General features: G+C 73.0%; 88 protein-coding genes and 1 riboswitch (1 of these 89 only partly in view). Of the genes, 62 read left to right on the top strand and 26 right to left on the bottom strand.

Annotated elements, in window-relative coordinates; genetic code table 11:
• The first annotated feature begins 166 nt into the window (after window positions 1-166).
• The 8 genes from map to truA all read left to right on the top strand — a co-directional run bounded on the left by map (window position 167) and on the right by truA (window position 5,459).
• Window positions 167-1,003 carry a type I methionyl aminopeptidase gene (map, locus tag ACFVDM_RS17620; protein ID WP_383639981.1) on the top strand — a complete coding sequence of 279 codons (837 nt, stop codon included), beginning with the start codon at window positions 167-169 and terminating at the stop codon, window positions 1,001-1,003.
• Between the two features lie 165 nt (window positions 1,004-1,168).
• The gene (infA, locus tag ACFVDM_RS17615; protein WP_003956442.1) at window positions 1,169-1,390 is read left to right on the top strand and encodes a translation initiation factor IF-1; all 222 of its coding nucleotides are present in this window, start codon (window positions 1,169-1,171) and stop codon (window positions 1,388-1,390) included.
• Between the two features lie 60 nt (window positions 1,391-1,450).
• Complete coding sequence (gene rpmJ, locus ACFVDM_RS17610) at window positions 1,451-1,564, top strand: 50S ribosomal protein L36 (protein ID WP_003956441.1); 114 nt, start codon at window positions 1,451-1,453, stop codon at window positions 1,562-1,564.
• Window positions 1,565-1,758: 194 nt separating this feature from the next.
• Window positions 1,759-2,139: a 30S ribosomal protein S13 gene (gene rpsM, locus ACFVDM_RS17605; protein ID WP_383639977.1), complete on the top strand. Its 381-nt coding sequence runs from the start codon at window positions 1,759-1,761 to the stop codon at window positions 2,137-2,139.
• Window positions 2,140-2,244: 105 nt separating this feature from the next.
• Window positions 2,245-2,649 carry a 30S ribosomal protein S11 gene (rpsK, locus tag ACFVDM_RS17600; protein ID WP_003956432.1) on the top strand — a complete coding sequence of 135 codons (405 nt, stop codon included), beginning with the start codon at window positions 2,245-2,247 and terminating at the stop codon, window positions 2,647-2,649.
• Window positions 2,650-2,786: 137 nt separating this feature from the next.
• Window positions 2,787-3,809, top strand: coding sequence for a DNA-directed RNA polymerase subunit alpha (locus ACFVDM_RS17595; protein ID WP_003966937.1), 1,023 nt, complete (start codon window positions 2,787-2,789; stop codon window positions 3,807-3,809).
• A 204-nt stretch (window positions 3,810-4,013) separates the two neighbouring features.
• Window positions 4,014-4,514 (top strand): 50S ribosomal protein L17, encoded by a 501-nt coding sequence (gene rplQ / locus ACFVDM_RS17590; RefSeq protein WP_383639974.1) that lies wholly within the window; start codon window positions 4,014-4,016, stop codon window positions 4,512-4,514.
• A gap of 90 nt (window positions 4,515-4,604) precedes the next feature.
• Entirely contained in the window at window positions 4,605-5,459 is an 855-nt protein-coding gene (gene truA / locus ACFVDM_RS17585; protein ID WP_383639971.1) for a tRNA pseudouridine(38-40) synthase TruA, read from the top strand.
• Between the two features lie 7 nt (window positions 5,460-5,466).
• Here the strand turns inward: truA and ACFVDM_RS17580 are convergent, their stop codons facing one another.
• The gene (locus tag ACFVDM_RS17580; protein WP_383639969.1) at window positions 5,467-7,335 is read right to left on the bottom strand and encodes a hypothetical protein; all 1,869 of its coding nucleotides are present in this window, start codon (window positions 7,333-7,335) and stop codon (window positions 5,467-5,469) included.
• Window positions 7,336-7,386: 51 nt separating this feature from the next.
• A complete protein-coding gene (locus ACFVDM_RS17575; RefSeq protein WP_383639966.1) occupies window positions 7,387-8,241 on the bottom strand; it encodes a hypothetical protein in 855 nt (284 codons plus the stop codon).
• A gap of 47 nt (window positions 8,242-8,288) precedes the next feature.
• Between ACFVDM_RS17575 and ACFVDM_RS17570 the strand changes: the two genes are divergently transcribed.
• The 4 genes from ACFVDM_RS17570 to glmM all read left to right on the top strand — a co-directional run bounded on the left by ACFVDM_RS17570 (window position 8,289) and on the right by glmM (window position 12,698).
• Window positions 8,289-9,917: an ABC-F family ATP-binding cassette domain-containing protein gene (locus ACFVDM_RS17570; protein ID WP_383640152.1), complete on the top strand. Its 1,629-nt coding sequence runs from the start codon at window positions 8,289-8,291 to the stop codon at window positions 9,915-9,917.
• 234 nt (window positions 9,918-10,151) lie between these two features.
• Window positions 10,152-10,595, top strand: coding sequence for a 50S ribosomal protein L13 (gene rplM / locus ACFVDM_RS17565; RefSeq protein WP_018101206.1), 444 nt, complete (start codon window positions 10,152-10,154; stop codon window positions 10,593-10,595).
• Between the two features lie 45 nt (window positions 10,596-10,640).
• A complete protein-coding gene (rpsI, locus tag ACFVDM_RS17560) occupies window positions 10,641-11,168 on the top strand; it encodes a 30S ribosomal protein S9 (protein ID WP_383639963.1) in 528 nt (175 codons plus the stop codon).
• A 171-nt stretch (window positions 11,169-11,339) separates the two neighbouring features.
• On the top strand, window positions 11,340-12,698 hold the full coding sequence (gene glmM, locus ACFVDM_RS17555; protein WP_383639960.1) for a phosphoglucosamine mutase: 1,359 nt from the start codon (window positions 11,340-11,342) through the stop codon (window positions 12,696-12,698).
• 31 nt (window positions 12,699-12,729) lie between these two features.
• Here the strand turns inward: glmM and ACFVDM_RS17550 are convergent, their stop codons facing one another.
• From ACFVDM_RS17550 to coaA, 3 genes are all read right to left on the bottom strand, one after another.
• Window positions 12,730-14,286 carry a PH domain-containing protein gene (locus ACFVDM_RS17550; protein WP_383639957.1) on the bottom strand — a complete coding sequence of 519 codons (1,557 nt, stop codon included), beginning with the start codon at window positions 14,284-14,286 and terminating at the stop codon, window positions 12,730-12,732.
• Between the two features lie 81 nt (window positions 14,287-14,367).
• Entirely contained in the window at window positions 14,368-15,345 is a 978-nt protein-coding gene (locus tag ACFVDM_RS17545; RefSeq protein WP_383639954.1) for a DUF389 domain-containing protein, read from the bottom strand.
• A 50-nt stretch (window positions 15,346-15,395) separates the two neighbouring features.
• On the bottom strand, window positions 15,396-16,391 hold the full coding sequence (gene coaA, locus ACFVDM_RS17540; protein WP_383639952.1) for a type I pantothenate kinase: 996 nt from the start codon (window positions 16,389-16,391) through the stop codon (window positions 15,396-15,398).
• 180 nt (window positions 16,392-16,571) lie between these two features.
• Here coaA and ACFVDM_RS17535 point away from each other — a divergent pair, with 180 nt between their 5' ends.
• Complete coding sequence (locus ACFVDM_RS17535) at window positions 16,572-18,650, top strand: LPXTG cell wall anchor domain-containing protein (protein ID WP_383639949.1); 2,079 nt, start codon at window positions 16,572-16,574, stop codon at window positions 18,648-18,650.
• A gap of 137 nt (window positions 18,651-18,787) precedes the next feature.
• Here the strand turns inward: ACFVDM_RS17535 and argG are convergent, their stop codons facing one another.
• Window positions 18,788-20,233 carry an argininosuccinate synthase gene (gene argG / locus ACFVDM_RS17530; RefSeq protein ID WP_383639946.1) on the bottom strand — a complete coding sequence of 482 codons (1,446 nt, stop codon included), beginning with the start codon at window positions 20,231-20,233 and terminating at the stop codon, window positions 18,788-18,790.
• 247 nt (window positions 20,234-20,480) lie between these two features.
• Between argG and ACFVDM_RS17525 the strand changes: the two genes are divergently transcribed.
• A complete protein-coding gene (locus tag ACFVDM_RS17525; protein ID WP_383639943.1) occupies window positions 20,481-23,342 on the top strand; it encodes a M4 family metallopeptidase in 2,862 nt (953 codons plus the stop codon).
• Between the two features lie 184 nt (window positions 23,343-23,526).
• Window positions 23,527-23,892: a DUF2750 domain-containing protein gene (locus tag ACFVDM_RS17520; RefSeq protein ID WP_383639940.1), complete on the top strand. Its 366-nt coding sequence runs from the start codon at window positions 23,527-23,529 to the stop codon at window positions 23,890-23,892.
• Window positions 23,893-23,956: 64 nt separating this feature from the next.
• Here ACFVDM_RS17520 and ACFVDM_RS17515 read toward each other — a convergent pair whose 3' ends face one another.
• Window positions 23,957-24,940, bottom strand: coding sequence for an Lrp/AsnC family transcriptional regulator (locus ACFVDM_RS17515; protein ID WP_383639937.1), 984 nt, complete (start codon window positions 24,938-24,940; stop codon window positions 23,957-23,959).
• A 137-nt stretch (window positions 24,941-25,077) separates the two neighbouring features.
• Here ACFVDM_RS17515 and ACFVDM_RS17510 point away from each other — a divergent pair, with 137 nt between their 5' ends.
• From ACFVDM_RS17510 to tsaE, 8 genes are all read left to right on the top strand, one after another.
• The gene (locus ACFVDM_RS17510; RefSeq protein WP_383639934.1) at window positions 25,078-26,580 is read left to right on the top strand and encodes an MFS transporter; all 1,503 of its coding nucleotides are present in this window, start codon (window positions 25,078-25,080) and stop codon (window positions 26,578-26,580) included.
• Window positions 26,581-26,610: 30 nt separating this feature from the next.
• Window positions 26,611-28,458: a glutamine--fructose-6-phosphate transaminase (isomerizing) gene (gene glmS, locus ACFVDM_RS17505; RefSeq protein ID WP_383639932.1), complete on the top strand. Its 1,848-nt coding sequence runs from the start codon at window positions 26,611-26,613 to the stop codon at window positions 28,456-28,458.
• Between the two features lie 25 nt (window positions 28,459-28,483).
• Complete coding sequence (locus ACFVDM_RS17500) at window positions 28,484-28,852, top strand: holo-ACP synthase (protein ID WP_383639929.1); 369 nt, start codon at window positions 28,484-28,486, stop codon at window positions 28,850-28,852.
• A gap of 113 nt (window positions 28,853-28,965) precedes the next feature.
• A complete protein-coding gene (locus ACFVDM_RS17495) occupies window positions 28,966-30,432 on the top strand; it encodes an NAD(P)H-hydrate dehydratase (RefSeq protein WP_383639926.1) in 1,467 nt (488 codons plus the stop codon).
• 37 nt (window positions 30,433-30,469) lie between these two features.
• Window positions 30,470-30,856: a DUF488 domain-containing protein gene (locus tag ACFVDM_RS17490; RefSeq protein WP_383639923.1), complete on the top strand. Its 387-nt coding sequence runs from the start codon at window positions 30,470-30,472 to the stop codon at window positions 30,854-30,856.
• A gap of 71 nt (window positions 30,857-30,927) precedes the next feature.
• Window positions 30,928-32,073, top strand: a complete 1,146-nt coding sequence (gene alr / locus ACFVDM_RS17485) for an alanine racemase (protein WP_383639920.1) — start codon at window positions 30,928-30,930, stop codon at window positions 32,071-32,073.
• A gap of 140 nt (window positions 32,074-32,213) precedes the next feature.
• Window positions 32,214-33,416, top strand: coding sequence for an alpha/beta fold hydrolase (locus ACFVDM_RS17480; RefSeq protein WP_383639917.1), 1,203 nt, complete (start codon window positions 32,214-32,216; stop codon window positions 33,414-33,416).
• Window positions 33,417-33,542: 126 nt separating this feature from the next.
• Window positions 33,543-34,088: a tRNA (adenosine(37)-N6)-threonylcarbamoyltransferase complex ATPase subunit type 1 TsaE gene (tsaE, locus tag ACFVDM_RS17475; RefSeq protein ID WP_383639914.1), complete on the top strand. Its 546-nt coding sequence runs from the start codon at window positions 33,543-33,545 to the stop codon at window positions 34,086-34,088.
• A gap of 393 nt (window positions 34,089-34,481) precedes the next feature.
• Here the strand turns inward: tsaE and ACFVDM_RS17470 are convergent, their stop codons facing one another.
• Window positions 34,482-35,021, bottom strand: a complete 540-nt coding sequence (locus ACFVDM_RS17470) for a hypothetical protein (protein ID WP_383640148.1) — start codon at window positions 35,019-35,021, stop codon at window positions 34,482-34,484.
• 205 nt (window positions 35,022-35,226) lie between these two features.
• Here ACFVDM_RS17470 and tsaB point away from each other — a divergent pair, with 205 nt between their 5' ends.
• The 9 genes from tsaB to ACFVDM_RS17425 all read left to right on the top strand — a co-directional run bounded on the left by tsaB (window position 35,227) and on the right by ACFVDM_RS17425 (window position 41,307).
• Window positions 35,227-35,874 (top strand): tRNA (adenosine(37)-N6)-threonylcarbamoyltransferase complex dimerization subunit type 1 TsaB, encoded by a 648-nt coding sequence (gene tsaB, locus ACFVDM_RS17465; RefSeq protein ID WP_383640145.1) that lies wholly within the window; start codon window positions 35,227-35,229, stop codon window positions 35,872-35,874.
• Window positions 35,871-36,428, top strand: a complete 558-nt coding sequence (rimI, locus tag ACFVDM_RS17460; protein ID WP_383639911.1) for a ribosomal protein S18-alanine N-acetyltransferase — start codon at window positions 35,871-35,873, stop codon at window positions 36,426-36,428. Before tsaB ends, rimI begins: the two co-directional genes overlap by 4 nt.
• The gene (tsaD, locus tag ACFVDM_RS17455) at window positions 36,428-37,528 is read left to right on the top strand and encodes a tRNA (adenosine(37)-N6)-threonylcarbamoyltransferase complex transferase subunit TsaD (protein ID WP_383639908.1); all 1,101 of its coding nucleotides are present in this window, start codon (window positions 36,428-36,430) and stop codon (window positions 37,526-37,528) included. The genes rimI and tsaD overlap by 1 nt, the downstream gene beginning before the upstream one ends.
• Window positions 37,525-37,803 (top strand): hypothetical protein, encoded by a 279-nt coding sequence (locus ACFVDM_RS17450; protein ID WP_383639905.1) that lies wholly within the window; start codon window positions 37,525-37,527, stop codon window positions 37,801-37,803. The genes tsaD and ACFVDM_RS17450 overlap by 4 nt, the downstream gene beginning before the upstream one ends.
• A 148-nt stretch (window positions 37,804-37,951) precedes the next feature.
• Window positions 37,952-38,314 carry a YciI family protein gene (locus tag ACFVDM_RS17445; protein ID WP_383639902.1) on the top strand — a complete coding sequence of 121 codons (363 nt, stop codon included), beginning with the start codon at window positions 37,952-37,954 and terminating at the stop codon, window positions 38,312-38,314.
• A gap of 66 nt (window positions 38,315-38,380) precedes the next feature.
• Complete coding sequence (locus ACFVDM_RS17440) at window positions 38,381-39,631, top strand: RNA polymerase sigma factor (protein WP_383639899.1); 1,251 nt, start codon at window positions 38,381-38,383, stop codon at window positions 39,629-39,631.
• A gap of 64 nt (window positions 39,632-39,695) precedes the next feature.
• A complete protein-coding gene (locus ACFVDM_RS17435) occupies window positions 39,696-40,166 on the top strand; it encodes a VOC family protein (protein WP_383639895.1) in 471 nt (156 codons plus the stop codon).
• 48 nt (window positions 40,167-40,214) lie between these two features.
• Complete coding sequence (locus ACFVDM_RS17430) at window positions 40,215-40,892, top strand: hypothetical protein (RefSeq protein ID WP_383639893.1); 678 nt, start codon at window positions 40,215-40,217, stop codon at window positions 40,890-40,892.
• A gap of 49 nt (window positions 40,893-40,941) precedes the next feature.
• Window positions 40,942-41,307, top strand: coding sequence for a hypothetical protein (locus ACFVDM_RS17425; RefSeq protein WP_383639890.1), 366 nt, complete (start codon window positions 40,942-40,944; stop codon window positions 41,305-41,307).
• 6 nt (window positions 41,308-41,313) lie between these two features.
• Here ACFVDM_RS17425 and ACFVDM_RS17420 read toward each other — a convergent pair whose 3' ends face one another.
• The gene (locus ACFVDM_RS17420; protein WP_383639887.1) at window positions 41,314-42,561 is read right to left on the bottom strand and encodes a methyltransferase domain-containing protein; all 1,248 of its coding nucleotides are present in this window, start codon (window positions 42,559-42,561) and stop codon (window positions 41,314-41,316) included.
• A gap of 129 nt (window positions 42,562-42,690) precedes the next feature.
• Between ACFVDM_RS17420 and ACFVDM_RS17415 the strand changes: the two genes are divergently transcribed.
• Complete coding sequence (locus ACFVDM_RS17415; RefSeq protein ID WP_383639884.1) at window positions 42,691-43,686, top strand: polysaccharide deacetylase family protein; 996 nt, start codon at window positions 42,691-42,693, stop codon at window positions 43,684-43,686.
• Window positions 43,687-43,798: 112 nt separating this feature from the next.
• On the opposite strand, the gene ACFVDM_RS17410 is transcribed toward ACFVDM_RS17415, so the two are convergent.
• Window positions 43,799-44,362 carry a hypothetical protein gene (locus ACFVDM_RS17410; protein WP_383639881.1) on the bottom strand — a complete coding sequence of 188 codons (564 nt, stop codon included), beginning with the start codon at window positions 44,360-44,362 and terminating at the stop codon, window positions 43,799-43,801.
• A 309-nt stretch (window positions 44,363-44,671) separates the two neighbouring features.
• Between ACFVDM_RS17410 and groES the strand changes: the two genes are divergently transcribed.
• Entirely contained in the window at window positions 44,672-44,980 is a 309-nt protein-coding gene (gene groES, locus ACFVDM_RS17405; protein WP_018101172.1) for a co-chaperone GroES, read from the top strand.
• A 103-nt stretch (window positions 44,981-45,083) separates the two neighbouring features.
• The gene (groL, locus tag ACFVDM_RS17400) at window positions 45,084-46,706 is read left to right on the top strand and encodes a chaperonin GroEL (protein WP_383639877.1); all 1,623 of its coding nucleotides are present in this window, start codon (window positions 45,084-45,086) and stop codon (window positions 46,704-46,706) included.
• A 94-nt stretch (window positions 46,707-46,800) separates the two neighbouring features.
• On the opposite strand, the gene ACFVDM_RS17395 is transcribed toward groL, so the two are convergent.
• The 3 genes from ACFVDM_RS17395 to ACFVDM_RS17385 all read right to left on the bottom strand — a co-directional run bounded on the left by ACFVDM_RS17395 (window position 46,801) and on the right by ACFVDM_RS17385 (window position 49,891).
• Window positions 46,801-47,574, bottom strand: a complete 774-nt coding sequence (locus tag ACFVDM_RS17395) for an SDR family NAD(P)-dependent oxidoreductase (protein WP_383639874.1) — start codon at window positions 47,572-47,574, stop codon at window positions 46,801-46,803.
• Window positions 47,575-47,584: 10 nt separating this feature from the next.
• Complete coding sequence (locus ACFVDM_RS17390; protein ID WP_383639871.1) at window positions 47,585-49,123, bottom strand: multicopper oxidase family protein; 1,539 nt, start codon at window positions 49,121-49,123, stop codon at window positions 47,585-47,587.
• 93 nt (window positions 49,124-49,216) lie between these two features.
• The gene (locus ACFVDM_RS17385; protein WP_383640143.1) at window positions 49,217-49,891 is read right to left on the bottom strand and encodes an MOSC domain-containing protein; all 675 of its coding nucleotides are present in this window, start codon (window positions 49,889-49,891) and stop codon (window positions 49,217-49,219) included.
• 89 nt (window positions 49,892-49,980) lie between these two features.
• Between ACFVDM_RS17385 and ACFVDM_RS17380 the strand changes: the two genes are divergently transcribed.
• Window positions 49,981-50,871 carry a LysR family transcriptional regulator gene (locus tag ACFVDM_RS17380; RefSeq protein WP_383639868.1) on the top strand — a complete coding sequence of 297 codons (891 nt, stop codon included), beginning with the start codon at window positions 49,981-49,983 and terminating at the stop codon, window positions 50,869-50,871.
• Window positions 50,872-50,947: 76 nt separating this feature from the next.
• Here ACFVDM_RS17380 and ACFVDM_RS17375 read toward each other — a convergent pair whose 3' ends face one another.
• Window positions 50,948-51,274 carry a WhiB family transcriptional regulator gene (locus ACFVDM_RS17375; RefSeq protein ID WP_018101161.1) on the bottom strand — a complete coding sequence of 109 codons (327 nt, stop codon included), beginning with the start codon at window positions 51,272-51,274 and terminating at the stop codon, window positions 50,948-50,950.
• Window positions 51,275-51,686: 412 nt separating this feature from the next.
• Here ACFVDM_RS17375 and ACFVDM_RS17370 point away from each other — a divergent pair, with 412 nt between their 5' ends.
• From ACFVDM_RS17370 to ACFVDM_RS17355, 4 genes are all read left to right on the top strand, one after another.
• Window positions 51,687-52,298, top strand: a complete 612-nt coding sequence (locus ACFVDM_RS17370; protein ID WP_003948568.1) for a response regulator transcription factor — start codon at window positions 51,687-51,689, stop codon at window positions 52,296-52,298.
• A 299-nt stretch (window positions 52,299-52,597) separates the two neighbouring features.
• Window positions 52,598-53,173, top strand: a complete 576-nt coding sequence (locus ACFVDM_RS17365; RefSeq protein WP_018101160.1) for a sigma-70 family RNA polymerase sigma factor — start codon at window positions 52,598-52,600, stop codon at window positions 53,171-53,173.
• 148 nt (window positions 53,174-53,321) lie between these two features.
• Entirely contained in the window at window positions 53,322-54,824 is a 1,503-nt protein-coding gene (gene guaB / locus ACFVDM_RS17360; protein ID WP_383639865.1) for an IMP dehydrogenase, read from the top strand.
• Window positions 54,825-54,929: 105 nt separating this feature from the next.
• A complete protein-coding gene (locus ACFVDM_RS17355) occupies window positions 54,930-56,054 on the top strand; it encodes a GuaB3 family IMP dehydrogenase-related protein (protein WP_383639862.1) in 1,125 nt (374 codons plus the stop codon).
• A 78-nt stretch (window positions 56,055-56,132) separates the two neighbouring features.
• Here the strand turns inward: ACFVDM_RS17355 and ACFVDM_RS17350 are convergent, their stop codons facing one another.
• Window positions 56,133-56,729, bottom strand: a complete 597-nt coding sequence (locus tag ACFVDM_RS17350) for a hypothetical protein (RefSeq protein WP_383639859.1) — start codon at window positions 56,727-56,729, stop codon at window positions 56,133-56,135.
• A gap of 108 nt (window positions 56,730-56,837) precedes the next feature.
• On the bottom strand, window positions 56,838-58,100 hold the full coding sequence (locus ACFVDM_RS17345) for a nucleotide sugar dehydrogenase (protein WP_383639856.1): 1,263 nt from the start codon (window positions 58,098-58,100) through the stop codon (window positions 56,838-56,840).
• 249 nt (window positions 58,101-58,349) lie between these two features.
• Here ACFVDM_RS17345 and ACFVDM_RS17340 point away from each other — a divergent pair, with 249 nt between their 5' ends.
• The 7 genes from ACFVDM_RS17340 (at window position 58,350) to ACFVDM_RS17310 (ending at window position 73,581) form a co-directional block, all read left to right on the top strand.
• A complete protein-coding gene (locus ACFVDM_RS17340) occupies window positions 58,350-60,056 on the top strand; it encodes a glycerol-3-phosphate dehydrogenase/oxidase (protein ID WP_383639853.1) in 1,707 nt (568 codons plus the stop codon).
• A 309-nt stretch (window positions 60,057-60,365) separates the two neighbouring features.
• Window positions 60,366-62,279 carry a serine/threonine-protein kinase gene (locus ACFVDM_RS17335; protein WP_383639850.1) on the top strand — a complete coding sequence of 638 codons (1,914 nt, stop codon included), beginning with the start codon at window positions 60,366-60,368 and terminating at the stop codon, window positions 62,277-62,279.
• A 217-nt stretch (window positions 62,280-62,496) separates the two neighbouring features.
• Complete coding sequence (locus ACFVDM_RS17330) at window positions 62,497-65,715, top strand: protein kinase (RefSeq protein ID WP_383639847.1); 3,219 nt, start codon at window positions 62,497-62,499, stop codon at window positions 65,713-65,715.
• 180 nt (window positions 65,716-65,895) lie between these two features.
• Window positions 65,896-67,656: a serine/threonine-protein kinase gene (locus tag ACFVDM_RS17325; protein ID WP_383639844.1), complete on the top strand. Its 1,761-nt coding sequence runs from the start codon at window positions 65,896-65,898 to the stop codon at window positions 67,654-67,656.
• Between the two features lie 145 nt (window positions 67,657-67,801).
• Window positions 67,802-69,424 (top strand): succinic semialdehyde dehydrogenase, encoded by a 1,623-nt coding sequence (locus tag ACFVDM_RS17320; RefSeq protein ID WP_383639841.1) that lies wholly within the window; start codon window positions 67,802-67,804, stop codon window positions 69,422-69,424.
• A gap of 128 nt (window positions 69,425-69,552) precedes the next feature.
• Window positions 69,553-71,376: a GMC oxidoreductase gene (locus tag ACFVDM_RS17315; RefSeq protein ID WP_383639838.1), complete on the top strand. Its 1,824-nt coding sequence runs from the start codon at window positions 69,553-69,555 to the stop codon at window positions 71,374-71,376.
• A 330-nt stretch (window positions 71,377-71,706) separates the two neighbouring features.
• On the top strand, window positions 71,707-73,581 hold the full coding sequence (locus ACFVDM_RS17310) for a peptidase (RefSeq protein WP_383639835.1): 1,875 nt from the start codon (window positions 71,707-71,709) through the stop codon (window positions 73,579-73,581).
• Window positions 73,582-73,842: 261 nt separating this feature from the next.
• Here the strand turns inward: ACFVDM_RS17310 and ACFVDM_RS17305 are convergent, their stop codons facing one another.
• The gene (locus ACFVDM_RS17305; RefSeq protein ID WP_383639832.1) at window positions 73,843-74,148 is read right to left on the bottom strand and encodes a chorismate mutase; all 306 of its coding nucleotides are present in this window, start codon (window positions 74,146-74,148) and stop codon (window positions 73,843-73,845) included.
• Window positions 74,149-74,511: 363 nt separating this feature from the next.
• Between ACFVDM_RS17305 and guaA the strand changes: the two genes are divergently transcribed.
• From guaA to ACFVDM_RS17285, 4 genes are all read left to right on the top strand, one after another.
• The gene (gene guaA / locus ACFVDM_RS17300) at window positions 74,512-76,098 is read left to right on the top strand and encodes a glutamine-hydrolyzing GMP synthase (RefSeq protein WP_383639829.1); all 1,587 of its coding nucleotides are present in this window, start codon (window positions 74,512-74,514) and stop codon (window positions 76,096-76,098) included.
• 178 nt (window positions 76,099-76,276) lie between these two features.
• The gene (locus ACFVDM_RS17295; protein ID WP_383639826.1) at window positions 76,277-77,047 is read left to right on the top strand and encodes a class II aldolase/adducin family protein; all 771 of its coding nucleotides are present in this window, start codon (window positions 76,277-76,279) and stop codon (window positions 77,045-77,047) included.
• 126 nt (window positions 77,048-77,173) lie between these two features.
• A complete protein-coding gene (locus ACFVDM_RS17290) occupies window positions 77,174-78,439 on the top strand; it encodes a hypothetical protein (RefSeq protein ID WP_383639823.1) in 1,266 nt (421 codons plus the stop codon).
• A 149-nt stretch (window positions 78,440-78,588) separates the two neighbouring features.
• Window positions 78,589-79,098, top strand: coding sequence for a DoxX family protein (locus ACFVDM_RS17285; RefSeq protein ID WP_383639820.1), 510 nt, complete (start codon window positions 78,589-78,591; stop codon window positions 79,096-79,098).
• Between the two features lie 156 nt (window positions 79,099-79,254).
• Here ACFVDM_RS17285 and ACFVDM_RS17280 read toward each other — a convergent pair whose 3' ends face one another.
• Window positions 79,255-80,562, bottom strand: coding sequence for a PspC domain-containing protein (locus ACFVDM_RS17280; RefSeq protein ID WP_383639817.1), 1,308 nt, complete (start codon window positions 80,560-80,562; stop codon window positions 79,255-79,257).
• A gap of 187 nt (window positions 80,563-80,749) precedes the next feature.
• Between ACFVDM_RS17280 and ACFVDM_RS17275 the strand changes: the two genes are divergently transcribed.
• Entirely contained in the window at window positions 80,750-82,048 is a 1,299-nt protein-coding gene (locus ACFVDM_RS17275; protein ID WP_383639814.1) for a PspC domain-containing protein, read from the top strand.
• Window positions 82,032-82,736: a LuxR C-terminal-related transcriptional regulator gene (locus tag ACFVDM_RS17270; RefSeq protein WP_383639811.1), complete on the top strand. Its 705-nt coding sequence runs from the start codon at window positions 82,032-82,034 to the stop codon at window positions 82,734-82,736. Before ACFVDM_RS17275 ends, ACFVDM_RS17270 begins: the two co-directional genes overlap by 17 nt.
• Before the next feature lie 9 nt (window positions 82,737-82,745).
• Here the strand turns inward: ACFVDM_RS17270 and ACFVDM_RS17265 are convergent, their stop codons facing one another.
• Window positions 82,746-83,522: a GNAT family N-acetyltransferase gene (locus ACFVDM_RS17265; protein WP_383639808.1), complete on the bottom strand. Its 777-nt coding sequence runs from the start codon at window positions 83,520-83,522 to the stop codon at window positions 82,746-82,748.
• Window positions 83,523-83,581: 59 nt separating this feature from the next.
• A complete protein-coding gene (locus ACFVDM_RS17260) occupies window positions 83,582-84,628 on the bottom strand; it encodes an NlpC/P60 family protein (RefSeq protein ID WP_383639805.1) in 1,047 nt (348 codons plus the stop codon).
• 354 nt (window positions 84,629-84,982) lie between these two features.
• Between ACFVDM_RS17260 and ACFVDM_RS17255 the strand changes: the two genes are divergently transcribed.
• Complete coding sequence (locus tag ACFVDM_RS17255) at window positions 84,983-85,336, top strand: hypothetical protein (RefSeq protein ID WP_383639802.1); 354 nt, start codon at window positions 84,983-84,985, stop codon at window positions 85,334-85,336.
• Window positions 85,337-85,402: 66 nt separating this feature from the next.
• On the opposite strand, the gene ACFVDM_RS17250 is transcribed toward ACFVDM_RS17255, so the two are convergent.
• Entirely contained in the window at window positions 85,403-86,581 is a 1,179-nt protein-coding gene (locus ACFVDM_RS17250; RefSeq protein WP_383639799.1) for an NlpC/P60 family protein, read from the bottom strand.
• Window positions 86,580-86,746, bottom strand: a riboswitch (cyclic di-AMP (ydaO/yuaA leader). Its footprint overlaps the gene before it by 2 nt.
• Before the next feature lie 257 nt (window positions 86,747-87,003).
• Here ACFVDM_RS17250 and pcrA point away from each other — a divergent pair.
• The gene (gene pcrA / locus ACFVDM_RS17245; RefSeq protein ID WP_383639796.1) at window positions 87,004-89,442 is read left to right on the top strand and encodes a DNA helicase PcrA; all 2,439 of its coding nucleotides are present in this window, start codon (window positions 87,004-87,006) and stop codon (window positions 89,440-89,442) included.
• Between the two features lie 54 nt (window positions 89,443-89,496).
• On the opposite strand, the gene ACFVDM_RS17240 is transcribed toward pcrA, so the two are convergent.
• Window positions 89,497-91,065 (bottom strand): M23 family metallopeptidase, encoded by a 1,569-nt coding sequence (locus ACFVDM_RS17240; RefSeq protein WP_383639793.1) that lies wholly within the window; start codon window positions 91,063-91,065, stop codon window positions 89,497-89,499.
• A gap of 296 nt (window positions 91,066-91,361) precedes the next feature.
• Window positions 91,362-92,255: an esterase/lipase family protein gene (locus tag ACFVDM_RS17235; protein ID WP_383639790.1), complete on the bottom strand. Its 894-nt coding sequence runs from the start codon at window positions 92,253-92,255 to the stop codon at window positions 91,362-91,364.
• A gap of 324 nt (window positions 92,256-92,579) precedes the next feature.
• On the opposite strand from ACFVDM_RS17235, the gene ACFVDM_RS17230 reads away from it, so the two are divergent.
• Window positions 92,580-92,993 (top strand): cobalamin B12-binding domain-containing protein, encoded by a 414-nt coding sequence (locus ACFVDM_RS17230; protein ID WP_383639787.1) that lies wholly within the window; start codon window positions 92,580-92,582, stop codon window positions 92,991-92,993.
• Window positions 92,994-93,248: 255 nt separating this feature from the next.
• On the opposite strand, the gene ACFVDM_RS17225 is transcribed toward ACFVDM_RS17230, so the two are convergent.
• Together ACFVDM_RS17225 and ACFVDM_RS17220 are read right to left on the bottom strand one after the other, a co-directional pair.
• Window positions 93,249-94,886, bottom strand: coding sequence for a DUF5691 domain-containing protein (locus tag ACFVDM_RS17225; RefSeq protein ID WP_383639784.1), 1,638 nt, complete (start codon window positions 94,884-94,886; stop codon window positions 93,249-93,251).
• 132 nt (window positions 94,887-95,018) lie between these two features.
• Complete coding sequence (locus tag ACFVDM_RS17220; RefSeq protein WP_383639781.1) at window positions 95,019-96,413, bottom strand: SWIM zinc finger family protein; 1,395 nt, start codon at window positions 96,411-96,413, stop codon at window positions 95,019-95,021.
• A gap of 123 nt (window positions 96,414-96,536) precedes the next feature.
• Between ACFVDM_RS17220 and ACFVDM_RS17215 the strand changes: the two genes are divergently transcribed.
• From ACFVDM_RS17215 to sucD, 5 genes are all read left to right on the top strand, one after another.
• Window positions 96,537-97,643: an AAA family ATPase gene (locus ACFVDM_RS17215; RefSeq protein ID WP_383639779.1), complete on the top strand. Its 1,107-nt coding sequence runs from the start codon at window positions 96,537-96,539 to the stop codon at window positions 97,641-97,643.
• On the top strand, window positions 97,640-100,318 hold the full coding sequence (locus ACFVDM_RS17210) for a DUF5682 family protein (RefSeq protein ID WP_383639776.1): 2,679 nt from the start codon (window positions 97,640-97,642) through the stop codon (window positions 100,316-100,318). The genes ACFVDM_RS17215 and ACFVDM_RS17210 overlap by 4 nt, the downstream gene beginning before the upstream one ends.
• Window positions 100,315-101,598, top strand: coding sequence for a VWA domain-containing protein (locus tag ACFVDM_RS17205; protein WP_383639773.1), 1,284 nt, complete (start codon window positions 100,315-100,317; stop codon window positions 101,596-101,598). Before ACFVDM_RS17210 ends, ACFVDM_RS17205 begins: the two co-directional genes overlap by 4 nt.
• Window positions 101,599-101,920: 322 nt before the next feature.
• Window positions 101,921-103,102: an ADP-forming succinate--CoA ligase subunit beta gene (sucC, locus tag ACFVDM_RS17200; protein WP_383639770.1), complete on the top strand. Its 1,182-nt coding sequence runs from the start codon at window positions 101,921-101,923 to the stop codon at window positions 103,100-103,102.
• A 21-nt stretch (window positions 103,103-103,123) separates the two neighbouring features.
• Complete coding sequence (gene sucD, locus ACFVDM_RS17195; protein WP_383639767.1) at window positions 103,124-104,008, top strand: succinate--CoA ligase subunit alpha; 885 nt, start codon at window positions 103,124-103,126, stop codon at window positions 104,006-104,008.
• 127 nt (window positions 104,009-104,135) lie between these two features.
• Here sucD and ACFVDM_RS17190 read toward each other — a convergent pair whose 3' ends face one another.
• Window positions 104,136-105,548, bottom strand: coding sequence for a helix-turn-helix domain-containing protein (locus tag ACFVDM_RS17190; protein WP_383639765.1), 1,413 nt, complete (start codon window positions 105,546-105,548; stop codon window positions 104,136-104,138).
• A 125-nt stretch (window positions 105,549-105,673) separates the two neighbouring features.
• On the opposite strand from ACFVDM_RS17190, the gene ACFVDM_RS17185 reads away from it, so the two are divergent.
• Window positions 105,674-106,853, top strand: partial view of a DUF6350 family protein gene (locus ACFVDM_RS17185; RefSeq protein ID WP_383640141.1) — the 5' portion only. The gene runs 467 nt beyond the window's last position; 1,180 of the gene's 1,647 nt are visible here — the first part of the coding sequence; it begins with the start codon at window positions 105,674-105,676; its stop codon lies beyond the right edge, outside the window.

The following is a 106,853-nucleotide window of genomic DNA, read 5'->3' as shown; positions in this document are numbered from 1 at the left end:
CGCGGGCGGGGCCGCGGCCCGCCCCCCCCCCCCCCCGGGCGGCCGCCCCCCGCTCCCCCGGCCTGGCCCGGGGGGGGGGCGGCCCCCGCCCCCCGCCCCCCGACTGCGTGCGGCCGTATCGTTGAACAGGCCGCCCCCGTCACCGTATGCAGAAAGGCGCCGCGCAATGGTGCAGATCAAGACCCCCGAGCAGATCGCGAAGATGCGTGAGGCGGGGCTGGTGGTCGCTGCCATTCACGCGGCCACCCGTGAGGCGGCGGTGCCCGGCGCCTCCACCAGGGACCTGGACGAGGTCGCGCGCAAGGTGATCGCCGAGCACGGGGCGAAGTCGAACTTCCTGGGGTACGGCGGATTCCCCGCGACGATCTGCACCTCGGTCAACGAGGTCGTCGTCCACGGCATCCCGGACGACAAGACCGTCCTCAAGGACGGCGACATCATCTCCATCGACGCCGGCGCCATCGTGGACGGCTGGCACGGCGACGCGGCGTACACGGCCTTCGTCGGCACCGGTCACGCTCCGGAGCTCGTCGAGCTGTCCCGGGTGACCGAGGAGTCGATGTGGGCCGGTATCGCCGCGATGAAGGTGAACAGCCGGCTGGTCGACATCTCCCGGGCGATCGAGACCTACATCCGCCGCCAGCCCCGTCCGGCCACCGGCAAGTACGGGATCATCGAGGACTACGGCGGGCACGGCATCGGCACCGAGATGCACATGGACCCGCATCTGCTGAACTACGTCGCGCGCAAGCGCGGCAAGGGCATCAAGCTCGTCCCGGGCGTCTGCCTGGCCATCGAGCCGATGGTCTCGCTGGGCACCCCGCACACCGAGGTGCTGGAGGACGAGTGGACCGTCATCACCACCGACGGCACCTGGTCCTCGCACTGGGAGCACTCGATCGCCCTCACCGAGCAGGGCCCGCTGGTGCTGACCGCTCCCGACTGCGGCCGTGAGCGGCTGGCCCGGTACGGCGTGGAGGCCGCGCCGGACCCGCTGGGCTGATTCGGTGGCCCGCCGGAGGTCTAAGGATCTCCGGCGCTGGGCAAACTTGACGGATTCGTCTTTTGGAGTCCGCTGACGTAGACTGACTCGTCGGCTCTCGTGCATCCGTGTGTCCGCATGCGGCGGTGGAGAGTCGATCAAGGTAGCCGATTCGAAAGGCGAAGCGTGGCCAAGAAGCAAGGTGCCATCGAAATTGAGGGCACCGTGATCGAGTCCCTCCCGAACGCCATGTTCAAGGTGGAGCTCCAGAACGGTCACAAGGTCCTCGCGCACATCTCCGGCAAGATGCGGATGCACTACATCCGAATCCTCCCGGACGACCGGGTCGTGGTGGAGCTCTCTCCGTACGACCTGACGCGTGGCCGGATCGTCTACCGCTACAAGTAGATCTTGTCTTCATCCCGCTCGTGCGGGGTGGCGGCACTGACCCGGAGAACCTGACATCCCATGAAGGTCAAGCCGAGCGTCAAGAAGATCTGCGACAAGTGCAAGGTGATCCGCCGTCACGGTCGGGTCATGGTCATCTGCGACAACCTGCGCCACAAGCAGCGCCAGGGCTGACGCACGACCCCCTGCATCTCGCAGTACTTCGCGCGACGCACGCAATACGTACATACGCAGAGCCCGTCCAAGCCACGGCTGACGACACCTCCGGCGGGGGCCGGGGACCCGGGCGTACCACCTCTCCCAGCGAGAGGTCGGCGGTCGGGAGTGGTTCTGCGGAAGACCCCCGAAATAACAACTGGAGCCATTGAATGGCACGCGTTTCAGGTGTTGACATCCCGCGCGACAAGCGCGTGGAGGTTGCCCTCACCTACGTCTTCGGCATCGGGCGCACCCGGTCCAAGGAGATCCTCGCCACCACCGGCGTGAACCCGAACACCCGCGTTCGCGACCTGGCCGAAGAGGACCTGGTCAAGATCCGCGAGTACGTGGACGCCAACCTCCGCACCGAGGGTGACCTCCGCCGCGAGATCCAGGCCGACATCCGCCGCAAGGTCGAGATCGGCTGCTACCAGGGTCTCCGCCACCGTCGCGGTCTGCCCGTCCACGGTCAGCGCACCAGCACGAACGCCCGTACCCGCAAGGGTCCGCGTCGCGCGATCGCCGGCAAGAAGAAGCCCGGCAAGAAGTAGTCCTCAGCGGACGCACTGCGCACGTCCGGACCTCCGGACAGACGCAGCAACCAGCGGTCTTCGCTGTAGGACCGATCACCTCCCCTCTCCATCTGGAGTCAAGACATGCCCCCCAAGGGTCGTCAGGGCGCAGCCAAGAAGGTGCGTCGCAAGGAAAAGAAGAACGTCGCTCACGGCCACGCGCACATCAAGAGCACGTTCAACAACACGATCGTCTCGATCACGGACCCCTCGGGCAACGTGATCTCCTGGGCCTCCGCCGGCCACGTCGGCTTCAAGGGCTCGCGCAAGTCCACCCCCTTCGCCGCGCAGATGGCCGCCGAGTCGGCCGCCCGCCGCGCGCAGGAGCACGGCATGCGCAAGGTCGACGTCTTCGTCAAGGGTCCCGGCTCCGGCCGTGAGACCGCGATCCGCTCCCTGCAGGCCACGGGCCTGGAGGTCGGTTCGATCCAGGACGTCACCCCGACGCCGCACAACGGCTGCCGTCCGCCGAAGCGTCGCCGCGTCTGATCCGTGACGGCCGGTGACGGCCGTACGGCAGAAGCGTGGGTACGGGCGGTATGCCCCCTGCGGGGGTGTGCCGCCCGTATCCTTGTTTCATCTGTCGGGCGTCAAATAGTGGGCGCCCACGACTGAAGGATTCACACATGCTTATCGCTCAGCGTCCGTCGCTGACCGAAGAGGTCGTTGACGAGTTCCGTTCGCGGTTCGTCATCGAGCCGCTGGAGCCGGGCTTCGGCTACACGCTCGGCAACTCCCTGCGCCGCACGCTCCTCTCCTCGATCCCGGGTGCCGCTGTCACCAGCATCCGCATCGACGGTGTCCTGCACGAGTTCACCACCGTGCCGGGCGTCAAGGAGGACGTGACCGACCTCATCCTCAACATCAAGCAGCTGGTCGTCTCCTCGGAGCACGACGAGCCGGTCGTGATGTACCTGCGCAAGCAGGGTCCCGGCCTGGTCACCGCTGCCGACATCGCCCCGCCGGCCGGTGTCGAGGTCCACAACCCGGACCTCGTCCTGGCCACGCTGAACGGCAAGGGCAAGCTGGAGATGGAGCTGACCGTCGAGCGCGGTCGCGGCTACGTCTCCGCCGTCCAGAACAAGCAGGTGGGCCAGGAGATCGGCCGGATCCCGGTCGACTCCATCTACTCGCCGGTGCTCAAGGTCACGTACAAGGTCGAGGCGACCCGTGTCGAGCAGCGCACCGACTTCGACAAGCTGATCGTCGACGTCGAGACCAAGCAGGCCATGCGTCCCCGTGACGCCATGGCGTCGGCCGGCAAGACCCTGGTCGAGCTGTTCGGCCTGGCGCGCGAGCTCAACATCGACGCCGAGGGCATCGACATGGGCCCCTCGCCGACGGACGCCGCGCTCGCGGCCGACCTGGCGCTGCCGATCGAGGAGCTGGAGCTCACGGTCCGCTCGTACAACTGCCTCAAGCGCGAGGGCATCCACTCGGTGGGCGAGCTCGTCGCCCGCTCCGAGGCGGACCTGCTCGACATCCGCAACTTCGGTGCGAAGTCGATCGACGAGGTCAAGGCGAAGCTGGCCGGTATGGGCCTGGCGCTGAAGGACTCGCCTCCCGGCTTCGACCCGACCGCCGCCGCCGACGCCTTCGGCGCCGACGACGACGCGGACGCCGGTTTCGTGGAGACCGAGCAGTACTAGTACGCCTCCGGCTGGGGTGCCCGGGTTTCCTGGGTGCCCCGGACCGGGCGAGGGCTTTGTCCTCAATCGCCGGACGGGCTTGATTCTCGGGCTGAGGCTTGATTTCGGGTCCGGACGGCGCACTGAACTTCCGTACGGCGACCGCCGTGCGGGAACTGACACCGGTACCTGATACGGCCGGTGCAGCACTCAAGGAGAAACACCATGCCGAAGCCCGCCAAGGGTGCCCGTCTGGGCGGCAGCGCCGCGCACGAGAAGCTTCTTCTCAACAACCTCGCGAAGTCGCTGTTCGAGCACGGCCGCATCACCACGACCGAGGCCAAGGCCCGTCGCCTGCGTCCGGTCGCCGAGCGTTTCATCACCAAGGCGAAGAAGGGCGACATCCACAACCGTCGCCTGGTGCTGCAGTCGATCACGGACAAGGGCGTCGTCCACACGCTCTTCACCGAGATCGCCCCGCGGTACGAGAACCGCCCCGGTGGTTACACCCGCATCACCAAGATCGGCAACCGTCGTGGCGACAACGCCCCGATGGCCGTCATCGAGCTGGTCGAGGCGCTGACCGTGGCCCAGCAGGCCACCGGTGAGGCCGAGGCCGCCACGAAGCGTGCGGTCAAGGAAGAGGCGGCCAAGAAGGACGAGACCCCGGTCGAGTCCGTCGAGGACGCCGCTCCGGCCGAGGCCGAGGAGTCCAAGGACGCCTGAGCGTTCTGAGATTTCCGGACGGGCCCGCATCACCCCTCGGGGCGGTGCGGGCCCGTTCCGCTGTCCGGCCGGAGTGAGAGGATCGCTGGTGTGAGTGATGTGGTGGAGCCCGGATTCGTACGGGTGCGGCTGGACCTGGCCTACGACGGCAAGGACTTCTCCGGCTGGGCGAAACAGACCGGCCGGCGGACGGTGCAGGGGGAGATCGAGGACGCGCTGCGGACCGTGACGCGCTCCGCGCGCACCTTCGACCTCACGGTCGCCGGGCGCACCGACGCCGGGGTGCACGCGCGCGGCCAGGTCGCGCACGTCGACCTGCCGGCGGAGATCTGGGCCGAGCACGGGGACAAGCTGCTGCGGCGGCTGGCCGGGCGGATGGCGCCGGATGTGCGGGTCCGGCGGATCGCCGAGGCCCCCGCGGGGTTCAACGCCCGCTTCTCGGCCCTGTGGCGGCGGTACGCCTACCGGGTCTCCGACCGGCCGGGCGGTGTCGATCCCCTGGTGCGGGGTCATGTCCTGTGGCACGACCGGCCGTTGGACGCCGACGCGATGAACGAGGCGGCGGCGCGCATGACGGGGGAGCACGACTTCGCCGCGTACTGCAAGAAGCGCGAGGGCGCCACGACCATCCGGACGCTCCAGAAGCTGAGTTGGGTACGGGACGAGGCCTCCGGGACGCTCACCGGAACCGTGCAGGCCGACGCCTTCTGCCACAACATGGTGCGGGCGCTGGTCGGGGCGATGCTCTTCGTCGGCGACGGGCGGCGCCCGGCGCCGTGGCCGGCCGAGGTGCTGGCCGCCCGGGTACGGGATCCCGGAGTCCACGTGGTGCGGCCGCACGGGCTGACGCTGGAGGAAGTCGCCTACCCGGCCGACGCGTTGCTCGCGGCCCGCGCCGTCGAGGCACGCAACGTGCGGACCCTGCCGGGGGCCGGCTGCTGCTGAGCGCCGCTCAGAGCTCGTCGCGGTGCCCGCCGGGCCGCGCCGTCCCGACGACCCCGAGCAGCGCCAGCGCGGCTCCGCTCAGCAGCGAGGCCCGGAACCAGCCGACGTCCGGACTCCACCAGGCCAGCACCGCCCCCGCCGAGACGACGAGCAGTGCGGCCGTGCGCGTCACCCACCAGCGGACCGTGCGCGGGGTGCGGCCCCCGGCCGGCGGATGCACACCCGCCCGCGTCCGCATCGTGTCCCGCATCCCCGCCAGGATGGAGCGGCGTGCCAGCACCCGCGCCCCCGGCAGGGCGCCCAGGATCTCGGTGTCCCCGCCGAAGCCGGGCGGGACGGGCGGCAGCCCCAGGGCGGTCACCAGATCGGCCTGGTGGCGTGCCGGGTCGGCGGTGGCGCGCAGGATGTGGGCCAGCGGGCGCGGATCCGTCAGCCCGTAGAGCCGGGCCAGCTCCCCGGCGGCCTCCTGCACATCGGTGTGGTCGGGGGTGGGCGCCTCGGCGTCCCAGGTGTGCGTGACGACCCGGCGGCCCTGGTGCAGCGCCGTGACGCCGGTGCGCCCCGGGGCGCGGTGCAGGACCAGCGCGGGCCAGCTCTCCCCGGTCGTGAACGTCTCCGCCGCCGCGGTCAGCGGTTCGTGGGGGAGCGGCGCCACCCGCCGCCCCGGGGCGGTCTCCGCAGCCACCTCCACATAGCTGCCGCCCTCGCCCGCCGGAGCCGTACGCAGCGAGACCCCGCACAGCAGGGCCGCCTGGGCGACCTCGGCCGGGGGCACGGGCACGAGCGCGACCGCGCGCGGGACGAGCGCCGCCCAGTCGGGCACGGGCGTCGGGGCCTCGGGCGGGCGGGCGAAGAACGGGATCTCCGCCGCCAGATCGAGCCGGGCCTCGGAGCGGGCCTCCAGGAACTCGGTACGCGGTTCGCCGAGCCGGTTCCACGGGTACTCCGTGGCGTGCACCCCGACGGCCCGGAACACGTCCAGGGCCTCCTCGGGGCGGTCCAGGAGGATCAGCAGCAGGGCCGTCTCGTTGCGGAAGCCGGCCGCCTCGTGGTCACCCGCCCCGGCGTAGGTGTCCGAGAGGTCCCGGGCGCGGGCCAGGGCGGCGTCCACCCGGGCCGCGTACGGATCGGGGTCCGGCGGCCCCTCGTCCCCGGCCAGGCGGTACTCCAGCGCAGCCCGCAGCGGCAGGGCGTGCAGCCGGGAGCCGGGCGGGGCCGAGTCCGCGACGCGCTCGGCGTACCCGAACATCTCCTCGTGCGAGCCGTACCACCGGGCGGTCAGGTACTGGAGCGCCTGCGCGTGGCAGCCGAAGTGGTGCGGATCGCGCGCCACCGCCTCCGCGAGATAGGAGTCGAAGACCTCGCGCGGGGCCTGGATGGAACGGGCGTGGGCGAGCGCCACCCGCCAGGGCACCGGATCGGCCGGATTGGCCTCGGCCGCCGCCCCGATGACCGGGACGGCGTCCTCCAACAGGGCGAAGAAGGCCTGGAAGCGGTCGCGCTCGACGTCCCGGGCGCGGGCCCCCGTCCGGACCTTCCACGCCTGGTGGAGCTGGAGGTCGGCGACCACCAGCAGGGCGTCCGGATCCTGCGGCGCCTCCTCCAGCCAGGCGTCCAGCCAGCCGTCGTGGTGCAGCGCCGTCCGGGCCAGCCGCCCCACGTACGCGTCCCGGCGCTCCCACTGCGCATGCGTCCGGGTCGCCGCCAGCAGCTCGCGCGCCGGCCCGTACCGCCCCGCCGCCGCCGCGCCGAGCGCCGCCCGCAGCGCGGGATCCGGCGGGTCCACGACGACGGCCTCGTCCGGAGCCAGATCGGCACCGACCGCGTCGCGGTGGCGCAGGATGCGCAGGAAGGCGACGAGGAAGAAGAGACGCACGACAGCGGTCCTTCGCATCCGGGAGACGGGACCCGACCGGGGCGGGGAGGGTCAGCTCGCCGGCGCCGTGGCGGCCGCCGAGGCCTGGACCTCGCCGCGGTGGCGGATCTGGCGGAAGGTGAAGTTGGTCAGGTCGTCGCCGACCGCGAAGACCTTCTTGTCGGCCTTGGTGACGCTCTTGCCGTTGGTGAAGCCGCTGATCGCGAAGTACGCGTACCGGCCGTAGGAGTTGGCGGTGCGGCGGCATACCGCGCCGCCCCGGCAGAACACCGGGACGCCCGAGCCGCTGAGCGAGGCGACCGAGCCGCTGGCCTGCCGCGCGGCCTTCTTCGCCTGCGCCTCCGTCTCGAAGACCGCGAGGCCCAGCGTCACGGCGACGCCGTCACGGCTGTACGTGGCCCGGATGACCTGGTCGCAGCCGTTGTTCACGAGGATCGAGCCGAGCGCCCCCTGGGTGGCGGTGGCGCACTTCGGGGTGTGGTGCGTGGCGCCCTTGGCGTACACGCGGTCGCCCATCGTGAGCTTCTTGCCCGGGAAGAAGGCGTCGACCGTCACGGGCGCCCGGTCCTTCTTCACGTCGGATATGTAGTCCTTCGGATCCGGCGGGGGCGGCGGCGCCACCGACGAGAACGAGGGTTCCGGCTGCGCCGTCTCGCTGGGCAGGTCGGTGGCGGACGGCAGCTCGCTCGCGTGCTTGCCCGAGGTGCCGCCCGAGCCGTTCTTGTTGGTCGAGATGACCGCCGTGGCCACGATCGCGGCCACCGCGGCGGTGGCCAGCGCGCCCCCGCCGATCATCAGCCACCTCTTGCGCCTGGCGCGTGCGGCGGACGCGTCCGCGAGCGCCGCCCAGTCCGGAGTCCCATTGCCCCCGGGCCCCCACGAGGGCCCCCCTTGCCCAAAGCTCATGCGGCGAATCCTAAACCGGTTGGGCCTGCGCTTCCCCGCCCGTGACAATGCTGTGCATGGGACATCTCGAAGCGGGTCATCTGGAGTACTACCTACCGGACGGGCGGGTGCTGCTCGGCGATGCCTCGTTCCGGGTGGCCGACGGGGCGGTGGTCGCCCTCGTCGGGGCGAACGGCGCCGGCAAGACCACCCTGCTGCGCCTGCTCTCCGGAGAGCTCCAGCCGCACGGCGGCTCGGTCTCGGTGAGCGGCGGGCTCGGGGTGATGCGGCAGTTCGTCGGCTCGGTGCGCGACGAGCGCACGGTGCGCGACCTGCTCGTCTCGGTCGCCCAGCCCAGCATCCGGAAGGCCGCCGAGGCCGTCGACCGGGCCGAGGAGCTGATCCTCACCGTGGACGACGAGGCCGCGCAGATGGCGTACGCGCAGGCGCTCAGCGACTGGGCGGAGGTGCGCGGCTACGAGGCCGAGACCGTCTGGGACATGTGCACGATGGCGGCGCTCGGCGTCCCGTACGAGAAGGCGCAGTTCCGCGAGGTGCGCACGCTCTCCGGCGGTGAGCAGAAGCGGCTCGTGCTGGAGGCGCTGCTGCGCGGCCCGGACGAGGTGCTGCTCCTCGACGAGCCGGACAACTATCTCGACGTCCCCGGCAAGCGCTGGCTGGAGGAGAAGCTGAGGGAGACCCGCAAGACGGTCCTCTTCGTCTCCCACGACCGGGAGCTGCTCTCCCGCGCCGCCCAGAAGATCGTCAGCGTCGAGCCCAGCCCGGCCGGCAGCGACGTCTGGGTCCACGGCGGCGGCTTCGACACCTACCACCAGGCCCGCAAGGAGCGCTTCGCCCGCTTCGAGGAGCTGCTGCGCCGCTGGGAGGAGGAGCGCGCCCGGCTGAAGGCCCTCGTCCTGCGGATGCGGCAGCAGGCGGCCAACAGCCCCGACATGGCCAACCGCTACCACGCGATGCAGACCCGGTTCAAGAAGTTCGAGGAGGCGGGACCGCCGCCGGAGCCGCCGCGCGAGCAGGAGATCCGGATGCGGCTGCGCGGCGGGCGGACCGGGGTGCGGGCGGTGACCTGCACCGGTCTGGAGCTGACCGGTCTGATGAAACCGTTCGACCTGGAGATCTACTACGGCGAGCGCGTCGCAGTCCTCGGCTCGAACGGCTCCGGCAAGTCCCACTTCCTGCGGCTGCTGGCCGGTGAGCCCGTGGCCCACACGGGGGAGTGGAAGCTCGGCGCCCGTGTGGTCGCCGGCCACTTCGCCCAGACCCACGCCCATCCGGAGCTGCTCGGCCGCACGCTCGTCGACATCCTGTGGACCGGGCACGCGAAGGACCGGGGCGCGGCGATGTCGGTGCTGCGGCGGTACGAGCTGGAGCGGCAGGGGGACCAGCCGTTCGAGAAGCTGTCCGGCGGACAGCAGGCCCGTTTCCAGATCCTCCTCCTGGAGCTGGCCGGCACCACGGCCCTGCTCCTGGACGAGCCCACCGACAACCTCGACCTGGAATCGGCCGAAGCGCTCCAGGACGGGCTGGAGGCCTACGACGGCACGGTGATGGCCGTCACCCACGACCGCTGGTTCGCGAAGTCCTTCGACCGCTTCCTGGTCTTCGGCTCCGACGGGGTCGTCCGCGAGACCCGCGAGCCGGTGTGGGACGAGCGGCGGGTGGAGCGGGTGCGGTAGCCCTCCGGGGCGACTCCCGCCCGCCCCGGCCCGGACCGGTTGTTTTGACCCGTCCGGGTCGGGGCGGGTAGGCTCTTGCACTGTTATGCGTATGGGCTAGGCCCTGACGCAGGTTCTCTGGAGCAGTTCCCAGTGGCTCGCATACGGGCTCGTCCCGGCATTGTGAGCTCCAGCTGCATGATCGCTTCAGGGGTGCCATGTGCCCTCATCCACTGAAGAAGCGAAGGCTACGAAGTGCGTACGTACAGCCCCAAGCCCGGCGATGTCACTCGCCAGTGGCACATCATCGACGCGCAGGACGTGGTCCTGGGCCGTCTGGCCACCACGGCCGCCAACCTCCTCCGGGGTAAGCACAAGGCGATCTACGCCCCCCACATGGACATGGGCGACTTCGTCATCATCATCAACGCCGACAAGGTTCACCTGTCCGGCAACAAGCGGACCCAGAAGATGGCCTACCGCCACTCCGGGTTCCCGGGCGGTCTCCGTTCCGTGCGGTACGACGACCTGCTCGCGAACAACCCCGAGAAGGCCGTCGAGAAGGCCATCAAGGGCATGATCCCCAAGAACAGCCTGGGCCGCCAGATGATCTCGAAGCTGAAGGTCTACGCGGGTGACCAGCACCCGCACGCTGCGCAGCAGCCGGTCCCGTACGAGATCACCCAGGTCGCGCAGTAGTTCCGGCCTCCCCCCAAAGACGTAAAGAAAGATCTGAGGAGAATCGTGGCCGAGACCACTGTTGAGACGCCCATCGAGGGCACCGACGGCGAGGAGACCTACGCCGAGGTGACGACCTTCGAGTCGGAGGTCCCCGTCGAGGGTGAGTACACCTCCGAGTCGCTCGCGGGCCGCTTCGGTGACCCGCAGCCCGCCGCCGGCCTGGGCCGTCGCAAGAACGCCATCGCCCGTGTCCGGATCGTTCCGGGCTCCGGCAAGTGGAAGATCAACGGTCGCACCCTTGAGGACTACTTCCCCAACAAGGTGCACCAGCAGGAAGTCAACGAGCCCTTCAAGGTGCTTGAGCTCGACGGCCGCTACGACGTCATCGCCCGCATCTCGGGTGGCGGCGTCTCGGGTCAGGCCGGCGCCCTGCGTCTCGGTGTGGCCCGCGCGCTGAACGAGGCGGACGTGGACAACAACCGCGCCACGCTGAAGAAGGCCGGCTTCCTCTCCCGCGACGACCGTGCGGTCGAGCGCAAGAAGGCCGGTCTCAAGAAGGCCCGTAAGGCCCCGCAGTACAGCAAGCGCTAAACCGCCTGCTCAACCGCGTTACACGTTCGCCCCGGCGGCACTCCTCGTGCTGCCGGGGCGTTCGTTTATTGACACCCTCGGGCATATAACGGCATAAGGCGTTCATAGGCTTGTTGGCTGCTTAGTCTGATTTTTGGTTTTTGCGTTTCGGAGCACCTTCGGAGGACACCAGTGGGACGACTCTTCGGCACGGACGGCGTGCGCGGCGTCGCCAACGCGGACCTGACGGCCGAGCTCGCGCTCGGGCTCTCGGTCGCGGCGGCGCACGTGCTGGCCGAGGCGGGCACCTTTGAAGGCCATCGGCCGACGGCCGTGGTGGGGCGCGACCCCCGCGCCTCCGGAGAGTTCCTGGAGGCGGCCGTGGTGGCCGGCCTCGCCAGCGCGGGCGTCGACGTCCTGCGCGTGGGCGTGCTCCCGACGCCGGCCGTGGCCTATCTGACCGGCGCCCTGGGCGCCGACATCGGGGTCATGCTCTCCGCCAGCCACAACGCCATGCCGGACAACGGTGTCAAGTTCTTCGCCCGGGGCGGCCACAAGCTCGCCGACGAGCTGGAGGACCGGATCGAGACGGTCTACGAGCAGCACCGCACGGGCGAGCCGTGGAGCCGGCCGACCGGTGCCGGCGTCGGCCGCGTCACCGACTACGTCGAGGGCTTCGACCGCTACGTCGCCCACCTCATCGGTGTGCTGCCCAACCGCCTCGACGGCCTCAAGGTCGTCCTGGACGAGGCGCACGGCGCCGCCGCCCACGTCTCGCCCGAGGCCTTCGCCCGTGCGGGGGCCGAGGTCGTCACGATCGGTGCCACGCCCGACGGGCTGAACATCAACGACGGCTGCGGCTCCACGCACCTGGAGCTGCTGCGCGCCGCCGTCGTCGAGCACGGCGCCGACCTGGGCATCGCCCACGACGGCGACGCCGACCGCTGCCTCGCCGTGGACGCGGCGGGCGAGGAGGTCGACGGCGACCAGATCCTCGCCGTGCTGGCCCTCGCCATGCGGGAGGCCGGGCAGCTGCGCAAGGACACCGTGGTCGGCACCGTGATGTCGAACCTCGGCTTCAAGCTGGCCATGGAGCGCGAGGGCATCCAGCTCGTCCAGACCGCCGTCGGCGACCGCTACGTCCTGGAGTCGATGAAGGCCGAGGGCTACGCCCTGGGCGGCGAGCAGTCCGGGCACGTCATCGTGCTCGACCACGCCACCACCGGCGACGGCACGCTGACCGGTCTGATGCTGGCGGCCCGGGTCGCCGCCACCGGCCGTTCGCTGGCCGAGCTGGCCGGCGTCATGGAGCGGCTGCCGCAGGTCCTGATCAATGTGCCGGACGTCGACAAGTCCCGGGTGAACACCTCCCCGGAGCTGGCCGCCGCCGTCACCGAGGCCGAGCGCGAGCTGGGCTCCACCGGCCGGGTGCTGCTGCGCCAGTCCGGTACGGAGCCGCTGGTGCGGGTCATGGTCGAGGCCGCCGACATCGAGCAGGCGCGCGCGGTGGCCGGACGGCTGGCCGATGTGGTGAAGTCCGCGCTGGGCTGAGCGGACCCGCTCGGAACGGAACGACCCGGTCTCACGGCCGGGTCGTTCCCGTTTCCGGGGGATCCTCCGCGGTGTCGCGCGCGCTCTCCAGGGCGGCCACGATCGCGGCCAGGTCCGCGGGGGCGGCCGCCAGCCGGACCGGCTCGCCGCCGTCGTCGATCTCGGCGATGTGCCAGCTCTTGGGGACGGTGTCGCCCTCGTCGCCCCGGGCCCGCCGTACGCCCAGGACGGTGAGCCGTTCCACGGGGATCGGCCGGGCGGCGAAGCGGCCGGGGCCGGCGTGCGGGGTCACGGCGGGCGGGCCGGCGCCGATGACGACATGGGTGCCGAAGAGGTGCCGGTTGTACGCGGTGGGCTCCAGGAAGCGGGCGGCCAGGAAGTGGTCGCGCCCGTCCGGTGCGGCGGGCGCGGGGGTCTCCTCCGGGGCGCGGACGCGCGTGGCGCGCCAGGCCAGGACGAGAGCGACCGCGGTGACCGCCGTGCCGCCCGCGGCCCAGAGGACCGTCGCGGGGGAGCCCAGCGGGTCCGCGGGGTGCAGGGCGCAGAGCGGCAGCAGCCAGGCGCCCGTCGCGGCGAACGCGCCCGCGAACGGAAGCGACGAGGGCAGGAACTCGTCGTCCCGCAGCCGGCGCCCGCGCCGGCGGATCAGCAGCAGCGCCCCCGCGTACCCCGCGCCGAGCGCGCAGCCGGCGGAGAAGGCGGCGATCTCCCCGGGGCCGGTGAAGTGGTCGTGCCAGACGTGGTGCTCGCCGGTGACCGTCCTCGCCCGGCCGTGCCAGAAGACCAGCTCGACCTTCTCGCCGGCCCGGAACGCGGCGGCGTCGCTCCGGGGGACGGCGAGCCGGTGGAGGGGGCGGTCCCCGGCGAAGTACAGCCAGCTGGTGCTGTTCCTGCCGCCGTTGACGTCGGTCCGCTCGATCACGCCGGGAAGGGTGGTCAGGCAGGCGCGGCGCTCGGCGGCCGGGGTGGCGGCGGTGCAGGGCACGGCCGCCCGCCACGCCCGCTGCTGGGCCGTCGCGTCCGCCACGTAGGTCGCGGCCACGCCCGACGCGGTGAGCAGCACCGCGCCCACGATCCACGGGAGGACGGCCCGGCGCCCCGCCGCGCCGCGTGCGATGACGGGAACCTCCTCGGACGCGGGGGCCGTGCCGTAACGGCGGTGCAGGGCGCGCAGCGCCGCCAGCTCCGCGTCGAACCGCCCGAGGTCCTCGCCGCTCATCGGCATCGGCAGCCGCCAGGTCCGCCCGCTGTCGAGCAGCACGCTGACGCGGTGGATGTCGGTGTGCCGCCCGTACTGGATGTAGCGGCGCAGTTCCACGACGCGGGCCCACGGCACCGTGCGGCGGCGCAGCAGGGTCCGGGAGCGCAGACCGTACGCGTCGGCGGTGAGCCGCGCGGTGGCCAGGTACAGGAACACCGGCCCCAGCATCGCGATCACCGCGCACACCCAGAACGCGGCGCCGAGGACGTCCCGCCGGAGGCAGGCCAGCAGCACGGCCACGACCGCCGCCACCGCGCAGACCGCGGAGCCCCACCACGACACGTTCCGCGCGGGAACGCGGAAGATCACTTCCCCCGGTTCGTTCATGACCCCAAGGGTGGCAGCGGTGGGGCGTCCGGCGCCTGTGGCGAATGCGGCAGTCTCGGCGGGCCCGATCCTGCCGGGCCGTCACCGGGGCAGGCGTGCCCCGCTCTCCGCGTACCGCTCGGGGTGCCTGCGGTGATGGCGCAGGGCCAGCACCCACAGGCCCTTCTGCGCGAGCAGGGTCAGCGTTCCGGCCAGCACGATCCCGCCGAGGTTGGCCAGCAGCTGCTGGACGGAGCCCGTCATCTGGCTGTAGTCGCGGTAGCTGAAGGCCATCGCGGCGTTCGAGGCGGCCGGCACCGTCGTCACGGAGATCGCGACCCCGATCAGCGCGCCCGATTTGGTGGAGGTCAGCGAGAGCGTTCCGGCGACCCCGGCGAGGAACGCCACGACGAACGACATCCAGTCGGGCTGCCAGATGAACGACGTGTTGGGCCGGGTCGCCTCGATCATCGACGCGTTGAACAGCCCGAAGGCGTCCATCAGATAGGCGAAGCCGACCGTCAGCGCCATCGCCACCGCGAAGCCGGCGACCAGGGCCCACAGCGAGCGCCACACCAGCCGGGGCGCGCGCTGGACCAGGGCCGTGCAGATCCCGGCGAGCGGCCCGAACTCCGGCCCCACCGCCATCGCGCCCACGATCAGGATCGCGTTGTCGAGCATCACACCGCAGGCGGCCAGCATGGTCGCCACGGACAGGAACGCCACATAGGTGAGGCTGAACGTCGACTCCTCGTGGGTGACGTCGGTCAGCTCCTCCCACAGGACGGCGTCCGCGCCCTCGCCCGGCGCCTCCTCCTCGGCGCGGTCGGCGCGGGCCGACAGGGTCAGGGCCGTGTTGTCCACGCTGATCGCCCCGGAGCGGGCCAGCCCGAGCGCCCTCAGCTCCCCGATCAGCGCGTCCCCGGCCTCCCGGGCCACATCGCAGAGCACCACGTCGCCCACCGGATCGCGCGCGGCCCCGGGCAGGACCACCAGGTGCGCGGTGCCGACCGTCGACTCCAGCAGAGCGGTCACCTCGCCGGTGCGGTCGGCGGGGACGATCAGGCGCAGATGCAGCACAGGGCTCCTCGGAGGGGCTCGACCGGCTCGGGACCCCAGGGGCCCGTCCCCTAGAGCTTGCGCAGGGACAGCCGTTGCACCTTGTGGTCCGGGCCCTTGCGCAGCACCAGGGTGGCACGGCCGCGCGTCGGGGCCACGTTCTCCACGAGATTGGGCCGGTTGATGGTCCGCCACATCGTCGCCGCGTACTCCATGGCCTCCTCCTCGGAGACCTGGGTGTACTTCCGGAAGTACGAGGAGGGGTCCTGGAACGCCGTCGCGCGCAGCTTGCGGAAACGGTTGAGGTACCAGGTCTCGATGTCCTCGGGGCGGGCGTCCACGTACACGCTGAAGTCGAAGTAGTCGGCGAGACCGACCCGGGTGCGGCCGTCCTTGCCGGGCAGGGCGGGCTGGAGCACGTTCAGCCCCTCGACGATGAGGATGTCGGGGCGGCGCACGGTGAGCCGTTCGCCGGGCACGATGTCGTAGATCAGGTGCGAGTAGACGGGCGCGGTGACCTCGTCCTTGCCGGCCTTGATGTCGGCGACGAAACGGGTCAGGGCCCGTCGGTCGTACGACTCGGGGAACCCCTTGCGCGACATCAGCCCGCGCGCGCGGAGCTCCTTCATCGGCAGCAGGAAGCCGTCGGTGGTGACCAGCTCCACCCGAGGGTGCTCCGGCCAGCGGGCCAGCAGCGCCTGGAGGATGCGGGCCGTGGTGGACTTGCCGACGGCGACGCTGCCCGCGACCCCTATGACGAAGGGGGTGCCGCGCTGCGCCCCGTGCCCGTTCCCGGCGTCCCCGAGGAAGGTGTTCAGGGCGCCGCGCAGCCCGGAGGTGGCCTGGACGTACAGGTTCAGGAGCCGTGAGAGCGGCAGATAGACGTCGCGGACCTCGTCCAGGTCGATGACGTCCCCGAGCCCGCGCAGCCGCTCGACCTCCTCGGCGCTGAGCGGCAGCGGCGTCCGGTCGCGCAGTGCGCTCCACTCGGCCCGGGACAGGTCGACGTACGGCGTCGCGGCGGGCTCGGTGCGACGCTGTGTGCTCCGGGACGGCGAGGTGATCACGGGAACATTGTTGCGGGAGTTCGACGGGAGTACGAACGGGGCGGGGGGTGGGCTCGGTCACGCCCTGACGCGCCGGTCTCCCGCCGTTCGGGTCCGCACCGGTTGCGCCATTGCGGCGCCCGGCCGGAGGCGGGCGGCGTGGTGCGCGAACCGTCTCGAACATGTTCTTACTGTCACTTTATGCTACGAAACCATCCCAAGGGGTCCCGCCGCAGCCGTGCGGTGCCGGCGACCGGAGCCGTGGCCCTGACCGCCGCCGTCATCGCCGCCCTCCTCGTCCCCGGGACCGTGCCGGTCGGCCACGCCGCCGCCACGGGCCCCGCCCTCGTGGACGAGACGTTCACCGGCGCGACGGCGGACAGCGACTTCACGGCCGTGGGCCCGGCCTGTCTGACCGGGGCCGCGCCCGCCACCCCGCCGTCGGACGACGCGGCCCACCCGCTGGGCGGCTGCCCGGACCCGGGGGTGGGGCCCGTACCGCCCCGCAACGCGGCGCCCCACGGCTACCTCCAGTTGACCGACGCGGGCAACGACCGCTCGGCCGCGGTGATCCACAACAAGGCCCTGCCCGCGAACGAGGGCCTGGAGGTCTCCTTCGACCAGTGGCAGTACGGCGGCTCGCCCGCCGCGAACCCGGCCGACGGCATCTCGTTCTTCCTGGTCGACGGTGCCGCCGACCTCTCCGCGCCGGGCGCCTTCGGCGGGAGCCTGGGTTACGCGCAGAAGCTGCCGGACGACGATCCGGGCCGGGAATTCCTGCCGGGCGTCGCCCACGGCTACCTCGGTGTCGGCCTGGACGTCCTGGGCAACTACTTCGGCGACTGGGAGCACCGCGGCAACGGCTGCGCGCGGCGTTCGCCCGCCGGTACGGGGTTCCGCATCCCGGGGCCGGGCGCCAACATGGTCACGGTGCGCGGCCCCGGCAACGGCACGGAGGGCTACTGCTTCCTGGCCGCGACCACGGACAACCTGACGACGGACGGGCCCTGGCCGTCCACCCTGCCGGGCACGCTGCACGGGCCGACGACGGCGGCCGACCTCCCCGCGGGCACGACGCCCGAGCAGGCGGAGCAGATCCTGGAGGCGTCCCGCCGCACGGTGACGGTCCGGCTCAGCCCGGCCCCCGACCCGGTGCTGACGGTCCTCGTCGACTTCCACGACGGCAACGGCGCCCAGCAGGTCCTGGAGACGGCCGCGCCGCAGCCGGTCCCGGCGACGTACAAGTTCGGCTTCGGCGCCTCGACCGGTGCCTTCACCGACGTCCACCTGCTGCGCACCCTGTCCGCGCGGTCGCTGAAGCCGCTGCCCCGGCTGAACCTGGTGAAGCAGGTCAGCATCGCCGAACCCCTGCCCGAGGTGATCGTGCCGGGGACGCGGGTGCCGTACGAGTTCGTCGTGACGAACGCGGGGGAGACCGGCCTCACCGAGGTGGCGGTCGACGACCCCACGGTCGGGCCGGTGGACTGCCCGTCCACCACGCTCGCGGTCGGTGCCTCGATGACCTGCACGGCGACGTACACCGTCACCGAGGCCGACGCGATCCGCGGCTATGTGGCGAACACGGCGACGGCGTCCGGGAAGAGCGGTGACGAGTCCGTGGAGTCCCCGCCGTCGAGCGTCGAACTGCCGCTGGGCGGCAAGGTCGGGCTCGCCCTCGTCAAGGAGGTGGACGACTCGGAGCCGTACGGTGTCGGGGACGAGGTGGAGTACACGTACGTCGTCACCAATGTCACCGACAGCCCGGTCGAGGACCTGGTGATTCGGGACGACCGCCTCCGGGACGTCACCTGCGCGTCCACGACGCTGGCGGCGCAGGGGACGCCGGGCGACAGCACCACCTGTACGGGTACGTACACGGTGGTCGCGGACGACGTGGAACGCGGGAGCGTGCTGAACACGGCGGTGGCGTCCGGCAACGGCGGCGCGGTGACGTCGCCGCCGGCCCAGGCGGCCATCCAGGTCACCGAGCCGACCCCCACCCCTACCCCCACTCCGACGCCCACCCCGACCCCGAGCCACACCCACAGCCCCAAGCCCACCCACAGCCCCACCCGCACGCACCACCCCACTCACCGGCCCACGCACCGGCCCACCTGGCCGGAGGAGACCTCCTCCGGGGGCGGCCACCCCGGCGGCGAACTGCCCGACACCGGAGCGCCGGACCTGGTGCCCCTCGGCTTCGGCGCGGCGGCGATGGTCGCGGGCGGGGCGCTGTTCCTGACCCGGCGGAGGCGGCCGGGGAAGGGGCGCGCGCACTGAGGTGAGGGCGGCCGGTCCCGATGGCCGGCCGCCCCTCCGTACCTGAGACGAAACCGGCCGGGCCCCTGGAGCAGGGGCCCGGCCGGCTTGCGTGCGGACGCGCCGCGGTGACGTGTCGCGGTGAGGCGTCGAGGTGACTAGTCCGTGCCGAACTCCATCGCGGCGCGGTCCAGCATCTCGTCGTCGTCGGAGACCTCGCCGCGGGACGCGATGGCCTCGGCGCCGCCCTCGGGCAGGGTGCCGATCAGGCCGGTCGCGGCGGCCTGGGCCGCGCCGATGGCCGGGTTGGCGGTGCCGATGAGGCCGATGCCCGCGTACTGCTCCAGCTTGGCGCGGGAGTCGGCGATGTCGAGGTTGCGCATGGTGAGCTGGCCGATGCGGTCGACGGGGCCGAACGCGGAGTCCTCGGTGCGCTCCATGGAGAGCTTGTCCGGGTGGTAGCTGAACGCCGGGCCCGTGGTGTCGAGGATCGAGTAGTCCTCGCCGCGCCGCAGCCGCAGCGTCACCTCGCCGGTGACGGCGGCGCCGACCCAGCGCTGGAGGGACTCGCGCACCATGAGCGCCTGCGGGTCCAGCCAGCGGCCCTCGTACATGAGACGGCCGAGGCGGCGGCCCTCGTTGTGGTACTGGGCGAGGGTGTCCTCGTTGTGGATCGCGTTGACCAGACGCTCGTACGCGGCGTGCAGCAGGGCCATGCCCGGGGCCTCGTAGATGCCGCGGCTCTTGGCCTCGATGATCCGGTTCTCGATCTGGTCCGACATGCCCATGCCGTGGCGGCCGCCGATGGCGTTGGCCGCCATGACCAGGGCGACGGCGGACTCGAACTTCTCGCCGTTGATGGTGACCGGGCGGCCCTGGTCGAAGCCGATCGTGACGTCCTCGGTCTCGATCTCGACCGAGGGGTCCCAGAACCGCACGCCCATGATCGGCTCGACGGTCTCCACACCGGTGTTCAGGTGCTCCAGGGTCTTCGCCTCGTGGGTGGCGCCCCAGATGTTGGCGTCGGTGGAGTACGCCTTCTCGGTGCTGTCGCGGTAGGGCAGGCCGTGGGCGACCAGCCACTCCGACATCTCCTTGCGGCCGCCCAGCTCCGTGACGAAGTCGGCGTCCAGCCAGGGCTTGTAGATCCGCAGGTGCGGGTTGGCGAGCAGGCCGTAGCGGTAGAACCGCTCGATGTCGTTGCCCTTGAAGGTGGAGCCGTCGCCCCAGATCTGCACGTTGTCCTCAAGCATCGCGCGCACCAGGAGCGTGCCGGTGACGGCGCGGCCCAGCGGCGTGGTGTTGAAGTACGCGCGGCCGCCCGAGCGGATGTGGAACGCCCCGCAGGTGAGCGCGGCCAGGCCCTCCTCGACGAGCGCGGCGCGGCAGTCGACGAGGCGCGCCAGCTCGGCGCCGTACGCCTTGGCGCGGCCCGGCACGGAGGCGATGTCGGGCTCGTCGTACTGACCGATGTCGGCGGTGTAGGTGCACGGGACGGCACCCTTGTCGCGCATCCACGCGACCGCGACCGAGGTGTCGAGGCCGCCCGAGAAGGCGATGCCGACGCGCTCGCCGGCCGGCAGGGAGGTGAGGACCTTAGACATAGGAAGATTATGCATCATCTCGCATGATCATGCAAAACCGGGTGTTCCTCCTCTCTGTGCGGGGGGCTCGCCCTACCTCCGTACCCGGGCGCGGCGCAGCCCCCGCGACGCGGGTGCAGACAAGTGGGCACCCCCACTAGTGGCCACCGGTCACGCATTGTCTGCGGCCCGTACCAGCACTTCCATGGCGGCAGCGAAGACCTCGCGAACCCCGTGAAGCAATTTCGTGCCACTGGAGGGAACCACCGTGCGGAGCTCAGCACGCAGAGCGGTCAGATCGTCAGGAGCCCGTGGCGGCATAGCCGTCGGCCAGGGCGTGGCGGCACTGCTCGCCGCAGCCGGCCTCGTCATGACGGCCCTGCCCGCCGCCCACGCGGACACCGCCCCGGCGGCCGTCGCGTCCGACGCCACCCCCGGCACCGGGACGGACACCCCGTCGCTCGTGACCGGTCTGAACGAGCAGGTGTCCGCCACCGCCCCGGCCGCCGACGCGGCCCGCGGCCACCTCAAGGCGAAGGCCGGTCGCTACCACATCGCGGACACCTCCGCGAAGGACCTCGCCTCCCTCGGCACCACCACCGAGAAGGGCGGCAAGGAGACGGTCCGTCTCCAGCAGAAGTACAAGGGCGTCGAGGTCCTCGGCGGTCAGTACGTCGTCCGCATGACGAAGAAGGACGGCAAGCGCGCCGTCACCGGCACCTCCGGCAACTACTTCACCGAGCTGAAGCTGGACACGGTCACCCCGAAGGTCTCGGAGAAGACCGCCGTCGAGCGCGCCGTCGGCGCGGTCGCCGCGCAGTTCGACCGCGGCCTCCTGCGCGCCCCGGCCAAGGGCGCGAAGTCCGCGAAGGCCGACTTCACCGGTACGGCGGGCGCCGTCACGATCCTTCCGCAGGGCAGCGGCGTGCTGACCCGGCACATCACCGTCACGGGCACCGACCCGGCCGACGGCTCGCCGGTCCAGCAGGAGGTGTACATCGACGCGCACTCCGGCTTCCCGGTCATGCAGTACAGCGGCATCCAGACCTTCGGCGCGACGGGCGCCGCCGCCGGGGCCACGCAGGGCGCGGCGGCCTCCGACCCCGCCTCGACGCTCCCCGCCGGCGACGAACTCGTCGTCAAGGGCAGCGGCGTCCGGTACAACGGCCAGAAGGTCGACATCAACCTGTACCGGGACATCAAGGGTTCCCTGCAGATGATCGACTACAGCCGCCGGGCGGCCGACTCCCCGCTCGACGGCCCCATGATCGCCACCTACGACGCGCGGGGCCGTGAGGCGTCCAGCGCCTCCGGTGTCTGGCCCGTCGGCGTCAAGTACTTCCAGCCCGCCACCCCGGAGCTCGGCGAGGACTACACCAACTCCGGTGCCGTGGACGCCCACTGGGCGGCCGGCAAGGTGTACGACTACTACAAGAACCACTTCGGCCGGAAGAGCCTGGACGACAAGGACGGCTTCATCTACTCCCTGGTCGGAGTCGTCAGCAACGGCCGGCCGTACAACAACGCCTTCTGGGACGGCACCAAGATGGTGTACGGCCAGGGCGGCGGCGACTACCGCACCTTCTCCGCCGACACCGACGTCGTCGGCCACGAGATGACGCACGGCGTCGTCACCCACACGGCCAACCTGGTCTACGCGGGCCAGTCCGGCGCGATGAACGAGGCCATCGCCGACTACTTCGGCAACGCCATCGACCTGGAGGCCAACGGCCAGTCGATGGACGACCCGGACGCCGGTCTCCTCGGCGAGGACCTGTGCACGACGCTCGGCCCGCGCGAGTGCGCCCTGCGCGATCTGAACGACGGCGCCACCACGGCGAAGAACTTCATCGGCGCCACCTACGGCGGCGACAACGGCGGCGTCCACCTCAACTCCACGATCTTCTCCGGCTCCCTCTGGGACATGCGCCAGGACCTCGGCGCGGAGTTCGCCGACCAGATCGTCTACCGCGCGCTCTCCGCGTACATGACCCCCCTCGACGGCTTCACCGAGGGCCGCGCCGCGGTCGTCGCCGCGGCGAAGGAACTGGGCGCCACCAAGGCCCAGCTCAAGATCGTCACGCGCTCCTTCGACGCGCACGGCATCGTGCCCGGCTGGGAGAAGGCGCTCGGCGTCGACACCGACACCCTGATGTCCAAGGTCAACATCTACAACACCGGCGTCGGCGCCGGCGGCGGCAAGTACGCCGTCTCCCGCTCCGACGCGGAGGGCGGCGAGCCCTACTCGGTGTGGCTCGGCAACACCTCCGGCAAGGGTCAGCCCGAGCTGGTGAGCGCCAACAACGGCGACTACAACGTCTACGCCAACACCGACGGCAAGACGGTGGTCTGGGCCGACTACGGCCCCGATGCCGTCCGGATCATGGCGCGCCCCGTCAAGGGCGGCCTCACCAAGATGATCGACGGCATCGGCAGCAACATCTCCGGCCTCGTCGTGGACGGCGACTACGTCGCGTACACCGCCTTCAACCCGCAGTACGGGGTCACGAACGTCCGGTACGTCAACATGAAGACCGGTGAGGTCGGCCTGGTCGACGGCGGTCGCCCGGCCCGTGTCTCGGGTCTGCCCTCCGTCAAGGACGGCAAGATCGCGTACGTGAAGCTGGCGCCCGACGCGAACGGCGACCCGGTTCTCGGCGTCGACGTCTTCGACGCCGCCACCCACACCACGACGTCGATGCCCGTCGCCCCCGAGGTCATGGGCGTCGGCCAGACCGCGATCACCGACGACGGCGTCTTCTGGATCGAGGACGACGACGTCACCGACGACGGCCAGGCCGCCGTCCGCCGTGCGAACCTCGACGGCACCAACCCGATCACCGTCACCCCGGAGGCGGGCGAAGGCTCCCTCTACGCCTACTCCCTCTCCGCCTCGGACGACGCGGTCAACGTCTCCACCATCCTGCCGGCCACCTGGTGGGCCAACGACACGATGATGAAGCTCTACCAGGTCGCGCCCGACGGCAAGGGCGGCCCGCAGCGCGTCTCCTGCAACCGCGGCGAGCAGGCCTACGGCGACTCCGACGAGGGACAGCGCGTCGTCTGGCTCGACGGCACCACCGGCTACACCAACCTGGTCAAGCGCGACCGCCCGGCGGGCAAGTGCTGACACCGGCCTAGCCGGCGCGACAACGGAACAACGGCACCACCGAACGCGGCGGCCGGACTCCTTGGGGGGAGTCCGGCCGCCGTTCGGTCGGTGGGGCGGCGGTACAGTCCCCATCCGGCTGCCCGGGTGAGGAGCGCCGGAACGGCGCGGTGATGCCATCACATCGGCAGGGGCGGGGACTTCGATGAGTACGAGCGGGGCGCAGACGTCGGCGTTCTTCCGTGATGTCGCCCGGAAACGGATCGTGTGGTGGGTCCGGGACGACGAGGGCAGCCCGGTCCCGGTGTCGGGTTCGGGGCAGCCGGCCTTTCCCTACTGGTCGTCCGAGTCCCGGGCGGAGCACGCCGCCAGGGTGTGGGGGCCGTCGTTCGGGGCCGTTTCCATGCCGCTGGAGCACTGGCGGGACGCGGCTCTGCCCGCGCTGGCCGGGGAGGGTCTGCGGGTGGGGATCAACTGGAGCGGGCCGCGTCTCACCGGCTGGGACTTCACGGTCGCCGAGGTGGCGAACCGGCTCGCCCATGCTCTGGGCGAGCCGCCCTACGACCGCTAGGCCGCCGTCATCGCACGCCTGACGCCTCTCCCGGGACCGGCGGGACCGGTACCCGTCCCTGCCGCTACCCCCGGAACGGCCGGTACGTCAGTTGTTTCACCCGGCGCAGGCACGGCATCGTCTCGACGTGTTCGACGCCGTCCAGGCCGCCCAGGCTCTCGCTGAGGTAGCGGTAGAGGTGGGCGGTGTCGCGGGTGACGGTGACGGCCATCAGGTTGGAGGGGCCCGTCATGGCGGCGGCGTAGGCGACCTCGGGGTGGGCGGCGAGGGTCTGGCCCACGCGGTGGAGGGCGTGCGGGGCGGTGGTGATGGAGAAGAGGGTCTGCATGCGGTAGCCGAAGTAGTCGGTGCTGTATTCGGTGTCGATGTAGAGGGCGCCCGAGGCCACGAGCTGGGCGAGGCGGCGGCGGACGGCGGACTCGGAACGGCCGGTGGCCCTCTGGAGCTCGGGGTACGGCGTCCGCCCGTCGCGTTCCAGCGCGGCGACGAGGGGTTCGTCCTCGGCGGTGATGAGGGGGGCGCCGGGCGGGCCCGGGTGCGGGGGCGGGGTGAGGGCGGCGATCTGGCCGGGCGTCAGCGCGCCGCTCTTGTGGAGCCAGCCGTACGGGCCGCCGTAGAAGCGGTGCAGCAACTGCTGGGCGCGGATGTCCACGATGTGCGGGGTGCGCGGGAGCCGGCCGAGGAGCAGGTCGTCGGTGCCGCCCCGGGAGCGGGTCCCGGCGGTGCACGTGACCTCCGTACCGCCCGAAGTGAGGGTGACCCACGAGGTGTCCGGGCGTTTGGCCAGGGCGTCCGCGATCGCCGTCGCCCCCTCGGGCGCGCAGCGCACGCGCAGCAGCCAGTGGTCGAGGGCGTCGTCGGTGGCCGCGCAGCGCACCCCGACCACGCGCAGGGCCGCGTCCGTGCGCAGCCGGCGCAGGCGCCGCGCCACCGTCTGGTCGGAGACGCCGAGCACGGCGGCGATCCTGCTGTAGGGGGCGCGGGGGTCCAGCTCCAGCGCGTGCAGCAGCTGAAGGTCGAGGAGATCGTGCGTACGGGCGGATTTCATGCGAGGAGGCCTCGGTGGTGTCGGATTCCGTCGGATGTCCGGCCGTGGCTGGGGGAGTACTCCGGCCTGGAGCGATCGTACGGGGGCGGTCGCCGGCCATCGGGGACGGTGCCGCACCGACACCGCAGGGAGAAGACATGCGCAAGTGGGGGCCGCTGACCGCGGTCTGTCTGGGGACGTTCATGCTGCTGCTCGACGTCACGATCGTCATCGTCGCGCTGCCCGACATGGCACGGGCGCTCGGCGCGTCGCTCGCCGATCTGCAGTGGGTCATCGACGGGTACGCGCTCGCGCTCGCCGCCCTGCTGCTCGGCATCGGGGCCGCGGCCGACCGGCTCGGGCGGCGGCGGGTCCATCTCACGGGCGTCGTGCTCTTCGCCGCCGCCTCGCTCGCCTGCGGGCTGGCCGGCTCGCCCGCCGTGCTCGTCGCCGCGCGCGGGGTGCAGGGGGTGGGCGCCGCCGCGATGTTCGCGACCACCCTGCCGCTGCTCGCCGCCGCCTACCAGGGGCGCGACCGCTCCGTCGCGCTCGGGCTGTGGGGCGCGGTGAGCGGCGGCGCGGCCGCCGTCGGCCCCGTCGTCGGCGGACTGCTGGCCGAGGGGCCCGGCTGGCGCTGGATCTTCTACGTGAACCTCCCGGTCAGTGTCGCCGCCGTCTGGCTGACCGCCCGCACGCTGCCCGAGTCGCACGGCGAGCGCGGACGCCGGATCGACTGGGCCGGCACCGTGGCCTTCGCCGTCTTCGCGGCGGCCGCCACGTACGGCGTCGTCGGGGCCGGCGGCGGGGGCTGGACCTCGGGCCGCGCCCTCGCCGCCTTCTCCGTCGCCGCGCTCGCCCTGCTCTGCTTCGTGCTCGTCGAACGGCGCGCCGCCCACCCGCTCCTGGAGCTGTCGCTGTTCCGGACGTCCGCGTTCACCGGGGTGATGGCCGGGGCGCTCGCGTACAACACGGCGGCCTTCGCCGTCCTCCCGTACACCTCCATCTGGCTCCAGACGGTGCTCGGGCTCAGCCCGGTCCGGGCCGGGCTGGCACTCCTGCCGCTGGCCGCCACGGCGTTCGTGGTGTCGGCGGCCGGAGGGCGGCTGCTGCACGGGGTCGCGCCGCGCTGGACGCTCGGCACCGGCCTCGTCCTGATCGGTGCCGGCACGCTCGGCACGGCGGTCCTCGGCGCGGGTTCCTCCTGGCCCGTCCTGCTGCCCGGCCTCGTCGTCGCCGGCCTCGGCACCGGACTGGTCTCCCCGGCCCTCGCGGGCGCCGCCCTCGCCGCCGTACCGCCGGAGCGCTCCGGCATGGCGGGCGGTGCCGTGAACACCTTCCGCCAGCTGGGATACGCCCTCGGCGTGGCCGTGCTCGGCACGGTCCTCACCTCCCGGATCGGCACGACGCTCGGCGCGGAGCGGGCGCACGCCCTCGCGGGCGGCGGGGCGCCGGGGCTGCGCGCGGCCGGGGTGCCGGAGCAGGCGCTGCGCTCGGCGTTCGCCTCCGGCCTGAACACGGCCGCGGCCGTCGCCGGGGCCGCCGGGATCGTCGCCGGGCTGCTGGTCCTCCTCCTCGTGAAGGGCGGACGGGCGGCCGACCACGGCGGAGGCGGTGCGCGCGCAGGGCTTGAAAAGGGCCTCGCTTCTGCGAATATGCGATGAATAGGGGGTAATCGGCAGAAAAGGGCAGTCATGTGCGGAATCGTGGGTTACGTCGGTGGGCAGTCGGCGCAGGACGTCGTCGTCGCGGGTCTCAAACGGCTGGAGTACCGGGGCTACGACTCCGCCGGGATCGCGGTCCTCGCCGACGGCGGACTGGCCGCCGCCAAGAAGGCCGGGAAGCTCGTCAACCTGGAGAAGGCACTGGCCGAACGGCCGCTGCCGGTCGGTGCCGCCGGCATCGGCCACACCCGGTGGGCCACCCACGGCGGCCCCACCGACGCCAACGCCCACCCGCACCTCGACAACGCCGGACGCGTCGCCGTCGTCCACAACGGCATCATCGAGAACTTCGCCGCGCTCCGCACCGAACTGGGCGGCCGGGGCCACGATCTGCGCTCCGAGACCGACACCGAGGTCGTCGCCCACCTCCTCGCCGAGGCGTACGCGCAGAGCGGGGACCCGGCCGAGTCCATGCGGCAGGTCTGCCGCCGTCTGGAGGGGGCCTTCACCCTGGTGGCCGTGTTCGCGGACGCCCCCGACACGGTCGTCGGGGCCCGGCGCAACTCCCCGCTCGTCGTCGGCATCGGAGAGGACGAGGCCTTCCTCGCGTCCGACGTCGCCGCCTTCATCGCCCACACCCGCTCGGCGGTCGAACTCGGCCAGGACCAGGTCGTGGAGCTGCGCCGGGAGGGCGTCACCGTCACCGGTTTCGACGGGGAGCCCGCCGAGACGCGCGCGTACCACGTGGACTGGGACGCCTCCGCCGCCGAGAAGGGCGGCTACGCCTCCTTCATGCTCAAGGAGATCGCCGAACAGCCCAAGGCCGTCACCGACACGCTCCTCGGCCGCATCGACCCCGAGGGCACCCTCCACCTCGACGAGGTGCGCATCACCCCCGGCGAACTGCGCGAGGTCGACAAGGTCGTCGTCGTCGCCTGCGGCACCGCCTTCCACGCCGGGATGATCGCCAAGTACGCCATCGAGCACTGGACCCGCATCCCCTGCGAGACCGAGCTGGCCAGCGAGTTCCGCTACCGCGACCCGATCCTGGACCCGCACACCCTCGTCATCGCCATCTCCCAGTCCGGCGAGACCATGGACACCCTGATGGCCCTGCGGCACGCCCGCGAACAGGGCGCGAAGGTCCTCGCCATCTGCAACACCAACGGCTCCACCATCCCCCGCGAGTCCGACGCCGTGCTCTACACCCATGCCGGGCCCGAGGTCGCCGTCGCCTCCACCAAGGCGTTCCTGACCCAGCTCGTCGCCTGCTACCTCGTCGCGCTCTACCTCGGCCAGATCCGCGGCACGAAATGGGGCGACGAGATCCGCACCGTCATCCGCCAGCTCTCCGAGATCTCCCGCTCCGTCGACCGGGTCCTGGAGACGATGGGACCGGTCCGCGAACTGGCCCGCTCGCTCGCCGGCCACGACACCGTGCTCTTCCTCGGCCGGCACGTCGGCTACCCGGTCGCCCTGGAGGGCGCGCTGAAGCTCAAGGAACTCGCGTACATGCACGCCGAGGGCTTCGCCGCGGGCGAGCTCAAGCACGGGCCCATCGCGCTCATCGAGGACGGGCTGCCGGTCGTCGTGGTCGTCCCCTCACCGGCCGGCCGCTCCGTGCTGCACGACAAGATCGTCTCCAACATCCAGGAGATCCGTGCCCGCGGCGCCCGCACCGTCGTCATCGCCGAGGAGGGCGACGACGAGGTCGTCCCGTACGCCGACCACCTCATCCGCGTCCCCGCAACGCCTACGCTGCTTCAGCCGCTGGTCGCGACCGTCCCCTTGCAGGTCTTCGCCTGCGAACTGGCCACCGCCCGCGGCAACGAGGTGGACCAGCCGCGCAATCTGGCGAAGTCCGTCACCGTGGAGTGAGCCGGGAGAGAACGAAGGTGCGTACGTGATCATCGGGGTGGGGATCGATGTGGCGGAGATCGAGCGGTTCGACGCCGCGCTGCGGCGCTCGCCGCGGCTGGCCGCGCGGCTGTTCGTCGACAGCGAGCTGCTGCTCCCCGACGGCGAACGGCGCGGCGTCGCCTCGCTGGCCGCCCGCTTCGCCGCCAAGGAGGCCCTGGCCAAGGCGCTCGGCGCCCCCGCCGGGCTGCTGTGGACGGACGCCGAGGTGTACGTCGAGGAGGGCGGCCGGCCCCGGCTGCGGGTGCGCGGCACCGTCGCGGCCCGCGCCGCCGAACTCGGCGTCCGCCACTGGCACGTCTCGCTCAGCCACGACGCCGGGGTGGCCTCCGCGGTGGTGATCGCCGAGGGGTGAGGCGGGGCCGTCTCCGTTGCGCGCCGGGCGATGACGCGGGGCCGGGGGCGTCTCCGTTCCGCGTCGGGTGGTGAAGCGGCGCGGGCAGCGGCGTTCCCGCCTACGTTGGAGCCATGCGTACCGCCTACAGCGTCTCCACCGTACGGGCCGCCGAACAGGCCCTGATGGCACGGCTGCCGGAGGGCGCGCTGATGCAGCGCGCCGCCGCCGGGCTCGCCGCCGCCTGCGCCGATCTGCTGCGCCGCACCGGCCGCGTCTACGGCTCCCGGGTCGTCCTCCTCGTCGGCACCGGGGACAACGGCGGCGACGCGCTGTACGCCGGGGCCCGGCTGGCCCGGCGCGGTGCGGGCGTCGTGGCCGTGCGGACCGCCCCCGGACGGGCCCACGAGGGCGGCAGCGCGGCGCTGCTCGCGGCGGGCGGACGGGTCGTGGACCCCGACGACCTCGGCCCGCACCGGGACTGGGAGGGCCGCGTCGACCTCGTCGTCGACGCGATCACCGGCATCGGCGGACGCGGCGGACTGCGCCCGGCGGCGGCCGCGCTCGTCGAGCGGTACGCCGCGCACCCCGCGCCGATGCTCGCCGTCGACCTGCCCTCCGGCGTCGAGGCGGACACCGGTGAGGTCCTGGGCGATGCGGTGCGCGCGGACGCCACCGTCACCTTCGGGGCGTACAAACCGGCGCTCCTGATCGACCCGGCCGCCGAACGCGCCGGCGCCCTCCGCCTCGTCGACATCGGGCTCGGGCCCGAACTGCCGGACGTCCCCGACCTGGAAGCCCTCCAGTACGCGGACGTCGCCGCGCTGCTGCCGCGGCCCGCCGCCGAGAGCGACAAGTACCGGCGGGGCGTCGTCGGCGTGGTCGCCGGATCGGCCCGCTACCCCGGCGCGGCGGTGCTCGCCGTGTCCGGGGCGCTGCGCGGGGGCGCGGGCGCGGTCCGGTACGTGGGCCCCGGCGCCGGGGCCGTCATCGCCCGGCATCCGGAGACCCTGGTCCACGACGGGCCGCCGTCCGGGGCCGGGCGCGTCCAGGCGTGGGTGGTCGGGCCCGGACTCGGCGACGGCACCGAAGCCGCCCTGGCCGTCGCCGACGTGCTCGCCGCCGAGGTGCCGGTGCTCGTCGACGCGGACGGGCTGCGGCTGCTGGACGCCGACGTCGTCCGCGCCCGCACCGCCCCGACCGTCCTCACCCCGCACGCCGGGGAGGCCGCCGCGCTGCTCGGCGTCGCCCGCGAGGAGGTCGAGGCCGGGCGGCTCACCGCCGTACGCGCCCTCGCCGCCCGCTACCGCGCCACCGTGCTGCTCAAGGGCTCCACCACCCTGGTCGCCACCGACGACCCGCACACCCCGGTCCGGGTCAACCCGACCGGCACCCCGTGGCTGGCCACCGCCGGCAGCGGCGACGTGCTTTCCGGGCTGACCGGTTCGCTGCTGGCCGCCGGACTCGCCGCGCGCGACGCCGCGTCCGTCGGCGCCCATCTCCACGGCCTCGCCGCCCGGCACGCCGCCGACGGCTCCCCGGTCGCCGCCCAGGACGTCGCGGACGCCCTCCCGGCGGCCTGGCGGGACGTCCGGGCCTGAGCGATCCTGGGAGACGGACGGCGAGAGGAGACCGGCCATGGGCAGCGACAGCGGCACCGACGTGCGCGTACGCCGGGCCTACGACCCCCGGGAGGACGACGACGGCACCCGGGTCCTCGTCGACCGGCTCTGGCCGCGCGGCGTCTCCAAGGAGCATGCCGCGATCGACCACTGGCTCAAGGACGTCACCCCCTCGTCCGAGCTGCGCTCCTGGTACCACCAGGACCCCGGCAGCCGCTACGACGACTTCGTGGACCGCTACCGCGCCGAGCTGGCCGACTCCGCGCACGCCGCGGCCCTGGACGAACTGGTCGGCCTGGTCCACGACGGCCCCGTGACCCTCGTCACCGCCGTCAAGGACGTTCCGCACAGCCACGTCCCGGTCCTCGTCGACCAGCTGGAGCACGCACTGCACCACCACTGACACCCCTCGCATGTGGGACTTTCCGGACGCGGCCGGAGGGCTCGGGGCACGGCTCTGAGAGACTGGGCGCGATGAACGAGACTGCGTCCCTGAGAGCCCGAGCCGAGATCGACCTCGCCGCACTGCGCGCGAACGTGCGCGTTCTGCGCGCCAGGGCCTCCGGCGCGCAGCTCATGGCCGTGGTCAAGTCCGACGCGTACGGGCACGGCGCGGAGCGCTGCGCGCGCGCAGCGCTGGAGGCCGGGGCGACCTGGCTCGGCACCGCGACCCCGCAGGAGGCGCTGGCGCTGCGCGCCGCCGGTCTCGGCGGCCGGGTGATGTGCTGGCTGTGGACGCCGGGCGGGCCCTGGCGCGAGGCGATCGAGGCCGACGTCGACGTCTCGGTGAGCGGGATGTGGGCGCTGCGCGAGGTCACCGCGGCGGCCGGGGAGGCCGGACGCCCCGCCAGGATCCAGCTCAAGGCCGACACCGGCCTCGGCCGCAACGGCTGCCAGCCCGCCGACTGGGCGGAGCTGGTCGCCGCCGCCCGCGCGGCCGAGCGGTCCGGCACCGTCCGCGTCACCGGTCTCTGGTCCCATTTCGCCTGCGCCGACGAGCCCGGCCACCCCTCGATCACCGCCCAGCTGGAGACCTTCCGCGACATGGTGGCGTACGCGGAGAAGGCCGGCATCGAACCCGAGGTGCGACACATCGCCAACTCCCCGGCCACGCTCACGGTCCCCGAGTCGCACTTCGACCTGGTGCGGACCGGGATCGCCATGTACGGCATCTCGCCGAGCCCCGAGCTGGGCACCCCCGCCGACTTCGGGCTCCGCCCGGTGATGACGCTCGCCGCCTCGGTCGCCCTGGTCAAGCGGGTGCCCGCCGGGCACGGCATCAGTTACGGGCACCACTACACGACGTCCGGCGAGACCACGCTCGGCCTGGTGCCCGTCGGGTACGCGGACGGCATCCCGCGCCACGCCTCGGGGCGCGGCCCCGTCCTGGTCGGCGGGGTCCGGCGGACCGTCGCGGGCCGGGTGGCCATGGACCAGTTCGTCGTCGACCTGCACGGCGACGAGCCGGCGGTGGGCAGCGACGCGGTGCTGTTCGGCCCGGGGGACCGGGGCGAGCCGAGCGCCGAGGACTGGGCGCGGGCCGCCGACACCATCGCGTACGAGATCGTCACCCGCATCGGCGGACGGGTGCCGCGCGTCTACCGGGACGACGCCTCCTAGGGCGTGTCCTCGTGGACGGTGCCCGCAGGACCCCCGACACAGCCCGGAGCCGCACCGGGAAATCTCTCTGACCAGGCACGATCGAAGCCCGGCCGGTTCCGGCCGGGACGGGACGACCGACGGACGAGGAGTGCGGCACGGTGAGTGGGATCAGCGCGCAGGACGCGGCGGCGGCCGCTTCGGCGGCCGGATGGCGCCGGGCCGGGATCGCGGGGGCGGCCATAGGCGTGCTCGCCGCCGGGGCCGCGGCCGGTGTCGCGGTCGAGCGGCTGACGGTCGGCCGGGGCATGCGCAAGCGGGCCCGGCTGGCCCTGGACGCCACCGGACCGTACGGATCGCTGCGCGGGCTGCCGGGACGGGCCGTCGCCGACGACGGCACCGAGCTGTACTACGAGATCGACGAGGCCGGGCCGGCGGCCGGCGCCGGGGCGGGCGGCGCGCCCGCCGCCGGACACCGCAGGCGGCGGCTCTTCGGGCGCAAGGCCCCCGCCCCCGCCACCGTCGTCTTCAGCCACGGCTACTGCCTCGGCCAGGACTCCTGGCACTTCCAGCGGGCGGCCCTGCGCGGTCTCGTGCGCACCGTCCACTGGGACCAGCGCAGCCACGGCCGCTCCGAGCGCGGCCGGGCCCAGGCGCAGGGCGTGCACGTCGGCATCGACCAGCTGGGCCGCGACCTCAAGGCGGTCATCGACGCCGCCGCCCCCGAGGGGCCGCTGGTCCTGGTCGGCCATTCCATGGGCGGGATGACGGTGATGTCGTTCGCCGACCAGTACCCGGAGCTGATGCGCGAGCGCGTCGTCGCCGTCGCCTTCGTCGGCACCTCCAGCGGCCGGCTGAACGAGGTCAGCTTCGGGCTGCCGGTGGCCGGGATGAACGCCGTGCGGCGGGTGCTGCCCGGTGTGCTGAAGGCGCTCGGCTCCCAGGCGGAGCTGGTGGAACGGGGCCGGCGGGCCACGGCGGACCTGTTCGCCGGGCTGATCAAGCGCTACTCCTTCGGCTCCCGGGACGTGGACCCGGCCGTCGCCCGGTTCGCGGAACGGCTCATCGAGTCCACGCCCATCGACGTCGTCGCGGAGTTCTACCCCGCCTTCGCCGAGCACGACAAGACCGACGCCCTGCACCTCTTCCGGGACGTGCCCGTGCTGGTCCTGGCCGGGGACAAGGACCTGGTGACCCCCAGCTCGCACAGCGAGGCCATCGCCGACCGGCTGCCCGACGCGGAACTGGTCATCGTCCCGGACGCCGGGCACCTGGTGATGCTGGAGCACCCCGAGACGGTGACCGACCGCCTCGCGGACCTGCTGGTGAGGGCGGGCGCCGTTCCCGAGGCCGAGAGGCCCTAGGGCCTGTCCGACCATTCCCGTCTGCCGTGCGACGCCCCGCACGCACTCTCGGCGCACCGGACGCCGCCCGGCCCGCCCTCCGGGCGGACGACGGGAACGGCCGGACAGGCCCTAACGTTGGCGGGCATGGAAGCACCGCACAACGGCCCGGCCGCCGAGCCCGGCCCCGGCACCGTCACCCTGACGCTCACCGTCGATTCCCCCGAACAGATGCGGGCCCTGGGCCGCCGCGTCGCGTCCGTGCTGCGCCCCGGCGACCTGGTGATGCTCACCGGCGAACTGGGCGCCGGGAAGACCACCCTGACCCGAGGCCTGGGCGAGGGGCTGGGGGTGCGGGGCGCCGTCACCTCGCCGACCTTCGTCATCGCCCGCGTCCACCCCCCGCTGGGCGACGGCCCCGCCCTGGTGCACGTCGACGCCTACCGGCTGGGCGGCGGGCTCGACGAGATGGAGGACCTGGACCTGGACGTGTCGCTGCCGGAGTCGGTGGTGGTCGTCGAATGGGGCGACGGCAAGGTCGAGGAGCTGTCCGACGACCGGCTCCGGGTGCTGATCGACCGGGCGGTCGGCGACACCGACGACGAGCGGCGCGTGGTGACGCTCGTCGGCGTCGGCGCCCGCTGGTCGGGGCTGCGCTCCTCGTCCTGGGCGCCCTGGGAGACGGCCCGGTAGCCGGGGTGCCGGGGTCGTTCCCGACGCCCGGCAGCCGGGGTGCCGGGCGGTGTTTCCGACAAGGTGTCGGGAAGATGTTGCGCCGGGCGGTGCGCGCGTGGTCACATGGAGGACGAGAGCAGGTTAGGTCTGCCTAACGTGCCTTCCCGCAGAGCCCCAGGAGGCGTCCATGCCGACACCGGAGCGCGAAGCCCGACCGCCGCGGGCGGTATCGATGAGAGACCTGCTCGCCGCGGGGGCCGCGGCCACCGCGGTCTCCACCCCGCCCGCCTGCCCGCCGCCCGGAAACAGAACGCCCGCGCCGCGCGAGAGCACGGGCGCGGGCGCGCGACGGTCCTGAGACGGGGCGGCGGCCCCGGGAAGAGGAAGGCGCCGCGGCACCTCCCACCGGTCCTACGGGACCACGACCACCTTCGCGTTCACCGTGGCGAAGGTCCACACCGCGTCGCCGTCCGCCCGCGCCATGCGCACCCCGCCCGCCTTCACCGAAGGATCGGGGGCGTCCATCGAGCCGTCCTGGGCCGCGCTGAAACCGATCGTCACATCGTCGACTGAGGTGAAGCGGACCACGTGCTCGATCGGCACCCCGTCCGAACCGGTGACCTTGCCGGAGCGCGAACCGACCCGGTAGGTGCCCGGCGCCGGGGAGACCGTGCCCGGCATCACCTCGAAGGTCCGGGTCGCCTTGTTGTGCGCGTCCACCAGCCACACCCGGCGGTCGTGCAGCGCGTAGACCACGCGCGTCCCGGCCCCCGAGGCGGCCGGCACCGCGAGCGGGTCCCGCTTCGGCTTCGGCTTGACGGCGTGACCGTCCTCGGCCGGGGCGCTGGCGGAGGCCTTCGGGGTGACGGAGAGGTTGTCGGGGACGTTCGCCGACGCCTGGTAGGCCAGGAAGCCGACCACGGCGACGGCCGCCGCGGTGAGCCCGGCCACGATTCCCGAGCTGCGCCTTGACACCGTGCGGCCCCTTTCGCCGTTCTCCGCGTCCACGCGTGTGCGGTATGTCGTACAAGCGTTTACACGTATTTCGCGTGCACCCGGTGACGGTAGCAGCCGGGGCGGCCGCTCCCGGGACGCCGTACGGGGCGCCGCCCCGCCCGCGGCGGCGCCGTAGGCTGTTTGCGTGCTCTTGCTCGCCATGGATACCGCCACCCCCGCCGTCACCGTCGCCCTCCACGACGGGACCCGCGTCGTCGCCGAGTCCGGCCAGGTCGACGCCCGTCGGCACGGGGAACTGCTCCTGCCCGCCGTCGACCGGGTCCTCGCCGAGGCCGGGACGACGCTCGACGCCGTGACGGGCGTGGTCGTGGGCGTCGGCCCCGGCCCCTACACCGGACTGCGGGTCGGCCTGGTCACGGCCGCCACCTTCGGCTCCGCGCTCTCCGTCCCCGTGCACGGCGTCTGCACCCTGGACGGCCTCGCGTACGCGGCCGGACGGGCCGGGCTCACCGGCCCCTTCGCCGTCGCGACGGACGCCCGCCGCAAGGAGGTCTACTGGGCGCGCTACGAGGACGCCCGCACCCGGACCGAGGGGCCCGCCGTCGACCGGCCCGCAGACCTGGCCGAACGGCTCGCCGGACTGCCCGTCGTCGGTGCCGGCGCGGTGCTCTACTCGGAGGCCTTCCCCGACGCGCGCGGCCCCGAGCACGTGGCGGCCGGCGAGCTGGCCGCCCTCGCCGCCGAACGGCTGGCCGCGGGAGAGGCGCTGCTGCCCCCGCAGCCGCTCTACCTCCGCAGGCCCGACGCGCAGGTGCCGAAGAACTACAAGGTGGTCACGCCCCAGTGACCGTCACGACCGCGGTGCTGCGCGAGATGCGCTGGTGGGACATCGAACCGGTGCTCGCCCTGGAGCACGAGCTGTTCCCGGAGGACTCCTGGTCGTCCGGCATGTTCTGGTCCGAGCTGGCCCACGCCCGGGGCGCCGGGGCCACCCGCCGCTACGTCGTCGCCGAGGACCCCGCCACCGGCCGGATCACCGGCTACGCGGGCCTCGCCGCCGCAGGCGACCTCGCCGACGTCCAGACCATCGCCGTCACCCGCGACCACTGGGGCGGCGGGCTCGGCGCCGCGCTGCTGACCGACCTCCTCAAGCACGCCACGGCCTTCGAATGCGCCGAGGTGCTGCTGGAGGTCCGCGTCGACAACCTCCGGGCGCAGAAGCTCTACGAACGCTTCGGCTTCGAACCGATCGGCTTCCGCCGCGGCTACTACCAGCCCGGCAACATCGACGCGCTCGTCATGCGCCTCCACCTGCACGAGGAGCTGGGCGGCGACACGGGCGACGACGCACACCACGACGTACCGGGGCACGCACCGGGAACAGGAACAGAGACTGACTGATGGCTGACGAACCGCTCGTACTCGGCATCGAGACCTCCTGCGACGAGACCGGCGTCGGCATCGTCCGGGGGACGACGCTGCTCGCCGACGCCGTCGCGTCCAGCGTCGACACCCACGCCCGCTTCGGCGGCGTCGTCCCCGAGATCGCCTCCCGCGCCCATCTGGAGGCCATGGTCCCCACGATCGAGCGCGCCCTGAAGGAGGCCGGGGTCAGCGGACGCGACCTCGACGGCATCGCCGTCACCGCCGGACCCGGCCTCGCCGGAGCCCTGCTCGTCGGCGTCTCGGCCGCCAAGGCGTACGCGTACGCCCTGAACAAGCCGCTCTACGGGGTGAACCACCTCGCCTCGCACATCTGCGTCGACCAGCTGGAACACGGTCCGCTGCCCGAGCCCACCATGGCGCTCCTGGTCAGCGGCGGGCACTCCTCGCTGCTGCTCGCCCCGGACATCACCGCCGACGTACGGCCGCTCGGCGCGACCATCGACGACGCGGCGGGCGAGGCCTTCGACAAGATCGCCCGGGTGCTGAACCTCGGCTTCCCCGGCGGCCCCGTCATCGACCGCCTCGCGAAGGAGGGGGACCCGGCCGCCATCGCCTTCCCGCGCGGACTGACCGGCTCGCGCGACCCCGCGTACGACTTCTCCTTCTCCGGGCTGAAGACCTCCGTAGCCCGCTGGATCGAGGCCAAGCGCGCCGCGGGCGAGGAGGTGCCGGTCCGGGACGTGGCGGCGTCCTTCCAGGAGGCCGTGGTGGACGTGCTCACCCGCAAGGCCGTCCGCGCCTGCAAGGACGAGGGCGTCGACCATCTGATGATCGGCGGCGGCGTCGCGGCCAACTCCCGGCTGCGGGCCCTCGCGCAGGAGCGCTGCGAGCGGGCCGGCATCCGGCTGCGCGTGCCCCGCCCCGGTCTGTGCACCGACAACGGGGCCATGGTCGCCGCGCTCGGCGCGGAGATGGTGGCCCGCAACCGCCCCGCCTCCGACCTGGAGCTGTCCGCGGACTCCTCGCTGCCGGTCACCGACCCGCACGTCCCGGGCGCGCACGCGCACGACCACGACCACGTGCACGAGATCAGCAAGGACAACCTCTACTCATGAGCGGGACGACCGTCGCCCTGATGTGGGAGGCCCGCGCGGCCGGGGGCCGGGGTGCGGAGCTGCTGGAGTGGGCGCGGGCCCAGGCCGCCCTCCTCGCCCGGACGCCGCTGCGCAGCGAACTGCTCCGTGCCCCGCAGGACCGGGTGCTCGTCATCACCTGGTGGGAGGGCGGCCTCGGCGACACGTTCCCCGAACTGCCCGAACCGGACACGGACGCCGTCACCCGGCCGGTGCATCGCTGGCGGTTCGAGTCCCTGGGGCCGGCGGAGGGCTGAGCGCGGCGGCCGGGCGGCGCGGCCGGGTGGCCGGCCCGGAAACTTCCGAAAAGAATTTCCGGGGCGCTGTCGATCCGGCGGCCGCCCGTTCGACGCAGGGGTGAGAGGCGGGGGAACGGACCCCGCCCTCCCGACCCGAGGAGTCACCATGCCGCGCTTCATGTCGCTCATCCGCCTGGACGAGCGGGCCGCCGAGTCCTACGAGCCCGACCCCGGCTTCGACGAGCGCGTCACCGCGCTCTTCGAGGAGATCAACAAGGCGGGCGTGATGCTGGACACCGCCGGTCTCACCCCGACGGCCCAGGGCACCCGCGTCCACTGGTCCGGCGGCACGCTCAGCCACACCGACGGCCCCTTCACCGAGACCAAGGAGGTCGTCGGCGGCTACGCCATCCTCCAGTGCAAGGACAAGGAGGAGGCCCTGGAGTGGGCCCGCCGCTTCCTGAGCGTCCACCCGGAGAGCTGGAACGTCACCTGCGAGGTCCGGGCCATCGACGAGCCCGCCGGCTGACCGGACGCCCCCGCCGCCCCCGGCCGCGTTTGCCCGGCCGGGGGCGGGCTGCTCTGATGGGTGGCCGTGACGGCAGCGGGCGCGGTGGAGACGGTGTTCCGGATCGAGTCCGCGCGGATCATCGCGGGGGTCGCCCGGATCGTCCGCGACGTGGGCATCGCCGAGGAACTGGCCCAGGACGCCCTCGTCGCCGCCCTGGAGCGGTGGCCGGAGTCCGGCGTCCCGGACAACCCGGGGGCCTGGCTCATGGCCAGCGCCCGGCACCGCGCCATCGACCTCGTGCGCCGCCGCGAGACGTACGCCCGCAAACTCGCCGAGATGGGCCGCGACCCGGACGCCCTGCCCCGGGCGGACGACCCCGGCGACACCGACCCCGACTCCATCGACGACGACCTGCTGCGGCTGATCTTCACCGCCTGCCATCCGGTGCTCTCCACCGACGCCCGGATCGCCCTCACGCTGCGCCTGCTGGGCGGCCTCACCACCGAGGAGATCGCCCGCGCCTTCCTCACCTCCGAGGCGACGGTGGCCCAGCGGATCGTCCGCGCCAAACGGGCCCTCGGGCGGGCCGGGGTCCCCTTCGAGGTGCCGTACGGCACCGAGCGCACCGCCCGGCTCGGCTCGGTGCTGGAGGTGATCTACCTCGTCTTCAACGAGGGCTACGCCGCCACCGCCGGCGACGACCTGCTGCGCCCGGCGCTCTGCGAGGACGCGCTGCGGCTGGCCCGGGTCCTCGCCGGACTGATGGAGCGCGAACCCGAGGTGCACGGGCTGGCCGCCCTGCTGGAGCTCCAGGCCTCGCGCACCGCCGCCCGCACCGGGCCGGACGGCGCCCCGGTCCTCCTCGCCGCCCAGGACCGCACCCGCTGGGACCGGCTGCTGATCCGCCGGGGCCTCGCCGCCCTGCTCCGCTCGGCGGAGACGGCCGCCGACGCGGGCACCGGACTCGGCCCCTACGGCCTCCAGGCCGCCATCGCCGCCTGCCACGCGCGCGCGGTGCGCTACGAGGACACCGACTGGCCGGCCATCGCCGCGCTCTACGGCCGGCTCGCCGCCCTCACCCCGTCCCCGGTGGTCGAGCTGAACCGTGCCGTCGCCGTCGCCATGGCCGAGGGCCCGGCCGCCGGACTCGCCCTGGTCGACGCGCTGGCCGCCGACCCCGCGCTCCGCGCCTACCACTTGCTGCCCAGCGTGCGCGGGGATCTGCTGGAGCGGATGGGGCGTACGGACGAGGCGCGCGCGGAGTTCGTACGCGCGGCGGAGCTGACCCGCAACGCACGGGAACGGGCCCTGCTGCTGGACCGGGCCGGCCGATGAGTTCCGGGCCCGCCGCCGGTCTACCCCGTATCGCGTTCCGCACCACCGAGTGGAGGAGAAGACCATGCCGAAGGTCACCACGTTCCTGTGGTACGAGAAGGGCCAGGCCGAGGAGGCGGCGGACTTCTACGTCTCCGTCGTCGGCGGCGACTCGCGCGTCCTGGAGGTGACCCGCTGGACCGCGGCCTCGGTCGGCGAGGAGGGCGCGGTGATGACGGTGCGCTTCCAGCTGGACGGCACCGAGTACATCGCGTTCGACGGCGGCCCCGAGTTCCCCTTCACCGAGGCCGTGTCGCTCTCCGTCGACTGCGCCTCGCAGGAGGAGGCCGACGAGCTGTGGGCGAAGCTCACCTCGGACGGCGGCGAGGAGGGCCGGTGCGGCTGGTTGAAGGACCGCTTCGGGGTCTCCTGGCAGATCGTCCCGCCGGGCCTCGGCGAGGCCCTGACCGACCCCGACCCGGAGAAGGCGGCACGGGCCATGAAGGCGATGATGGGCATGAAGCGCCTGGACATCGAGGCCCTGCGCAACGCCTGACCGCCGCGGCGGCCGGGACCCCGTCCGGCGCTGGGTAGGGTCGGGGCCATGTCCGCCCGCCCGGCGCTGCCGCCGCCCCCGCCGCCCGTGGAGATACGCACCTGGCCCGACCGGGGAGCCCTGCTCGCCGACCGGGCCCATGTCCTCGGGGCGCTGGTGCGGACGCACCTGGGCCCCGGCCGGTTCGCGCTCCTGTGGACGTGGGGGCTGCTCGCGGCGCTCGGCTGGTCGCTGACCGCGACCGCGCTCATCACCTTCGAGGAGTCGTACGACGTCGTCTCCGCGATCCTCGGCGTGGTGCTGATCGCGCTGGGCGCCGCCTGTCTGGTGCCCGCCGTGATCCTCGTGGTCGTGTGGCTGCGCCGGGACCGCGCGGTGCGCCGGCTCCTCGCGCAATGGGGGCGGCTGGACCGTGATCCGGCACGTGACGCCGCGCTGCGCCTGCCGGGGGCGAGCCTCGGCTGGCTGCTGCCGTCCTTCGCGCTCTGCGCCCTCGGGCTGTACGCCTGCGTCGTGGTTCCGGCGGGCGCGGTGCGCGGCCAGGACACCTACGGGCTGATGGCCCTGATCATGGGCCTCGGTCTCCTCTGCTGGCTCATCGGCCTCATCGGCGTCACCAAGGCCTTCCGGCACCGCCGTTGGGTTCTCTCCCTCCTGGGGCAGGCCCTGGCGGGCACCCCCGCGGCCGGCCGGACCGAAGCGTCAACGGGCGGCGCCCACCGCTGACTTCGGCCCTACCCTTGGTCCGTACACGAACACCGCAGGGGGAGGCGTCATGGAGTGGTACTGGTGGGTGCTCATCATTTTCTGGACGGGCGGATTCGGCTGGGTGGTCGACAACGTCCGTACGGCGCTGCGCAACCGGCACGCCCGCAGGCTCGAACTGCTGGAGGCCGGTAAGCAGGAGCGGCTGGCCGTCGAGGCGGCGAACCGGCCGCCCGAGCCGGTCTGCGGCTGCACGCACCACCTCGCCAAGCACGACAAGCAGGGCCGCTGCCACGAACGCGTCGAGGTGCCGACCGCCTGGGACGAGCAGAAGAAGCCGGTGCGCTTCGAGTCCGGGCAGTGCAACTGCCAGCAGTACGTGGGCCCGCAGCCGCTCTCGCGGGTGTACGCCGACGAGCTGACCGATCTCGGCTGAGCCCGCCTACCGGTGGCCGGCCTCCGGGCCGGTCACCGGGCGGCCGACCAGCATCGTCGGCACGTCCGCGACCCGGGTCAGGAAGACGGTCGCCGCGTTCGGCCCGTGGAGCTTCATCTTCCTGCGCAGTTCCTCCGGTTCGACCGCAGAACCGCGCTTCTTGACCGTGAGGACACCGACCTCCCGCTCCCGCAGCAGCGCCTTGAGCCGCTTCACGTGGAACGGCAGCCGATCGGTGATCTCGTACCCGGCCGTGAACGGCGACTCGTACAGCTCGTCACTGGTGATGTACGCGATCATCGGGTCGATCAGCCGGCCCCGGCAGCGCTCCACGATCTCCGCGACCAGATGCGCCCGGATCACCGCGCCGTCCGGCTCGTACAGATAGCGGCCCACCGGGCCCACCGGCGGGGCGGGGAGCGCGGCCGGCGCGGACAGGGTGGCCCCCGACGGAAGCACCGTCGCGCGGAACGCCCCGGCCGTGAAGCCCTCGCCGAACCACAGCACCGCCTCCTTCACCTCGCCCCCGTCCGAGATCCACTCGGCCTCCGCGCGCGGGTCGATCGCCTCGTGCGGGACCCCCGGGGCGATCTTCAGCGCGGCCCGGGGAGCCTTCACCGCGGCCCCGGTCGCCCAGGACAGCGGCGGTGAGTACGCCTCCGGATCGAAGATCCGGCCCCGCCCGCCGCGCCGGGCCGGATCGACGAACACCGCGTCGTACGGCCCGGTGCCGATGTCCGCGACATCCGCGCACCGCACCTCGATCAGCCCGTCCAGCCCGAGCGCGGCCGCGTTGGCCCGCGCGACCTCGGCCGTCAGCGGATCGCGGTCCACGGCGAGCACCGCGATCCCGGCCCGCGCGAACGCGACGGCGTCGCCGCCGATCCCGCAGCACAGATCGGCGACGCTTCGCACCCCCGCCTCCGCGAACCGCCGCGCCCGGTACGAGGCCACGGAGGTCCGGGTCGCCTGCTCCACCCCGTGGGGCGTGAAGAACATCCGGTGCGCGTCCTCGGCACCGAACTTCGCCACCGCCCGCTGCCGCAGCCGGGCCTGCCCCAGGGCCGCCGAGACGAGCGCGGCCGGATGGTCGCGGCGCAGCCGGGTGGCGGTGGCCAGTTCGGCGGCGGGGTCGTAGTCGCGCAGCCCGGCCAGCAGCTCGGCCCCCTCGGGGGTGCGCAGGGCCCGGAAGGCGGTGAGGGCGTCGGAATCACCGGACGGGCCGGTCGGGGCGAGAGCGTTCACCCGCCCCATTGTGGGCCAGTCGGCTGCGCGCCAGCCGGGGGACCGTGTGCGGCGGGCGCTGTGTCGGCCCGGCCGCCCGGTTCCGGGCTGGCAGGATGCGGCGCCATGCAGCCAGTACGACAAAAGGAAGAATTCCTCATGAAATGGCGCAGACCGGTTCAGACGGCAGGCGGGCGGGGGCGCGGACGGACCGGCGCCGGGCATCTGCGGCGCCGGCCCGGTTTCGCGGTCCTCGCCGCGCTGCTGGTCGCCGCCGTCGGTTCCGGCTGCGCGGCCGAGACCGGCGAGACGCGGGCGACCGACCCGGTGAAGGCCGCCGCGGCCCGTGCCGGACAGCCGGGCGGACCCGCGGCCGGACCCCCGGCCGGAGCGGCCGGCTCGGTCGCCGGACAGGCGGAGAAGGCCCGCAGGGCGCAGGCCGCCCGCGCGGTCGCCGCCAAAAAGTGGGGGCTGGCGAAGACCCCGCTGACCCCGCCGCTGCCCCCGGCCGTCAAACCGCGCCTCACCACCCGCAAGGGCTTCGAGGTCGAGGGCGGCGACGCCTCGCTCCCGCCGGTCTTCACCACCGTCCCCACCAAGGAGAAGGTCGTCTTCCTGACGATGGACGACGGGGACGACAAGGACCCCGAGCTGATCAGGATGATGTCGGAGCTGAACATCCCGTACAGCGCCTTCCTCACCGACTACCTGGTGCGCGACGACTACGCCTACTTCAAGGAGGCCGAGGCCCGCGGCGCCGTCATCGGCAACCACACCCTGAACCACCGCTATCTGCCGGGGCTCTCGTACGCGGAGCAGAAGCGAGAGATCTGCGACCAGCAGGACATCCTCCAGCAGCAGTACGGCGAACGCCCCCGGCTCTTCCGGCCGCCGTACGGCAACTACAACGGCGACACCCTGCGCATCGCCAAGTCCTGCGGCGTCACCGCCGTACCGCTCTGGGCGGCCGAGGCCTTCCCCGACCACATGGAGTGGCGCGAGGAGGACCGGGACCTGCACCCCGGCGACATCATCCTCACCCACTTCCGGGGCGAGAAGGACTGGAAGGGCAGCATGCCCGACCTGATCCGCTCCGTCATGAAGGTCATCACCGACAAGGGCTACGCGGTGGCCCGGCTGGAGGACTACGTATGAGAAGCGCGCACCGGCTGCTGGCCGGACTGCTGACCGCCGGTGCGCTCCTCACCGCCACCGCGGGGTGCGCGCAGTCGGTCGACCCGATCGAACGGCTGGGGCGCAAGGCCGCTCAGCGGATGAACCCCTCGCCCGCCGCGAAGCGGGCCCGGCCCGCCTCCGTGCGCGGCGACCACGGGGCCCCCGGGGCGATGGTCGTCGTCGCCTGCGGCCGCCCGGCGGCGGGCCCGGGATCCGGGGCGCGGCCGGTCCACCGGTGGCCGGCGCGGTCCGGGGCGAAGGCGGCCGGGGCGGCGCCCTCGGGGTGCGCCGCGCGGTAGTGGCTGTGCCAGGACACCAGCGCCAGCACGCAGAAGACGCCCGCCGCGATCAGCTGCACGATGCCCGCCAGCGGCAGCCCGTGACGCAGCAGCACCAGGCCGATGAGGCAGACGGCCGCGGCGAACGAGCCGAGGACGAGCGTGGTCGTCCAGTCCATCGGGGGCGGACCGGGATCCGGGACGGGCGGACGGGAGAAGTCCCGCTCCGGCTGGTCCGCGAGGAAGACCACCATCCCGCAGACCAGCACCTCCAGGCCGGTGGCGAGCAGACCGGCCGTCAGGTCGAGGGCGTTCCGGACGAGGGAGCCGGGGCGGGCGGGGGCCGGGCGGCCGATGCCGGGGGCGGGAGGGCGCATGACGCCACCGTCCTCCGGAACGGACCGCCCGGCCCCCGCGTTGTCCTTACGGTGACCCGAACGTTGCGGGCGCGCAGCCGTGCGTACCGTCGCCCCGGAGAGGGATCCCGGGCCGCCACGAGCGGCGCGCGTTGGCACTCCGCTTGACCGAGTGCTAATCGCGGTCATAGTCTCGGTTCTGGCACTCCCCGAGGGAGAGTGCCAGCAGTTCCGTGCGACCGACCGGTCCGGCACCCGCGACGACGGGCCCATGCGGTCGCCACCCCACACTTTTGACCCCGTGAGATCTCCGAAGGGGGAGACCGGATCGTGTCGACCGCCAGCTCCAAGGTTGCGATCAAGCCGCTTGAGGACCGCATTGTGGTCCAGCCGCTCGACGCCGAGCAGACCACGGCCTCCGGCCTGGTTATTCCGGACACTGCCAAGGAGAAGCCCCAGGAGGGCGTCGTCCTGGCCGTGGGTCCGGGCCGCTTCGAGAACGGCGAGCGTCTGCCGCTCGACGTCAAGACCGGCGATGTCGTGCTGTACAGCAAGTACGGCGGCACCGAGGTGAAGTACAACGGCGAGGAGTACCTCGTCCTCTCGGCTCGCGACGTTCTCGCGATCATCGAGAAGTAATTCACCCACCATCGCTTTCTTCTGCGCCCCTGGCCCCCAGCGAAATGACTAGCCGGGCGGCAGGGGCGCAGTTTTCTTGTATTCGAGAGGACAGTTCAGCTCCATGGCGAAGATCCTGAAGTTCGACGAGGACGCCCGTCGCGCCCTTGAGCGCGGCGTCAACAAGCTTGCCGACACGGTCAAGGTGACGATCGGCCCCAAGGGCCGCAACGTCGTCATCGACAAGAAGTTCGGCGCCCCCACCATCACCAACGACGGTGTCACCATCGCGCGCGAGGTCGAGCTGGACGACCCGTACGAGAACCTCGGTGCCCAGCTGGTGAAGGAGGTCGCGACCAAGACCAACGACGTCGCGGGTGACGGTACGACCACCGCCACCGTCCTCGCCCAGGCGCTCGTCCGCGAGGGTCTGCGCAACGTCGCCGCCGGCGCCTCCCCGGCCGCTCTGAAGAAGGGCATCGACGCCGCGGTCAAGGCCGTGTCCGAGGAGCTCCTCGCGACCGCCCGCCCGATCGAGGACAAGTCCGACATCGCCGCCGTGGCCGCGCTCTCCGCGCAGGACACCCAGGTCGGCGAGCTCATCGCGGACGCGATGGACAAGGTCGGCAAGGACGGCGTCATCACCGTCGAGGAGTCCAACACCTTCGGTCTGGACCTCGACTTCACCGAGGGCATGGCCTTCGACAAGGGCTACCTGTCGCCGTACATGGTGACCGACCAGGAGCGTATGGAGGCCGTCCTCGACGACCCGTACATCCTGATCCACCAGGGCAAGATCGGCTCGATCCAGGAGCTGCTGCCGCTCCTGGAGAAGGTCATCCAGGCCGGTGGCTCCAAGCCGCTGCTGATCATCGCCGAGGACGTCGAGGGCGAGGCCCTGTCGACCCTGGTCGTCAACAAGATCCGCGGCACCTTCAACGCCGTCGCGGTGAAGGCTCCGGGCTTCGGCGACCGCCGCAAGGCCATGCTCGGCGACATCGCCACCCTCACCGGTGCGACCGTCATCGCCGAGGAGGTCGGCCTCAAGCTCGACCAGGCCGGTCTGGACGTGCTGGGCACCGCCCGCCGCGTGACCGTCTCCAAGGACGACACCACCATCGTCGACGGTGGCGGCAAGTCCGACGAGGTCGCCGGCCGCGTCAACCAGATCAAGGCCGAGATCGAGGCCACGGACTCCGACTGGGACCGCGAGAAGCTCCAGGAGCGTCTGGCGAAGCTGGCCGGCGGTGTCTGCGTGATCCGCGTCGGTGCGGCCACCGAGGTGGAGCTCAAGGAGAAGAAGCACCGTCTGGAGGACGCCATCTCCGCGACCCGCGCCGCGGTCGAGGAGGGCATCGTCTCCGGTGGTGGCTCCGCCATCGTCCACGCCGTCAAGGTCCTTGAGGGCAACCTCGACAAGACCGGCGACGAGGCCACCGGTGTCGCGGTCGTCCGCCGCGCCGCCGTCGAGCCGCTGCGCTGGATCGCCGAGAACGCCGGCCTCGAGGGTTACGTCATCACCTCGAAGGTCTCCGAGCTCGACAAGGGCCAGGGCTTCAACGCCGCCACCGGCGAGTACGGCGACCTGGTGAAGGCCGGCGTCATCGACCCGGTCAAGGTCACCCGCTCCGCCCTGGAGAACGCCGCCTCCATCGCCTCCCTGCTGCTCACGACCGAGACCCTGGTCGTCGAGAAGCCGGCCGAGGAGGAGCCGGAGGCCGGTCACGGTCACGGCCACGCGCACTGACGCACGGCACCCGCCGCACCAGCGGTGAGGCCCGGCACCCCCTCGGGGTGCCGGGCCTTCGCGCGTCCGGTCCCGGTCCGGCCGGCGCGGTGGACTACCGCGGCCCGTACTTTCGACCGGTACGGGAGGTGACCCCGCCGAGCAGTCCGCGCGGCGTCACCTTCACCAGTCCCATGAGCGCCTTGTACCGGGGATCGGGCACCGACAGCGACTTCCCGCGCGCCAGGTCCGCCAGCGCCGTCGCCACCAGCTTGTCGGCGTCCAGCCACATCCAGCCCGGGATGTTCTCCGTGCCCATCCCGGCCCGCTGGTGGAACTCCGTACGGACGAAGCCGGGGCAGAGCGCCATCAGCCGCACCCCGGAACCGGCCAGGTCCCGCGCCGCGCCCTGGGTGAACTGCACGACCCACGCCTTCGAGGCCCCGTAGGTGCCGCGCGGCACGAACGCGGCGACGGAGGCCACGTTGACGACCCCGCCCCTGCCCCGCTCCCTCATCGCCGCCGAGGCCGCCGAGGTCAGCCGCAGCACCGCCTCGCAGTGCACCTTGAGCATCGTCAGCTCGTCGGCCATCGGCACGTCCAGGAACTGGCCCTTGTTGCCGAACCCGGCGTTGTTGACCAGCAGATCGACCGGGCGGGCCGTGTCGGATAGCCGCTTCTCGACCGAGGCGATCCCGTCGTCCCGGGACAGGTCGGCGGTCAGCACCTCGGCCTCGATGCCGTGCCGGTCGTGGAGTTCGGTGGCCTGCTCCCGCAGCCGTTCGGTGTCACGGGCCACCAGCACGAGATCGTGACCCTGGGCCGCGAGCCGCCGTGCGAAGGCGGCCCCGATGCCCGCGGTCGCGCCCGTAATCAGTGCAGTCGTCATACGCGGCACGTTAACGCGTGCCCCCGTGGTCCCCGTGCGCCCCCGGGGTTCCGGCCCGCTGTCCCTGGTCGACCACGACGAACTGGCCCATCATCCCGGTGTCCTCGTGGGAGAGCAGATGGCAGTGGTACATGTACGGGGTGTCAGGATCGGCGGGTCCGTCGAAGCGCAGGGCGAGCTTCACCGTGGTGCCCATCGGGACCGCCACCGTGTCCTTACGGCCGCGCAACTCGGGCTCCGGGGGCCGCCCGTTCACCTCCAGGACCCTGAACTGCACGTCGTGGATGTGGAAGTTGTGCGTCATGTCGCCGCCGTTGCGGACCGTCCAGGTCTCCGTGGTGCCGCGCACCACCGTCTCGTCGACCCGGTCCATGGCCATCGGCTTCCCGTTGATGCCGGACCGGCGCAGCTCGAAGTACCGTCCGTGCGCGGCGTCTTCGCCGTCGGGCAGCTCCAGCCCCGGCTCGCCGAGCGCGGCGGGCACGGCGGGGGAGGGGCGCAGGGTCCTCGCCGCGCGCAGTTGCAGGACGTCGAAGGAGTCGTCGCCCCCGTTGAACCGCTTCTCCCAGAAGTCGCCCCGGCGCCACGGATAGCTGCGCAGCACGGTCCGCTCGCCCGGCCGCATGGTCACGACGATCTCGGCGCGCTCGCCGGGCGAGAGCTGGATCCGGTCCAGGGAGGCGGGCCTCTCCAGCAGTCCGCCGTCCGTGGCGATCAGGTCGAAGGAGCGGTCGTCGTCGAAGCCGAAGGTGTAGACGCGGGCGGTGGACGCGTTGAGCAGCCGCAGGCGTACGCGTTCGTCGCGGACCTCGGCGTACGGGCCGAGGGTGCCGTTGACCAGCGTCCGGTCCCCGAGGAAGCCCGTGTTGGCGAGGAAGGAGTGCCCGTGGTCGAGGCGGTCCCCGTCGAAGCGGACGTCCTGCACGATGACCGGCAGGTCGTCCACGCCGTACGTCTTCGGCAGCGCGAGGTCCCGGGAACGGTTGTCGTCGAGCAGGAACATCCCGGCCAGCCCGCGCTGGACGTGCCGTTCGGTCGCCCCGTGCGGATGCGGGTGGTACCAGAGGGTCGCGGCCGGCTGGTCGACCGTCCACGACGGCGACCAGCTCCCGCCCGCCGCCACCATCTGATGCGGTCCGCCGTCCATCGCGGCGGGCAGGTGCATGCCGTGCCAGTGCACGCTGGACGCCTCGTCCAAGGCGTTGCGGACCCGCACCTTCACGCGCTCACCGCGCTTCGCGCGCAGTGTCGGCCCCAGATAGCTGCCGTTGAACCCCCAGGTCGGCGTCGCCCTGCCGGGCCGGAACTCCGTCTCGCCCGACTGCATCCGGAGGTCGAAGACCCGGGTGCCGTCCGCCGTCACGGTGGACGGTGCCAGGGGCGGCACGGCCAGCCGCCGGTTGAAGTCGACCTTTCCCACCGTGCTCACATCGGCCCGCGTCCACAGCCAGGCGAACCCGCCGCCGGCCGCCGCCCCCAGTACCCCCAGCACCACGGCCACCGTGATCAGCACCCGTCGCAGCCGCCGCCGTCCCCTGCTCTTCTCCATGGCGTCCAGGCTTCCGCCCCCGGACACCCCGGCACATGGGGCCGATCCCTGACGTGCCCCTGACCGGGCCCCTAGGCGGTGGGGGCGGACGGCTCAGGAGACCGTCGCGCGCTGCTCCTCGTACGCACGCGCCGCGCGCAGCGATTCGGGGTGCAGGGCCTCACCGGCCGCGAGGATGCGCGGCAGCAGGTCGCGCCGGGTGGTCACGGCCCGGAACTGCATCTCGACCGTCACCTCGTGGTCGGGGCGGTGCACGATCTCCACCGGGTCGCCGGCCCGGATGCTGCCCGGAGTGATCACCCGGAGGTACGCCCCGGGGGCACCGGCCCGGGTGAACCGCTTGACCCACCGCTCGGCGCCGAGGTGGCCGGCGAAGGTGCGGCAGGGGATCCGGCCGGAGGTCACCTCCAGGACCAGTTCGTCGCCGATCCGCCAGCGCTCCCCGATCAGCGCGCCGCTGACGGCCAGTCCGCGCGTGGTCAGGTTCTCGCCGAAGGCGCCGTTGGCCAGGGGGTGGCCCAGCACCCGTTCCCAGGCGTCGAGTTCCTCGCGCGCGAAGGCGTACACGGCCTGGTCGGAGCCGCCGTGGTGGCGCAGGTCGCAGACCGCGTCCCCGGCCACGCCGCTGCCGCCCTCCCCCTTGGCCCCGGGGTCCGCGACGCGGACGGAACCCTCCACGGGGTGCTTGTCGATCCCGGTCACGCCGCCCGGGGAGTCGGTGTGGACGGACCTGGTGGGGCGCCCCGCGTTCACGGTCAGCACAGTCATCGCGTTCATACCCGCACGCTAGCGACTCCTGACCCAAAGCTGCTGGTCAATAATTCGCATCCCATCCAAGCATCACTTATAGTCGAAGGGTGATCGAAGCCCGTCATCTCCGTGTCCTGCGCGCCGTGGCCACCACCGGATCCTTCTCCGCCGCGGCTCGCGAGCTGGGCTGCACCCAGCCCGCCGTGAGTCAGCAGATGAAGGCCCTGGAGGCCTCCGCCGGCACCCCGCTGCTGATCCGCACCGGACGCGAGATGCGGCTGACCCAGGCCGGAGAGGCGCTGGTGCGCCACGCCTCGGGCATCCTGGCCGGGCTCACCGCGGCCGAGGAGGAGGTCGCCGCCATCGCCGGACTGCGGGCCGGCCGGGTCCGGCTGGTCTCCTTCCCCAGCGGCAGCTCCGGCCTGGTCCCGGGCGCCCTCGCGGCACTGCGGGCCGCCCATCCGGGCACCCGGGTCTCCCTGGTCGAGGCCGAACCGCCCCGCTCGGTGGAGATGCTGCGCGAGGGCGACTGCGACATCGCGCTGGCCTTCCGCTACGGCACCCCGGGCGCCGAATGGGACGACCTGGTGGTCCGGCCGCTGCTCACCGACCGGCTGACCGGCCTGGTCCCGGACGGGCACGCGCTCGCGGAGCGGACCGAGGTGGGCATCGGCGAACTGGCCGAGGAGTCATGGATCGCGGGCTGCCCGCGCTGCCGCCGCCAGCTCGTGGAGGTCTGCGAGGAGTCCGGCTTCACCCCGCGCATCGACTTCGCCACCGACGACTATCCGGCGGTGGTCGGGCTGGTGGGCGCCGGGCTCGGGGTGGCGGTGCTGCCGGCGCTCGCGATCGAGTCGGTACGCCCGATGGGCGCCAGGACCGTCACGGTGGAGCCGGCCATCGAGCGCGAGATCGTCGCGCTGACCCTGCCCGATCTGGCGCAGGTCCCGGCCGTGGCGGCCACCCTGGACCAGCTCTCCCTGGCGGCTGCCCGCTGAGCGTGTGCCCATGGTGCGGCGATGCGGTGAAAGAACGTTTGAAGGAACGTTTCTTCCCTGTTGTCGTACGGAAGAGTCAGCCGTGTCCCGGCGGGGACGCGGGCGCGGCGGCCGTGATCAGCCGGTTGCGGGCGCGGCCCATCAGCTCCTCGCGTTCGTCCTCGGTCAGGCCGCCCCACACTCCGTAGGGCTCGCGTACGGCCAGGGCGTGGGCCGCGCACTCGGCGCGCACCGGGCACCGCATGCAGACCTCCTTGGCCGAGGTCTCGCGGGCGCTCCGGGCGGCTCCGCGTTCCCCCTCGGGGTGGAAGAAGAGCGAGCTGTCGACTCCTCGGCAGGCCGCCAGCAGCTGCCAGTCCCACAGATCGGCGTTGGGTCCGGGAAGGCGGGAGAAATCTGCCATTGCTTGTCTCCTCGAAACCGTGCTGAGTCGGAAGCGTCGTGGTCATCGTCTGAGACTGTGCCCATGACCGTACATCTACGGTGCTAGTAGATGTAAATATGACTGATTGCGAATCTAGCCACAGACACCAGCAAAAGGGAAGAAATCCCGCTAAATGGGGCATGTGTTCGCGAAAAGTTTCGGTTGAGGACTGGACAAACCCGTGGCGCTCTCCTCCGTACACGTGACCTCACGTAGAGTGCCGAATTCGGTTGTCCGACCCGTAACTCTTTCGAGTGACCATCGTTGAGAGGGCGGAAGCGGTTGACAGAGAAAGCGATCGGGCAGGTGTCCGAGAGCGTCAACCGCACAGGTGACGACTTGTAACAGCCTGGAGGCTCAAGGTGACGCGCATCAGCTGCGGAGGGCGGTCATGACTTCCGTCCTCGTCTGCGACGACTCCCCGCTTGCCCGAGAGGCGCTCCGTCGCGCGGTCGCGACCGTGCCCGGCGTCGAGCGTGTGACGACGGCGGCCAACGGCGAGGAAGTCCTCCGCCGCTGGGGCGCCGACCGTTCGGATCTGATTCTCATGGATGTGCGCATGCCCGGACTGGGGGGTGTGGAGACCGTCCGGCGGCTCCTCTCCGCCGACCCGGGGGCACGGATCATCATGCTGACCGTCGCGGAGGACCTGGACGGCGTCGCGCTCGCGGTCGCCGCGGGGGCCCGCGGCTATCTCCACAAGGACGCCTCCCGGGCCGAGCTGCGGGCGACCGTCACCCAGGCGCTGGCCGATCCGACGTGGCGGCTCGCCCCGCGCCGGCTGCGGTCGGCCGAGATGGGGGCGGCGCCCACGCTCACCGCTCGGGAGATCCAGGTCCTCGAAGGCATGAGCCACGGCCGTTCCAACGCGGAGATCGGGCGCGAGCTGTTCCTCTCCGAGGACACGGTGAAGACGCACGCCCGGCGGCTCTTCAAGAAGCTCGGCGCCTCGGACCGCGCGCACGCCGTGGCGCTCGGCTTCCGCTGGGGCCTGGTCCGATGAGGGACCGGCCGTGACCGGCCGGCGCATCCACACCCCGTCCGCAAGCCGGCGGACGGGGAGGCCCGGGCAGGCCCCCGTCCGGAGGGGTCCGGCCCCGGCCGCACCCCGCCGCCACGGCGGCATGTGACGCTTCCCGGCCGATGACGCATCCTTGATACGTGGAGTTCCTCGGGAACGATTCGGTCGAGCGGAAGGGGAGGGCGCAGGACATGACTTCCGGCGCACCCGCTCATAACGCTTCGGTGCACAACTACGGACGCGGTGCCGCGGACGGCGCCGCGCCGGGGCACCATGGTTCGATGCGCGACGACGGAACGACGGTGATCGGTGCTCTGGTGCACCGTGCCGTCGAGGGGGACGCGCAGGCCACGCACGATCTGCTGGCCCATGTACACCCCCTCGCGCTGCGCTACTGCAGGTCCCGGCTGAACCGGCTGCCCGGTGACGCCCGCCACTTCGTGGAGGACCTGGCCCAGGAGGTCTGCGTGGCGGTGCTGATGGCACTGCCGCGCTACAAGGACACCGGCAGGCCCTTCGAGGCCTTCGTCTTCGCCATCGCCGGCCACAAGGTGGCCGATCTCCAGCGGGCCGCGATGCGGCACCCGGGATCGACCGCCGTGCCCTCCGACGAGATGCCGGAGCGGCCGGACGACTCCCTGGGCCCGGAGGAGCGCGCCCTGCTCAGCAGCGACGCCGCCTGGGCCAAGAAGCTCCTCGCCAACCTTCCGGAGAACCAGCGCGAGCTGCTGGTCCTCCGGGTCGCCGTCGGACTCACCGCCGAGGAGACCGGGCAGATGCTCGGCATGTCCCCGGGCGCGGTCCGGGTCGCCCAGCACCGCGCTTTGAGCCGGCTGAGGGCCCTCGCGGAACAGTGAACCGGGGCCCGGCACGGGCCCCGGGGGCGTACGGCACCGCCGTAGGAAGCTACAGAACCTCCAGGTGATCTTGCTCGTGGAATGAGACACCTCCTGAGGCCGTTAGCATGGACATCCGCACCGATCAAGGCCATTTGGGGAAGGTGTCATGACTGCAAACGTCGACGGAGTGCCCGAGAAATTCGCGACGCTCGGGCTGACATACGACGACGTGCTGCTGCTGCCGGGCGCATCCGAGGTGCTCCCCAACGCGGTCGACACCTCGACGCTCATCTCGCGCAACGTCCGGGTCAACATCCCGCTGCTCTCCGCCGCGATGGACAAGGTGACCGAGGCCCGCATGGCCATCGCCATGGCCCGTCAGGGCGGCGTCGGCGTGCTGCACCGCAACCTGTCCGTCGAGGACCAGGTCAACCAGGTCGACCTGGTGAAGCGCTCCGAGTCCGGCATGGTCACCGACCCGATCACGGTCGGCCCGGACGCCACGCTCGGCGACGCGGACGCGCTCTGCGCCAAGTTCCGCATCAGCGGCGTCCCGGTCACCGACCGGGCCGGCAAGCTGCTCGGCATCGTCACCAACCGCGACATGGCCTTCGAGTCGGACCGTTCGCGCCAGGTGCGCGAGGTCATGACGCCGATGCCGCTGGTCACGGGCCGGGTCGGCATCTCCGGCGTGGACGCCATGGAGCTGCTGCGCCGCCACAAGATCGAGAAGCTTCCGCTGGTCGACGAGGCGGGTCTGCTCAAGGGCCTCATCACGGTCAAGGACTTCAAGAAGGCCGAGCAGTACCCGAACGCGGCGAAGGACGCCGACGGCCGGCTGCTCGTCGGCGCCGCCGTGGGCGCGAGCCCCGAGGCGCTCGACCGCGCCCAGGCGCTGGCCGAGGCGGGCGTCGACTTCCTGATCGTCGACACCTCGCACGGCCACAACAGCAACGCGCTCAACTGGATGGCCAAGATCAAGTCGGCCGTGAACGTGGACGTCATCGGCGGCAACGTCGCGACCCGCGACGGCGCCCAGGCCCTCATCGACGCCGGTGTCGACGGCGTCAAGGTCGGGGTCGGCCCCGGCTCCATCTGTACCACCCGCGTGGTCGCCGGCATCGGCGTCCCGCAGGTCACCGCGATCTACGAGGCCGCCCTGGCCGCCCGCGCGGCGGGCGTCCCGGTCATCGGCGACGGCGGCCTGCAGTACTCGGGCGACATCGGCAAGGCGCTCGCCGCCGGCGCCGACAGCGTGATGCTGGGCTCGCTCCTCGCGGGCTGCGAGGAGTCCCCGGGCGAGCTGCTCTTCATCAACGGCAAGCAGTTCAAGTCGTACCGCGGCATGGGCTCGCTGGGCGCCATGCAGTCCCGCGGACAGGGCCGGTCGTACTCGAAGGACCGCTACTTCCAGGCCGAGGTCTCCTCCGACGACAAGCTCGTCCCCGAGGGCATCGAGGGCCAGGTCCCCTACCGCGGCCCGCTGGCCAACGTGCTGCACCAGCTCGTCGGCGGCCTCCGCCAGACCATGGGCTACGTGGGCGCCGCCTCCATCGACGAGATGGAGAGCAAGGGCCGCTTCGTCCGCATCACCTCGGCGGGCCTCAAGGAGAGCCACCCGCACGACATCCAGATGACGGTCGAGGCACCGAACTACAGCAGGAAGTAACGCGACAACGCAGGTGAGGGGCGGACCGGGGTTCCCGGGACCGCCCCTCACGTGCGTGTCGGGGATACTGGACAGCGCAGACGTAGAGGGAAAGGCCACATCATCGTGACTGAGATCGAGATCGGGCGGGGCAAGCGCGGCCGCCGGGCGTACGCGTTCGACGACATCGCCGTCGTCCCGAGCCGCCGTACGCGCGACCCGAAGGAGGTCTCGATCGCCTGGCAGATCGACGCCTACCGCTTCGAGCTGCCGTTCCTGGCCGCCCCCATGGACTCCGTGGTGTCCCCGCAGCACGCCATCCGCATCGGCGAGCTGGGCGGTCTGGGCGTCCTCAACCTGGAAGGGCTGTGGACGCGGTACGAGGACCCGCAGCCCCTGCTCGACGAGATCGCCGAGATGCCGGCCGCGACCGCGACCCGCCGGCTCCAGGAGATCTACGCCGCCCCCATCCAGGAGGAGCTGATCGGGCAGCGCATCAAGGAGGTGCGCGACTCCGGCGTCGTCACCGCCGCCGCGCTCTCCCCGCAGCGCACCGCCCAGTTCTCGAAGGCCGTCGTCGACGCGGGCGTGGACATCTTCGTCATCCGCGGGACCACCGTCTCCGCCGAGCACGTCTCGGGCGCCGCCGAGCCGCTCAACCTGAAGCAGTTCATCTACGAGCTGGACGTCCCGGTGATCGTCGGCGGCTGCGCCACGTACACCGCGGCCCTGCACCTGATGCGTACGGGCGCGGCCGGTGTCCTCGTCGGCTTCGGCGGCGGCGCCGCGCACACCACGCGCAACGTCTTCGGCATCCAGGTCCCGATGGCGACCGCCGTCGCCGATGTCGCCGGTGCCCGCCGCGACTACATGGACGAGTCCGGCGGCCGGTACGTGCACGTGATCGCGGACGGCGGTGTCGGCTGGTCCGGCGACCTGCCGAAGGCCATCGCCTGCGGCGCCGACGCCGTGATGATGGGCTCCCCGCTGGCCCGCGCCACGGACGCCCCCGGCCGCGGCCGGCACTGGGGCATGGAGGCCGTCCACGAGGACGTGCCGCGCGGCAAGCTGGTCGACCTCGGCACGGTCGGGACGACCGAGGAGGTCCTGACCGGTCCTTCGCACACCCCGGACGGCTCGATGAACATCTTCGGCGCGCTGCGCCGGGCGATGGCCACGACGGGCTACAGCGAGCTCAAGGAGTTCCAGCGCGTCGAGGTGACGGTGGCGGACTCGCAGCACCGCCGCTGACCTTCCCGTACGCCGGAGGGCCCGGACCGCACGTGCGGTCCGGGCCCTCCGGCGTGTTCGGGCGGTCGCCCGGCCGTGTTACTCGGCCACCTTCTTGGTGGTGGAGAACGCGACCACGGCGGCGATCACGAAGAAGACCACGCTGAGGAAGTCGGAGTCTTCCTTCCAGACCTTGTTCAGGTCGCTGAAGTGGTCGAAGAAGATCTCGGTGACCGAGAGCGGCAGCTGCTTGCTGATGATGATGGCCTCACCGAGCAGCTGGCCCAGGTAGACGCCGATCAGCGCGAAGGCGGCGCTGGCGACGGGCAGGACGGGGTTGCGTCCGCCGAGCTTGCCCGCGGCGAAGCCGACAATGGCGCCGACACCCACGGCCGCGTAACCGATCTCGTGCTTGGTGGCGCCGATGATGGCGCCGTAGATCCCGGCCGCGACGACGGCCGCGACGAACGCGATCAGCACACCGAGCCCGGGGTTCTCCCGCGTCGGGGCCGCGGGCGCGAACGGGGCGCCACCGCCGAAGGGGGCGCCGGGCTGCTGCTGGCCGCCGAACGGATTGCCGGGCTGGGGCTGGCCCGGGTGCGGGGGATACGGATTGCCCCCCTGGGGCTGCGGGGCGCCGTAGGGCTGCTGCGGCTGGCCGTCGTACGGGTTCGGCGGTGGAACGGGCGTGCTCATGGTGGATTCCCCCTGGGGCGGTGGCGCGCACGAATGTGCGAGGAGTGACGCCGCAGGCTAGCAGCCGGATCCGACATCGACCCAGCGGAATCCTTGGGAGAACTGGGATCAGAGCCGGTGCGCGGCCCCGGCGGGGGTCGCTCCGCGGGTGTCCAGGAGGAGCTGGGCCTTCACGGCGAGACCCTGGAGGTCGTACGTGCGGTGGTGCTGGAGCAGCACCGTGAGGTCGGCGCCGGCCGCGGCCTCGTAGAGCGATTCCGCACGCGGGACCGGGAGTTCACGCACCCGCCAGTCCAGGACGTGCGGATCGTGGTAGCCGATCTGGGCGCCCATCTCCCTCAGCCGGGTGGCGATCTCGCGGGCCGGTGAGCCCTCCTGGTCGGCGAGATCGGGCTTGTAGGTGACCCCGAGCAGCAGGACCCGGGCGCCCCGCACGGATTTCCCGTGTTCGTTGAGGAGCGTGGCGCAGCGCTGGATCACATAGCCGGGCATCCGGTCGTTGATCTCCCGGGCGAGCGAGACCATCCGCAGCGGGGGGCCGGCGGTGCGGCCGGCGTACGGGAGGAAGCCCGGGTCGACCGGGACGCCGTGACCGCCGACGCCCGGACCGGGGCGGAAGGGCTCGAAGCCGAAGGGCTTGGTCTCGGCGCACCGGATGACGTCCCAGAGGTCGACGCCGAGGTCGTGGCAGAGCACCGCCATCTCGTTGACGAGGGCGATGTTCACATGCCGGAAGTTGGTCTCCAGGACCTTGGTCATCTCGGCCTCGCGCGGTCCCCGGGCGCGGACCACCTTGTCGGTGAGCCGGCCGTAGAAGGCGGCGGCCGATTCGGTGCAGGCGGGGGTGAGGCCGCCGATGACCTTGGGGGTGGCGGTGTAGCCGTGGGTGCGGTTGCCCGGGTCCAGCCGGCTGGGGGAGTGGGCGAGGTGGAAGTCGCGGCCGGCGCGCAGCCCCGAGCCCTCCTCCAGGAGGGGCAGCAGGACGTTCTCGGTGGTGCCCGGGGGGACGGCCGATTCCAGCAGCACGGTGGTGTGCGGGCGCAGCCGGGCGGCCAGGGCGCGGGCCGCGTCGCCGACGGCGGTGAGGTCGGGGGTGCGGTCGGGGCCGAGGGGGGTGGGGGCGCAGATCACGGCCGTGCGGACCCGGCCCAGTTCGGCCGGGTCGGTGGTGGGGCGGAAGCCGCCGGAGAGCATCCGGCGGACCTCGGAGGCGGTGAGCGAGCCCTCGACGGGGGTGCGGCCGGCGGACAGCTCGGCGTAGGCCCGGGGGTCGGTGTCGTAGCCGACCGTCTGGATGCCGGCGGCCACGGCGGCCTGGGCGAGGGGCAGGCCGAGGTGGCCGAGACCGATGACGGCGAGGTCTGCGGGCATGGTGGAGGGCTCCTCCCCTAGGGCCGGGAGACGGATTGCGCAACTGCTGGGGACAACGCAATGTCAGACTAGGCGTAAATATGACCTATATGTCGCATTGTGGGGGTCCCGTCGTCCGGGTGTTGTCCACAGGCGGTGGCTGAAGTCGCGGAGCGCGGACAGAATCGAGGGGTGGGCACGGGGCTCCCGCCGGACGGCCGGGGGCCGCATCCCCGTGCCGGACCCAGCCCGACCGACCGGGAGGCAGCGGTGAGGACAGCGACACTGGGACCCGCGGAGCGCGCCGAGGCGCTCGCCGCGATGGCCGAGCGCGAACTGGACGTGCTGGTCGTGGGGGCGGGAGTGGTCGGCGCCGGGACGGCGCTGGACGCCGTCACGCGCGGACTGTCGACCGGACTCGTCGAGGCGCGGGACTGGGCCTCCGGCACGTCGAGCAGATCGAGCAAGCTGATCCACGGCGGGCTGCGCTATCTGGAGATGCTCGACTTCGCCCTCGTCCGCGAGGCCCTGAAGGAGCGCGGACTGCTGCTGGAGCGGCTGGCCCCCCATCTGGTGCGGCCCGTTCCGTTCCTCTACCCCTTGCGGCACAAGGGCTGGGAGCGGCTGTACGCGGGCTCGGGCGTGGCGCTCTACGACGCGATGTCCGTCTCCTCCGGCCACGGCCGCGGACTGCCCGTGCACCGGCACCTCTCCCGCCGGCAGGCCCTGCGCGTCGCCCCGGCGCTCCGGCGCGACGCGCTGGTGGGTGCCCTGCAGTACTACGACGCCCAGATGGACGACGCCCGCTACGTCGCCACCCTGGTGCGCACCGCCGCGGGCTACGGCGCGCACGTCGCCAACCGGGCCCGGGTCGTCGGCTTCCTGCGCGAGGGCGAGCGCGTCGTCGGCGCCCGGGTGGAGGACGTCGAGGCGGGCGGGACGTACGAGGTCAGGGCCAAACAGGTGGTCAACGCCACCGGCGTCTGGACGGACGACACCCAGGCCCTGATCGGGGAGCGCGGCCAGTTCCACGTCCGGGCCTCCAAGGGCATCCACCTCGTCGTCCCCAAGGACCGCATCCACTCCTCCACCGGACTGATCCTGCGCACCGAGAAGTCCGTGCTCTTCGTCATCCCCTGGGGACGCCACTGGATCGTCGGCACCACGGACACCGACTGGGACCTCGACAAGGCCCACCCCGCCGCGTCCAGCGCCGACATCGACTACCTGCTCGAACACGTCAACGCCGTCCTCGCCACCCCGCTCACCCGCGACGACGTCCAGGGCGTCTACGCCGGGCTGCGCCCGCTGCTCGCCGGTGAGTCCGATGCCACCAGCAAGCTCTCGCGCGAGCACACCGTGGCCCATCCGCTGCCCGGCCTCGTCGTCGTCGCGGGCGGGAAGTACACCACGTACCGGGTGATGGCCAAGGACGCCGTCGACGAGGCGGTGCACGGCCTCGACCAGCGCGTCGCCGCCTGCGTCACCGAGGACATCCCGCTGCTCGGCGCCGAGGGCTACCGCGCCCTGTGGAACGCGCGCGCCAGGATCGCCGCCCGCACCGGACTGCACGTCGCCCGGGTCGAGCACCTGCTGAACCGCTACGGCTCGATGACCGAGCAGATCCTGGAACTGATCGTCGCCGACCCGGTGATGGGCGAACCGCTCCCGGCCGCCGACGACTACCTGAAGGCGGAGATCGTCTACGCCGCCTCCCACGAGGGCGCCCGCCACCTCGACGACGTCCTGACCCGGCGGACCCGGATCTCCATCGAGACCTTCGACCGGGGCACCCGCTCCGCCCGGCTCTGCGCGGAACTGATGGCCCGGGGGCTCGGCTGGGACACCGACCAGATCGAACGGGAGGTCACGCACTACGAGAAGCGGGTCGAGGCGGAACGGGAGTCGCAGCGCCAGCCGGACGATCTGACGGCGGACGCGGCCCGGCTCGGGGCACCCGACATCGTGCCGCTCTGAGGCCGTGGCGGGTCCGGGTCCGGGCCCCCGACCCGGACCCCGGAGCGGGTTCGGGCCCCGGGCCGGGTCCGGGCGGCGGGCCGTACCGTGTCCGATTCCGGGGGTGCGGCACCGGACACCGCGTGAGATGTGGTTCGCTGGGCAGGGGTTCAGCGGCGGGCGCGGGCAGCGCCCCGCGCGGTGCCGATCCGGCGGGGACAGGCCCCCGCCGGGCCCGTCGGCACGCTCCCCGGCCCCGGCACCGGAGGCGGCCCGGGGGTGAGGGACAATGAACGCTCTGCCAGGGCGGGTTGATCGCAGAGGGGACGCATGTCGGAGGCTGAGCAGGCACGGGAGCCCCAGCGGGACAAGGACGCACGACTCCTTGCGGGGCGTTACCGGCTCGGGGAGGTGCTCGGCCGGGGCGGTATGGGCACGGTCTGGCGTGCCGTGGACGAGACGCTGGGCCGCACGGTCGCGGTCAAGGAACTGCGCTTTCCCTCGGCCATCGACGAGGACGAGAAGCGCCGGCTCATCACGCGCACCCTGCGCGAGGCCAAGGCGATCGCCCGGATCCGCAACAACGGCGCGGTCACGGTCTACGACGTGGTCGACGAGGACGACCGCCCGTGGATCGTCATGGAGCTCATCGAGGGCAAGTCGCTGGCCGAAGCGGTCCGCGAGGACGGCGTCCTGACGCCGAGGCGCGCGGCCGAGGTCGGCCTCGCCATCCTCGACGTGCTGCGCTCCGCCCACCGCGAGGGCATCCTGCACCGCGACGTGAAGCCGTCCAACGTGCTGATCGCCGAGGACGGCCGGGTCGTCCTCACCGACTTCGGGATCGCCCAGGTCGAGGGCGACCCCTCGGTCACCTCCACCGGCATGCTCGTCGGCGCTCCCTCGTACATCTCCCCGGAGCGCGCCCGCGGGCACAAGCCGGGACCGCCCGCCGACCTGTGGTCGCTCGGCGGACTGCTGTACGCGAGCGTCGAGGGCTGCCCGCCCTACGACAAGGGCTCCGCCATCGCGACCCTCACCGCCGTGATGACCGAACCGTTGGACCCGCCGAAGAACGCGGGCCCGCTGGAGGAGGTCATCTACGGGCTGCTCGCCCGGGACCCGGAGCAGCGGCTCGACGACGCCGGCGCCCGCGCCCTCCTCAACGACGTCATCAACGCCCCCGAGAAGACGGACGCGCCGGTCCCGCCGCCGGCCGAGGCCACCCAGGTGATGGCCCTTCCGGCGAGCGGCACCCCGGCACCCGCGAAGGCCGCGAAGGCCGCTTCCGCGTCCGCCGGGGCGGGCGAGGGCCGCGAACGGCTGCGCGGGGCGCTGCGCTCGGTCCGCAACGCCAGGACGGGGCCCGCCGCCCCGGCCGCCGGGAGCGGCGGAGCGGGGACCTCGGCCGCCGTGCCGCCGCAGCGCCCGGCGAGTTCCCCGGTGCCGCCGCCCCGGGCCTCCCTGACCGATGTGGTGCCGCGCCGCACGCTCGCGATCATCGCGGCCGTCGTCGTGCTCGCCGTGCTCGGCACGATCCTCGCCCTCAGCCTCGGCGGGGACGACACGGACTCCGACGGCGCGGGCAGGGGCACGGGCGGGGCGACCGCCACGGCGGGCCCCTCCGACGGCGGCTCCGCCGGCACCGCGGGCACCGGACAGGGCAGCGGCAAGGAGCAGGGCAAGGGCGAGGACGCCAAGGGCGAGGACGGGCAGGACGGCACCGGCGGCAAGGGCTCCGGCGCGGACGACTCCCAGGACGGCGACAAGAAGAAGGACGACGAGGCGGTCCCGGCCGGATTCCGCACCGTCGAGAACAAGAAGTTCCACTTCAGCCTCGCGATGCCCGAGGACTTCCGCTTCAACAAGACGGCGGGCGCCAACTCCGGAGCCATCTACAACGTCGACGGCGGCTTCCCCCGTATCCAGGTCGACTTCACCTCCTCGCCCGGCGACGACGCCGCCGGGTCCTGGCGGGCGGCCAGGGGCGCCGTCGCGGGCAGCAGCAACGACTACCACCACCTGGGCATCAACGCCGTGCAGTACAACGGCTACCCGACAGTCGCCGACTGGCAGTTCGAGCGCACCCAGCAGGGCCAGCGGGTCCGGGTCGTCAACCGGGGCTTCAAGGTCGACGCCACGCACGGCTACGCGATCATGATCAGCTGCCCGGCCGACGCCTGGGACGGCGCCGAATGCCGCTCCCTGCGCAAGACCGCGTTCGACACGTTCAAGCCGCTCGACTAGGGCGTGTCCGAAAGTCATGCCCCGGGCCGTGCCCCGGGGTCCCGCCGTCCGGCCGGGTTGCGCCGACCCTGCCGCGCGGCGGCCTCCTGCCACGTATGGTGAGAGGCCGAAGACCGTACGCAGCCGGATCGCACGTCAAGGCCACGGCGGACGACCGTAATTGACGGCTTCGTACGGTTCGGGTGACCGGGGGAACAGCGCGCTCTGGGGAGGCGTCGTGGACGACTACGCGGGTCGGGTCCTTGCCGACCGCTACCGCCTTCCGCTGCCCCCGTCCGACGAGTACGAACTGGTCGAGACCCGGGCGTTCGACACCTACAGCGGCCAGGAAGTCCTGGTCCGGCAGGTGCCGTTGCCGGAGGTCGTGGACGCCGAGGTGCTCGACGCGGACGGACAGCCGACGGCGGCACGGCGCACCAGCGGGAGGACCGTGCGGCGCTCCTCCGATCCGGCCGTCCGGCGCGCCATCGAGGCCGCCCAGGCGGCGGCCCAGGTGCCCGATCACCCCCGCCTGGACCAGGTCTTCGACGTGTTCGCCGAGGCGGGCTCGCTGTGGATCGTGAGCGAACTGGTGGCGGCCCGGCCGCTGGCGGCGCTGCTCGCGGAACGCCCGCTGAACCCGTTCCGGGCCGCCGAGATCGGCTCCGACGTGCTGGCCGCTCTGCATGTGCTGCACGCCCACGGCTGGACCCACCGCAACATCACCGTGCGCACGGTCCTCGTCTGCGACGACGGCCGCGTGGTGCTGACCGGCCTCGCGGCCGGGGCTGCGGAGGAGGCGCTGTGCGGCTATGTGCCGATGCCGCGCGACGACGACGGCGAGGGCCTGTACGGCCCGCCGGGCATAGAGTCGGGCCCCACCGGCCCGTACGTCCCGCCGGGCCTGGAACCCGGCCCCACCGGACCGACCGGCCCTTACGGACCGCCCGCGCCAGGAGCGTTGGAGGCCGGGCCGGATTCCTATGCCCGGCCGGAGGCTCTGGAGGGCGGCCACGACACCTACGGCGGGCCCGGGGCGTTGGAGGCCGGCCCGGATGCCCATGCCCGGCCCGGGGCGCTGGAGGGTGGTTCGGACTCCTATGCCTCGTCCGGGGCGGGGGAGAGCGGTCGCGATCCCTACGCCGGGCCCGGGAGTTCGGAGGGTGGCGCCGGTTCCTACGGGCCGTCCGGGGCGGATGAGAGCGGTCTCGACGCCTACGCCCGGCCCTGGGCCCCGGAGGGGGGCTCCGACCCCTACGCCCCGTCCGAGGCGGGGGAGAGCGGTCTCGACGCCTACGCCCGGCCGGGGGCCCCGGAAGGTGAGCCCGGTTCCTACGCGCCGTCCGGTGGTGTGCCGGCGGGCGATGACGCGGATTCCGGGTCCCAGCGGCGGGCCGGAGCCCTGGAGGGCGGTGCCGATGCCGGGTCCCGCCCGCCGGGCGTGCCGGAGGGCGGTGCCGAGTCCGGGGTGCCCGGGGCGCGGGGGCCCGCCGCCATCGAGTCGGGGACGTCGGGGTCCGCGCCGGTGCGGCCGTACGGGGCCGGGGCACTGGAGGCCGTGCCGCCGCCCGCTCCCGCCGCACCGCCGGTCCCGCCCGCCGGCCTGCCCGTACCGCCCGCCGGTGCCGACAACGCCGCGCAGACCAGGGCGGCCCGCGCGGGGGCCATCGCGGCGTACCGGGCCGGTGCCCGCGCCGCCGCGCGCCTCACCGAGGAGGAGCGCCGGGCCGCCGCCGACGGCACGTCCGACACCGGCACGCTGCCGGTCCAGCGGCCCGCCCGGCCGGCCGCGCCCCCGGCCGGACCGGCCGCCCCGCCCACCGGACCGCCCGTACCACTCGGCGGGACCGCCGCCCCGGGCGCGTTCGATGAGGACCCGTACGACGACGAGGACGAGGACGACGACTACGACGAGGGTCCCGGGCCCGTACCGCCCCGGCGGCTCCATCTCACCGGCACCTGGAACGACGGGCCGGGCCAGGGACGCCCCGTGCCCGCCGGAGGCTCCGGCGAGGACGCGCTGCGCGCCGACTCCCGGCGCGAGACCGCCCCGGCGGTGCGCCCGCGGCAGCCCGTCGCCGCGCGCAAGGACTCCCCGGGCCGCTGGGACGAGATCGTCGCCGGCAGCCGGAGCACCACCCCCGCCTACCGGGGCCCGGCCACCACCCTGGCCGCCGAGCGCGCCCGCCAGGCCCGGATCGCCGTCGTCGGCGCCGTCACCGAGCGCTGGGCGCCCGAACAGGCCGGACCCGTCCACGAGAACTGGCAGCTCGCCCCGCCCATCGGCCCCGCCACCGACCTCTGGGCGCTCGGCGCCCTGCTGTACCGGGCCGTCCAGGGCCACGCCCCGTACCCCGAGGACAACGCCGCCGAACTCGTCCAGATGGTCTGCGGCGAGCCCCCCGCCTTCGCCGAGGAGTGCGGCCCGCTGCGCCCGGTCGTGGAGTCGCTGCTGCGTCAGGACCCCACCGAGCGACCCGACTTCGAGGAGCTGCGCGGCTGGCTGCGCTCCCTGGTCCGCTCCGCGCCCGAACCGGAGGCCGGGGCCGACGTCGTACCGCTGCCCTCCGCCGACGCCGCCAAGCTCCCCATCGTCCGCCGCCGGGGCGAACTCGTCCGCAAGCGCCGCTCCCGCAAGGGCGGCGGCGCGCACGCCCGGCACCGGCAGACCAGGGAACGTCCGGAGCCACCGCCGAAGGCCCCCCGCGCACCGCGCGGCCCCAAGGAACCCAAGGTGCTGCGCACCCCGCCGCCCGGACAGGGCGGCGGCCGGGCACCGCGCCGGCTCGGACGGCTGCTCCTCGTCCTGATCCTGCTGGCCCTGGCCGGGGCGATCGCGTACGCGATGCTCTTCATGCCCAAGGCCGGTACGGACGACGGCAACGGCCCCGACCCGTCCCGTACCGCGACGGGCGCGCCCGCACCGGACCCCGGCGGCTCCGGCGATCCGCAGTCCTCGGGGACCGCCGGAGCGCAGCAGCCGCAGACCAGCCGCTCCGCCGTCGCCCTGCCGTCCGGTTACACGCTCCGCAAGGACGCGGAGGGCTTCGAGATCGGACTGCCCAAGTCCTGGAAGCGCGTCCCGCCCACCGCCGACCGCCGGATCACCTACGGGGACGGCGGCTTCCGGGCGGTGATCGTGCCCGGCCGCGACACGGCGGCCTCCGGCGCCGACCCCTTGGACTACCAGCGGGACACCGAGCCGGAGTTGTCGCCGTACCGTGACTCCGGGTCGGCCACGTCGAGCGGGCTGCGGAGGATCGACGTCGGTCAGCAGGCCATGGCGGAAGGCCGGTTCACCTGGAAGGAGTCCGGTCGCGAGGTCGTCGTGCGCAATCTCGTGATGATCGTCGAGGGCCGCTACCACGTGCTTCAGGTCATCGGCCCGGTGGGCGAGCAGGACAAGGTCGACGCCATCTACCAACAGGCCAGCGTCTCCTACCGTGTGACGGGGTGACGTGACGGGGTGACGTCCGCCGCCCCGTGAGCCGCGCCCCGCGAGGTGCGCGACAAGCATCACAGTGCGGTCTCGTGCGCGGTGCGAGGTTCCGTGGCCGCGCCTGTGCTCCGTAACCTGTCATCCGAAGGAACGGGGCGGGGACACGTGGATCGATCACAGGGAACGGAAGCGGGACTCTTGCTGGCCGGCAGGTACCGGCTCGGCGAGGTGCTCGGGCGCGGCGGCATGGGGAAGGTCTGGCGCGCGCACGACGAGGTGCTGCACCGCACCGTCGCGGTCAAGGAGCTGACGGCGGGACAGTTCGTCGCCGAGGCGGACCGGGACGTGCTGCACCAGCGCACCCAGAAGGAGGCGCGGGCCGCCGCCCGCATCACGCACCCGGGCGTGGTCACCGTCCACGACGTGATCCAGTACGACCACCGGCCGTGGATCGTCATGCAGTACGTCGACGGCCCGTCCCTCGCCGACCGGGCCAAGGAGACCGGCGAGGTCGAGCCCCGCGAGGCGGCCCGGATCGGCCTCCACGTCCTGGGCGCCCTGCGCGCCGCGCACAGCGCCGGGGTCCTGCACCGCGACGTGAAGCCGGGCAACGTGCTGCTCGCCCGGGACGGCCGGGTGCTGCTCACCGACTTCGGGATCGCCGCCATCGAGGGCGACTCGACCATCACCCGGACCGGTGAACTGGTCGGATCCATCGACTATCTGGCCCCCGAGCGGGTAAGGGGCGGCGATCCCGGCCCGGCCTCCGACCTGTGGTCACTGGGCGCCACGCTGTACACGGCCGTCGAGGGGCGCTCGCCGTTCCGCCGTACGTCCCCGATATCGACCATGCAGGCCGTCGTCACCGAGGAACCGCCGCCGCCCACCCGCGCCGGGGCCCTGGGCACCGTCATCACCGCACTGCTGCGCAAGGAGCCCGAGGACCGGCCCTCGGCGGCCGAGACGGAGCGGATGCTCCTGGAGGCCATGGAGGGGCGCGAACCCCGCTCGGCGCAGGCGTACGTCCCCACCCAGCACATCCCGGACGACCTGATGCGCTCGCTGGGCGCCGACGGCACGGCCGTCGCCCCGACGCCGCACGGAACGGCCCCGCACGGAACGGCCCCGCACGGAACGGCCCCGCACGGAACGGTCTCCCACGGCCAGGTGCCCGGCCCGGCGCAGCACGGCTCCACGGCCCAGCTCCCGTACCCGGGCGCCGTCCCGCCGCCCGGCCCCGTTCCCGGCGGCGCTCCCGCCCCGGCGGGCCGCCGGCCGAAGGGGCGGGGCCGGACGACGTTCCTCGTCATCGCCCTGGCGGCCCTGCTCGGTGGTGGCGCGGGCATCGCCGCGATGCTGTACGCGAACCGGGCGGAGGGCGAACCGACCGGACGCGGTGACGGCACCGCCACCCACGGCACCCGCTCGCCCGGCCCGGCCACCCCGAAGCCCACGGCCAGCCCCTCCCCGAAGCCCAGCCCCTCGGCCTCCGGCGATCCGACCGTCCCGGACGGCTGGCGGCGCGTGCAGGACCCCTCCGGGTTCAGCATCCTCATGCCGATCGGCTGGGAGCGCCGGGTGGAGGGCACCAACATCGACTACACCCCGGACGGCGGCGTGCACTACCTCCGGATCAGCGTCGACCCGGCGCCCGATTTCGAGGACTCGTACACCCATATGCAGAACCTGGAGACGAGCCTCAGCAAGCGGCTGCCGGACTACGTGAACCTGGAGATGAACAGCAACGTCTACCGCGACTGCCCCGGATCGATCTGGGAGTTCACGTGGACGGAGAAGAACGGCGAGAAGCGGCACGCGATCGACCAGATGTACTACGCGCAGGAGGGCGGCCCCGAATACGCGCTGTACATGACCGGACCGGCCGACGACTGGGACATCACCAGGGACCGGTTCAACACCATGCTGCGCAGCTGGAAGGCGCCCGAGGAAACCGGCTGAGGACGGATAACGCCCCTGATCAGCGGTTATTCAGCCAGTAGCTACTGGCTGGATCGGTGGGCGGTGGGCAGGGCTCCCGGGGGAACTGTGAAAAGCTGTTACCCACGGGTACCCAAAGCATCCGGCGCGACGTACTCTCGCCCTCATGACGGACTCGCAGGTCTCCACGCCCACCCCCGCCGCCGGCACCAACCCGGTGGCCGCCGCGCCCGCCGGGGTGCGTACGGCCGCCGACGTCGTGACGCCCGAGGTGGTCGCCCGGCTGACCCGTGGCGTCGTCGGCTCCGGCCGCACCGCCAACCACACGCCGTTCACCGGCGACAAGCTGGCCGACCTGCCCGAGTCCACCCCCGAGGACGTGAGCGAGGCCTTCGGCCGGGCCCGCGCCGCCCAGCCCGCCTGGGCCGCCACCCCGGTCCGGAACCGGGCCGCCGTGCTGCTGCGCTTCCACGACCTCGTCCTCGCCCGCCAGTCCGAGGTCCTCGACCTCATCCAGCTGGAGACCGGCAAGGCCCGGCTGCACGCCCACGAGGAGGTGCAGGCCGTCGCCGTCGCCGCCCGCCACTACGGGCGCCGCGCCTCCGCGTATCTGAAGCCCAAGCGGCACACCGGTGTCGTCCCGACCCTCACCAAGGTCACCGAACTGCGCCAGCCGCGCGGAGTCGTCGGCCAGATCGCACCGTGGAACTACCCCCTGGAACTGTCCGTCGGCGACGCGCTGCCCGCGTTCGTCTCGGGCAACGCCGTGGTGATGAAGCCGGACACGGAGACCGCGCTGACCGCGCTGTGGGCCCGTGACCTGCTGATCGAGGCCGGTCTGCCCGCCGAGGTCTTCCAGGTGGTGCTCGGCGAGGGACCCGTCGTCGGCCCCGAGGTCGTCAAGCACGCCGACTACGTCTCCTTCACCGGCTCCACCCGCACCGGCCGCGAGGTCGCCCAGGGCGCCGCCGCCCGGCTCGTCGGCGTCTCCCTGGAACTCGGCGGCAAGAACGCCATGCTGGTCCTCGCCGACGCCGACGTGGAGAAGGCCGCCGCCGGAGCCGTCCGCGCCTGCTTCTCCTCGGCCGGCCAGCTCTGCATCTCCATCGAGCGGTTGTACGTCCACGAGTCGGTCGCCGACGACTTCGTGGCCCGGTTCGCCGCCCGGACCAAGGCGATGCGGCTCGGTAACTCCCTCGCCTACGGCGCGGACATGGGCTCCCTCGTCGGTGAGCGCCAGCTGGAGACCGTCAGCCGCCATGTCGCCGAGGCCGTCGAGAAGGGCGCCACGCTCGTCGCCGGCGGCGTCGCCCGCCCCGACATCGGCCCGCTGTTCTACGAGCCGACCATCCTGGAGGGCGTCGAGGCTCCGATGGCCGTCTGCGGCGAGGAGACCTTCGGCCCCGTCGTCTCCGTCTACCGGTTCCGCGACGAGGACGAGGTCGTCGAGCTGGCCAACGCCACCCCGTACGGCCTCAACTCCAGCGTCTGGACCAAGGACGGCCGGCGCGGCCACCGGGTCGCCGCCCGGCTGCGCACCGGCACGGTCAACATCAACGAGGGGTACGCACCCGCGTACGGCAGCGTGCAGTCCCCGATGGGCGGCATGAAGGACTCCGGCCTCGGCCGTCGTCACGGCTCCGAGGGCATCCTCAAGTACACCGAGGCCCAGACGGTCGCCCAGCAGCGGCTGATGCCGCTCGCCCCGTCGTTCGGGATGGACGACGCGAAGTACGCCGCGTTCATGAGCCGCAGCCTGAAGGCCATGAAGGCCTTTCGTTTGCGCTGACCGTGTGCGCTTTGTGATCGCTTGAGCGTTTCGGCGCTTTCGGACTTTCGATTGATCGGTTGATCGATCGGCTGATCGTTTGCACGGAGTCCCGCACCACATCTGTCCCTTTCGTACGGAGGAGTGCCATGTCCCAGGACAGCCCTGCCCGGAAGCGGGCCGCAGCGGCGGCCGGTGCGGCCGATGACGAGGGATACGACTACGACGTGCTCGTCGTCGGTTCGGGCTTCGGCGGCGCGGTGTCGGCGCTGCGGCTGAGTGAGAAGGGCTACCGGGTCGGCGTCCTGGAGGCGGGCCGCCGCTTCACCCCGGGCACCCTGCCGAAGAACTCCTGGGACCTGAAGAACTACCTCTGGGCGCCCGCGCTCGGGCTGTTCGGCATCCAGCGCGTGCATCTGCTCGGCAAGGTGATGGTGCTGGCCGGGGCCGGGGTGGGCGGCGGTTCGCTCAACTACGCCAACACGCTGTACGTGCCGCCCGCGCCGTTCTTCCAGGACCGTCAGTGGGCCCACATCACCGACTGGCAGGACGAGCTGAAGCCGTACTACGACCAGGCCCGGCGCATGCTCGGGGTCCGGCTCAACCCGACGACGACCCCGTCCGACGTCCATCTGAAGGCCGCCGCCGAGGCCATGGGCGTGGGGGACACCTTCCACCTGGCCCCCGTCGGCGTCTTCTTCGGCGACGGGAAGGACGCCGACGGCACGGCGAAGGCCGAACCGGGAGGTACGGTCGCCGACCCGTACTTCGGCGGCGTCGGCCCGGCCCGCAAGGCGTGCACCGAGTGCGGTGAGTGCATGACCGGTTGCCGGCACGGAGCGAAGAACACACTCAACGAGAACTACCTCCACCTCGCCGAGAAGGCCGGTGCGGTCATACACCCGATGACCTCCGTCGTCGCCGTCACCGACGACCCCGAGGGCGGCTACCTCGTCTCCACCGTGCCGACCGACCGCCGCAGGAAGGCGCGGCCCACCCGGCTGCGCGCCCGGAAGGTGGTCGTGGCGGCGGGCACGTACGGCACACAGACCCTGCTGCACACCATGAAGGACCGGGGGCTGCTGCCCCGGCTCTCGGCCCGTCTCGGCGAACTGACCCGGACCAACTCCGAGGGCCTGGTCGGCGCGCAGACCTCCGACCGCCGCTACCGGAAGAAGCACGGAACGAAAGCGGACTTCACCCGGGGCGTCGCGATCACCTCGTCCATCCACCCCGACGAGAACACCCATATCGAACCGGTCCGCTACGGCAGGGGATCCAACGCGATGGGCGGGCTGACCATCCTCCAGGTGCCCTACAGCACCCACCGCGTCCTGGCGTGGTTCGGCAGCCTGGCCAAGCACCCCACGCTCGCCGTGCGTTCGCTCTCCAACCGGAAGTGGTCGGAACGCACCATCATCGGGCTCGTCATGCAGTCGCTCGACAACTCCCTGACCGCGTACCGCAAGCCGCGCGGCATCGGGAAGGGACTGCTCACCGCCCGCCAGGGCCACGGTGCCCCGAACCCGACGCAGATAGCCGAGGCGACGCGGAGCGCCTCGCTGCTGGCCGAGGAGATCAACGGCTTCCCCGGTTCCAACATCGGTGAGCTGATGGGGACCCCGCTCACCGCACACTTCCTCGGCGGCTGCCCGATCGGCGCGAGCGCCGAGGAGGGGGTCATCGACCCGTACCACCGGCTGTTCGGCCACCCGGGCATCTCCGTCGTGGACGGTTCCGCGGTCTCCGCCAACCTGGGCGTCAACCCCTCGCTGACGATCACGGCCCAGGCCGAGCGGGCGATGTCCTTCTGGCCCAACAAGGGCGAGCCCGACGCGCGCCCGGAGCAGGGCGAGGCGTACACCCGGCTGAAGGCGGTCGCGCCCCAGGCCCCGGCCGTCCCCGAGGAGGCCTTCGGAGCGCTGCGGCTGCCGTTCCTCGGGATGCCGGCGGTGCCCCCGAAGAAGGCCTGAGCCCCCACCGGCGCGACGGAACCCGGACACCGGACAAGCAGAAGGGGCTGCACCCCCCTCCGAGTGCAGCCCCTCACGCTCAACCGGCGGTCCCGTGAAACGGGAGTGACCGGTGGTTCCGCATGCATGACCTGCCGGGCCCCCCAATGGTTGTCCCCGAGTTCACAGAATCCTTATGTGACGCCGCTCACGTTTTCTGATCGGCGGTGGCGCTCCGGCGTACCCAATCCGTGACCTGGCCCCGCGCAACTGTTCGCGCGGCCCCGGGGTCGAACTCGTGTCGCTGCCACGGCAGCCACACCGTTCCCATCGACCTCAGAAGGTCCCGCGATGAGAAGCACGACTGCCTCCGGGCCGGCCCTGGACGCCCTGCGCCGCGCGGTGGGAGGTCTGGCCGCCGCCGGACTGCTGGCGGCGGGTGTGCTCGCCCTGGGCGCCCCGGCCCGCGCGGCGACCCCCGCACCGGCCCTCGCCGGACCCGTCGAGACGGCCGTCCACCCGTATCCCGCCCAGGGCGCCCCGAGCCCCGCGCGTGTCGAGACGCGCGTCGAGGTCCCGGAGCGGGCGGACGGCGGACCGGACAGTGCCTACACCGTGACCTTCGACCTGGGCGCCCTCGCGGGCGTCGCGAACGTCGCCTTCCATACGGACGCGGCTTTCGAAACGGACGCGGCTTTCGGAATGAACTCGGCTTTCGAAGCGGACGCAGCTTTCGAAACGCACGGTGCTTTCGAAAGAAGCACAACTTTCGAAACGAACGCCGTTCTCGAAACGAAGGCCGTTCTCGAAAGCACAGACGGCCCCGTCCGGTGCGCCGTCACCGGCACCCGGGCCGTCTGCCACGGCACCGGACTGCGGCCCGGAAGCAACCCGCTGCCCGCCCTCCTCGTCACCGCCGCCCGGGGAAGCGCCGACGGCGCGTCCGCCGCCGTCCGGATCACCGGCGAGGCGAACGGCACCGCGTTCGCCCCGTTCACCACCCGGATCACCGTCGGCGGGCCCGACCTCGTGATGAAGCGGCTCCCGCTCCAGGAGCACCTCACCCCCGGCCGCACCCAGCCCGTCCCGCTCACCTTCTCCAACACCGGGACCCGTGCCGCCCACGGTGTGCTGCTCACGCTCGGCACCACCCGGGGCATCGAGTTCACCGAGCGGTTCGAGAACTGCGTCTACACCGACGACAGGGCGGAGCGGGGCTTTCCCGTCTGGACCACCGCCGTCTGCGCGGTCGACGGCGACTTCGAGGCGGGCGCCACCTACACCCTCGCCGAACCCCTGACGCTGCGCGCGACCGCGCGCGCCTACCGGGACACCCTCCGCTACCGCGTCGAGGAGGGCGGCCCCACGACCACCGCCGCGCCGGCGAAGCGTGCCCGTGCCGTCCCGGGGGAGCGGGGGAACGTACTGGCCCTCGCCGCCCTGGCGACCCCCCGTTCCGCCGACCTCACCCCCGGCGACAACCAGCGCGAGACCGACTTCACCACCACGAACACCGCCGACCTCGTAGCGTACGGCGCCGGTGCGCGGGGCGGGGCGGGAAGCACCGTCGAGACGGAGATCGGCGTGCGCAACCGCGGCCCGGCCTGGATCGGGGACGTCACCGAGGAGCGGCCCGTGGCCGAGATCGACTTCACCGTCCCGGAGGGCGCCGAGGTCGTCCGCGCCCCCGCCGCCTGCCGGCGCGCGACGGCAGGCGACGGGGGCGAGGGTGTCCGCTACGTGTGCGCGGCGCCGCCCGCCGTACGGGAGGACGGGGGCGTGGCCCTGCCGTTCACCCTGCGGATCACCGAGGTCGTCGAGGGGGCCACCGGCACGGTCGCGGTGCACCGTACGGGGACGGACGGGCCGCCGCCCTTCGATCCGGACCCGGCGAACAACGCGGCGGCTGTCGTCCTGAACGCCCACGGTTCCGGTACGCCCGACGACTCCGGGGGCGGCACCGCGGGATCCGGCACCGCCGGCCCCGCCCCGACCCCCTCGTCCGATGCGGCCGGTCCGGCTCCCGCCGGGGACGATCCGTCATCCGCAGCGACCGCCGGCCCCCGGCCCGCCACCGCCGGCCGGCTCGCCGCCACCGGCACGGACGCGCGCCCGGCCGCGCTCCTGGCCGGTGCGGCCCTGCTGGCGGGCGGGGTGCTGTACGCGACTGCGCGGGCGGCACGACGGAAGGCAGGCCCCGGGCGTCCCTGGAGCCTGCCTTCCTGAAGTGACCGGGCTGCTGTCCCCTGCCGACCGGTCACACACGCCGGTGCGCGGTCCCACGGCGTACCCGAAGCACGCCACACGCTCCGGCGGAGCCACGCGTGGTGTCGAACCGATGGCCGCCCCTGGCTGGCACGGACACCGGGACCAACGAAGCCGTGCGGGCCCCGGTCACGCGCCGTACGGGTGAGAATCCGCCCGAACAGGGGTCCGGGGGGAGCCTCGGAACCGGTCCCGGCCGCCCGGACAGGGGCCGGGGGCGCCTCAGACGCGGCCCCGGCACAGCTCCAGCAGGGTCATCGCCAGCGGGGTGCCGGGCTTGCCGAGCGCCTCGCGGTAGCGGCCGAGGACCTCCATCTCGCGGGAGAGGTTGACCCGGCGGCCGCCGGAGGTGATCCGGGCCTCCTGGATGACCGTGGAGACGGCCATCCGTTCCTGGATGAGACCGATGATCCGGTCGTCCAGTGAGTCGATGCGCTCGCGCGCGTCGCCGATCAGGGCCGCGGCCTCGTCGGTGTGCGCGCCGGTCCGCTCGGCGGCGGTCACGGGGGCGGTGGTGGTGCTGCTCATGGCGGGTCTCCCGGTGGGTGCGGCCCCTCGGGTCCGACGGCCCCGGAACGCCAGAACGCCCCGGGCCTGTCGGCCCGGGGCGCCTGGAACGTTGCTTGTCAGTTGCTCAAGCAGCACGACCATGGCAGCCGGCGGGCCGGATGCCATAGGTAAAGACGAAGGTCGTGTGCTGACGCATGGGGACAGTATGGACCCGGGCCCGCCCCGGACCGGAACCGGGCCCGGATGGTGAGACGGGGGCGGCGCCCGGGGCACCGCTCCCCGGGGGCCCGCCCCGGTGGCTCCCCGGGCGACGAGGGACGTCCGCGGCCGCCGGTAGAATCGGAAGAACCGACCCCCTCTCCACCGCCGGAAGGCCGCCCCGTGCCAGCAGCACCCCCCGCCTCCCCCGACACCGCCACCGACGTGGTCCTCGTTGTCGACTTCGGCGCCCAGTACGCCCAGCTCATCGCCCGACGGGTCCGCGAGGCCCGGGTCTACAGCGAGATCGTGCCGTCCACGATGCCGGTGGCCGAGATGCTGGCCAAGAACCCCCGGGCGATCATCCTCTCCGGCGGGCCCTCGTCCGTGTACGCGGAGGGTGCGCCCTCGCTCGACCGCGCGCTGTTCGAGGCCGGGGTCCCGGTCTTCGGCATGTGCTACGGCTTCCAGCTGATGGCCACCACGCTCGGCGGCACCGTCGACGACAACGGGGCCCGCGAGTACGGCCGCACCCCGCTGACCGTCTCCAAGAGCGGTTCCACCCTCTTCGAGGGCACCCCGGCCGAGCAGTCGGTGTGGATGTCGCACGGCGACGCCTGCTCCGCCGCCCCCGAGGGCTTCACCGTCACCGCGTCCACGGACGTCGTCCCGGTCGCCGCCTTCGAGAACGACGAGAAGAAGCTCTACGGCGTCCAGTACCACCCCGAGGTGCTGCACTCCACGCACGGCCAGCAGGTCCTGGAGCACTTCCTCTACCGGGGCGCCGGCATCGAGCCGAACTGGACGACGACCAACGTCGTCGAGGAGCAGGTCGCCGCGATCCGCGCCCAGGTCGGCGACAAGCGCGCCATCTGCGGTCTCTCCGGCGGTGTCGACTCCGCCGTCGCCGCGGCCCTCGTCCAGAAGGCCATCGGCTCCCAGCTCACCTGCGTCTACGTCGACCACGGCCTGATGCGCAAGGGCGAGACCGAGCAGGTCGAGAAGGACTTCGTCGCCGCCACCGGCGCCAACCTGAAGGTCGTCGACGCCAGCGAGCGCTTCCTGGACGCGCTGGCCGGCGTCTCCGACCCGGAGACCAAGCGCAAGATCATCGGCCGGGAGTTCATCCGCGTCTTCGAGCAGGCGCAGCTGGAGATCCTCCAGGAGGACGGTCCCGAGGTCGCCTTCCTCGTCCAGGGCACCCTCTACCCGGACATCGTCGAGTCCGGCGGCGGCACCGGCACGGCCAACATCAAGTCCCACCACAACGTGGGCGGCCTCCCCGACGACATCGAGTTCGAGCTCGTCGAGCCGCTGCGCCAGCTGTTCAAGGACGAGGTCCGGATGGTCGGCCAGGAGCTGGGCCTGCCGGAGGAGATCGTCCAGCGCCAGCCGTTCCCCGGCCCCGGCCTCGGCATCCGCATCGTCGGCGAGGTCACCAGGGAACGCCTCGACCTGCTCCGCGAGGCGGACGCGATCGCCCGCGAGGAGCTGACCGCCGCCGGTCTGGACCGCGACATCTGGCAGTGCCCGGTCGTCCTGCTCGCGGACGTCCGCAGCGTCGGCGTCCAGGGCGACGGCCGCACCTACGGTCACCCGATCGTGCTGCGCCCGGTCTCGTCCGAGGACGCCATGACGGCCGACTGGTCGCGTCTGCCCTACGAGACGCTGGCCCGGATCTCCACCCGCATCACCAACGAGGTCGCCGATGTGAACCGCGTGGTGCTCGACGTCACGAGCAAGCCGCCGGGGACCATCGAGTGGGAGTAGCCCCTCCCGGAGCCCCGCCGGTGCCGCCGTCCGTACCCACGGGCGGCGGCATCGCCGCGTCCGGGGCCCCTCCGCTCCGTAATCCCTCGGGGATACCTCTGGCGACCTGCGGCGACCGGCGGTAACTTCCGGTCCCGTACGTCTGATCCCGTACGCCGGGGAGCCCCGAGGAGCCGTCATGCCCGAGCCCGTACCCGTACCCCTGGACCAGCTCCGCTTCGCGATGCCGCCCGTGCACGCCGGCCCGGACGAGGAACGGGCGCACCGCAAGGAGCGCCTGGCCGGGGCGCTGCGCCTGTTCGGGGAGTTCGGATACGAGGACGGGGTGTCCGGGCACATCACGGCGCGGGACCCGGAGTACGCCGACTGCTACTGGGTCAACCCCTTCGGGGTCCCCTTCGACGGGCTGCGGCCCGAGGAGCTGATCCTGGTGAACGGCGACGGCCAGGTCGTCGAGGGCCGCCACCACGTCAACCAGGCCGCCTTCGCCGTCCACGCCCAGGTCCACCGGGCCCGTCCCGACGTCGTCGCCGTCGCGCACACCCACTCGGTGCACGGACGGGCGCTGGCCGCGCTCGGTGAACTGATCGAACCGATCACCCAGGAGTCCTGCGCCTTCTACGAGGACCACGCGCTCTACGACGCGTACACCGGGGTCGTGGTGGACGAGGACGAGGGCCACCGGATCGCCGCCGCGCTGGGGCCCCGCAAGGCGATCGTGCTGCGCAACCACGGGCTGCTGACCGTGGGCGACTCGGTGGACGCGGCGGCCTGGTGGTTCCTCACGATGGAGCGGTCCTGCCGGGTCCAGCTGGCCGCGCGGGCCGCCGGGAAACCCGTGCTGATCGAGCACCGGGACGCGGTCGCCACCCGGGAGCAGCTGGGCAGCGATCTGGTGGCGTGGATCAACTACCAGCCCCTGTGGCGCCGTATCTCCCGAACATTCTGACGAACCCGCCCCTCCGGTGTGCCCCGATGCGGGAGCCGTCCCCGTCGTACGGCACAATTCGCAGCAATCACAGCCGAGTTGGGGTGGTCCTGCGGCTGAACCGGGTGGGAAAGGGCGGCGTTCTCCGTGGCGTTGGACGAGGCGGGGCAGAGCACGCACGGCGGGGGTTGCACGTGCGGCGACTGTCCGCACGGAGCACGTCAGGGGCACCGGCGCGCGGTCGCCGCGTTCCTGGCCCGGCGGGACCAGCTCGCCGCGGGCCAGGGGCTTCCGGCCGGGGTCGCCCAGTCGGCCTCGGCGACCCGGCAGTGGGTCTCGGACGAACTGACCCAGTCCGCGCGGGCCGTCGCGGACCGGGGCCGCGAGGCCGGCGACGCCTGGCTGTACCGGGTCTGGCAGCGGACCCTGGTCACCGTCTGGGGCGCCGTGGCCGTCCTGGCCGTCGCGGAGGCGGCCACCGCCATCGGTGCCGGCTGGACCCACGCCAGGACCGCCGGGCTGATCGCCGCACTCGTCACCGCCGCGCTCCTGACCGCCGCCGCCCATGTGCACCGGGCCCGCGGCGGCCTCCTCGCCCCGCTGATCGGCGAGGACAACCGGCTCTCCACCTCCCGCACGGTCGCCGCCTGCTGGGTGCTCCTGGCGGTCTTCGCCGTCCTCGTCCTCGCCCTCCAGCTGGCCGCCGCCTCCGGGCCCGCGCGGCGCGACGCGCTGATCGAGGGACTGGACCTGGCGCGCGGCGCCGGAGTGGTGAGCGTGCTCGCCCTGGTCTGCGCCGTCGCCGTCGTCGTCCGCCGCGTCGTCGCCGTACGGGTGCTGTCGGGCCGGCTGCAGAAGATCCGGGCCGACCGGCCGCGCGCCGCCGATCTGCTCACCGACGACGCCGGGCGCGGCAGCTTCACCGATGTGACCTATGTGCTGGTGTCCGCCGCCGCCGTGGTCTTCGCCGCGGTCCGGCTGGCCCGGCGGCCCGAGCAGCTGCCCGATCTGCCGTGGGGGCTCGCCCTGCTGGTCGCCGTCTCGGCGGCGGCCTACTTCGCCGGGAAGTACACCGAGGGCGGCCGGCCGGTCGTGCTGTCCGTCGTCCGGTCCCGGGAGGCCGGCGATCTGGACGCCCCGGTGCGCACCGGCGACGACATCGAGATCCGGGGCGCCGGATTCGTGCCGCCCGGCGCCGGGACGCCCGACCGGCTGGCCCGGCTGGTCGTCCGCATCGGCACCGTCCACGTCCACGTCCCGCTCGTCCCGGTCCCCGGCGGCTTCGCCAACCCGACCGACACCGTGCTCACGGTGCCCGTGCCGGTGGAGGTGGAGCCCGGCACCGTCGAGGTGCAGGTGGTCACCGCGTCCGGCGCCGAGTCCAACCGCGTCGCGATCGACGTCACCGACTGAACCCGGACCGCCCCGCCGCACACCCGGTGCGACGCGCGCCCGAGGCGTACATAAGGTCGAGTGACGGATCGAACGGTCCGGCGAGGGTCGAACGGCCCCGTGACGGGACCGAGGGTTTCGCGGGCGGGCCGAGGAGAGGCGGGAGAACCATGCACGGGTACGGCACGAATGGGCGCGTTCCGGGCGAGGGCAAGGGGCTCGGCGAGCTGGCGCGGGAGAACGCCGTGCTGCCCCTGCGGATTTTCCTCGGCGTCACCTTCCTCTACGCGGCGATCGACAAGCTCACCGACAGCGCCTTCTTCCACGCCACCGGCGACGGCTCGATCGGCGCGCAGATGTCGGCCGTACGGGACTCCGCCGCGATCCCGGGCCTCGTCGACCTGGCCCTCAAGGCCCCGGCCGGCTTCGGCTACGCGATCGCCTTCGGCGAGCTGGCGGTCGGCATCGGCGCCCTGCTGGGGCTGTGGACCCGGATCGCGGCCCTCGGCGGGGCGCTGATCTCGCTCAGCCTGTGGCTGACGGTCAGCTGGCAGGTCTCGCCCTACTACCTGGGCAACGACCTGATCTACCTCATGGCCTGGCTGCCGCTGCTGCTCGGCGGGGCGCCCACGCTCTCCGCCGACGCCTTCCTCGCCAGCCGGCGGCGACGGATCCGGTAACCGGTCCACGTCACCAGCACGGCCGCCCACAGACCGCCGCAGAACAGCCCCACGAAGAACTGCGGCGGCGCGTTCCACATCCCGGCCGCGTCGGCCCCGTACCCGGCGGCCAGGGTCAGCATCACCAATCCCGCCACGGCCCGTCCGGGCCGGATCTCATGACGCGGCACGCCTGACCTCCACCTGTCCGTAGCCGACTTCCAGATCCAGTTCGACGGTGCCGCCCGGCCGGCTCCCCGCCGCGGGCGGCAGCGTCCGGCGCTCGTCCAGCGCGGCTGTGACGTCCACGTCCGCCTTGGTCTTCCCGTCCATCACGACGAGGACGCCCGCGTCGCTACGGGCCCGTACCGTCACGGTGGTGTCCTGCGGGACGTGCACCAGCACCCGGCCGGCCCTGGCCTCCACCCGGGTCCGTACGGTGTCGCCCTTCGGCACGACCAGCCGGGCCAGGTCCAGCTCGGCCTGGCCGGTGCCGACCGCGTACCGGGGCAGCACCTGGGCCGCAGTCGCCGGACGCCACTCCTCGCTCACCCAGTGGGTGGTGATGTCCTTGGGCAGGGTGGACGCGCCCGCCAGCAGCCCCGCCGTGACCATCGCCAGCAGCAGCGTGCCGAAGCCGGTCCGCCCCACGAAGGCGGTGACCACCATCGCCAGCCCGAACACCGCCAGCGCCGAGGCCAGACCGATCTGCAGGCTCGTCCCCAGCGGCTGGGACGCCCAGCTGAGCCAGATGCCGAGACCGCCCGCCACGACCGCCGTCAGGAACACCGGGAACCCGGCGGACCACGGCCGGCTGATCTCCCGCGACCTCGGCGGCGGGCGGAACGGCGCGTACGTCGTCGATCCGGTGGCCCCGCCGTCGGCGGTCGCGTCCGCCGGCCCCCACAGATAGCCGGCCGCCACCGGCCCCGTCGTCCCGTCCTTGACGATCGGGTCCCGCCACCAGGACGGGGCGGACGGCGTCGGCGGGGCCTTCACCTCCGGCGGCGCGTCCGCCGCCGCCCGCTCGGCTGCCGGCCCCGACCCCTCCTGGGCGTCGGCCGTACGGCGCTGCCGCGACCAGACCGTGAAACCGACCACCGCGACCGTGAGCATCGCCGAGAACGCCAGCGTCCCGCTGTTGCCGAGCATCGACAGGAACAGCCCGCAGCCGATCAGCGCGCACAGCACCGCGATCAGCGAGGCCCCCTCCACCCGGCCCGACAGCAGCCGGCGCGCCTCGTTCTCCTCCTCGCCCTCCAGCGGGATCAGCAGCCAGGCGAAACCGTAGAAGACCAGGCCGAGCCCACCGGTCACGGAGAGCACACCGAGCACGATCCGGAAGATCACCGGATCGACGTTGCAGTAACGGCCCAGCCCGCCGCACACCCCGGCCACCACCTTCTGCCGCGCGCTGCGATACAGGCGCGGCGGAGGAGCGGAGGGCGGCACGACGCCGGACGGCGCAGCCTGAGGAGTGGTCATGGCTCCATCCTGACGGCCCCCGCCGCCGTCCGGCACCCGCCCCGACCCTGGCCGGTCCCTGATATTGCCCCGGCGGGTCTCAGGGGCGGCCCGGGACCCCGATCGCGGTGCCGGGGGGTTGCCCTCAGGGTCGAACTGGGGGCAGACCCTGATGCCACCACCCGTACGGACGTGTGACGATCGGGGCATGCCAGCCGCCACGTCCCGAGCCGCAAGCTCCCACGCGCCCGATCAGGAGGAGCCACCGCCGCGCAAGCTCTACCGCAGCGCCGACGGACGGCTCCTCGGCGGGGTCGCGCGCGGACTCGCCGGACACCTCGGACTGCCGGTCGCCTGGGTGCGCTTCGTCTTCGTGGGACTGTTCTTCGCGGACGGGCTGGGCGCCCTGCTGTACGCGGTGTTCTGGATCGTGGTGCCGCTCGGCGTCGGCGGGGTGGAGGGACCCCGGTCCGTCTTCGAGACCGCCCCCGACGGCACCCGCCGGCTCCGCAAGCCCGACAAGGGCCAGGTCTTCGCCCTCATCGCGCTCTTCATCGGCGCCCTTATCTTCGTCGGCAACGTCGACATGGGCAGCAAGGCCGACCGCTACATCTGGCCGACCCTGCTGATCGGCGCGGGCTCCGTCCTGGTCTGGCGGCAGGCCGACAACGCCCGCCGGGCCCGCTGGATGGAGGTCGGCAGCCGCCGCAGCGTCCTGCACCTGGCGCGCGGACTGGCCGGCGTGGCCCTGGTCGGCCTCGGCCTGACGGGCTTCATCGTCGTCCGCGGCTCCGCCGCCCAGCTCGGCAACGTCATGACGGCCGCCATCGCGGTCCTCGCCGGAATCGCCCTGCTGGCCGGCCCCTATCTGGTCCGCATGACCCAGGACCTCTCCGAGGAACGCCTGATGCGCATCAGGGCCCAGGAGCGCGCCGAGGTCGCCGCCCACGTCCACGACTCCGTGCTGCACACCCTCACCCTGATCCAGCGCAACGCCGACGACGCCGGCGAGGTCCGCCGGCTGGCCCGCTCCCAGGAACGCGAACTGCGCAACTGGCTTTACAACCCCGAGGGCACCGGCAAGGACGAGGACGACGAACCCGAGACCCTGGCCGAGGCCGTCAAACGCGCCGCCGCCGAGGTCGAGGACAAGCACGGCGTCCCCCTGGAGGTCGTCGTCGTCGGCGACTGCCCCCTCGACGAGAAGCTGGCCGCACAGATGCAGGCCGCGCGCGAGGCGATGGTGAACGCCGCCAAGTACGGTGGCGAGGGCGGGGCCGTCCAGGTCTACGCGGAGGTCGAGGGCCGCACGGTCTTCGTCTCGGTCCGCGACCGGGGCCCCGGATTCGACCTGGACTCCGTACCGGGGGACAGAATGGGTGTACGAGAGTCGATCATCGGCCGGATGCAGCGCAACGGCGGCACCGCACGGTTGCGTTCGGTGCCCGGCGGGGGCACGGAAGTCGAGCTGGAGATGGAGAGGACGAGCGATGAACGGGACCACTGAGGCGACCGCGGGCACCGAGGGCCCGGAGCGCCGGGTACGAGTCGTGCTCGTCGACGACCACCGGATGTTCCGCACCGGGGTCCAGGCCGAGATCGGCCGCACCGAGGAGACCGGCGTCGAGGTCGTCGGGGAGGCCGCCGACGTCGACCAGGCGGTCACCGTCATCACGGCGACCCGCCCCGAGGTCGTCCTCCTCGACGTCCACCTCCCCGGCGGCGGCGGCGTCGAGGTGCTGCGCCGCTGCGCCCCGTTCATGGGCGCGGTGGAGAACCCGGTGCGCTTCCTGGCGCTGTCCGTCTCGGACGCCGCCGAGGACGTCATCGGCGTCATCCGGGGCGGCGCCCGCGGCTACGTCACCAAGACCATCACCGGCGCCGACCTGATCGACTCGGTCTTCCGGGTCCAGGACGGCGACGCGGTGTTCTCGCCCCGGCTGGCCGGCTTCGTCCTGGACGCCTTCGCCTCCACGGACGCGCCCCCGGTCGACGAGGACCTGGACCGGCTGACCCAGCGCGAGCGCGAGGTCCTGCGGCTGATCGCCCGGGGCTACGCGTACAAGGAGATCGCCAAGCAACTGTTCATCTCGGTGAAGACGGTCGAGTCCCATGTCTCCGCCGTGCTGCGCAAGCTCCAGCTCTCCAACCGCCACGAGCTGACCCGCTGGGCGACGGCCCGCCGGCTGGTCTGATCCCGGCCCTCACACCGCGTCCGGTGCCGCCGGATCGAGCGAGATGTTCAGCTTCTCGCCGATCCGGCGGTAGCCGATGGACGCGTAGATCCGCTCCACCTCGGCGTCGCCCGGCTCCAGCCACACCACCCGGCAGCTCCGCTCGAACGCGGTCCGGGTCAGATGCGCGGAGAGCGCGGCCCCGATGCCCCGGCGGCGGAACTCCGCACCGACCGCCAGACCCGCCAGCTCGCTGAGCCCGTCGACCGGGACCGAGCAGCCGCCGGCGCCGGCCGGGACGCCGCCGACCGTGGCGAGCGCGGCGACCCCGCCCCCGGCCACCGCGTCGCGCAGCCATGCGGCGGTGCCCTCCTCGGGCTCGCCCTCGCCGCCGTAGCCCAGGTGCTGGACGAGCGCGGCAGCGGCGAACTCGGCTCCGGTGGCCGGTTCCGCCACGGCCAGATCCGCGACCGGCTTCGGGTCCACCAGCTCACCGGGGGCGCAGGCGAGGATCGGGGCGCGGTTCTCCACGGTGAACCCGGCGGCGAGCAGCGCCGGTTCGACGGCGGGCGCCGAACCGGGCAGGAACTCCAGCCGCGGCATCCGGTCCCGCTCGCGGAAGGCCGCGACGAGCGCGTCGAGTTCGCCGGGCGTCGGCTCGGCGTCCTGGTCGGGGATCGCGTAGTTGGCGTACTTCAGCGACCACTTCGGGTTGTAGCGGATCACGAACGGCCCGACCCGGACATGGTCCGGGGAGCGCAGTGCGAGGGTGCGGGCATGGTGCTGGACGTCGGCGTCCATCGGCATGTGCGGGTGTCCTTCGGGCCGTTGGGTCTGGGCCGGCGGATCGGGCCGGGCCCGGGAGCCTACGCCACCCGGGTGGCCCCCGCGAAGGGCATCTGGTCGATGGGCGCGATGCGGACCGGGGCGCCGGGGCGCGGGGCGTGGATCATCCGCCCGTTGCCGATGTACAGCCCGACGTGGCTGATGCCCGAGTAGAAGAACACCAGGTCCCCCGGGGCGAGTTCGGAGCGCGACACCCGCCGGCCGGCGTTGATCTGGGTGTACGTGGTGCGGGGCAGCGAGACACCGGCGGCGCGCCAGGCGGCCTGGGTGAGCCCGGAGCAGTCGAAGGAGGACGGGCCGGTGGCGCCCCAGACGTAGGGCTTGCCCAGGGCGGTGTAGGCGAAGGCGACGGCCTGCGCGGCGCGGCTGCCCGGTGCGGCGGTCAGACCGCGCGGGGCGCCCCGGCCGGCGTGGACGTCGCCCCGGCCGCCCTCCGAGGCGTCGAAGGCGGCGCGCTCGGCCGGGGTCAGCCGGGCCAGGAGGCGCCGGGCCTCGGCGAGCTTGGCGCGGACGGTGTCCTTGTGTTCCTTCAGGGCGGCCCGGCGGGCGGCCAGCTCGCGCAGCTGCCCGGCGGCCTCGGCGCGGACCTGGGCGACGTCGGCGACCTGGCGCCGCACGGTGCGCAGCTCGGTGGCGCGGCGTTCGCCCGCCCGCTCGACGTACGCGGCGCGGCGGAGGTACTGGTCCGGGTCGGAGGAGAGGGCCAGCTGCAGGGCGGGGTCGATGCCGGAGGAACGGTACTGCGCGGCGGCGTAGGCACCGAGGGCCTGCCGCGCGGTGTTGAGCCGCTCGGTCCGGCGGGCGGCCTCGTCGCGCAGGGCGTCCACGGAGCGGGCGGTGGCGGCGGCCTTCTCCTTGGCGCCGTTGTACTGCTCGGTGGCGGCCTCCGCCTCCCGGTAGAGCCGGTCGACCCGGGCCTTGACCTGGGCGGCGGTGGGGGCGGGATCGGCGTGCGCCGGTCCCGGCAACGCGGCGGCCGTCGCGGCCCCGGCGAGGGCCAGCGTCGCGGCGGTGCGGGCAGCAGTGCCGGTGTGCGGGCGCTGCTTGGTCTTGCGGTGCGCTGCCACGAGGGCGGGCGTCCTTCCTTGCGACTGCCCGCCGGGGCCTACCGGCGGGCCCGCCGCTCCCGCGGGGGACCGCGCACAGGGGGTGCGGCCCGCCGCGGGACCCGGCGGGGCGACCGCCGGCGCACCGCCCCGCACGGGGGCCGGTGGTGGGGGGTCACCTGGACGGGACGCTAAACCCGGGGCACGGGCAGGAGTTGTAATGACCGCTATTGTCTGAATTTGGCGTTGCGTTGTTCCTTGATGACCGGAAATACCGCACCAGAGTCAGGCAATTCGTGCATCCTCCGGTCAAACGGTCAGGAAGGCCCACCTGGCTGCCGGGTGCTGGTATGGGCGCGGCTAGGCTGCGGAGCCATGCGCGTACTCATCGATGTCTTCGTCGCCCTGCACATCATCGGCATCGCCTCCCTGCTGGGCGGATTCCTCACCCAGATGAAGGCCATGGGGGCCGGCACGGCGCGGTTCGTCCCGGCGATGCTGCACGGTGCGCTGACCATGCTCGTCACCGGGATCGCCCTCGTCGGGCTCGACCAGGCCGACGACCACCCGGTGAACAACGTGAAGATCGGCATCAAGCTGCTGATCCTGGTCGTCATCCTCGGGATCGTGTACGTCAAGCGCGACGAGGAGAAGGTCGACAAGGGCCTCTTCGCCGCCGTCGGCGGACTGACCGTCGTCAACATCTTCATCGCCACGCTCTGGACCTGAGCGCCGAGACGCCGAGGGGCCGGTCCGTTCACGGGCCGGCCCCTCGGCGTCTCGGACGCGGACCCGTCAGGCCGGGCGCACGCTTCCGTAGATCGGCATGTAGTAGATCGACTCCTCGCGCACGTTCGCCCCGGGCTTCGGCGCGTGGATCATCATGCCGTCGCCCTTGTAGATGCCGACGTGACTGATGTCGTCGTAGAAGAAGACCAGGTCACCGGGGCGCAGATCCGCCGTGGCGACCCGGGTGCCGATGTTCACCTGGTCCCAGGTGGTCCGCGGGATGTCGACCCCGGCGGCCTTCCACGCGGCCTGGGTCAGCCCCGAGCAGTCGTACGAGGCGGGGCCGGTCGCCCCCCACACGTACGGCTTGCCCATCTGGGCCTCGGCGAACGCCATGACCTTGTCGGCCTTCGTCGTGGCGCTGCTGTCCGAGCCGGTGCCCGTACCGGTTCCGGTGCCGCTGCCCGCGTCCGTGCCGCCGCCGCTCTGCTTGGCGGCCTCGGCTGCCTCCTCGGCCTTGCGGTCGGCCTCGGCCTTCGCGGCGGCCTGCTTCTTCGCCAGCTCCGCGGCCTTGCGCTTGGCCTCGGCCTCCTTCTTCCGCTCCAGCTCGGCCAGCCGCGCCTTCTCCTCGGCGGTCAGCTTCGACAGCAGCGTCCGGGCCTCGGACAGCTTCGTCTGGACGGCCTGCTTGCTGGTCCGCAGCGCCGCCTGGGACTCGGTGAGCGTCTCCAGGCTCTTCACGGCCTCGGCCCGCTGCTTGGACGCCTTCGCCTGCTGCGTACGGAAGTCCGAGACCGCCTTGGTCTGGCGCTCGGTCATCCGGTCCATGAGGTGGTTCTGGTCGAAGAACGACTGCGGGTCGTCGGCCAGGAAGAACGTGGCGGTCGGCGCGAGGGCGCCGCCCCGGTACTGGGCGGCGGCATAGGTGCCGAGCGTCCTGCGGGCCTCGTTGAGCTTCTCGGTCCGCTTGGCGACGTCGTCCAGGAGCGTGTCCACCTTGGACTTCTGGGCGGCGGTCGACTCCTTCGCCTGGTTGTACTGCTGGGTCGCGGTCCCCGCCTGCCGGTAGAGGTCGTCGACCTTCTTCTGGACGTCCTCGATGCTCGGCTTGGGGGCCGGCGCGGCCAGCGCGCTCTGCGACGACAGCAGGGTCACGGACGCGAGAGCGGCGGTCGTGATCCCGACGGCGGGGCCGGTGGTGCGCACCCGGGTGCGCGGTTTGCGATGCGACGCCAAGGTCTGCATCTCCTTCCGTGGACCGCCTACCGGGTTAGCTGTCGGGTTCGGGCGGAACGGAAGGCTGCCCTACGGTCCAGGTGGGGGTTGCGGACCGATTCACCCCGGTGCTTCGTGTGGGTCCCCGGTTCCGGGCGCCTCGTGCGCGCAGCCCGGATTCGGCGTGGCCGCCCGCTCGGCGTGGATCGCCTCTGGGGGTACGGGCCGCCCGACGGAGCACGCTAGCCAACTCATGGTGCCCCTGTGAAGGTTGGTGTTCGATATGCCCGATACGTTTTTGTGACCTTGCCGGATCGGGGTGCCGGGGGTGCCTCCGACCGGCGTTTCCCTTACCGGGAGCGGCCCGACGGTCGCCCTGCGTATCGGGCGAAGGTGAGCTGTTCACCACTCCGCCCCCACCTGTCAGTGCGCCCGCCTAGACTCGTACAGCGATGAGCAGCCTCTTTGACGACAGCTTCCTGGCCGGCCTCCAGCAACCGGAGGAAGGGCCCCCGCCGCCCCCCGAGGACTCCGCGCCCGAAGAGGTGCCGGAGGACCTCTTCGCGGGCGTGTACGACGGGCCCCCGCCGCCCCGCGAGGCGTACTACCGGGACGGCGCCCACCGCCCCGTCATCGACGCCGCCGCACTGCTCGACGGGCTGAACACCGAGCAGCGCGCCGCCGTGGTGCACTCCGGTTCCCCGCTGCTCATCGTCGCCGGGGCCGGCTCCGGCAAGACCCGGGTGCTGACCCACCGCATCGCCCATCTGCTGGCCGAGCGCGGGGTGCACCCGGGCCAGATCCTCGCGATCACCTTCACCAACAAGGCCGCGGGCGAGATGAAGGAGCGCGTCGAACAGCTCGTCGGGCCCCGGGCCAACGCCATGTGGGTCATGACCTTCCACAGCGCCTGCGTCCGCATCCTGCGCCGGGAGTCGAAGAAGCTCGGCTTCACGTCCTCGTTCTCGATCTACGACGCCGCCGACTCCAAGCGCCTGATGGCCCTGGTCTGCCGCGACCTGGACCTCGACCCCAAGCGCTTCCCGCCGAAGTCGTTCACGGCGAAGGTCTCGAACCTGAAGAACGAGCTGATCGACGAGGAGACCTTCGCCGGCCAGGCCGCCGACGGCTTCGAGAAGACCCTCGCCCAGGCCTACACGCTGTACCAGGCCCGGCTGCGCGAGGCCAACGCGCTGGACTTCGACGACATCATCATGACGACGGTCCACCTGCTCCAGGCGTTCCCCGACGTCGCCGAGCACTACCGCCGCCGCTTCCGCCACGTCCTCGTCGACGAGTACCAGGACACCAACCACGCGCAGTACACCCTCGTACGGGAGCTGGTCGGCCCCACGGGCCCCGACGACGCCCCCGGCGAGCTGTGCGTCGTGGGTGACGCGGACCAGTCGATCTACGCCTTCCGCGGCGCCACCATCCGCAACATCCTCCAGTTCGAGGAGGACTACCCGGACGCGACCACCATCCTGCTGGAGCAGAACTACCGCTCCACGCAGACGATCCTCTCCGCGGCCAACGCGGTCATCGAGCGCAACGAGAGCCGCCGTCCCAAGAACCTCTGGACCAAGGCCGGCACCGGCGCCCGGATCACCGGCTACGTCGCGGACACCGAGCACGACGAGGCCCAGTTCGTCGCCGACGAGATCGACCGGCTGACCGACACGGACGAGGCGAAGGCCGGCGACGTCGCCGTCTTCTACCGGACCAACGCGCAGTCCCGTGTCTTCGAGGAGATCTTCATCCGCGTCGGCCTGCCCTACAAGGTCGTCGGCGGCGTGCGCTTCTACGAGCGCAAGGAGGTCCGGGACGTCCTGGCCTACCTCCGGGTCCTCGCCAACCCCGAGGACACCGTCCCGCTGCGGCGCATCCTCAACGTCCCCAAGCGCGGCATCGGCGACCGCGCCGAGGCCATGATCGACGCCCTCTCCCTGCGCGAGAAGATCTCCTTCCCGCAGGCGCTGCGCCGGGTCGACGAGGCGTACGGGATGGCCGCGCGCTCGGCCAACGCCGTCAAGCGGTTCAACACGCTGATGGAGGAGCTGCGCACGATCGTCGAGTCCGGCGCCGGACCCGCCGTCGTGCTGGAGGCCGTGCTGGAGCGTACGGGCTATCTCGCCGAACTCCAGGCCTCCACCGACCCCCAGGACGAGACCCGTATCGAGAACCTCCAGGAACTCGCCGCCGTCGCCCTCGAATTCGAGCAGGAGCGCGGCGAGGAGGAGGGCGCGGGCACCCTGGCGGAGTTCCTGGAGAAGGTCGCGCTCGTCGCCGACTCCGACCAGATCCCGGACGAGGACACCGACGGCTCCGGCGTCATCACCCTGATGACCCTGCACACCGCCAAGGGCCTCGAATTCCCGGTGGTCTTCCTCACCGGCATGGAGGACGGCGTCTTCCCGCACATGAGGGCCCTCGGCCAGACCAAGGAACTGGAGGAGGAGCGCCGTCTCGCGTACGTCGGCATCACCCGCGCCCGCGAACGCCTCTACCTCACCCGCGCCGCCATGCGCAGCGCCTGGGGCCAGCCCTCGTACAACCCGCCGTCGCGGTTCCTGGAGGAGATCCCCGACCAGCACCTGGAGTGGAAGCGCAAGGGCCCGATGGCGGCCCCGGCGGGTCCGACCTCGGGCATCACCTCGTCGCTCTCCGCCTCCCGCGCGCGCTCCGGGCCCTCCGGCTTCGCGACCCGGCGGGCCTCGGAGAAGCCGACGGTCTCGCTGGCGGTCGGGGACCGGGTCACCCACGACCAGTTCGGTCTGGGCACGGTGACGGCGGTCGAGGGCGTCGGCGACCAGGCCAAGGCCACGGTGGACTTCGGCGACGAACGCCCGAAGAAGCTGCTGCTGAGGTACGCGCCGGTCGAGAAGCTCTGACCCGCGCCGCCCCGGGAGCCGTGACCGGCTCCCGGGTGCGGGATGCCGCAGGGCTCAGGTGGGGTTGACGCCGTGGCTGCGGAGCCAGGTCAGCGGGTTGATCGCCGCGCCGCCGCCGGGCCGCACCTCGAAGTGCAGATGCGGTCCGGTCGAGTTGCCCGTGTCACCGGAGTACGCGATGACGTCGCCGGCCTTGACCGGGCCCGAGCGGATCCGGGTGCTGGAGAGGTGGCAGTACCAGGTCTCCGTGCCGTCGGCCATGGTCACGATCGCCATGTTCCCGTAGGCGCTGTTGAACTGCGTGCGCACGGTGCCGTCGGTCGCCGCCATCACCGGCGTGCCGGGGCCGACGGGGAAGTCGATGCCGGTGTGCACCGACATCCAGTTGACGCCCGCCTGGCCGAAGTAGGCGCTGAGACCGTGCTGCTTGACCGGCAGGACGAACTTGGGGCGCAGCGCCTCCTTGCGGGCCGCCTCCTCCTCGCGCTTCTTCTTCTCGGCGGCCTGCCGCGCCTTGAGGTCGATGCGCTCCTGGGTGCGGCTGGCGCGGTCCGCGAAGTTCTCCGCGTCGGCGCTGAGGTTGGCGAGCTGGGTGTCCAGCTTGTTGTTGGCCGCGACCGGTTTGACGGTGCCGGGGTCGGCGGCCGCCATGGACATCGTGTCGTCCTTCTTCTCCTCGCCCCCGCCCAGCCCGCCGATGCCGCCGACGGAGGCCGCGGCGATGCCCGCCACGCTCATCACGCAGGCGGAGGGGACGGCGACGGTGAGGAGTGCGGAGCGTTTGGCGGGGGAGCGCCGGCGGCTGCGCCCCCGGACGGGCCGGCCGCCGTGGCCGGCGTCGTCGGCCGCGGTGTGCTCGGCTTCGGCTGCGGCGCGGTAGGGCTCGTACGGGTCGAAGGCGGAGCCCGCGTCCGGCTCGGGGGCGGGCTCGGCGGCCGGCCCGGCCGGCGGCTCGACGGCGACGGCGGTCTCGGTGGGCGCGGAGTGCTCGTACGTGTCGTGCGGGGCGGCCTCGGCCCCGGTGTTCCAGGCGGTGGCGTCGTAGGCGCCGGTGTCGTACCGGGCGGTGTCCGTGGCCGCCCACCGGCCGTCCGCGTACCAGGCGGTGGTGTCCCACTGGCCGGAGGAGTCGGGTGCCCCGCCCTGGGCCGGGACCGTCGGCAGGGCGCCGTCCGTCGGCAGCCAGGTCGCACCGGTGTCGTAGACGGCGGGGTCGTACGAGTCGGCCGTGCCGTACGTTCCGGTGGCGGTGTACGTGTCGGTGGTGGCGTACGTGTCGGTGGTGCCGTACGAGCCGGTCGCGTCGTACGAGTCCGAGGTGCCGTACGCGTCGTACGAGGGGTGCTGCTGGGGCTGTGCCGTGTACGCCGTGTAATCGGCGGTGTGCCCATAGCCGACTGTCGGGTGCCCGCCCGTGTCCCACTGGGCCGTCCCGTACGCCTCGTACGTGCCGGTGTATCCGGTCCCGTCCTCGGTCGCGTACGGCGACGCGTAACCCGCCGAGGTGTCGTACGAGGCGTCGTGTCCACCGGGCAGGGAGCCGAAGAGCGGGTCGCTGTCGAAGCTGCCCGTGGAGTGGCTGTCGTACCCGGCGTACCCGGCGTAGGGGGGCTGGTCGTTCACCAACTTCTCTCTCGCCTCGGCAGCAGGACCAGTCTCCGGCGTCCGGTGGGGGACTCCGGAGGGTAAGCAGTGGCCGCGACTGTACCCGGCGGTATGCGACGCCGACAATCTTCGGCCGCCCCCGCGCGCTCAGGAAACGGGCAATCGGCCGTCTTTCGGCGGGCTGCGCACACAGCCTTGGCTCTATGTTCGAAACTCGTTCGATTCTTGAGGCCTCGGAGGGCCTCCTCCGAGGCGTTCCAAGCGGCTCTCGGAGGGCGCTCCGGGGCAGAAGGGGGCGGCCCGGGGGCGCGCGTTCAGGCGACCGAGGCCGTGCCCGTGGCCCCGTGGTCCGGCGTGTCGGCGTCGAGCGCCTCGCGGACGGCGGCGGCGACGGCCGGGTGCACCGGCAGGGCGAGGTGGCCGATCCCGGTGACGCGTACGTTGACCGCGTCCAGGTCCGGATGGTCGACACAGGCCGCCTCGGCGGGGACGATCACCTGGTCCAGTTCGCTCCAGAAGCTGACGAAGCGGGTGCGGCAGCCGGGCGCGGGCAGCCGCAACTCCTGGATGGGCTCCGAGTCGCCGAGCATCTGGCGGGCGATGGGATGGGCTCCGGCCAGCCGGGCGAGCGCGGTGCCGCCGTGCGGGGTGCCGAGCGTGACGACGGTGCGGACCCGCCGGTCGCCGCCCAGCCGCTGGACGTAGTAGCGCGCGATGAGCCCGCCCAGGCTGTGCCCGACGATGTCGACCTCCCGCTGCCCCGTACGGGCGCAGATCTCCTCCACGTGCCGCCCGAGCAGTTCGGCGGCGGTGCGGATCTCGCAGGTCAGCGGGGAGTAGTTGAGCGATTCCAGATGGTGCCAGCCGTGCCGGGCCAGGGAGCGGCGCAGCAGGACGAAGACGGAACGGTTGTCGATGAAGCCGTGCAGCAGGATCACGGGCCGGTGGCCGGGACCCGACACGGGCAGCGCCGCCGCGCGGCCGGACGCGCCGGAGCCGCGCTCCGTCGGTCCGGCCGGGGAATCGCGCGGGGGACCGGCCGGGGGGTCGTTCGCGGGGTGCCGTTCGCCGGTCACCCCGGTGGGGTACAGCAGGGCGTGCCCGGCGAGCACCACCAGTTCCAGTGCGGCGGCCCTCAGTACGGCCCCGGACATCCGGGGCACCGAGGGGAGGGAAGGCATCGAGGGGAGAAACGTCGGGGTCCGCATGATCGACCTCCTGCTCCGATACCGGAAGAGGAGCGACCTGCTGCGTCCCGACCGCCCTGGCGGGGCGGCCGGCGGGCGAGCCGTACCACCGTGCCGTGCGGCTGACGGCGCGGTGGCACGACGGCCTCGTCGCGGCTCTCCCGGCGGCCGTCCCCCCCGCGGCGGTCTGCCGCGTCCTGACGGGGAACGGTGCCCGGTGAACATGTCCCACGTGTGATTTCCCCCTCCCCGCCCACCGCGAAACGACACCGTGCGGGATGCTGTCGATAACGTTCGTTCACATCCCCGGCCCTTCCGGTACGGGAAACGCATGTGGAGGCAGTGATGGGTGTGACCGGTCCGATCCGTGTGGTGGTGGCGAAGCCGGGCCTCGACGGGCATGACCGCGGGGCGAAGGTGATCGCGCGGGCCCTCCGCGACGCGGGGATGGAGGTCATCTACACCGGCCTCCACCAGACGCCCGAGCAGATCGTGGACACCGCGATCCAGGAGGACGCCGACGCGATCGGCCTCTCGATCCTCTCCGGCGCGCACAACACGCTCTTCGCCAAGGTGATCGAACTGCTGAAGGAGCGCGACGCGGCCGACATCAAGGTCTTCGGCGGCGGCATCATCCCGGACGACGACATCCCGCCGCTGAAGGAGCAGGGCGTCGCGGAGATCTTCACCCCCGGCGCGACGACCACCGCGATCGTCGACTGGGTCAACGCGAACGTCCGGCACCCGGCGGAGGCCTGAGTTCCGGCGGCGGCCTGATTCAGGACCCGGATCGGGACCCGGACCCGGATCGGGACCCGGACCCGGATCGGGACCCGGAGTCTGATGGGACCGGAACCGGATTCGGATGGGACCCGGATTCGGAACCGGACCGGGCCTCGGCGTACCGGTCGTCCGGTGCTTCGGCCGTCCGGCCCTTCGGGGAGCGGGGCGGGGCGCGGACGTGTGCGCGGCCCGCGACCGCCCCGTCCGCGCGGGCACGCTGCGTGAGGCTCCCTACTCTCCGTCGTCCGGCGTCAGCTCCTCGTCCATCGCCGCGCGCAGCCGCAACGTGGAGACCAGGCGCTGGAACGCCTCCGACCAGTAGCCGTTCGCACCCGGCGACGCGTCCTCGGGTTCGTCGGGCGTGGTGGTGAGGATTTCCAGCCTGTCCGCCTCGGCCGGGTCCAGACAGCGCTCGGCCAGGCCCATCACCCCGCTGAAGCTCCACGGATAGCTGCCCGCGTCCCGCGCGATGTCGAGGGCGTCCACGACGGACCGCCCGAGCGGCTGCGCCCACGGGGTCGGGCAGACCCCGAGCAGCTGGAACGCCTCGGACAGGCCGTGCGCGGCGATGAACCCGGCGACCCACTCCGCCCGCTCGGCCGCCGGCAGCACGGCCAAAAGCTTGGAGCGCTCGGCCAGCGACGCGGTGCCGGGCCCGTGCGACGGAGGCGTCGACGGGGCGCCCAGCAGCGCCCGCGCCCACGCGGGGTCCCGCTGTCTGACGGCCGCCCGGCACCAGGCCGCGTGCAGCTCCTCGCCCCAGCCGTCGGCCACCGGCAACGCCACGATCTCCCGCGCCCCGCGCCCGGCGAACCGTCCCGGCCAGACGGAAAGCGGCGACGACTCCACCAACTGCCCCAGCCACCACGAGCGTTCGCCCCGGCCCGACGGCGGGAGCGCCACCACTCCGTCCCGCTGCATCTCCGCATCGCACTCGTGCGGGGCCTCCACGGCCACGAACGGCTCGGTGCCGGTGAGTCCGGGGCTGACGCAGGACAGGGCGCGCACCGCCATCCGCCCGGCGAGCGCCGAGGAGGGCAGCGCCGACAGCAGCTCGGCGGCCGTGGCCCGCACATTGCGGCTGCGGTCGGCGAGCGCCCGCTCCAGGAACTCCTCGTCGGCACCCGACAGCCCGGTGCGCAGCGAGTCGATGAACATCAGCCGGTCCTCGGCCCGTTCGGAGGACCAGGTGGTGTCCAGCAGAGCGCGGGCCGCCTCCGCGTCGTGCGCCCGGACGGCGGCGAGCAGCGCGATCCGCTCGGCGAACAGCCCCTCGTCCCAGAGCCGCCGCACCCCCTCCCGGTCCGTCACCTCGGGCAGCAGCGCGCTTCCGGACGCGCCGCGCAGCGCGAACCTCCAGTCCGGGTTCAGTCCGGCCAGCCACAGTCCGCGCGGACCGGCGAAGGTCAGGGCCCCGGGCCGCAGATCCGTTCGGGCGCGGGCCGCCTCCAGCAGCGCGGGCAGCACGGCGTCCGGCGCCCGGTAGCCGTGCCGGTTGGCGGTGGCCAGCCACTGCGGGATCAGCTCCGTCAGATCCGGGGCGGCCCCGCGTCTGCCGCCCCCGCCGCTCGCCCCGGCCCGGTCCGCGAGCAGCTGCGCCAGCCGGCTCCGGGCCGCCGCGGGCGGGACGGGACGCGGGTCCGCCGGCGCCGGGGCGGGCCGGGGCGCGGCCGGCGCGGGCAGCAGTCCCGCCCGGCGCCGGACGGTGTGCACGGCGGCGGCGTCCAGCAGGGCGGCCGCCGCACCGTCCGGGCCGGGCCGGGGCGCCACCGCGAGAGGCCGCCGGTCCGTCCCCAGCAGCGCCGAGGTGACCAGCTCCTCCCACGGCACGGACACGGGAGCGGCCGGGGCCGCGGCGGGTCGGGACATCGCTCCTCCTGGGGTCACGGAGCCACTGGGGTCGGGGCGTCGAGCGGGTGTCGGGTCATCGCTCCTCCTGGGGTCACGGAGCCACTGGGGTCGGGGCGTCGAGCGGGTGTCGGGACATCGCCCCTCCGGAGGTCATGGGGTCACCGGGGTCAGGGTGTCGAGCGGGCGGTCCTCCGACCAGGCCGCGAGGGGGTCGAAGCCCCGGTGGCCGCAGGTGCCGAAGACGGTCAGCGGGCCGCCGCCGGAGAGCGCGACGAGCTTCCAGAGCGCGGGCCGGGACAGCGCCGGCGGGGCGACCGGAAGCGCCGTGTCCCCGTGTGCGTCGGCCAACTGCCAGCCGTCCGCGGTCGGGACCGGCACGACCCCGTGCAGCGTCACCGGCCAGGAATCCAGCCAGGGATCGTCGGCCAGGGCCGTCCCGTACGCCGTGATCGCACCGGTCACGTCGACCCCGGGCGGCGGCGGACCGCCCGGCACGGGCGCGCCGAACCGTGTCCCCAGCTCGGCCCGGAGCTGCCCCGCCCCCGGAAACGGGGTCAGCTCGGCGTCGAGCGTGACACCGACCGGCAGGGCCGTCGCCGGGGCCTGTCCGGGGGCGCCGAAGGAGAGCAGCAGCGCCGTGCGGCCCGACTCCCTTCCGTACAGCCAGATCCGGCGGGCCACGATCTTTCCCTCGGGGGTGTCGTACTGGGCGAGGACCAGCCAGCGGTCACGGACGGCAGGTCCCTCGGCGGCCGAGGGCAGACCGACCCGGGTGCGGACCGTCGAGGCCAGCGGCGCGGGCAGCGCGTCGATGCCCAGCCACGCCGTGTCCAGGAGATGCAGCAGCGCGCACTCCTCCAGCATCCGCACCGGCCAGCCCGGTCCGGAGGACGCCACCGCACCCAACTCCCGTGCCCGGCCCGCCAGTCCGGGGGCCTGGGCGTCCACCATCCGGGCCGCCGCCTCCTCCCACAGCCCGTACCCCGTCTGCTCGGACGCCGCGAGCCCGCCGCGCAGCAGATCGCCCAGCCGCTGCTCCAGCTCCTGCGCGCCGCCGTCGATCCGCTCCGCCCGGCGCTCGGCCCGCCGCCGCGCCGCCGCCGGATCGGCCGGGCCGCCCGCCTTCGCACCGCCCCCGTCCACCGCGCCCGGCCCTTCCCCGGCACGGGCGCGACGGGCGGTCAGCCACGCGTCCGCCCAGTCCGGCGGAACCGCTCCGCCCGGCCGCCAGTCGCCCGACGCGCGGAGCAGCAGCAGCCCCAGTGCGTGCTTGCACGGGAACTTCCGGCTGGGGCACCCGCACAGATACGCCGGGCCCGAGGTGTCCACCACCGTCCGGTAGGGCGTGCTTCCGCTGCCCCGGCACAGCCCCCACACCGCGCCCGACGCGTCCTCCCCGGTGTCCGACCACGGACCGGGCGCACCCAGCTTGTTCCCCGCCCTGCGTGAGGCGTCGTCAGGAGCCAGCGCCAGAACCTGCTCCACCGTCCAGCGCACCGCAGGAGCAGCGGTGCCCAAGGGTTCTCCCCCGTCAGTCAGCAGCATGGTTCCGACCGTAGGCGACCCCACTGACAACAGCCTCCGACCTGCGGAAAGGTCGATTGTCAGTGCCATGGTGCACGGTGGGAAGCACAACAGGCCGACCGACCTGGAGGGGGAACCACGACCGTGTCCGCAACCACCGCAGATATCGGAAACCAGGCCCTGCGCCCGCACGCCGAGGACGCCTTCGCCGACGAGCTGAAGGCGCTCGCCGCCGCCGACGACCGCCCCCGCCCGCCGCGTTGGCGCCTGTCGCCCTGGGCCGTCGCCACCTATCTCCTCGGCGGCACGCTGCCCGACGGCACCGTGATCACACCGAAGTACGTGGGCCCGCGCCGCCTCGTCGAGGTCGCCGTCACCACGCTCGCCACCGACCGCGCGCTGCTCCTCCTCGGCGTGCCCGGCACGGCGAAGACCTGGGTCTCCGAGCATCTCGCGGCCGCCGTCAGCGGGGACTCGACGCTCCTCGTCCAGGGCACCGCGGGCACCCCCGAGGAAGCCGTCCGCTACGGGTGGAACTACGCGCAACTGCTGGCCCACGGCCCCAGCCGCGACGCCCTGGTGCCCAGCCCGCTGATGCGCGCCATGTCCGAGGGCATGACCGCCCGGATCGAGGAGCTGACCCGCATCCCGGCGGACGTCCAGGACTCGCTGATCACGATCCTGTCGGAGAAGACCCTGCCCCTGCCCGAACTGGGCCAGGAGGTCCAGGCCGTCCGCGGGTTCAACGTCATCGCCACCGCCAACGACCGCGACCGGGGTGTCAACGAGCTGTCCAGCGCCCTGCGCCGCCGGTTCAACACCGTGGTGCTCCCCCTGCCCGCCACCCCCGAGGCGGAGGTCGACATCGTCTCCCGCAGGGTCGGCCAGATCGGCCGCTCCCTCGATCTGCCGCCCGCCCCCGACGGCCTCGCCGAGATCCGCCGCGTGGTCACGGTCTTCCGTGAACTGCGCGACGGCGTCACGGCCGACGGCCGGACCAGGCTCAAGTCCCCCTCCGGCACGCTGTCCACGGCCGAGGCGATCTCCGTCGTCACCAACGGCCTCGCCCTCGCCGCCCACTTCGGCGACGGCGTCCTCCGCCCCGGCGACGTCGCCGCCGGCATCCTCGGCGCCGTCGTCCGTGATCCGGCCGCCGACCGGGTCGTCTGGCAGGAGTATCTGGAGACGGTCGTGCGCGAGCGGGACGGCTGGAAGGACTTCTACCGCGCCTGCCGTGAGGTCTCCGTATGACCACGGAGCACACGCCCCACGGAGGTCCGCTGCTGCTCGGCGTGCGGCACCACGGACCGGGCTCCGCCCGCGCCGTCGGGGCCGCCCTGGACGCCGCCGGCCCGAGCGCCGTTCTCATCGAGGGCCCGCCCGAGGCGGACGCCCTGCTGCCGCTCGCCGCCGACGAGCAGATGCGGCCGCCCGTCGCCCTGCTCGCTCACGCGGTGGACGATCCGGGACGCGCCGCGTTCTGGCCGTTCGCCGCGTTCTCGCCCGAATGGACCGCGCTCCGCTGGGCCCTGGCGCACGAGGTCCCCGTCCGCTTCATCGACCTCCCCGCCGCGCACACCCTGGCCCAGGAACCGGAACGAGCGGAGGGAGCAGAAGAAGAGGGGGAGGGGGAGGAGGAGAAGGGGGAGGACGGCGGACCCCGGTCCGTGCCCCTCGACCCCATCCGGGTGCTGGCCGAGACCGCCGGATACGACGACCCCGAGCGCTGGTGGGAGGACGTCGTCGAGCACCGTCTTCCGGACACCCCCGGCACGGGCAACGGCGCCGGCCCGCTGGCCGCCTTCGACGCCCTGGCCGAGGCCATGTCCGCGCTGCGCGAGGCGTACGGGGACGGCGGGCACCCGAGGGACACGCTCCGCGAGGCCTATATGCGACTCCAACTGCGCGCCGCGCGCAAGGAGTTCGGTGACGGCGTCGCCGTCGTCTGCGGTGCCTGGCACGTGCCCGCGCTCCGCACCCGGACCACGCTCGCCGCCGACCGGGCCCTCCTCAAGGGCCTGCCCAAGGTCCGGGCCGAGCTGACCTGGGTGCCCTGGACCCACCGGCGCCTGGCCCGGCACAGCGGATACGGCGCGGGCATCGACTCGCCCGGCTGGTACGCGCACCTCTTCGCCGCCCCCGACCGCCCGGTCGAACGCTGGATGACCAAGGTCGCCGGACTCCTGCGCGAGGAGGACCGGTTCGTGTCCTCCGCCCATGTCATCGAAGCGGTCCGGCTGGCCGAGACCCTCGCCGCCGTCCGCGGCCGGCCGCTCGCCGGGCTGGGCGAGGCGACCGACGCCGTGCGGGCCGTGATGTGCGACGGCTCCGACGTGCCGCTCGCCCTCGTCCGGGACCGGCTCGTCGTCGGCGTCGCCCTCGGCGAGGTCCCCGACACGGCTCCCGCCATTCCGCTCCAGCGCGACCTCGAACGGCAGCAGCGCACCCTGCGCCTCAAACCCGAGGCGGCCGAACGGGAGTTGGACCTCGACCTCCGCAAGGACACCGACGCGGCGCGCAGCCGCCTGCTGCACCGGCTGCGGCTGCTCGGCATCGACTGGGGCGAGCCCGCCGCGGGCCGGGGGAGCACCGGCACCTTCCGGGAGAGCTGGCGACTGCGCTGGGAGCCCGAGCTGTACGTCCGCGTCGCGGAAGCGGGCGTCTGGGGTACCACGGTGCTCGCCGCCGCCACCGCGCGCGCCGAGTCCGAGGCCCTGGCGGCCACCGCGCTCGCGGACGTCACCGCCCTGGCCGAGCGCTGCCTGCTCGCCGGACTGCCCGGCGCGCTCCCCGTCGTGATGCGGGCGCTCGCGGACCGGGCCGCGCTCGACACCGACGTCGGTCACCTCGCGGACGCCCTGCCCGCCCTGGCCCGCACCCTGCGCTACGGCGACGTCCGCGCCACGGACACCACCGCGCTGGGCGAGGTCGCGGCCGGACTCGCGGAGCGGATCTGCGTCGGCCTGCCCCCGGCCTGCACCGGCCTGGACGACGACGCGGCCACCGCCCTGCGCCGGCGCGTCGACGGCGTGCACACCGCGATCGGCCTGCTGGCCGGCGCCGTGCCGGAGAGCGCGGACGGGCTGCGCGAGCGCTGGCGGACCGTCCTGCGCGGCCTCACCGCCCGCGACACCGCCGCCGGAGTGATCCGGGGCCGGGCGGCCCGGCTGCTCCTCGACGACGGGCACCTCGCCCACGACGACGCCGCCCGCCTGATGGGACTCGCCCTGTCACCCGGCACCGCCCCCGCCGACGCCGCCGCCTGGATCGAGGGCTTCGTCGGCGGCGCGGCCGGCGGCGGCATGCTCCTCGTCCACGACGAGCGGCTCCTCGCCCTCGTCGACGCCTGGCTCGTCTCGGTCCCCGCCGGCACGTTCACCGATGTGCTGCCCCTGCTGCGCCGCACCTTCTCGGCGTACGAACCGGGCGTGCGCCGCACTTTGGGTGAGCTGGTCCGGCGCGGCCCGTCCACGGGCTCGGCCCCGGGCACCCCGGCCGCGCCCGGCCACGCACCCCCGGCCCCGGGCTTCGGCCCCGCCCTCGACACGGCCCGCGCCGACGCGGTGCTGCCGGTCCTGCGCCTCCTCCTCGGCCTGGACGCCGACGCGGCGGCACGCCCGGAGGGGGCCGCGACGGCCTCCGGCCCGGCCGCGACCGCCTCCGGCCCCCCGAAGAACGACGACTCCGCACCAACCGTCCCGGCCCTCCCCGAGAGACGCGGACCAGAACAATCGACGTACGAGTCCGAGTCCGAGTCCGAGTCCGAGTCCGAGTCCGAGACCGAATCCGAGACCGCGACCGAATCCGAGACCGCGACCGGAACCGAGACCGCGACCGGAACCGAGACCGCGACCGGAACCGAGACCGCGACCGGAACCGAGACCGCCACGGCGACGGCCACGGCAGACATGGGGGCGACGGGATGACGACGACGGCCGGTGGAGCGGGCGCCGAGGTCGGGCCGGTGACGGCGGGCACGGGGACGGCAGGTGCGGTGACGGCGGGTGCGGGGACGGCGGGTACGGGGGCGGACGGTGAGGCAGAGCGGCTGCGGCGGTGGCGACTGGTGCTCGGGGCGGACGGCGAGCACGGCACCGGCCGCACGCTCAGCGGGCGGGACGCCGCGATGGACGGCGCGCTCACCGCGCTCTACGAGGGCGGCGGGCGGCCCGGCGGCGGACCGGGCGGCGGCCGGACGGCCGGGCTCGGGGCCTCCGCCCCGTCCATGGCCCGCTGGCTCGGCGACATCCGGACGTACTTCCCGGCCTCCGTCGTCCAGGTCATGCAGCGCGACGCCATCGACCGGCTCGGCCTCTCCGCGCTTCTGCTCGAACCGGAGATGCTGGAGGCCGTCGAGCCCGACGTCCACCTCGTCGGCACCCTGCTCTCGCTCAACAAGGCCATGCCCGAGACGACGAAGGAGACCGCGCGGGCCGTCGTGCGCGCGGTGGTGGAGAAGCTGGAGCGGCGGCTGTCCACCCGGACCAGGACCGTGCTCGGCGGCGCCCTGGACCGCTCCGCGCGGATCGCCCGGCCGCGCCACCACGCGATCGACTGGAACCGCACCATCCGTGCCAACCTCAAGAACTATCTGGAGCTGCCCGGCCGGGAAAGCGCCGGGACGGTCGTGCCCGAACGGCTCATCGGGTACGGACGGGCCGCGCGGTCGGTGAAGAAGGACGTCGTCCTCTGCATCGACCAGTCCGGCTCGATGGCCGCCTCCGTGGTGTACGCCTCGGTGTTCGGGGCGGTGCTCGCGTCCATGCGCGCGCTGCGGACCCGGCTGGTCGTCTTCGACACCGCGGTCGTCGATCTCACCGACCGGCTCGACGACCCCGTGGACGTCCTCTTCGGCACCCAGCTCGGCGGCGGCACCGACATCAACCGGGCCCTGGCCTACTGCCAGTCGCGGATCACCCGCCCGGCGGACACCGTCGTCGTGCTGATCAGCGACCTCTACGAGGGCGGGATCCGCGACGAGATGCTGAAGCGGGTGGCCGCGATGAAGGCGTCCGGGGTGCAGTTCGTCACCCTGCTGGCCCTCTCCGACGAGGGCGCCCCCTCCTACGACCGCGCGCACGCGGAGGCGCTGGCGGCCCTGGGTGCCCCGGCCTTCGCCTGCACCCCGGACCTCTTCCCCGAGGTGATGGCGGCGGCCGTCGAGAAGCGGCCGCTTCCGATACCGGACAAGGAGGGCGGGCGGTAGGGCCGGGCGCCGCGGCCCGTCCCGGGATCCCCGTCCGGGCGGCGGCGCGACCGCCCGGCCGGTCCGGACGCGCTCCGTCGCCGCCCCGTGGCGATTTGTCCACCGCGACCCGGCCACCAGGGCGATCTGTGACCGTAATCACCGCCCTGCGGACTGCTCCGATTTAAGGTCATGCGCGGCGCGGGGATAACCTGCGAGATGGACATGCCGCGTATTCGGTCACCGTATGCGCCTCCCTGGTGACAGTGCAGTCACGATGCCCCTCGCGGCACGCCCACGCAGAAAACCAACCGCGAGACCATTTGACAAGGGACGGACGCGCGTGGACCTGTTCGAGTACCAGGCGAGGGACCTCTTCGCCAAGCACGGTGTACCGGTGCTGGCCGGTGAAGTCATCGACACGCCTGAGGCGGCCCGCGAGGCGACCGAGCGGCTGGGCGGCAAGTCTGTCGTCAAGGCGCAGGTGAAGGTCGGCGGCCGCGGCAAGGCCGGTGGCGTGAAGCTTGCCGCCAACCCCGACGAGGCGGTCGCGCGGGCGACCGACATCCTCGGCATGGACATCAAGGGCCACACGGTCCACAAGGTGATGATCGCCGAGCTGTCCCCGGAGATCGAGGCGGAGTACTACGTCTCGTACCTCCTCGACCGCACCAACCGCACCTTCCTGGCCATGGCCTCCGTGCAGGGTGGCATGGACATCGAGGAGGTCGCGGAGAAGACCCCCGAGGCCCTCGCGAAGGTCCCGGTCAACGCCGTCGACGGCGTCACGATCGAGAAGGCCCGCGAGATCGTCGCCCAGGCCAGCTTCCCGGCCGAGGTGGCCGAGAAGGTCGCCGAGGTCCTGGTGACGCTGTGGGACACCTTCGTCGCCGAGGACGCCCTCCTCGTCGAGGTCAACCCGCTGGTCAAGACCAAGGACGGCCGCATCCTGGCCCTGGACGGCAAGGTGTCTCTCGACGAGAACGCCGACTTCCGCCAGCCGGGCCACGAGGAGCTCGAGGACAAGGCCGCGGCCAACCCGCTCGAAGCCGCGGCCAAGGCCAAGAACCTCAACTACGTCAAGCTGGACGGCGAGGTCGGCATCATCGGCAACGGCGCCGGCCTGGTCATGTCGACCCTGGACGTCGTCGCGTACGCCGGTGAGAACCACAGCAACGTGAAGCCCGCCAACTTCCTCGACATCGGTGGCGGCGCCTCCGCCGAGGTCATGGCGAACGGCCTGGAGATCATCCTCGGCGACCCGGACGTCAAGTCCGTGTTCGTCAACGTCTTCGGTGGCATCACCGCCTGCGACGAGGTCGCCAACGGCATCGTCCAGGCCCTCGAACTGCTCAAGTCCAAGGGCGAGGCGGTCACCAAGCCGCTCGTCGTGCGCCTTGACGGCAACAACGCGGAGCTGGGTCGCAAGATCCTCTCCGACGCCAACCACCCGCTGGTCCAGCGTGTGGACACCATGGACGGCGCGGCCGACAAGGCCGCCGAGCTCGCCGCGGCCGCGAAGTAAGGAAGAGGGACTCAGACCACCATGGCTATCTTCCTCACCAAGGACAGCAAGGTCATCGTCCAGGGGATGACCGGCGCGACGGGCATGAAGCACACCAAGCTCATGCTCGGCGACGGCACCAACATCGTCGGTGGCGTGAACCCCCGCAAGGCCGGTACGTCCGTCGACTTCGACGGCACCGAGGTACCGGTGTTCGGCAGCGTCAAGGAAGCGATGGACAAGACGGGCGCCGACGTGTCGGTCCTCTTCGTCCCGCCGGCCTTCTCGAAGGCCGCCGTCATCGAGGCGATCGACGCCGAGATCCCGCTCGCCGTCGTGATCACCGAGGGCATCGCCGTCCACGACTCGGCCGCCTTCTGGGCGTACGCCTCGTCGAAGGGCAACAAGACCCGGATCATCGGTCCGAACTGCCCCGGCCTGATCACCCCCGGCCAGTCCAACGCCGGCATCATCCCGGGCGACATCACCAAGCCCGGCCGCATCGGTCTCGTGTCCAAGTCCGGCACGCTGACCTACCAGATGATGTACGAGCTGCGTGACATCGGCTTCTCCTCCGCCGTCGGCATCGGTGGCGACCCGGTCATCGGTACGACACACATCGACGCCCTCGCGGCGTTCGAGGCCGACCCCGAGACCGACCTGATCGTCATGATCGGCGAGATCGGCGGCGACGCCGAGGAGCGTGCGGCCGACTTCATCAAGGCCAACGTGACCAAGCCGGTCGTCGGTTACGTCGCGGGCTTCACCGCCCCCGAGGGCAAGACCATGGGCCACGCCGGCGCCATCGTCTCCGGCTCCTCCGGCACCGCCCAGGCGAAGAAGGAGGCCCTTGAGGCCGCCGGCGTGAAGGTCGGCAAGACGCCGACCGAGACCGCCAAGCTCGCGCGCGAGATCCTCGGCGCCTGAGGCACCGCGCACGGACGCCCGAGGCGTCACCGCACAGCAGACGCGGGCCCGCACCCCCGAACCGGGGATGCGGGCCCGCGTCTGTGTCCGGCGCCGGATTCGGCCGGCCCGGGGGGCCGGCCCGGGTTCACTCGGCCCGGGGGACCAGCCGGGCCGGGCCGTGGACGAGTTCGTCGCCCAGCTTCTTGCGCAGCTTCTCGTCCTGCGGGGTCAGCTTCTGCGGACCGCCGAGCGGCGGCACCCCCTCCACCTTCTGCGGGGGCGATTCCGGCGTCTCGTAGCGGCGCGGCGCCGTGGCCAGGGTGATCAGGGTGAGCCCGATGATCAGCACGGTGAACGCGACCGCCGCCCGGGTCCACAGCTCGGCCTTGCGCTCGCCGCCGTTGCGGATCAGTTCCGGCAGCGGCAGCGAGGAGGCGGGCTGGGTGAGGGCGAGGGCGCCGAGCCGTTCGCGGATCAGCGCGGACTGCTCGTCCGGCTCACCGTCCCCGTCCAGACCGGGCACCTGCTCCGCGACGGCCGCCCGCGCGGTCATCAGCCGCCCCGCGGCTGCCGGGGTGCTCGCCTCGGTCTCGGCCGCCGTCTCCGGAAGCCCCAGCCCGACCCCGTCGTGCAGCAGCAGGGTGCGGCGGTACGCGGGCGGCAGGGCCAGCAGCGCGTCGAGCAGCGCGCGCGGCTCGGGCGCCTCGGGCGGCGGATCGGGACGGCGGTGTTCGCGCCGCAGCTGGTGCCACGGGGACATCGCGTGCTCGTAGGCGGCGGCCCGTACCCACCCCACCGGATCGCGGTCCACGGCCACCTCCGGCCAGCGGTCCCACGCCACCTCGAAGGCCTTGCCGACCGCCTCCCGGGAGAGGGCCAGCCGGCCCGTCAGCAGATAGACCTGCCGGAAGATCGCGGGGGCGGCATGCCGGTACAGCGCGTCGAACGCCTCGGCGGGCGAGGGCCCCGGCTCTTCCCCGGACGCCGCCTCGTCGGCGACCGGCCCGTCCCCGGCCGGTGACGCCGCTTCAGGACTCTCACCGACCGCCGCAGTCCCCTCGGCCACCTCGGTCCCACCAGCCACCGCGGCCTTATCGACGGTCGCGGCCTTTTTGCCCGCCGGTGCCTCCGCAATCGCCGCTGCTTCCGCGCCCGCCGGTGCTTCCACAACTGCCGGTGCTTCCGCAACTGCCGGTGCTTCCGCAACTGCCGGTGCCTCCTCGGCCGCCGGGGACGGTTCGTCCGTGCGGGCCTCCTCGACCCCCGCGTGCTCCCCGACCGTGGTCTTCGGCGGGGTGTTCGGGGGCGTCGGCTTGACGGAAGAGGGGCGCGGGGTGGACGCCGCGGGCGCGGTGCCGATCAGGCGTGCGTACGCCTCGCGCTTGCGGCCGCGCGGGCTCGTACGGCCGGTCTCCCAGGCCCGGACCGTGGCCCGGGTGACCCCCATCGCCGCCGCGACCTGCTCCTCACTCAGCGATTTCGCCTCCCGAAGCCTGCGCCGCTCCTTCGGGGAGGGAAGCGGTGCGGGCTCGGTCGTGCCGGTCGTGCTCTGCGTCATGAGGGTCCCCCGCACCACCTGCACCGGGTGAAAAAGTACATAAACGTATATTGAGCGACACCACGGCTGTTCGCCCGTTACACGGTTTAGGCGCGTGTCGTTGGGAGCATGACCGCGTGACCCAAATGACCGAACGCGGCCCGGCGTTCCCGGCCGAGCGGGGAGGGCCCGCCGCCCTGGTTCTGGCCCTGGTGCGCGGCGTGCTCGCGGCGGGGCTCGGACTGGGCTGCGTCGCGGTGCTCGTCGTGGTGCTGTGGATCAGCGCCCCGGACCCCGGCAGCGGACCCGGCGAGGCTGTCCACGCGGCGGCCGGCCTCTGGCTGCTGGCGCACGGGGCCGAACTGGTCCGCACCCAGACCCTGACCGGCACCCCCGCCCCCGTCGGCGTCGTCCCGCTGCTGCTCGCCGTGGTGCCGCTCTGGCTGCTGCACCGGGCCGCCCGCGGTGTGTGCGAACCCGACGAGGGGCGCGAGGCACCCTCGGCCGGTGCCGCGTTCGCGCTGGTGACGGCCGGATATCTGCTGGTGGGTGGGGCGGTCGCGCTCTACGTCCGGGGCGCCTCGCTCTCCGCCCGGCCGCTGACCCTGCTCTTCCCCGGGGCGTTCGTGGTGGCGGGCGCCGCCGCGTCGGGCGTGTGGCGGGCGGCGGGCCGCCCGCTCGGGCCGCCGCCCTCCTGGGCCCCGGTGCGGCTGCACGAGGCGATGGCCCGTACCCGGTTCGTCCGGCGCGCGCGGGCGGCCGGGCGGGCGGCGGCGGCCGGGACCGCCGTGCTCGTGGGCGGGGGCGCCCTGGTGGTCGCCGTGTCGCTGGTCCGGCACGTCGCCCCGGTCGAGGAGTCCTTCCTCGGGCTCTCCGACGACTGGGCCGGGCGGTTCGCGGTGCTCCTGCTGGCGCTGTCGCTGGTGCCGAACGCGGCGGTCTGGGGAGCGGCCTACGGTCTGGGCCCCGGCTTCGCGCTCGGTACGGGGTCCACGGTCACCCCGCTCGCCTTCACCGGCACCCCGTCGCTCCCGGACTTCCCGCTGCTGGCGGCGCTGCCCGCGCCGGGACCGGGGACGCCCGGGAACTGGGCGGCGGCCGGGGTGCCGCTCGCGGCGGCGCTGACCGTCGCCTGGTTCACGGTCCGCAGGGCCGCCCCCGCCCATGGGGCGCGCGAGGAGGCGTGGGGTCCCTGGGACACCGCGCTCGCCGCCGCGCTGGGGGCGGTGGGCTGCGCGGTGGGCGCGGCGCTCCTGGCGGCGGCGGCCGGAGGGCCGCTCGGCGTCAGGAGGCTCGCGGTGTTCGGCCCCGTGTGGTGGCTCACCG

Source organism: Streptomyces sp. NPDC057682, from assembly GCF_042799575.1.
Taxonomy (GTDB): domain Bacteria; phylum Actinomycetota; class Actinomycetes; order Streptomycetales; family Streptomycetaceae; genus Streptomyces.
This window is presented reverse-complemented; position numbering and strand designations above follow the sequence as displayed.

Excerpts from the sequence above, each read along its gene's own strand:
- tsaB (WP_383640145.1), top strand. The coding sequence starts at position 35,227 with ATGGATACCGCCACCCCCGCCGTCACCGTCGCCCTCCACGACGGGACC.
- ACFVDM_RS17490 (WP_383639923.1), top strand. The coding sequence starts at position 30,470 with ATGGGCAGCGACAGCGGCACCGACGTGCGCGTACGCCGGGCCTACGAC.
- groL (WP_383639877.1), top strand. The coding sequence starts at position 45,084 with ATGGCGAAGATCCTGAAGTTCGACGAGGACGCCCGTCGCGCCCTTGAG.
- ACFVDM_RS17255 (WP_383639802.1), top strand. The coding sequence starts at position 84,983 with ATGCGCGTACTCATCGATGTCTTCGTCGCCCTGCACATCATCGGCATC.
- ACFVDM_RS17370 (WP_003948568.1), top strand. The coding sequence starts at position 51,687 with ATGACTTCCGTCCTCGTCTGCGACGACTCCCCGCTTGCCCGAGAGGCG.
- alr (WP_383639920.1), top strand. The coding sequence starts at position 30,928 with ATGAACGAGACTGCGTCCCTGAGAGCCCGAGCCGAGATCGACCTCGCC.
- ACFVDM_RS17225 (WP_383639784.1), bottom strand. The coding sequence starts at position 94,886 with ATGTCCCGACCCGCCGCGGCCCCGGCCGCTCCCGTGTCCGTGCCGTGG.
- ACFVDM_RS17365 (WP_018101160.1), top strand. The coding sequence starts at position 52,598 with ATGCGCGACGACGGAACGACGGTGATCGGTGCTCTGGTGCACCGTGCC.
- ACFVDM_RS17410 (WP_383639881.1), bottom strand. The coding sequence starts at position 44,362 with ATGCGCCCTCCCGCCCCCGGCATCGGCCGCCCGGCCCCCGCCCGCCCC.
- ACFVDM_RS17310 (WP_383639835.1), top strand. The coding sequence starts at position 71,707 with ATGAGAAGCACGACTGCCTCCGGGCCGGCCCTGGACGCCCTGCGCCGC.
- ACFVDM_RS17220 (WP_383639781.1), bottom strand. The coding sequence starts at position 96,413 with ATGCTGCTGACTGACGGGGGAGAACCCTTGGGCACCGCTGCTCCTGCG.
- ACFVDM_RS17510 (WP_383639934.1), top strand. The coding sequence starts at position 25,078 with ATGCGCAAGTGGGGGCCGCTGACCGCGGTCTGTCTGGGGACGTTCATG.
- ACFVDM_RS17250 (WP_383639799.1), bottom strand. The coding sequence starts at position 86,581 with ATGCAGACCTTGGCGTCGCATCGCAAACCGCGCACCCGGGTGCGCACC.
- ACFVDM_RS17535 (WP_383639949.1), top strand. The coding sequence starts at position 16,572 with ATGCTACGAAACCATCCCAAGGGGTCCCGCCGCAGCCGTGCGGTGCCG.
- ACFVDM_RS17520 (WP_383639940.1), top strand. The coding sequence starts at position 23,527 with ATGAGTACGAGCGGGGCGCAGACGTCGGCGTTCTTCCGTGATGTCGCC.
- ACFVDM_RS17285 (WP_383639820.1), top strand. The coding sequence starts at position 78,589 with ATGCACGGGTACGGCACGAATGGGCGCGTTCCGGGCGAGGGCAAGGGG.
- ACFVDM_RS17375 (WP_018101161.1), bottom strand. The coding sequence starts at position 51,274 with ATGGCAGATTTCTCCCGCCTTCCCGGACCCAACGCCGATCTGTGGGAC.
- ACFVDM_RS17450 (WP_383639905.1), top strand. The coding sequence starts at position 37,525 with ATGAGCGGGACGACCGTCGCCCTGATGTGGGAGGCCCGCGCGGCCGGG.
- ACFVDM_RS17395 (WP_383639874.1), bottom strand. The coding sequence starts at position 47,574 with ATGACGACTGCACTGATTACGGGCGCGACCGCGGGCATCGGGGCCGCC.
- ACFVDM_RS17350 (WP_383639859.1), bottom strand. The coding sequence starts at position 56,729 with ATGAGCACGCCCGTTCCACCGCCGAACCCGTACGACGGCCAGCCGCAG.
- ACFVDM_RS17435 (WP_383639895.1), top strand. The coding sequence starts at position 39,696 with ATGCCGAAGGTCACCACGTTCCTGTGGTACGAGAAGGGCCAGGCCGAG.
- ACFVDM_RS17595 (WP_003966937.1), top strand. The coding sequence starts at position 2,787 with ATGCTTATCGCTCAGCGTCCGTCGCTGACCGAAGAGGTCGTTGACGAG.
- ACFVDM_RS17575 (WP_383639966.1), bottom strand. The coding sequence starts at position 8,241 with ATGAGCTTTGGGCAAGGGGGGCCCTCGTGGGGGCCCGGGGGCAATGGG.
- ACFVDM_RS17305 (WP_383639832.1), bottom strand. The coding sequence starts at position 74,148 with ATGAGCAGCACCACCACCGCCCCCGTGACCGCCGCCGAGCGGACCGGC.
- ACFVDM_RS17315 (WP_383639838.1), top strand. The coding sequence starts at position 69,553 with ATGTCCCAGGACAGCCCTGCCCGGAAGCGGGCCGCAGCGGCGGCCGGT.
- ACFVDM_RS17570 (WP_383640152.1), top strand. The coding sequence starts at position 8,289 with ATGCTGTGCATGGGACATCTCGAAGCGGGTCATCTGGAGTACTACCTA.
- ACFVDM_RS17385 (WP_383640143.1), bottom strand. The coding sequence starts at position 49,891 with ATGACTGTGCTGACCGTGAACGCGGGGCGCCCCACCAGGTCCGTCCAC.
- ACFVDM_RS17320 (WP_383639841.1), top strand. The coding sequence starts at position 67,802 with ATGACGGACTCGCAGGTCTCCACGCCCACCCCCGCCGCCGGCACCAAC.
- ACFVDM_RS17205 (WP_383639773.1), top strand. The coding sequence starts at position 100,315 with ATGACGACGACGGCCGGTGGAGCGGGCGCCGAGGTCGGGCCGGTGACG.
- ACFVDM_RS17265 (WP_383639808.1), bottom strand. The coding sequence starts at position 83,522 with ATGCCGATGGACGCCGACGTCCAGCACCATGCCCGCACCCTCGCACTG.
- ACFVDM_RS17230 (WP_383639787.1), top strand. The coding sequence starts at position 92,580 with ATGGGTGTGACCGGTCCGATCCGTGTGGTGGTGGCGAAGCCGGGCCTC.
- ACFVDM_RS17190 (WP_383639765.1), bottom strand. The coding sequence starts at position 105,548 with ATGACGCAGAGCACGACCGGCACGACCGAGCCCGCACCGCTTCCCTCC.
- ACFVDM_RS17270 (WP_383639811.1), top strand. The coding sequence starts at position 82,032 with ATGAACGGGACCACTGAGGCGACCGCGGGCACCGAGGGCCCGGAGCGC.
- rpsK (WP_003956432.1), top strand. The coding sequence starts at position 2,245 with ATGCCCCCCAAGGGTCGTCAGGGCGCAGCCAAGAAGGTGCGTCGCAAG.
- ACFVDM_RS17425 (WP_383639890.1), top strand. The coding sequence starts at position 40,942 with ATGGAGTGGTACTGGTGGGTGCTCATCATTTTCTGGACGGGCGGATTC.
- ACFVDM_RS17280 (WP_383639817.1), bottom strand. The coding sequence starts at position 80,562 with ATGACCACTCCTCAGGCTGCGCCGTCCGGCGTCGTGCCGCCCTCCGCT.
- tsaE (WP_383639914.1), top strand. The coding sequence starts at position 33,543 with ATGGAAGCACCGCACAACGGCCCGGCCGCCGAGCCCGGCCCCGGCACC.
- argG (WP_383639946.1), bottom strand. The coding sequence starts at position 20,233 with ATGTCTAAGGTCCTCACCTCCCTGCCGGCCGGCGAGCGCGTCGGCATC.
- ACFVDM_RS17345 (WP_383639856.1), bottom strand. The coding sequence starts at position 58,100 with ATGCCCGCAGACCTCGCCGTCATCGGTCTCGGCCACCTCGGCCTGCCC.
- ACFVDM_RS17335 (WP_383639850.1), top strand. The coding sequence starts at position 60,366 with ATGTCGGAGGCTGAGCAGGCACGGGAGCCCCAGCGGGACAAGGACGCA.
- ACFVDM_RS17430 (WP_383639893.1), top strand. The coding sequence starts at position 40,215 with ATGTCCGCCCGCCCGGCGCTGCCGCCGCCCCCGCCGCCCGTGGAGATA.
- guaB (WP_383639865.1), top strand. The coding sequence starts at position 53,322 with ATGACTGCAAACGTCGACGGAGTGCCCGAGAAATTCGCGACGCTCGGG.
- ACFVDM_RS17295 (WP_383639826.1), top strand. The coding sequence starts at position 76,277 with ATGCCCGAGCCCGTACCCGTACCCCTGGACCAGCTCCGCTTCGCGATG.
- ACFVDM_RS17420 (WP_383639887.1), bottom strand. The coding sequence starts at position 42,561 with ATGGGGCGGGTGAACGCTCTCGCCCCGACCGGCCCGTCCGGTGATTCC.
- ACFVDM_RS17275 (WP_383639814.1), top strand. The coding sequence starts at position 80,750 with ATGCCAGCCGCCACGTCCCGAGCCGCAAGCTCCCACGCGCCCGATCAG.
- tsaD (WP_383639908.1), top strand. The coding sequence starts at position 36,428 with ATGGCTGACGAACCGCTCGTACTCGGCATCGAGACCTCCTGCGACGAG.
- ACFVDM_RS17550 (WP_383639957.1), bottom strand. The coding sequence starts at position 14,286 with ATGAACGAACCGGGGGAAGTGATCTTCCGCGTTCCCGCGCGGAACGTG.
- rplQ (WP_383639974.1), top strand. The coding sequence starts at position 4,014 with ATGCCGAAGCCCGCCAAGGGTGCCCGTCTGGGCGGCAGCGCCGCGCAC.
- ACFVDM_RS17445 (WP_383639902.1), top strand. The coding sequence starts at position 37,952 with ATGCCGCGCTTCATGTCGCTCATCCGCCTGGACGAGCGGGCCGCCGAG.
- rpmJ (WP_003956441.1), top strand. The coding sequence starts at position 1,451 with ATGAAGGTCAAGCCGAGCGTCAAGAAGATCTGCGACAAGTGCAAGGTG.
- ACFVDM_RS17235 (WP_383639790.1), bottom strand. The coding sequence starts at position 92,255 with ATGCGGACCCCGACGTTTCTCCCCTCGATGCCTTCCCTCCCCTCGGTG.
- rpsM (WP_383639977.1), top strand. The coding sequence starts at position 1,759 with ATGGCACGCGTTTCAGGTGTTGACATCCCGCGCGACAAGCGCGTGGAG.
- glmS (WP_383639932.1), top strand. The coding sequence starts at position 26,611 with ATGTGCGGAATCGTGGGTTACGTCGGTGGGCAGTCGGCGCAGGACGTC.
- sucD (WP_383639767.1), top strand. The coding sequence starts at position 103,124 with ATGGCTATCTTCCTCACCAAGGACAGCAAGGTCATCGTCCAGGGGATG.
- ACFVDM_RS17210 (WP_383639776.1), top strand. The coding sequence starts at position 97,640 with ATGACCACGGAGCACACGCCCCACGGAGGTCCGCTGCTGCTCGGCGTG.
- ACFVDM_RS17495 (WP_383639926.1), top strand. The coding sequence starts at position 28,966 with ATGCGTACCGCCTACAGCGTCTCCACCGTACGGGCCGCCGAACAGGCC.
- ACFVDM_RS17515 (WP_383639937.1), bottom strand. The coding sequence starts at position 24,940 with ATGAAATCCGCCCGTACGCACGATCTCCTCGACCTTCAGCTGCTGCAC.
- map (WP_383639981.1), top strand. The coding sequence starts at position 167 with ATGGTGCAGATCAAGACCCCCGAGCAGATCGCGAAGATGCGTGAGGCG.
- ACFVDM_RS17390 (WP_383639871.1), bottom strand. The coding sequence starts at position 49,123 with ATGGAGAAGAGCAGGGGACGGCGGCGGCTGCGACGGGTGCTGATCACG.
- pcrA (WP_383639796.1), top strand. The coding sequence starts at position 87,004 with ATGAGCAGCCTCTTTGACGACAGCTTCCTGGCCGGCCTCCAGCAACCG.
- ACFVDM_RS17415 (WP_383639884.1), top strand. The coding sequence starts at position 42,691 with ATGAAATGGCGCAGACCGGTTCAGACGGCAGGCGGGCGGGGGCGCGGA.